Genomic DNA, 112,324 nt, shown 5'->3' on the forward strand with positions numbered 1-112,324 from the left:
CGGTTCGGGTTTGCGTGCCGGCATGGCCGGGGCCTTGCTCACCGGGGTGGCAGGGCGCGCGGGAGGGGCCACCGGCCGTGAGGGTGCCGGCTTGGCGGCAGCCGAAGGGGCGGCAGCTGAAGGGGGCGCGGCAGGGGGCCGGGAGGGAGGCGCTGAGCCGGCGGCCGGCGCACGTGTGGGCAGCGGCGCCGTGGGCCTGGCTGGTGGCGGAGTGGTGGAGGGGGGCTTCTGAGCCGCAGGTTGCGCGGCAGATTGCACCAGAACAGGTTTCACCGGCGCTGGCGGGGAAACCGCAGGGCGGGCCGGCTGGGCAACGATGACCGGAGGAGCTGGCGGCCGGGCCGGGGGGGGTTCAGGTGCGGCAACGGATGAGGCGGCCGCGGTGGCCGGCGGCGTTACAGGAGCCGCTTTCTTCACGGCCAGGATCGCTTTGCCAGGCTCCGCCAGCGGCGGTGTCGCGGGCTTCGGGGCGGTCATGGAGGGCGGCGTGGGTCGGGAGATGCCGCTGCCGTTGGGGCGGATCAGCTTCCGGATGCGAGCAGCTTCGTCATCGCTGATCGAGCTGCTGTGGCTGCGGGCGGCAATGGACAGCTTTTCGGCAGCGTCGAGCACGTCCTTGTTGTCCAGGCCCAGGTCCTTGGACAACTCATAGATTCTCACTTTGCCGCTGCTGGTCATTCAGGTCTCCGATCGGTCGGGGCCGCAGGTGCCGCCGGGCCCCACACGCGGTGCAGCCATCAATCATCTTGCCTCAGAGGCTGCTGCCGGAGAGCGGTTCAGCCGCTGTTCAAGCGCGGCATAGGTGGATTCCGCCACCGCGCAGCGCAGGGCGCGTTGCACCCGCTTTCGCCGCTTCGCCTCGTCAAAGCAGGCCCGGGTGGGGCACAGATAGGCCGAGCGGCCCATGCCCTGATCCAGTGCGATGCCGCCACCCGCCAGGCGGATGACCCGCAGGAACTGGTCCCGGTCGGCCAGCAGGCGGCAGCTCACACAACGCCGCAGGGTGGGGGGGGGTGCCATCGGGTGACCCTCAGCCGTTGAGCGGCTCAGCTTCCGCATCGGGTTCGCCTTCGGGCTCCAGGTCAGCTGCCGCTTCCGCGTCGGCCTCAGTTTCAGCGTCTTCCCCAGGCTCGGCTTCACCTTCATAGACAGGCTCTTCGTCTTCTTCCTGGAGGTCGAGCTCGTCTTCGGGCAGGGGATAGAGCTCCCGCAGGCGCGCATCCTCCTCCGCGCGGTTGGCCTGCTCCACCGCCAGGCGGGCTTCCGCCTCGGCCTGCTGGCGCTCGTCTTCCTCGCGCAGGGCGATCAGCTCGGCGGCGCGGGCGTCCTCGCTCACCTGGTCGTATTCGGCCGCGTTCTTGATGTCGATCTTCCAGCCGGTGAGCCGTGCGGCGAGGCGCACGTTCTGGCCTTCCCGGCCGATCGCCAGGCTGAGCATGTCCTGCGGCACAAGCACGTGGGCGTGATGCCCTTCCGGATCCACCAGCCGCACCATCTCCACCCGTGCCGGGCTGAGCGAATTGGCGATGTACTGGGCCGGATCGGGAGACCAGCGGATCACGTCGATCTTCTCGCCCCGCAGTTCGTTCACCACCTGCTGGATGCGGGAGCCGCGTGCACCGATGCAGGCCCCCACGGGGTCCACTTCGCGCTCCACGCTGTCCACTGCCACCTTGGTGCGTGGCCCCACGGCCCGTGACGGGGGGTTGGCTTCCCGCGCCACCGCCACGATGCGCACGGAACCTTCCTGGATTTCCGGTACTTCGTTTTCGAAGAGGTACACCACAAGGCCGGCGTTCGCCCGGGAGACGAACAGCTGCGGCCCGCGGCGCGCCACCTCGCTCACCTCCTTGAGGAACACCTTGAAGGTGGCATTGGCGCGGTAGTTGTCGTTGGGAAGCTGGTCGCGACGAGGCAGCTCCGCCTCCACCTCCGGCCGGCCAAGCCCGGAGCTCACCGCCATGATCACCGACTGGCGCTCGAAGCGGATCACCCGGGCGGTGAGCACGGGATCCTCCAGATCGGCGAACTCCTCCTGGATCATGCGGCGCTGCTGGTCGCGCAGTTTCTGGGCCAGCACCTGCTTGGTGGTGGAGGCGGCCATGCGGCCGAAATCGTCCTTCTCGGGGGTGACATCGAGCACCACGGTGTCGCCGATCTGGGCGTCTTCCGCCACCTGCTGCACCTCGGCGAGGGCGATCTGGTGGTCTTCACTCTCCACCTCCTCGACGATGATCTTGCTGGCGAGCACGCGGTAGCCCTCCTCATCAAGATCGAGGGCCACATCAAAATTGCTGAAGTAGTCCTCCTCGAACGGGTCCTCGCTGATGCCGAGATAGAGGGTGCGGCGGTAACGCTCGTAGCCCTTCAGCAGCGCCTCGCGCAGGGCCGCTTCCACCACCTGGGTGGGCAGCTTCTTCTCATCGCTGATGTCCTCGATCAGGTTCTGCAGACCGGGGAGAAGAACGAGCGCCATGGGATGGGAAGAGGGGTTGGAACAACAATCGGGTTGGGAAGCGGCGCGCCGCTCAGGCTGAGGGCGGAGTCACTCGCTCGGCCGGGTGAGGCTGACGGTCAGCACGTCTTGGCGGGGAATCCGCTGGCGGCGGCCACGGACGTTGAGGTGCAGGAAGGCGTCGTCGCGCTCCAGCAACAGCCCGGCACGGGTGCATTCAGCTCCGCTGGAATCCCGGAACCGCACCTCGATCGGGAAACCCCGAAAGCTGTGGAAGTCACGGTCTTCAACCAGCGTGTCGCTGAGACCAGGACTGCTGATTTCGAGAACATAGGCCTCGCTCAGCAGCTCTTCGGCCTCCATCGCCTCAGCCAGGGCACCACTGAAGGCGGCGCAATCGTCGAGGGTCACATCGCCGCCATCACCAGTGCGGATCTGCACCAGAACGATGCAGGGATGGCGATGGGTCTGGATCTGCGCCTCCACCACGCGAAATCCGGTTGTGTCAGCCACCCGGCGCGCGAGGGATTCCAGTGCGGGAAGAAGGGGGTGGGGCACCGGGCCGGGTCAGGAGCAGTGGAGCGAGCCCGACCGGCTCCTGCAGAGAACTGCCCCGGACGCTGGAGCAAGCTCATGCGCCTGGGTATGCCCGCCGGGCACTTCGTCATCCTAGAGGTCGGTGCTCCAGCACCGCCCAGAGGCCAGGCGACGCCTCACTCCGTGGTGCCCAGGCTGGTGCTCGGGGCGCCGCCGAACAGGCCGAGGCTGGGGGCCTCCCCATAAAAGTCGTCCACTCCCGCTTCACCGCGCAGGGCCGCGTCCTGGTTGATGCAGCGCTGCGGCTCCTTCACGTATTGACAGACCCTCGCCCAGAGCTTGGCGCGGGTGCCGGGAGCGCCCTGGCTGAAGAGCACCTGGTCATTGCCACCGACCATCCCCTGGATCTCCACCTGACAAAGTGCGCAGCGCACGCGGGTGCCGGGGGGGATCGAAGCCATGGCATGGCGGCGGTTGGAGGCAACTTAGGCTGCTATCTGCGGGCCCGGGCCCCACTGTTGCGACGTCGAAAAGGTGCGACGTCAAAAAGTTCCCGTTGCCAGCTGTGCGCCTCCTTCAGCTCAGTGACCCCCATCTGCTGGCCGATCCGCACGGCTGGCTTCATGGCTTTCAGCCGAACGCGTCGCTGGCCAGTGCGCTGGAGCAGGTCCTTGCGCCGGGCGAAGCTCCCTTCGATCTGCTGCTGATCAGCGGCGACCTCTGCCAGGACGAGTCGTGGGGTGGCTATGTGCGGTTGGGGCAGCTGCTGAGCGCCCGGGGCTGGCCGGTGGCGCTGCTGCCCGGCAACCACGACCACCCGGCCCTGTTGCGGGCGGCGTTGGGCCGGCAGGCTGTGATCGCACCGGCCACCGTCGATCTGGGCGAATGGCGGCTGCTGCTGATCGACACCCACCTGGCTGGCCGCGTCGATGGTGGGCTCGGCCCGGATCAGCTGCGCTGGCTGCAAGAGCAACTGCAAGCGGCCGACCGCCCCCTGCTGGTGGCCCTGCACCATCCGCCGGTGCCCATCGGCCACGGCGTCATGGATGGGATCGCCCTGCGGCACCCTGCTGCCCTGCTTGAGCTGCTGGCGGCCTGCCCCTGGCTCAGGGCGGTCACCTTCGGGCACATCCATCAGCACTGGCGGGGGGTGCTGCCCGGCCGGCCCGACGTGCAGCTGCTGGGGTGTCCTTCCACCCACCGCCAGTTCGAGGCGGTGCAGGCCTGCCCGCTGGGCCGTGCCTGCGATCCCGGCGGGCGCGTCTGGGAGCTGGCCCCGGACGGCCGCTGGCAGCAGCAACTGCGGCGCTGGCCTGCCGCTGCTGCTGCAACCGCCGCTGCTACCGCCACCCCCACCGCCACTGCCGCCCCCGGCTCGGCGCCAGCGGGTGAAGCGTCACCCCCCTAGCGTCAGTGGCCTCACGTCTCGGGCCCGTGTCCTCCGACTCCAGCGTGCTCCGTACCCTGTGGCTGCGCCTGTTGGCCTTGCCGCTGGCCTTGCTGCTGATCACGGCGGGCCCGGGATCCGCCCTGGCCGTCGCCCCCCCCTCACCGGCGGCGCCAGCGGCCACCGTCCCGGTCCCAGCTACGTCCAACACGGCTGCAGCCAGCACAGCCGGAGCCGCTACGGCCGCGCCTCCCAGTGCCCCGCCCCCAGCGGCCGCGACGGTTCCACCTCACAGCTTCGTGTCGCAGGCCGCCCGGCGGGTGGGGGAATCGGTGGTGCGGATCGACACCGAGCGCAGTGTGGCGCGCCAGGCCTTCGACCCCGCCTTGCTCGATCCATTGCTGCGTGATCTCTTCGGTGACCCCTCCAGCAGCACCCGGGAGCGGGGTCAGGGCTCCGGCGTGGTGATCGACGCCTCCGGGTTGGTGCTCACCAACGCCCATGTGGTGGATAGGGCCGATCTGGTGGAGGTCACCCTCGCTGACGGCCGCCAGCTGGATGGCCGGGTGGTGGGCGCCGATCCGGTCACCGACCTGGCGGTGGTGCGCATCGACGCCTCGCCCGATCTGGTTGCCGCTCCCCTTGGTGATTCCGAGGCCCTGGAAGTGGGTGACTGGGCCATCGCCCTGGGCAGCCCCTACGGACTGGAGCGCACGGTCACACTCGGCATCGTCAGCAGCCTGCACCGCAACATCACCAGCCTTGGCTTCGCCGACAAGCGGCTTGATCTGATCCAGACCGACGCCGCCATCAATCCCGGCAATTCCGGGGGGCCACTGATCAATGCCAGCGGAGAGGTGATCGGCATCAATACCTTGGTGCGCTCCGGTCCCGGTGCGGGTCTGGGCTTCGCCATCCCGATCAACCTGGCCCGGCGGGTGTCCGACCAGCTGCGCACCGGTGGCCAGGTGGTGCATCCCTACCTGGGCCTCCAGCTGGTGCCGCTCACTGCCCGCCGCGCCCGTGACAACAACCGTGATCCCGATGCGATTCTCCAGCTGCCGGAGCGCGATGGCGCGCTGGTGCAGCGTGTGCTGCCCGACAGCCCGGCCGAAACCGCCGGCCTGCGCCGCGGCGACCTGGTGGTGGCGGCGGCCGATCGGCCGGTGCGGGATCCAGCCAGCCTGCTGGAGCAGGTGGAGGCTTCCAAGGTCGGTGAAAGCCTGCCGCTGAAAGTGGTGCGCGGTGCCCGCGAACTGCAGCTCTCGATCCGTCCCGGCGCCCTGCCCCACCCCGCCTGAGCCTGCCCGCGCCCTTGCTACGGTCACGGCCTTTGGCGCGCCTTCGATGTCAGATCTGCAGGACCGCATGAAGCAGGCGGTGGCTGCTGCGGCCGTTGACCAGATCCGGGATGGCATGGTGCTGGGTCTGGGCTCAGGCTCCACGGCCGCCTTGATGATCAAGGAGCTGGGCGCCAAGCTCAGCCGCGGTGAACTCACCAACATCGTGGGCGTGACCACGTCGTTTCAAGGCGAAGTGCTGGCTGCGGAGCTCGGCATCCCGCTGCAGAGCCTCAACGCGGTCGAGCGGATCGACCTGGCGATCGACGGTGCCGATGAAGTCGACCCCAACTTCCAGCTGATCAAGGGCGGCGGTGCCTGCCACGTGCAGGAAAAGCTGGTGGCGCGCCGTGCCCAGCGCTTCGTTGTGGTGGTGGATTCCACCAAGCTCGTGGAACGACTCAATCTGGGTTTTCTTCTGCCGGTGGAGGTGCTGCCCGCCGCCTGGCGTCAGGTGAAGTCGGAGCTGGAGGTGATCGGCGCGGAGGTGGAGCTGCGCATGGCCGTGCGCAAGGCCGGCCCGGTGGTGACCGACCAGGGCAATCTCGTGCTCGACCTGAAGTTCCCCGGCGGGATCGGCGACCCGGTTTCGCTGGAGCAGGAGATCAACAACATCCCCGGCGTGCTGGAAAACGGTCTGTTCGTCAACCTGGCCGACCAGGTGCTGGTGGGTCAGATCACCGACGGCGTGCCCGAGGTGAAAGACCTGCCGAAGCGCTGACCGGCGTCAGCGGTTGTGGCGGCGTAACAAGAGCGGTTGCGGCGGGCTTCAGTTCAGCCGCAGCCGCACCGATTCCGCATGGCTGTGCAGGCCTTCACTGTCCGCCAGGGCGATCACGGCGGGGCCGGTGGCCTCCAGGGCCTGGCGGTTGAACTGGATCAGGCTGGTGTGGCGCAGAAAGGTTTCCACGCTGAGGGCGCCGGCGAAGCGGGCCGTGCCTGAAGTGGGCAGGGTGTGGTTGGGGCCGGCCAGGTAGTCGCCCACCGCCTCAGGGCTCCAGGGGCCGAGGAAGATCGCTCCGGCATGACGGATGTGGTCGGCCAGTGGGGCTGGCCGCTCCACCAGCAGCTCAAGGTGTTCCGGGGCGAAGCGGTCGCTGAGCCGAGCCGCCTCTTCCAGCGATGCGCAGATGCCGATCAGCCCCCAGTCGCGCAGGGCGGTGGCCGCCAGTTCCGCCCGGGGGTGGTTGCGCAGCTGGGCTTCCACCTCATGCTGCACGGCCTTGGCCACGGCGGCACTGGTGGTGAGCAGGATTGCCGCCGCCATCGGGTCGTGCTCCGCCTGCGCCAGCAGATCGGCCGCCACATGGGTGGGATTGGCGCTCTGGTCGGCGATCACCAGGACCTCGCTCGGGCCGGCGAGGGAATCGATCGCCACCCGGCCGTACACCGCCTTCTTGGCCAGGGTCACGTAAAGGTTGCCCGGGCCGGTGATCACATCCACGCGCGGGATCGAATCCGTGCCGTAGGCGAGCGCCCCGATCGCCTGGGCCCCTCCGACGCGGTAGATCTCACGGATGCCGGCCAGGTGGGCCGCTGCCAGCACGATCGGGTTGGGCCAGCCGTCGGGACCCGGTGGGGTCACCATCACCAGGCGCTGAACGCCCGCCACAGTGGCGGGGACCGCATTCATCAGCACGGTGCTGGGGTAAGAGGCCCGGCCGCCAGGCACATACAGCCCGGCCCGATCCACCGGGCTCCAGCGCCGGCCCAGGCGCTCGCCATGCACGCCGCTGACGCTGATGTCGCGGGGCAGCTGGCGCTGGTGGAAATCGAGGATGCGGCGATGGGCCAGCTCCAGGGCACTGCGCAGGTCTGCGGGGCAGGTGCGCCAGGCTTCGGCGAGCGTTTCCGCCGGAATGCGCAGGGGGTCGGGCCGCACACCATCGAAGCGTTCGGTGAGATCCAGCAGCGCTTGATCCCCTTCCAGGCGCACCCGCTCGAGGATCGCGTCCACCTGCCGTGCGGCCTCGCTCATCTCGGCGCTGCCGGTGCGCTGGGCGATCTCCTCCAGCCGGCTGCCGATCGCCTCCGGTTCCTGGAGCACCTGCATCGCCAGAGCTGCTGGTGCGTTGGTCACCGGGGGCCTCGTGCGTGTCGGTTCAAGCTAGATCCCCGCCCCTGGGCAGGTCGGCAGGGTTGAAGGTAGGATCAGCGACTGCCGATTCAGCGCCGAACCCGCCTGTGGCCAATAACAAATCCTCGAAGAAGCGCATCCTGGTTGCCGAGCGCAACTGGCTGAAGAACCGCTCCTATAAGTCGGCTGTGCGCACGCTCATGAAGCGCTGCCTCACCGCCGTCTCCAGCTACGAGCAGCAGCCTGGCGATGAGGCCAAGGAAGCGGTTCGCAGCTCCATGAATGCGGCCTTCAGCAAGATCGACAAGGCCGTCAAGCGCGGCGTTCTTCACCGCAACACCGGCGCCAACCAGAAGTCCCGGCTCAGCCACGCCGTGAAACAGGCGATCGAACCGGCAACCGCCCCCAAGGCCTGATCGCCCGCCGGGGTTTCTCTCCTTTGTTCATCAACGCAGCTCACTGCTTGAGCTTGCAGGCACTGCAGCCCCGGCAGATGTCCTACAGGTGCCACCCCCTCCAAGCTGCCCTCCCCTGCAGGGCTCCTTGCAGTTCAGGGCACTACCTCGTCTCCACCTCTCTGTCCGGTCTACGCCGCTGCCCTTCCACGCCGCCGTCATGACAGGCCAGTCCGCGCCAGCACTGACCACGCCAGCGCTTACCACGCCAGCACTGATCGACAGCCACTGCCATCTGGTGTTTCGCAACTTCGAGCACGATCTCGAGGAAGTGATTCAGCGTTGGCGCCAGGCCGGGGTGGTTTCCCTGCTGCACGCCTGCGTCGAACCTGCCGAGATTCCGGCGATTCGCGCCCTCGCCGATCGCATCCCTGAGCTGCGCTACTCCGTGGGGGTTCATCCGCTCGACACCGAGCATTGGCAGGACGACACCCCCGCGGTGCTGCGCGCTGCCGCTCAGGCCGATGGGCGGGTGGTGGCGATCGGGGAGCTGGGCCTTGACAGCTTCCGCGCCACCAATCTTCAGGTGCAGCTTGACATCCTGCGTCCGCAGCTGGACCTGGCCGTGGAGCTGGATCTCCCGGTGATCATCCACTGCCGCGATGCGGCCGAACCCATGCTGGCCGAGCTGCGAGCCCGGCAGAGCGAAGGACGCTGCCCCCGCGGGGTGATGCACTGCTGGGGCGGAACCCCTGAAGAAATGGAAGGGTTTCTGGAGCTGGGGCTGCTGATCAGCTTCAGCGGCACCGTCACCTTCGCCAAAGCCGAAGCCACCCACGCCTGTGCCCGCCAGGTGCCGGCCGACCGCTATCTGGTGGAAACCGATTGCCCGTTCCTCGCACCGGTCCCCCGTCGGGGCAAGCGCAATGAACCCTCCTTTGTGGCCTCCGTGGCCGAGCGGATGGCTGTGTTGCGCGGGGAAACCCTCACAGAAGTGGCGGCTTGCAGCACCGCCAATGCGGTAGGTCTTTTTCGACTTCCTGTGACATCCATTCCTCAATGTGTATGATGTTTTATTGGTCTGGCAGCGCGAGCGCTCCATTGTCGACGTCAGCAGTCTTGAACAGAGCTCCATAGGCCGGATTCAGGCGGGCCGCCCCTTCCGGCTCCACCCGCCTGATCCGCCCGTTTCCAGCGCGCAGGCGGCTCATTCCCCCTTGCCTTGAGCCCCAGGGCATTTCAAGCCGCTGACGCCCCCGTTCCAGGTCACTCCTCCCCCTCCGTACTGCAGGTCCCCGCATGAGCAGCGCGATCCAGGTCGCCAAGACCGCCACTTACCTGCCCGATCTCGTGGAGGTACAGAGGGCGAGCTTCAAATGGTTCCTGGAGAAAGGCCTGATCGAGGAGCTCGACAGCTTCTCCCCGATCACCGACTACACGGGAAAGCTTGAGCTGCATTTCGTCGGCGATCAATACCGGCTGAAGCGCCCCCGCCACGACGTGGAAGACGCCAAGCGTCGTGACGCCACGTTCGCCTCGCAGATGTATGTCACCTGCCGGTTGGTCAACAAGGAAACCGGTGAGATCAAGGAGCAGGAGGTCTTCATCGGTGAGCTGCCGCTGATGACCGAGCGCGGCACCTTCATCATCAACGGCGCTGAGCGCGTGATCGTCAACCAGATCGTGCGCAGCCCCGGCGTCTACTTCAAGGAAGAGCCCGACCCCAAGACCGGCCGCAAGACCTACAACGCCAGTGTCATCCCCAACCGCGGTGCCTGGCTGAAGTTTGAAACCGATAAGAACGAGCTGATGCACGTCCGGGTCGACAAGACCCGCAAGATCAACGCTCACGTGCTGATGCGGGCCATGGGCCTCTCAGACGTCGACGTGCTCGACAAACTGCGGCACCCCGACTATTACCGCAAGACGATTGAAACAGCCACCAACGTCGAGCTGATCACCTCCCAGGATCAGGCTCTGCTGGAGCTGTACAAGAAGCTGCGTCCAGGCGAGCCCCCGTCGGTAAGCGGTGGCCAGCAGTTGCTGGATTCCCGCTTCTTCGATGCCAAGCGCTACGACCTCGGCCGGGTCGGCCGTTACAAGATCAACAAGAAGCTCCGGCTCACGGTTCCCGACGAAACCCGGGTGCTCACCAAGGAGGAGTTGCTCTCCACCCTTGACTACCTGATCGGCCTGCAGCTCGGACAGCCCGGCTACGAAGTCGACGACATCGATCACCTCGGCAATCGCCGTGTCCGCTCGGTGGGCGAGCTGCTCCAGAACCAGGTGCGCGTCGGCCTCAACCGGCTGGAGCGGATCATCAAGGAGCGCATGACCGTCGGTGAGACCGAGTCGCTCACCCCGGCTCAGCTGGTGAACCCCAAGCCCCTGGTGGCGGCGATCAAGGAGTTCTTCGGCTCCAGCCAGCTCAGCCAGTTCATGGACCAGACCAATCCTCTGGCCGAGCTCACCCACAAACGCCGCATCAGCGCCCTCGGCCCTGGGGGCCTCACGCGGGAGCGCGCCGGCTTCGCCGTGCGTGACATTCACCCCTCCCACTACGGCCGCATCTGCCCGATCGAGACGCCGGAAGGGCCGAACGCCGGTCTGATCGGCTCGCTCGCCACCCACGCGCGGGTTAACGAATACGGCTTCATCGAAACTCCCTTCTGGCGCGTTGAGGATGGCATCGTCCTGAAGCAGGGCGACCCGATCTATCTCTCCGCCGACCTCGAAGACGAGTGTCGCGTTGCTCCTGGCGACGTGGCCACCGACGCCGAGGGACGCATTCAGGCCGAACTGGTTCCGGTCCGTTACCGCCAGGATTTCGAAACCGTTCCACCCACCCAGGTGGACTACGTCCAGCTGTCGCCGGTGCAGGTGATTTCGGTGGCCACCTCCTTGATCCCCTTCCTGGAGCACGACGACGCCAACCGTGCCCTGATGGGCTCGAACATGCAGCGTCAGGCGGTCCCCCTGCTCCGGCCCGAGCGGCCGCTGGTGGGCACTGGTCTTGAAACCCAGGTCGCGCGCGACTCCGGCATGGTGCCGATCACCCGTGTCAACGGTGTGGTCACCTTCGTGGATGCCACGGCGATCGTGATCCGCGATGTCGACGGTGTCGACCATCCCCACCTGCTGCAGAAGTACCAGCGCTCCAACCAGGACACCTGCTTGAACCAGCGCCCGATCGTCAAGCAGGGCGATGCGGTGATCGCCGGCCAGGTGCTGGCCAATGGATCTGCCTGCGAGGGCGGTGAGATTGCCCTGGGCCAGAACGTGCTGATCGCCTACATGCCCTGGGAGGGCTACAACTACGAAGACGCCATCCTGGTGAGCGAACGGCTCGTGCAGGACGACCTCTACACCTCGGTGCACATCGAGAAGTACGAGATCGAAGCCCGCCAGACCAAGCTCGGACCCGAGGAGATCACGCGGGAAATCCCCAATGTGGCGGAAGAGAGCCTCGGTAATCTCGATGAAATGGGCATCATCCGTATCGGCGCTTATGTCGAATCGGGTGACATCCTCGTCGGCAAGGTCACGCCCAAAGGGGAATCCGATCAGCCGCCGGAAGAGAAGCTGCTGCGTGCGATCTTCGGTGAGAAGGCTCGCGATGTGCGCGACAATTCTCTGCGGGTGCCCAACACCGAACGGGGCCGCGTGGTGGACGTGCGCATCTACACCCGCGAGCAGGGCGATGAACTGCCGCCGGGCGCGAACATGGTGGTGCGCGTCTATGTGGCCCAGCGCCGCAAGATTCAGGTGGGCGACAAGATGGCCGGTCGCCACGGCAACAAGGGCATCATCAGCCGCATTCTTCCCCGCGAAGACATGCCCTACCTGCCCGATGGTTCCCCCATCGACATCGTGCTGAACCCGCTGGGTGTGCCCTCCCGGATGAACGTCGGCCAGGTGTTCGAGTGCCTGATGGGCTGGGCTTCCTCCCACCTGGGTTGCCGCGTGAAGGTGGTGCCCTTCGATGAGATGCACGGGGATGAAACCTCCAAGAACACCGTGCAGAAGTACCTCGAAGAAGCTGCCAATCAACCCGGCAAAGACTGGGTCTATGACCCCGAGAACCCCGGCAAGATCCAGCTGATCGACGGTCGCACCGGCGAGAAGTTCGACCAACCGGTCACCGTGGGCTATGCCCACATCCTCAAGCTGGTGCACCTTGTCGACGACAAGATCCACGCCCGCTCCACCGGCCCTTACTCGCTCGTCACCCAGCAGCCTCTCGGCGGCAAAGCCCAACAGGGCGGCCAGCGGCTCGGGGAAATGGAGGTCTGGGCCCTGGAGGCCTACGGCGCCGCTTACACGCTGCAGGAGCTGCTCACCGTCAAGTCCGACGACATGCAGGGCCGCAACGAGGCACTCAACGCCATCGTCAAGGGCAAGCCCATCCCTCGCCCCGGCACACCTGAGTCGTTCAAGGTGCTGATGCGCGAGCTCCAGTCCCTGGGTCTGGACATCGCGGTGTACACCGACGAAGGCGTCGAGGTTGACCTCATGCAGGACGTCAATCCTCGCCGTAGCACCCCCAACCGGCCCACCTACGAGTCGCTCGGCGTCGCGGATTTCGACGACGACTGAAGATCCACGCCTGATCCGTTCCGTACTCCTTGACGTCCGCGCGACACCCCGGCCATGACCAACAGCAACCTCCGCACCGAAAACCACTTCGACTACGTCAAGATCACGCTCGCTTCCCCCGAGCGGATCATGCAGTGGGGGCAACGCACCCTGCCGAACGGTCAGGTGGTCGGTGAAGTCACCAAGCCTGAGACGATCAACTACCGCACGCTCAAGCCCGAGATGGACGGGCTGTTCTGCGAAAAGATCTTCGGCCCTTCCAAGGATTGGGAGTGCCATTGCGGCAAGTACAAGCGGGTGCGCCACCGCGGCATCGTCTGTGAGCGCTGCGGGGTGGAGGTCACCGAGAGCCGGGTGCGTCGTCACCGCATGGGCTTCATCAAGCTGGCGGCTCCGGTGTCGCACGTTTGGTATCTGAAGGGGATCCCCAGCTACGTGGCGATCCTGCTGGACATGCCCCTGCGGGATGTGGAGCAGATCGTTTATTTCAACTGCTACGTGGTGCTCGAAAAGGGCGACCACAAGGACCTCACCTACAAGCAACTGCTCACGGAAGATGAGTGGCTGGAGATCGAGGATCAGATCTACGCCGAGGACTCGGAGATCGAGAACGAGCCCATCGTGGGCATCGGTGCGGAAGCTCTCAAGCAGCTGCTTGTCGATCTCAACCTCACCGAGATCGCTGAACAGCTCCGCGAAGACATCGCCGGCAGCAAGGGTCAGAAGCGGGCCAAGCTGATCAAGCGCCTGCGGGTGATCGACAACTTCATCGCCACCAATGCCCGGCCGGAGTGGATGGTGCTTGATGCCATCCCCGTGATTCCGCCGGATCTGCGCCCGATGGTGCAGCTCGACGGTGGCCGTTTCGCCACCTCCGACCTCAACGATCTCTACCGCCGGGTCATCAACCGCAACAACCGCCTGGCGCGGCTGCAGGAGATCCTGGCTCCCGAGATCATCGTCCGCAACGAAAAGCGGATGCTGCAGGAGGCTGTCGATGCCCTGATCGATAACGGCCGCAGGGGCCGCACCGTGGTGGGCGCCAACAACAGGCCGCTCAAGTCCCTCAGCGACATCATTGAGGGCAAACAGGGGCGCTTCCGCCAGAACCTGCTGGGCAAACGGGTCGACTATTCCGGCCGGTCCGTGATCGTGGTGGGCCCCAAGCTGAAGATGCATCAGTGCGGTCTGCCCAAGGAGATGGCGATCGAGCTGTTCCAGCCATTCGTGATCCACCGGCTGATCCGTCAGAACATCGTCAATAACATCAAGGCGGCCAAGAAGCTGATTCAGCGCGCCGACGACGAAGTGATGCAGGTGCTTCAGGAGGTGATTGAAGGTCACCCGATCCTGCTGAACCGGGCCCCCACGCTGCACCGTCTCGGCATTCAGGCGTTCGAGCCCAAGCTGGTGGATGGTCGCGCCATCCAGCTGCACCCGCTGGTGTGCCCTGCGTTCAACGCCGACTTCGACGGTGACCAGATGGCCGTGCACGTGCCACTGGCGATCGAAGCTCAGACGGAGGCTCGCATGTTGATGCTGGCCAGCAACAACATTCTTTCGCCGGCCACCGGCGAGCCGATCATCACCCCCTCCCAGGACATGGTGCTGGGCATCTACTACCTCACGGCTCTCGATCGCAATGAGGCGAAGCCGGCCTTCGGTGACAGGAGCCGTACCTTCGCTGGCCTGGCCGATGTGCTCAATGCCTTCGATGAGAAGCACCTCGCCCTGCACAACTGGGTGTGGGTTCGCTTCTCCGGTGAGATCGACGACGAGGACGAAAGTGATGTTCCCCTCAAGCAGGAAACGCTCAGCGATGGCACCCGCATTGAGCAATGGAAATACCGCCGCGACCGCTTCGATGAAGACGGTGCTCTCATCAGCCGCTACCTGCTCACCACTGTCGGCCGCGTCGTGATGAACGTCACCATCATCGATGCGGTGGCCGCCGTCTGAAGGCTCAGTTCCGCCCGAGTTGTTTCTGCCCTCCTCCACCCGCCTTCCTCCGCGCCCCCCCCATGACCAGCACACCTTCCACCTCCACGTCCGATCAGGGTCGCCGCAACGCTCCCCTGACCAAAGAAGCCCCCCGCTTCATCAACAAGGAGATCAACAAGAAGGCGTTGCGCAACCTGGTGGCGTGGGCCTATAAGCACCACGGCACAGCGGCCACCGCCTCGATGGCGGATGAGCTGAAGGACCTTGGCTTCCACTACGCCACCCAGGCGGCCGTTTCAATCTCGGTGGAAGATCTGCGGATTCCGGTGCAGAAGGTGCGCCTCCTCGAGGAAGCCGAGCAGCAGATCACCGATACCGAAGAGCGCTATCGGCTCGGCGAAATCACTGAGGTGGAGCGCCATACCAAGGTGATCGACACCTGGACTGAAACCAACGAGCGTCTGGTCGAGGAAGTCAAGAAGAACTTCAACGACAACGACCCGCTCAACTCCGTCTGGATGATGGCCAACTCCGGCGCCCGGGGCAACATGTCCCAGGTGCGGCAGTTGGTGGGCATGCGCGGCCTGATGGCCAACCCTCAGGGGGAGATCATCGACCTGCCGATCCGCACCAACTTCCGCGAAGGGCTCACGGTCACCGAGTACGTGATCTCGTCCTACGGCGCCCGCAAGGGTCTGGTGGACACGGCTCTGCGTACCGCCGACTCCGGCTACCTCACCCGCCGTCTGGTGGACGCGGCCCAGGACGTGATCGTGCGGGAAGACGACTGCGGCACCACCCGTGGCATCCCCATTCAGGCCGATGAAAAAGGCCGTTTCCAGGCCAAGCTGGTCGGCCGCCTGGCTGCGGAGCCTGTGGTGGCTTCCTCCGGCGAGGTGCTGGTCGAGCGTGATGGCGAAATCGATAAGCCGATCACGGCGCTGATCGAAGCCGCCGGTGTGCGCACCGTGCTGGTGCGCTCTCCGCTCACCTGTGAGGCCGCCCGTTCGGTTTGCCGCAAGTGCTACGGCTGGGCTCTGGCCCACAACCAGCTGGTGGACCTGGGTGAAGCCGTCGGCATCATCGCTGCTCAGTCGATCGGTGAGCCCGGCACCCAGCTCACCATGCGCACCTTCCACACCGGTGGTGTGTCCACGGCCGAAACCGGCGTGGTGCGCTCGCTGCTGGAAGGGGTGGCGGAATTCGGCCCCAAGGCCCGGGTGCGTCAGCACCGCACGCCCCATGGCGTGGAGGCTCAGATCGCCGAAACCGATTTCACCCTTTCGGTGATTCCGAGCGCCAAGGGCAAGGTGCAGAAGGTGGATGTCACTGGCGGCTCCATCCTGTTCGTCTCCAACGGCCAATCGATCCCGGCCGACACGGTCCTGGCCCAGATCTCGGCCGGCACGTCCGTCAAGAAGAGCGTGGAGAAGGGAACCAAAGACGTGATCTGTGACTTGGCCGGGCAGGTGCGCTATGAGGATGTGATTCAACCTCGGGAAGTCACCGACCGCCAGGGAAACATCACCCTCAAGGCTCAGCGCCTGGGCCGGATGTGGGTGCTGGCCGGCGATGTGTACAACCTTCCTCCCAATGCCCAGCCCGTGGTGGCCGGCAACAAGCCCGTGACCACCGGCGATGTGCTCGCCGAGAGCCGGCTCGTCAGTGAGCACGGTGGCGCTGTGCGCCTGCGGGAATCGGCGGGCGATTCGCGTGAAGTGCAGATCGTCACAGCCAGCCTCACCCTCAAGGATTGCAAGCTGGTGCATGAATCCACCCATTCGGGGGAAACCTGGCACCTGGAAGGCAAGGACAATTCCCGCTACGTGGTGCGCACCCACCCTGGCAGCAAGATCGGCACCGGCGAAGTGATTGCCGAGCTGGCCGATGACCGCTTCCGCACCCAGACGGGCGGCATGGTGAAGTACGCCCCCGGCCTCTCGATCAAAAAGGCCCGGTCGGCCAAGAACGGCTACGAGGTGTCCAAAGGCGGCACCCTGCTGTGGATTCCCACCGAAACCCATGAGATCAACAAGGACATCTCCCTGTTGATGATTGAGGACGGCCAGTGGATTGAAGCCGGCACTGAAGTCGTCAAGGACATCTTCAGCCAGATCGCTGGCATCGTCACCGTCACCCAGAAGAACGACATCCTTCGCGAGATCATCGTTCGCTCCGGCACTCTCCACCTCGTCTCGGACAGCAAGGTGCTGGGCCGCTACGCCGATGAAGGCAAGCTGCACAATCCTGGGGAGGAAATCGCTCCGGGCCTTGTCACCGAGGCGATGGTGTATGTCGAGGCAGTGGATACTCCCGAAGGAGGAGCGCTGCTGCTGCGTCCGGTGGAGGAATACACCATTCCCGATCAGGCCCACCTGCCTGAACTGGGCACGATCAAGCAGAACGGCGGACCGTCGCTCGGTCTCAAAGCCACCCAGCGTCTCACCTACAAAGACGGTGAGGTGATCAAGTCGGTGGAGGGCGTGGAACTGCTGCGCACCCAGCTGATTCTTGAAACCTTCGACACCACCCCCCAGATGACGGTGGATGTGGAAGTGGTGCCCGACAAACGTGCCAAGACGATCGAACGCCTGCAGCTGGTGATTCTCGAAACCCTGCTCGTGCGCCGCGACACCCTCTCCGACGCCAGCCACGGCTCCACCCACACCAAGCTCCAGGTGGAGGACGGCATGGCCGTCAAGAGCGGCGACGTGGTCGCCACCACCCAGATCCTCTGCAAGGAGAACGGCCTGGTTCAGCTGCCTGACCCGGTGGATGGGGAGCCCGTCCGCCGTCTGATCGTCGAGCGTGCTCACGACACCAAAGACGTCGACTGCGGCTCGGCCGCCATCGCAGTCACGGTCGGTCAGCGCCTCGTCGATGGTGAGCTTCTCGCCGAAGGCATCCGCGCCGACTGCTGCGGCCAGGTGGAGGCGATCAGCGGCAGCACGATCACGATCCGTCTCGGCCGCCCCTACATGGTGTCCCCCGATTCGGTCCTGCACGTCCGCGACGGTGAACTGGTGCAGCGCGGTGATGCTCTGGCGCTGCTGGTGTTTGAGCGCCAGAAAACGGGTGACATCGTTCAGGGTCTGCCCCGCATCGAAGAACTGCTCGAAGCCCGCCGTCCACGTGAATCAGCGGTGCTCTCGCGCAGGTCGGGCACGGTGCAGATCAAGCAGGGCGAAGACGACGACACTGTGACGGTGACGGTGATCGAATCTGACGACGCCCAGACCGACTACCAGCTCTCCCATGGCCGCAATGCCATGGTCAACGACGCGCAGCAGGTGAGTGCCGGTGAGATGCTCACCGACGGCCCGATCAACCCACACGAACTGCTCGAGTGCTACTTCGAGGATCTGCGTTCCCGCAAGCCTTCGATGGAAGCGGCTCAGGAAGCCATCTCCAAGCTTCAGTTCCGCATGGTGCAGGAAGTGCAGAACGTGTACAAATCCCAGGGCGTCACCATCGACGACAAGCACATCGAAGTCATCGTCCGTCAGATGACCAGCAAGGTGCGCATCGAAGATGCCGGTGACACCACCCTGCTGCCAGGCGAACTGATCGAACTGCGCCAGGTGGAGCAGGTGAACCAGGCGATGGCGATCACCGGTGGCGCTCCCGCGGAGTTCACACCAGTGCTGCTGGGTATCACCAAGGCGTCGCTCAACACCGACAGCTTCATCTCTGCCGCCAGCTTCCAGGAAACCACCAGGGTGCTGACCGAAGCAGCGATCGAAGGCAAGAGCGACTGGCTGCGCGGGCTCAAGGAGAACGTCATCATTGGTCGGCTCATCCCCGCCGGTACTGGCTTCGGTGGTTTCGAGGAAGAGCTGCGCAGCGAAGCCGGCCCCCATCCCGACATCCTTGATGAGGAGTCCGGCGGTTACCGCCGCGTGGCCAACCTGCGTCCCGATTACACCGTGGAGATGCCGGCAGCCACGGCTGTCGCCGCCCCCGCGGTGCTCGATGACCCCTCCGAGGACGAGCTCGATGCGGTGCGCAGCAAGCGGGGCATCGAAGCCACGGCCAGCACCTTTGCCGCCTTCGCCCGGCCCAGTGTCGAGGAAGGTCTGGAAGAGGAGCTGATTCCTGATCCAGCCGCCGTGGAAGGATTGCTGGAAGAAGGTCTCCTGAGCGACGACTGATCCATGGTTCTCCAACCCCCGATCGTCCCGCAGCGCCGCCTGCCGCGCTTCGGCTTCCACCACCACACCGAGCTGTTGAACGGCCGCCTCGCCATGCTTGGCTTCATCGCCCTGCTGGCCGTGGAGTGGAAGCTGGGTCATGGCCTGCTGGTGTGGCCCTGACGGCTCCTCCCACAGTTCCCTTGCTGGGCCTCAAACTTGAGGCCCTGGAAGCCTGGGCGGTGGCCCAGGGCCAGCCCGCCTTCCGCGGCCGCCAACTTCACGAGTGGATCTACGCGAAGGGCGCCCGGCGCTTTGCCGATGTCACCGTGCTGCCGAAGCTCTGGCGTGAGCGGCTCGGCGGCAATCCCGACGTCGAGCAGGCCGATCCGATCGGCCGTTCGCGCGAATTGATTCGCAGCGTGGCCAGCGACGGCACCACCAAACTGTTGTTGGCCACCGCCGATGGGCTGAGCCTCGAAACCGTCGGCATCCCCAGCCGGGACCGGCTCACGGTCTGCGTCTCCAGCCAGGTGGGCTGCCCGATGGCCTGCCGCTTCTGCGCCACCGGCAAGGCCGGCCTTGATCGCTCCCTGGCGGTGCATGAAATCGTTGATCAGGTGCTCACGGTGCGCGAGGTGATGGGGGAGCGCCCCAGCCATGTGGTGTTCATGGGCATGGGTGAGCCGCTGCTCAACATCGAGGCCGTGCTCGGCGCGATCGACTGCCTGTGCACTGATCTCGGCATGGCCCAGCGCCAGATCACCCTGAGCACCGTTGGGGTCGCCCAGACCTTGCCGCAGCTGGCCGAGCGGGCCCTCGAACGGCTCGGCCGCGCCCAGTTCACCCTGGCGGTAAGCCTGCATGCGCCTGATCAGTCGCTGCGGGAGCAGCTGATTCCCACGGCCCGCGCCTACCCACTCGAACGGCTGTTGGACGATTGCCGCCGCTACGTGGCTCTGACCGGTCGGCGTGTGAGCTTCGAGTACATCCTCCTGGGCGGGCTCAACGACCACCCGCGTCAGGCGGTGGCCCTGGCCCAGCTGCTGCGCGGTTTCCAGAGCCACGTGAATCTGATCCCTTACAACCCGATTGAGGAAGAGGAGTTCCAACGCCCCAGCCTGGAGCGGGTCGAGGCCTTCCGGCGTGCCCTCCAGGACCGCCATGTGGCCGTGAGCGTCAGGGCCAGTCGGGGGTTGGATCAGGACGCCGCCTGCGGCCAACTGCGGCGACGGTTGGCACCGACCGGCTGAGGCCTTTCCCCTGAGGCCACTCCGCTGTGGCGCGCGGATGAGACAGGCGCGCCGCCGTTGTACGGCATGCCAGCGCGTCTTTTGCAGACGGCCTCACCCAGGCACGCTGAAGCCGCTGGATCAGGGCCGCTCTCACCCACCAGCCAACAACGACCGTGGGTCACCCGTCAGGTGGCATCGCGGGAGGGATCGAACGCCCCGCGGGCTTCCGCTTCGCTCCAGGGCGTGAGCTGAAGCATCAGCAGGAAGGCCGGCAGCGCTGCCGCCACGGTGAACAGGAAGAACGGTCCCCATCCCGCCCGCTCGGCCACGAGCCCGGCGGGTGCCGCCAGCACCGAGCGGCTCATGGCGTAGACGCCGGAGAACAGGGCGTACTGGGTGGCGGAGAAGCGCGGGTTGCAGAGGCTCATCAGCAGGGCCACGAACACCGCGCCCACCATCCCGCCGGAGAGATTCTCCAGGCTCACCACCGTGATCAGCCCTGCCAGCCCGCCTCCGAACTGGGCGAGTGCCCAGTAGCTGAGATTGCCGAGCGCCCCGGCGACGGCGAACAGCCACAGGGAGCGGTTCATGCCCAGCCGGCTGAACAGCACGCCCCCCAGCACCGTGCCCGCCATCGTGGCGGCCACCGCCCAGCCGCCTTGCACCAGGCCGATGTCGGCGGGGCTGAAGCCCTGGCTGGTCAGGAACGGGATCGCCATGGCGCTCAGCAGGCCATCCGGCCAGCGGTAGAGCAGCACCAGCAGCAGCAGTTGCCAGGAGCGGTTCGGGCCGCTGCGCCGCAGGAATTCCCGGGCTGGGCCCAGCACCGCCTGGCGCAGGCTGGTGACCGGATGGTCGATGGCGGGCAGCCGCGGTGCCGTCAGGGTGAACGGCAGCATGGCGGCGATCAGCACCGCCGAGCCGAGAAAGGCCGCCGGCCAGCCGAAGCGCCCGGCCAGCAGGAATCCCCCTGCCCCCACTGCCAGCATCGCCGCCCGGTAGCCCAGCGAGGCGGCGGCCGCACCGGGCCCCCGCTCCAGTTCCGACAGCAGGTCGGTCCGGTAAGCATCCACGGCGATGTCCTGGGTGGCGCTGCAGATCGCCAGCACCAGCGCCATCACGCCGATGGCGGCGAGGCTGGTGGCGTCGGTGCTCGGCCGCAGCAGCGCCATCGCGGCGGTGACCACCACCAGCACCAGCTGCAGCAGCACCAACCAGCCCCGGCGCCGGTCGGGCCAGGGGATCGGCCAGCGATCCAGCAGCGGCGCCCAGAACAGCTTCAAGGTGTAGGGCAATTCGGCCAGGGGAATCAGGCCGATCAACCCCAGGGGAACCTGGCTGGCGCTCAGCCAGCCCTGCAGCAGGCGGCTGCCCACCATGTAGGGAGCACCGCTGGCCACACCGGCGGCCGCCACGGCCACAAGCCGGCGCCAGGACGGAACGGTGGGGGCAGGGCTGGAAACAGGCGGCAAGGGTCCCGTTCACGACTGGGCGAACCCTATGCCTTCAGAATGCCAACACCACCAGGACTTTCCGTGTCGTTCTTTCGCTCCACCCTGCTGCCGGCCGGAATCGTGCTGCTCTTCGGCCTGGCCCTGTTCGCCGTGAGTGCGAGGATCTGGCTTCCCGGCGACATGGCAGCGCCTGCGCCGATTGGATGAGGAGGGGCAGTCTGGTGCCCATGGAAGACGAAGCCAGCAGCGAATCCGTGCCGCCGTTCTCAAGGAGCCCGGCGGAACTGGCGTTCGATCCGGAGCTGCTGGCCGGCGAGCTGGCTCAGGAACTGGCTCTCGATCCGCTTGATGCCATCGACACGCTCGAGCCTGGCCAGGGCGACATCGCCGCTGAGTGCGATCTGGGCCTGGAGTTGTTGGCCGGCAGCCACGACCAGTGCATGCAGGGGCTGCGCATCTTCTGCGAACACCGCGATCCCCGCGCCGTGCCACGGCTGCTGCCGTTGCTCGCTTCCACCTGCCCGATCCTGCGGATGAGCGCGGTGTACGCCCTCGGGCGCAACCCCGATCCGCGGGCGGTGGAGCCCTTGCTGGCCCTCCTTCAGGACGATGCCAACGGCTACGTGCGCAAGGCGGTGGCCTGGAGCCTGGGCAATTACCCGGAAGCGCCGGTGCTCAACCCCTTGATCCGGGCGCTTCAGCTCGACATCGCCGCCGTGCGTCTGTGGGCAGCCGGGTCGCTGGCGGATGCCGGCAGCACAGGAGCGGCCAAGGCGGATCAGGCGGCTGCCCAGCTGCTGCTGAGCCTGCGGATCGACAGCGAGCCGGTGGTGCGCAGCAACAGCGCCTGGTCACTCGGCCGCCTGTACGACCATCTCGTCCCCCCGCGCCAGTCGGAGCTGGTGGGTGTGCTTGTGGACGTGTTGCTGAACGACAACGACGCCACCGTGCGCGACGAGGCCCGCGTGGCCCTGGAGCAACTGGAGGATCCCTCCGTGCTGGAACGGTTGCAGACACTGGTCGATGAGGGCCTGCTGAACTGAAGCGCCGCACGGTTTGATCGATCCGGCTAGCATCCGGCCACGCTTTCTGCCGCAGGATGGCTCAGCACACCATCCGATTTCGCATCCGGCCCGACGGCACCGTCGAGGAGCTGGTCCAGGGATTTCGTGGTGAGGGCTGCCAGCAGCTGACCGAGCGGATCGAATCCAGCCTCGGCAGCGTTCAGCAACGCAGCAGCACGGCGGAAGCCTTCCAGAGCCAGATCCAGACCTCCTCGGCGGCTTTGCCGGTCGAGCAGCGTTCCGCCTGAACCCTTCACCGTTCGCCCCCTGTTTCGATGTCGCACTTCAGCACCGTCAAGACCGAGCTCCGCGACCGTGAGGCCCTTCTCGGCGCCCTGCGTGATCTCGGCCATGAGCCCGATCCGAGCGAGCGTCCGGTGCGCGGCTATCGCGGCCAGACCGTCCTCGCCGACCTTTGCGTGGCGCAAAGCGGTGGCGGCGACATCGGCTTCCGCTGGAATGCCACCAGCAACAGCTACGAGCTGGTGACCGACCTCGATCTGTGGAAGCAGCCCGTGCCTGTGGAGCGCTTCCTGGCCCAGGTCACCCAGCGCTACGCCCTCCGTTCCATTCTTGCCGCTTCGGCAGCGGAAGGCTTCCAGGTCACGGAGCAGATCCAGGCCGTCGACGGCAGCATCGAGTTGGTCGTGTCCCGCTGGGACGCCTGAGTCCGTGCCGCCTGACCGGCCCGAGTCCGCCACGGCAGCCACCGGCTCTGCTGCAGTCCCGGGCGCTGCTGCAGCTGCTGATCCTTCGCTGGCTTTCACGGCCGCGGCCACGGCACGCCCTGTGCCCACCGGGCGTGAACCGCTGCTGGGCGGGCGTCTGCGTCAGCGGGCCGTCTGGGTCGACGAGGCCGTTTGCATCGGCTGCCGTTACTGCGCCCACGTGGCCGGCAACACCTTTCTGGTGGAGCCCCTGTGGGGACGCTCACGTGCGATCCGTCAGGACGGTGATAGCACCGAGACGATTCAAGAAGCGATCGATACCTGCCCGGTCGACTGCATTCACTGGGTGGCCTACGAGGAGATCCCGGCGCTGGAGGAGCAACTGCGCCAGCAGGAGCTTCACCCTCTGGGCCTGCCCTGCGCGGCACGGGTCAAGCGCACCCTGCCGCGGCCCTGAATCTCCCCACCCGTCCCGCAGCAGCACCGGTGATGCCGCCCATCCCCACGCGCCGTTTCGGCCGCACCGGTCTGCCCATGCCGGTGCTTTCCCTCGGCGGCATGCGCTACCAGCAGAGCTGGAGCGACCTTCCCGGCGACCAGATCACCCCGGCCAGCCAGGCGAATGTGGCGGCCACCCTGGAGCGGGCCCGCGCCCATGGTCTGCATCACATCGAAACGGCGCGCCACTACGGCACCTCTGAACGGCAGCTGGGCTGGCTGTTGGGGCCCACGCCGGATCCGCAGCGCATCCTCCAGACCAAGGTGCCGCCGCACGAGGATCCCGCCGCCTTCGAGGCCGAGCTGGAACTCAGCTGTGCGCGGCTCCAGGTGGAGCGGCTCGATCTGCTGGCCATCCATGGCGTCAACCTGCCGGAGCACCTGCAGCAGACCCTGCGCCCGGGCGGCTGCCTGGAGGTGGTGCGCCGCTGGCAGCGCGACGGCAGGCTCGGCTCTGTCGGCTTCTCCACCCATGCTCCGCTGCCGTTGATCCTGGAGGCGATCGAAAGTGATGCCTTCGATTACATCAACCTGCACTGGTATTTCATCCGCCAGCAGAACAGCGTGGCGATCGAGGCCGCCCGCCGCCAAGACATGGGCGTGTTCCTGATCAGCCCCACCGACAAGGGGGGGCACCTGCACAGCCCCTCGGAGCGGCTGTGCGAGCTGTGCGCGCCACTGCATCCGATCGTGTTCAACGATCTTTTCTGCCTCGCCAACGCCGAGGTGCACACACTCAGCGTCGGAGCGGCCTGCCCCCAGGACCTCGACCTGCACCTAGAGGCTGTGCAGCGGCTCCCCGAGGCTGATCAGCTGCTGCCGCCGGTGCTGGAGCGGCTGGAACAAGCGCGGCTCGACGCGCTCGGCGCTGCCTGGCTGGCCAGCTGGCAGGAGGGGCTGCCCGACTGGAGCGACACCCCCGGTGGCATCAACGTGCCGGTGCTGCTCTGGCTGTACAACCTGCTGGAAGCCTGGGACCTCGAGAGCTTCGGCCGCGCTCGCTACGGCCTGCTGGGGCAGGGGGGGCACTGGTTCCCCGGTGCCAATGCCGATGCCCTCGATGCCGAGGTGAGCGAGGCGGCGTTGTTGGCGGCTCTCCGGGCCAGCCCCTGGGCCGCCCAGATCCCCGAGCTGCTGCGCCGATTGCGGCGTCGGCTCGGAGGTACCCCGCACCAGCGGCTGATGGCCGGGGAGGCGGCCGCCTAGCCCAGCGGCAGCTTGGCGGGCACGCCCACAGGACGGGGGTAGAGCCTGGGGCACGGTCCAGTGGAAGCCACCACCACTGCATGGCGCACACCACGGCCTGACGGCAGCTCCTGCCGCTCCACCCGCCGCAGCTCCGCCCTCAGGGGCAGCACGGCCCGCTCCATGGCCTGCTGGTCTTCGGCGCCCCACTGGCCCCGGTAGAGCAGCGCCTGGCCCCCGGGCCCGAGCAGCGGCACCAGATATTCGGCCACCACCGGCGCCGCGGCCACGGCGCGGGCCAGGGCCCAGTCGAAGCGGCCGCGGCAATCACGGCTGTGGCCCGTGAGTTCCGCCCGCTCGCACCGCACCACCACCCGCTCGCCCAGATCCAGCGCGGCGGCCATCGCCTGCACGGCCGCCGCCTTGCGGCCCACCGAATCCACCAGGGTGAGCCGCGCCTGGGGCAGGGCGATCGCCAGCACCAGGCCGGGGAAGCCGCCGCCGGTGCCCACGTCCACCAGCTGCAGCGGCGCCGCCGGGCTACAGAGCAGGGAGCGCCAGGGCCAGAGGCTGTCGAACACCTGGGCGATCCAGTAGTCGTCGCCCTCCACCAGCCGGGTGAGGTTGAGGCGGCCATTCCACTGGCGCAGCTCCTGCTGCAGCGCTTCGAGTGCGCCCAACTGCGCCGCGTCGGGTTGCCAGCCGAGTGCGGGCCAGATCGAGGTCAGGTCTCTGGCCTGGTCCGGGGGGCTGAGGGGATCGAGCGGAGCGTTCATTCCCTAGGAGGTCACCATCCGCGCCGGCAGAACCGACTGAGATCTCTAGGATCTCGCAGACCCGGTGCGGGCTTGGTGGCTGCAGGCGAACGTCCAGGAGGGGGGCAGACCCACTACCAGTTGCTGCGTCTGTCGACCACGGCGACGGCTCAGGAGCTGCGCCTGGCGTTCCGCACCTTGAGCAAGCTGTACCACCCCGACACCACCACTCTGCCGGCTGCAGAAGCAGAGCAGCAGTTTCAGCGCCTGCAGACGGCCTACACCACCCTCAGCGACCCCGACAGTCGCCACGCCTACGACCGGCAGCTGCGGCTGCTGCAGCTGCAGAAAGCCGCAGCGCTCCAGAAGGCCACGGCCGCCCCCGCCGCCCCCGGCCTGGGGGTTCCCGCTGGGCAGCGCGCCCTCTCCGCACGCCGGGCGCTTTCGGGCGGTGAGTGGTTCGCGCTGGTGCTGCTCGGTGCCGCCCTGGTGTGCAGCCTGGTGCTGGGGCTCGGTCTGGCCTGGTGGCGGGGAGTTGATCTGCTGGTGTTGCCCGTGTCCGTGCAGACTGCCCCTCCATCCGGTGATACCGCTGGGGATGAACGCCCTGCCTCCGCTTCAGACGCCCCTCTACAACCATCCGTTGCCGGCCCTGGAGCAATGGCTGCGGCAGCTGGGAGCGAGCCCCAGCCGCAGTGACCGCAGCTCCTGGGATCTTCATCAGCCGCACTGGAGTGCCTTGATCGAGTTCGCGGTCGAGGACATCCGCGTGACCTGGCACCAGGACGGGCGCAGCACGGTGCGGCTGTTTCCCTATGGCCTCACCCGCGCCGATGTGGAATCAGCGATCCTGGCCGGGCCCTGAGCCGCGCTCACAGGGCGGCCAGACCCTCCTGGATCACGGCGTAGCAGTGGGCCAGCTGGTCGTCAGTGAGGCACAGGGGCGGCAGCAGATAGACCACCTGCCCCAGGGGCCTGATGAACACGCCCCGCTCCAGCGCCAGGCGCTGCAGCACCCGCCCGCTGCGGTTCAGGTAGCCGGGGTCGGCCACCTTGAGGTCGAAGGCGGCGATGGTGCCGCACAGACGCGGCCGCTCCACGCGCGGATCGGCGGCGAGCGCTTCGAGATGCGGCCGGTGCCGCGCTTCGAAGCCCGCATACCGCTCCGGAGCTCCGGCCAGCAGGGCCAGGCTGGCGTTGGCCGCGGCGCAGCCCAGCGGGTTGGCCGTGAAGCTGTGGCCGTGGAAGAAGGTGTGGGTGGGGTCCCCGCTGATGAACCCCTGGTAAAGCTGCTCGCTGGCCAGGGTCACCCCCATCGGCAGGAAGCCTCCGGTGAGGCCTTTGGAGAGCGCCACCAGGTCGGGGCGGATCCCCGCCTTGCGGCAGGCGAACAGCGCGCCGGTGCGGCCGAAGCCGGTCATCACCTCGTCGGCGATCAGCAGGGCGCCCGCCTGGCGCACCCGCTGCTCCACCGCCTGGAGAAAGCCGGGACGCACCATCGCCATGCCGCTGGCCCCCTGCACGAGCGGCTCCAGGATCACCGCCGCCGTGGGACGCTCCAGCAGGCTTTCGAGCGCCTGCAACGCTGCCTCTTCCTTCTCTGCCACCAGCGGATCGTGCCACCAGGTGGAGGGCCAGGGGGCCCGCGCCACCGGGCAGAGCAGCGGGTCGAAGGGCGCCGAAAACAGGGACCGCTCCCCCATCGCCATCGCCCCGAAGGTGTCACCGTGGTAGGCCCCGTCAAAGGCGATCCACTGCGGGCGGTCCTCGCCACGATTCAGCCACCATTGCCAGGCGATCTTCAGGGCCACCTCCACGGCCGTGGAGCCGTCATCGGAGAAGAACAGCCGCTCCAGCCCGCTGGCGGCGCTGAGGCTTGTGGCCAGCTGCTCGGCCTGGGGATGGCTGAAGTTGGCGAAGATCACCTGCTCAAGCTCCGCCACCTGGCTGGCCACCGCTGCCGCGATCGTGGGCTCGGCATGCCCGTGCAGGGTCACCCACCAGCTACTGATCGCGTCGATCAACTGGCGGCCGTCATCGAGTTCCAGCAGGGCGCCCCGGCCGCGCATAGCCCGCAGCGGCGGCTCGCTCGTGGCCACCTGGGTGGTCGGATGCCAGAGATGGGGATGCCAGCTCATCGGGCAGGAACGGCGGCCTTCACCGGCAGCGGCGGGCTTCGCGCTCACCTTCGGCGGCCAGGGGGCCGCAGTTCACCCACCGCACCACCGAGATCTCGATGTCGGTGAAGATCACCAGCACGGCGGTGCAGATCGCTGCCACCACAGTGCTGACCAGCGCGTGCTTTCGGGTCATGCGCCAAGGTTACGGGGCGCCGAGGGCGCTGCTGAGGCCGCTGGTCTCCCAGGCCTCGGCCAGCGCGGCGGCGCCCAGCAGCGGCAGCGGCGGCAGGCAGCCCAGCAGCGGCGCACCGCTCAGCTCGCGCAAGGTGCCGGGATTGTCGGCATGCGGGGGGCCGTTGAGCACGAGGCCCAGCAGGGGGATCTGCCGGCTCCGCAGCGCCTCGACCGACAGCAGGGTGTGGTTGAGGGTGCCCAGTCCGCTGCGGGCCACCAGCACCACCGGCAATCCCCAGCGCTGGATCTGATCGATCTGCATCAGGTCACGGCGCAGGGGCACCAGCAGCCCGCCGGCCGTTTCCACCACCAACGGTCCGTCCACGGCGGGAAGATCCAGCCGCTCCCGCTCGAGATGCTCCCCTTCCAGCTCGGCAGCCCAGTGGGGCGAGACCGGCGCGGCGAAGCGGTAGGCCTCCGGCAGTAATCGCTGCTCGATCTGCGCGGCGGTCAGCCCCAGCATCCGGCCCACCCGGTCACGGTCGCCGCCGTCCTCGAGCCCGCACTGCACCGGCTTCCAGTAGTGGGCGCCCAGCCCCAGGGTCAGCAGGGCGCTGACCACCGTCTTGCCCACGTCGGTGTCCGTGCCGCAGACGATCAGTTGCTGCTTCATGAACGTGCTGCCTCGTTCAGATGCTGCTGGTGCATGAGCTTGCTGCCTCCTGCCGGGGTTGCTTCATCACGCCACAGTGCCAGCCTGGCGCCACGGGCTGGGAGCGGGCCGCTGACCGATCAGCACCAGCACCTCCCAGGTCAGGAGCTTGCGCGGCCGGCCGGCTGGGCTCAGGGCGGGCTCCGCCGGCCAGGCGGCCTCCAGCCGGCGCCACTGGCCGGGTGTGAGTGGCGCCGCAGGCGTGCTGCCGGCACCGAGCGCCTGGATCTGCCGCAGAAAGGTGAGCGCCGTCGGCGCGAAGCGGCTGAAGCGCAGGCGCCGCTGTGCCGTGAGCGTCAGGTGGCGCTGGGCGCCATCCACCAAGGTGCCGGCATCGGGCAATGGCAGAGCGCTGCAGGGCCCCCGCGCCCCCGCCGCCGCCTGGAGCCACTGGGGGAAGCTGCCGGCCGTGGGCACCGCCAGCACCAGCCAGCCGCCCGGGGCCAGGCGGCGGCACCAGTGCTCCAGCTGATCCTGCGGGCGCTCGAGCCACTGCAACGCAAAGCTCGACACCAGCAACGAGGCGTTCTCCAGCTGGGGCGGCAGGCCGGTGTTGAGGTCCCACAGCAGCGATTCCCCCCCGTCCCTTGCACCTTGGTGCAGCAGCTCGGCGCAGAGGTCGAGGCGCAGGGGCTGAAGTGACGGCCGCAGTTGCTGCACCGCCCTGCTCAGCAGGCCGCTACCGGCGCCGAGGTCGGCGCAGGGTCCGGCAACCAACGGCAGCTCGCGGCAGTGGCGGGCCAGCCGCCAGGCCACCGCCCGCTGCAGGCTGGCCCGTTGCTCATAGGTACCGGCGTGGCGGCCGAACGCCTTGCGCACCTGCTCCTGCAGGGTCATGGCGCCTCCAGCCAGCTGAGCACCGGCTCGATCAGGGGCGCGCGCAGCAGGCTGTGGCCCGCTCCGGCGATCTGCCAGACGGTGGCCGCGGGCAGAGCCCGCCGCAGGGCGGCCCGGCTGGCGGCGGCGACAATCCGGTCATCCTCGGCTTCCACCAGCAGCACCCGGGCCGCGGGTGGAAACGCTGCCGGCAGCCTGTCGACCCGCCCCAGCAGGTCCAGATCGCTGCGCAGGCGCTCGATGCCCGCTGCCGTCAGTGGCTCGCTCCCCGGGCCCGGTGGCAGCAGGTCGGCGGGATCGGGTGCTGCCGCCTGGCGAAGGAAGTCCGCCAGCAGGTCCGCGGCCTGCCCGCCGGCCAGCCGCGCTTCCATGCCGGCCAGGGCAGCGCGCAGGGGGCGGCCTTCCCTCCCTGACGGCACGAAGGCCGCGAAGCTCGCCAGCAGCACCACCGCATCGGCGGAGGCCAGCACGGCTGGAGGCAATAAGTGCAGCCCGAGTGAATGGACAAGCACACCGCGCCTGCCGGGGGGCGATCGGTTCTCCCAGGCGGGGATCCGGGGCAGCAGCGGTCCGTAGCCCCGTTCGCCGCAGTGCCAGCTCCAGCCGCGTGGCTCGGCAGCTGCCCGCCACGGCTCCCAGGCCCGGCTGTCGCCGGCCCAGCCATGCATCGCCAGCAGTTGCCCGCTCATCGGCCGCCACCGGCCACCGGCGTGCCGAGGGCGGCCAGCAACCGCGCCAGCGTGCCGGTGGGCAGGCTGCGGCTCAGCACCAGTCGCAAGCGGGAGGTGCCCTCAGGCACCGTGGGCGGGCGGATCGCCACGCTGAGCAGACCGGCCCGCTCCAGCTGCGCTTGCAGCGCCAGGGCGGCCCCGTCATTGCCCACCAGCAGCGGCAGCACCGGCCCGGTCCCTTCCGGTCGCTGCCAGCCGGCTGCGGCCAGGCCGCAGCGCCAGCGCTCCGCCCGGTTCAGCAGGGCCTGCCCCAGTCCGGGATCCTGCTGCAGCAGCTCCAGGGCCGCCAGGGCAGCCGCCGCTAGGCAGGGCGCTAGGGCCGTGGAGTAGCGGAAAGCGCCTGAGCTCTGCAGCAGCCAGTCGGCCAGGGGGGCATCAGCCGCCAGAAAGGCGCCGCCGCTGCCGAAGGCCTTGCCGAAGGTGCCGCTCACCAGGCTCACCCCTGCCAGGCCATGGGCCAGGCCCCGTCCGCCCGGCCCCAACACGCCGAGCCCGTGCGCTTCATCCACCAACAGCCGCGCCCTCTGCTGCCGGCAGATGCGGGCGATGGCCGCCAGATCCGGGCTGGTGCCCTCCATGCTGAACAGGCTCTCGGTGATCACCAGCGTCTGGCGCTGAGGCTCCGCTGTCCGTTGCTGGATCAGCCGCCGTTCAAGGTCGGCGCTGTCGTTGTGGCGGAACCGCAGCAGGCGGGCGCCGCTGGCCTGCACCCCCAGCAGCAGCGAGTGATGGATCAGCCGGTCCGCCAGCACCACCCCGTGCCGCCCTGTGAGGGCGAGCACGGCCGCCAGATTGGCCTGAAATCCGCTGGGGAACAGCAGCACCTGCCCACGCCCGAGCCAGTTGGCGAGGGTTTCGGCCAGCAGGGTGTGCACCGGCCGGGTGCCCGTCACCAGCGGAGAGGCGCCGGAGCCGGTGCCGTCTCTGGCGATGGCGTCGCAGGCTGCCTGCTGCAGAAGGGGGTGATGGCTGAAGCCCAGATAGTCGTTGCTGGCCAGGTCCAGCAGTGGCGCTGCCGCCTCACCGGCGCCCACCACGGCCTTCAGCCCGCCGCCGGCCGTGGTGGCAAAGCTGCGCAGCCGCCGGCGCCGGTCGGGGGGGACGCGGCTGAGGGATGGCCACAGGGAGCTGAGGGGATCGGCAGGATCACCGGCCGGGAGCACGTTCACCACCCACTGGGGGCCACGGGGCCCACCAGTCTGCCCAGCCGCGCCGGGGCTCATAGAATCTCTGCATGCTCACTGCCGGTACCGACGCTCCGTCCGCTGCGACGACGGTTCCCCCCGCGGTGCCTGTTCCGGAGCCCCACCACGAGCCGAAGCCTGTGTCTCCGGTGGAGGAGCTGTTCCCGTTCCCGCTCGATCCCTTCCAGCTGGAAGCGATCGACGCCCTCAACCAGGGGCATTCGGTGGTGGTGAGTGCCCCCACTGGCTCCGGTAAAACCCTGGTGGGCGAATACGCCATCCATCGGGCGCTGGCCCACGGGCAGCGCGTTTTCTACACGACGCCGCTCAAGGCCCTCTCCAATCAGAAGCTGCGCGATTTCCGCCAGCAGTTCGGCGAGGAGCGCGTCGGCCTGATGACCGGCGATCTGAGTGTGAACCGGGAAGCGGCGATCGTGGTGATGACCACGGAGATCTTCCGCAACATGCTCTATGCGGAGGTGGATCGGGGCGACGATCCGCTCGCTGACGTGGAGGCGGTGGTGCTTGATGAGTGCCACTACATGAATGACAGCCAGCGCGGCACGGTCTGGGAGGAGTCGATTATCCACTGCCCACCGGCGGTCCAGCTGGTGGCCTTGTCGGCCACGGTGGCCAACGCCGGCCAGCTCACTGACTGGATCGAGCGGGTGCACGGTCCGACCACGCTTGTGATGAGCGACCACCGGCCCGTGCCGCTGGCCTTCAGCTTCTGCAGCGCCAAGGGCCTCCATCCGCTGCTCAACGACGAGGGCACCGGGCTCCACCCGAACTGCAAGGTGTGGCGTGCCCCCAAGGGCGATCGCCGCAAGGGCAAAACACCCCGGCCGCCCCAGCCGGAGCCGGCGCCGCTGCCTTTCGTGGTGGCCCAGCTGGCCGAGCGCGAGATGCTTCCGGCCATCTACTTCATTTTCAGCCGCCGCGGCTGCGACAAGGCCGTGCGGGATCTGGGCCGCAGCAATCTGCTCAACGCGCAGGAGGCGGAGGTGGTGCGCCGTCGTCTCGACGCCTTTGTGGCCGTCACCCCGGAGGCCGTGCGGGAGGGGGGCCATGCCGAAGCCCTGCTGCGCGGCATCGCCGCCCATCACGCCGGCGTGCTGCCGGCCTGGAAGGAGCTGATCGAGGAATTGTTCCAGCAGGGTCTGGTGAAGGTGGTCTTCGCCACCGAAACCCTGGCGGCGGGCATCAACATGCCGGCGCGCACCACGGTGATTTCTGCGCTCTCCAAGCGCACCGAGCGGGGTCATCGACCTCTGATGGGCAGCGAATTCCTGCAGATGGCGGGCCGGGCCGGCCGCCGTGGCCTCGATGTGCAGGGCTATGTGGTCACGGTGCAGAGCCGTTTCGAGGGGGTGCGTGAGGCGGGGGCGCTGGCCACCAGCCCTGCGGATCCCTTGGTGAGCCAGTTCACGCCCAGCTACGGCATGGTGCTCAACCTGCTGCAGCGCTACGACCTGGCCAAAGCCCGGCAGCTGGTTGAGCGAAGCTTCGGCCGCTATCTCGCCAACATCGACCTGTTAGAAGACGAGGCCCGCATCGCTGAACTGCGCCAGCAGTTGGAGCAGCTCACGGGTCTCGGCGACGACGTCCCCTGGGAGGCCTTTGAGGCCTATGAGAAACAACGCGACCACCTGCGCGAGGAGCGCCGGCTGCTGCGGATCCTGCAGCAGCAGGCCGAGGAGACCCTCGCCCACGAGCTCACATTGGCGCTGCAGTTCGCCAGCGAAGGGACGCTGGTGAGTCTGAAGTGCCCGCAGCTCAGGGGCCGGGTCACCCCGGCGGTGATCGTGGAGAAACCCATGGGGCCCGGTCAGTTTCCGCTGCTGCTCTGCCTCACTGACGACAACATCTGGATCCTGGTGCCCTGCAATGCGGTCGTGAGCCTGCATGCGGAGCTCAGCTGCCTGCAGGTGACCACGATCGCGGCCCCGGAGCTGCGCCACGTTGGCGAGCTTCGTCATGGCGATCAGCACAGTGGCGGTCTGGCGCTGGCGGTGGGCTCGATGGCCCGCCGCCACGACATGACCACACCCCAGTACGACTTGGCCGGTGAGGTGCGCGATCAGGCCCTGCGGGTGCAGCAGCTGGAAGCGGAGCTGGAGCGTCACCCTGCTCACGCCTGGGGTGACCGTCGCCAGCTCAAGAAGCAGCGGCGCCGCATGGAGGAGCTGGACGCGGAGATCGAGGAGCGGCAGCGGCTGCTTCATCACCGCTCCAACCGTCACTGGGACACCTTCCTGTCCTTGATCGAGATCCTGCGCTTCTTCGGCGCGCTGGCGGGGCCGGATGGTCTGGTGCCCACGGAGGTGGGCCGCACCGTTGCGGCCCTGCGCGGCGACAACGAGCTCTGGCTCGGGCTGTCACTGATGAGCGGCCATCTCGACGAACTCAGTCCGGCCGAACTGGCCGCCGTGTTCGAAGCGATCAGCACCGAGGTGAACCGCCCCGATCTCTGGAGTGCCTACGACCCGCCACCGCTGGCGGAGGAAGCTCTGCGCGACCTTGGTGGCCTGCGGCGGGAATTGTTGCGCCAGCAGGAGAAGGCGGCTGTGGTGGTTCCGGCCTGGTGGGAGCCGGAGCTGATGGGCCTCGTGCATGCCTGGGCGTCCGGTACCAGCTGGGTCGATGTGATGGCCAACACCTCGCTGGACGAGGGAGATGTGGTGCGCATCCTGCGCCGCACGGTGGATCTGCTCGCCCAGGTGCCGTACGCCGAAGCCCTCAGTGAACTACTGAGAACAACGGCGCGAAAGGCATTGAATGCCATCAACCGCTTCCCGGTGTGTGAGCTTCAGGATCTACCCGGCGCCACTGCCTCTGCAGCCCCCAATCCAGCCATCACCATTCCAGCAGCACCCTCTCCCCCATCGCTTGCAGATGAATGAACTAAAGGGGTGGAATAGTAGACTGGGTGGGTAAGACTTCCATTCATCTCGATCAACGACAATAACAAACTTCTGTGGGATCAGCTTCGTGACCATCGCCCACACGTGCTTAGGGAGAGCCTGCATATTCCAGGCACTCGTTTAAACTCTCCTTGTTATTGCAGATGAGAGCTGGGTTCAATCGGTGGCAATAGCTCCAGACCGCTTCTTGGAAGTCTGCGCCTACGGTAACTCTGATCAGATTACTGCCAAGACGCGCACGCTTCCTGAGGCCGATGGCTTGGCGAAGCCTCTGTCGCGAGATGTGTCTGGCGGAGATGGATCTGGTGGCGTATCTGAAAACGTCCATCAATCTGAGCGACCCACAGGACTCCTCTCTGCCAGTAGAGATGACACCTCTCCACACGGATGATCCCGCCGCACCGGCAAAGCGTGGTCAGGATTTCCCAGGAGCTGTGCATTCATGTGGTCAGCCCCTACAAATGGAGGAAGTGACGTGGACCCCGAAAACCGGTCCAGGGTGAATGAGATCCTCAGCCGGCCAGATTGGGCCGGGGGTTCGACCATGAAACGCACCAGGCACACAGCCGAGCAGATCATCCGCAAGCTCAAAACGGCGTAGCAACTGATCGCCCAGGGCAAGACCGTCGCGGAGGTCTGCCGCGTCATCGAGGTGACGCAGCCGACGTACCACCGCTGGAGACAGCAGTACGGGGGATGCAGGCCGAGGAAGCCAGACGGCTGACTCAGCTGGAGAAGGAGAACGCCCGGCTCTAGCCGGAGCCTTCTCGAAGAGAAGCAGTAGGGCCTTGCGGTGCGACGGGAAACTTCTGAGCCCGGAACGTCGGCGCAGGGCTGTTGAGGTCTTGCGCGCACGCTTACGGATTTCGGAGCGGCTGGCCTGCCGTGTGGTGGGCCAGCACCGCAGCACCCATCGCCATGGGGGCAAGGTGATCGAACTGGAGGAGGTCAAGCTGCGGCATCGCTTGCGGCAGATCGCGGCTGACCACATTCGCTGGGGCCGCCGCATGGCCTACCGCCTCCTGCGGCGGAAGGGCTGGACGGTGAACCAGAAGCGGGTGCAACGGTTCTGGCGGGAGGAAGGCCTGCAGCGGCCCATTCCCAGGACACGGAAGCGGGCACGGCCCGCCGACGGCTCGGTGAGGCGTTACCGGGCGGAACATCCCCACCAGGTATGGGCCATGGACTTCCAGTTCGACGCCACCGCCGATGGCCATCGGCTCAAATTCCTGAACGTGATCGACGAGTACAGCCGCCTCTGCCTGGCCATCCGGGTAGGCAGGCGCTGCAAGGCCAAGGACGTAGTGGCGGTGCTGAAGGAGCTCACCGGCCTCTACCAGGCACCAGCGTTCATCCGGTCAGATAACGGCCCGGAATTCATCTCCCAGGCCTTACCTGGCTGGTGCGAGACCAGCGGAACAACCAAGGCCACCATCGAGCCAGGATCCCCGTTGCAGGACGGGTTTGCGGAGTCGTATGAGCTCCGCTCGACTTCGTCTACAGGCCACACTCGGCCCTCCAGGGGCGTACGCCCCTGGAGGCAGCTCAACAGGGAGCTGCCGCATGACCACAACCATCCACTCTCATCAGGCCTCAACCGATCAAGGGGGTCACGTCGGGGTCCATGCCCAGGCAGATGGCAAAACTCTTGATCTTCCAGCTTTCGTAGAAAAACCCCCTCTCGTCACTGATCAGCTTTGGCGTGAACAGCAGTGGACCTTCGATCGCGAACGAGTCCAAATTCATGAGTGACCATCCTTGGGGTTTCCTTTGGTTGGCTGCAATGACATGCCGTCGTTGAGGTAGAGCAGATTTAGATCTGTGATTTCCAGTTCGCCACGTGAGGAGGGGTGCAGACTCTTGGCTCCTTCAACCACAGTGTTGTCAGAGGAATAGAGCCCCGTCAGCGCGTTGCGCGGCTTTGGTTTGGCCGGCTTCTCTTCAATGGAGCGCACTTGACCGTTGGCTTCAAACTCCACAATCCCATTGCGTTCAGGGTCACTAACTGGATAGGCAAACACTGTGGCTTCAGGTTCTCCGACCCCTGCGCACAACAGTTGTGACACCAGGTCGTGTCCGTGGAAGAGGTCGTCCCCGAGCACCAACGCGGCATGAGAGTTGCCCAGAAATTACTCGCCGATTAAAAAAGCCTGCGCTAACCCACCAGGGCTGGGTTGAATGGCGTATTCAATCGTGATTCCCCATTGTTTTCAATTGTCCAGCAACCTACGAAAAGCTTCCTGGTCGTTGGGGGTGGTGATGATAAGGATTTCAGTGATTCCTCCCAGCATTAAGGTGCTGAGTGGGTAGTAGATCATAGGCTTGTCGTAAACAGGCATCAGTTGTTTGCTGATGGCTGTGGTCAGCGGCGCCAAGCGAGCTCCACTTCCATCGGCAAGAATGATTCCTTTTCTGTTTGGATGAGGTGGAGCTTGTTGATGCGTTGATGTAGTTGATTGAGCTTTGCTCGCGTTCTACAATGTCATTGTTGTATTGAAGCATGCCATTTTGTGTTGCGTCGCTGGAAATCAACGCATGATTGTTTCGTGGGATTCGCCATGGGGGCTGCGGCGTGATCTTTATTGGCTGCATAAGCTGTGCTTGCCACAGAGTGTCAATGACCCCAGCAGCGTGCAGAGCGATAAGGGTCAGAGTCAAGCTTGTGGTGTCAGCTGCCAGCTGGTGATGACAGGATCTCTCGGGATTCCAGTTCGCGCATCACCAGATCTACGCACTGGTCCACATTTAATGTTCCGGTTTCCACGCGCAGTTCCGGGGCAGCCGGGGCCTCATAGGGGCTGGAGATTCCCGTGAACTCTTTGATTTCACCGGCACGTGCTTTGGCATAAAGCCCCTTCGGGTCCCGATTTTCGCAGGCCTGCAGGTCGGCGGCACAGTGAATCTCGATGAAATCTCCCTCACCGACAAGCCCCCGGGCTTTGTCACGATCGGCGCGGAAGGGGGAGACGAACGCCGTAAGAACAATCACGCCCGCGTCAAGGAACAGCTTTGCGACTTCTCCGATCCGCCGGATGTTCTCCTCCCGGTCGTGATCCGAGAAGCCTAGGTCTTTGCAGAGGCCGTGGCGGATGTTGTCGCCGTCCAGCACGTAACTGCTGAGCCCGCGGGTGAACAGCTCCGCATTCACCGCATTGGCAAGGGTGCTCTTGCCGCTGCCCGAGAGCCCGGTGAACCAGAGGATGGCACTGTTGTGACCTTGCCTCTCCGCCTGGCTGCTGCGATCCACCGAGGCCTGATGCCAGACGATGTTGCTGGATTTGATCACGTTGCTGGCTTCACCGCTTGCATTCACAGGCATGGAAGGATCGGCAGGGTACAGGAGTGGAGAGCACCGCCAGTTCAGAGCGCTGCCGCCGGATCAATGCGGGCCATGGCTGCTGCCGCGGCATCGCAGAGAACCTGGTGGGCAGGTCCGTGGCTGGCAATCAGGCAACCGGCCTGGCGGAAGTCCCCAGTGTTGTACAGCAAAGGCCGCCCATCGGCGTGAGTGAAGGCGCCACCTGCTGCCAGCAGCACCGCTTCGGGAGCCGCCATGTCCCAGTCCTTCGGAGCTGTCTTGCCGGACAGGGAGATGTAGAGGTCGGTTTCGCCGCGCAGGATCGACGCCACCTTCCCCCCCACACTCCCGCGCGCGATGCCGCTGGCGATCGGCAGTGAGGTCATCAGCTGTTCCAGCCGGTCGTCGCGGTGGCTGCGGCTGGTGACCGGAATCAGGCTCGACAGTGCTGTGCGCCCGCTCAGGGAAGGGGCATGACGTTCCCCGTCCGGCGCTTCCTTCCAGGCGGCGGGCGGCTCGATCCCGTCGGGGTCGAGCCAGCCGAACCAGAGCTCATCGAGCTCTGGCAGCAGAACCACGCCGAGGGCAGGCCGCTGCTGGTGCACCAAGGCCAGATGCACGGCGTATTCGCCGGTGCCCTGAAGGAAGTCCTTGGTGCCATCGAGGGGGTCGAGGATCCAGAGCCAGTCGTTGGCGATGGCCTGATCGGCGGGCCACTGACCCGTGGTCTCCTCGCTGAGGATGGCCCAGGAGGCTGCTGGGAAGGCGCTCTGCAGCCCCTTGATCAGATGCTCGTTGACGGCAAGATCGGCTGCCGTGACTGGCCCTTTGGGATCCTCATCCACCGAGAGGATCGGCGGATAGCCGAACGGAGGGGTGTCACCGCGGGCATAGGCCCGCAGGATGGCCGCCGCCTCCCAGCACAGCCGCCGAACGGCAGTGAGAACCGTGGCGACTTGATGGCCGGCGAGCGTGCTGTCTGCGAAGTAGAGCTCCTTCATGGTTTCTGGGGCTTGGCCAGCGGCAGCAGGCATTTGTCGGAGTCGCAGCCGGCTGGACCCGCCTCCACCAGTTCGCCGTTGTCGTAGCGCTGCAGGGAGGCGAAGAAATCGAACTCGCGGCGCCGCGCCGCCACCTCCTCCTGTAGGCGCTGGTAAGTGGCCTGGTCGATCGGCTCGAACGGCAGGCGGGGGAAGGTGGCGTTGGCATCGAAGCGGGCCAGAAGCGCCGCCGAGATGTATCCCTTGCCTTGATCGATCGCTGCGTGAATAGCTTCAGCGAGAGATTCGATTTCGTTTTCGCGGAACTCAACCGTGGCTGAGGTGTTGTGGGCGGTGTAGTGCTGTTGGACCTGCATGTAGAAGTCAAACTGGGCCAGCGCCGAGAAGCTGTTGATCTCCACGGCGTCGGCGCCGGGCAGGTTGGCCCAGCTCACTTCGGTGGGGATTTCCACCAGCCACTCGGTGCAGCGGGGATCAAACGGATCATCCAGCAGGCGGCCCTGTTCATCCTTGTCGCTCTGGCTCGGCACGATCGTGTAGCCGTAATCCATGCAGGCGAGTGCCACCGGATCGTTCTTGCGGAAGGTGATGCGGCGGATGAAGCGCTGGGCCTTGGGCGGATGCCAGCCGGGGCTGGCGCCGGTGAGCAGGCTCTTGGTGCCAGCGGGCTGAACCGTGGTGCAGCGGTTCGGGCGGCGCAGACCATGGCGGTCGCAGTAGTCCCACACGGCCTCGTTCACCGCCGTCTTCCAGCGCGATAGGTAGGCGGCTTCCTGTTGCTTGAACGCCAGCCCGGCCTCGCTGTCCGGACGGCCCTCCTCCCACCAATTGAGCCAGGGGGTGCCGAAAGCATGCACGAAGAAATCGAACAGGCCCGTGAAGCTCACACCCACGATCGGATCCCAGGCACGGCTCTGGCGGTAACGCTCCACCTCAAAGCGGTGGTTCAGCAGGCAGGCCACCGCCAGACCGGCGGCGCGGAAGGCATCCGCCTGGCCCTCGTGGTCGGCGGGGTCGATCTGGTTGAGGTGAATCTCCGCCAGGTTGCAGTGGAAATCGGCGCCGAGGATCTCGCCGCAGGGGTTGAGGCCGTAGCGGCTGAGGCGGTGCTCAAGTTCGGCGTCCGTGATCTGCGGATGGTTCAGCTGCAGCCAGCGGCCCGCTTCCTCACGGCCCTGATCGCAGTAGATGGTGATGAACTCGCTGCGCAGTTCAGGGGTGGACAGCAGGTCGGCATTCGAGCGGGCGATCGCCTCGGGGGCGAACTGGATGGCGCCTTCGCCGCTCTGAAACTGCTTGAGCACCGCCTCCCGCACCACCTCGCGGCTGGGGCGGGTATGGAACACGCGTGTGTGGTTGGCCATGCGCAGCGCATCGCGCTCGGGGTCGATGCGCCAGTTGCCTTCCGCGTCCTGCTGCCAGAGGTTCTCCTTGGCGCCGGCCGCGGAGGCGTCGTCTGCGCAGAATTGCCGCATGCCCGCACTGCGGCGGATGTTGCCGGCCACGATCGTGACGGCCGCCTCATCGATCAGCAGGCAGCATTCCACTGAGCTGAGCTGGCGGCCATGGGCCTTGTTGAGGATCTCGGCGACGCGCCCGTAGAGGTCTTTGAGCTTCACCGGGTTGGCCATGCCGCCGAACCCCTTGAGCGTTTCGCCCACAGGACGCACATCGGAGAGGTCAACGCTGACCGTCACCTCACCGTCAAAGCGGACATCGCTGCTGAGCTCCAGCAGGAGCTGGTAGCTGTCCACCCAGCCCCGGCGGGTGTCGCCCACCTTGATCGCCACGTCGTGGCCCGTAATCGTGTGGGTGGTGTGCTCCTGGCGCTGGCCGGCGGGAGTGGCGCCGATGTCGGTGACGGAGGTGATCCGCAGGCGGTTGCGCACCGCAGGCAAGCGATCGATCAGCCGAGGCTCGATGATGGCGCCCGTGCCGCAGCCCATCATCGCCAGGTCCATCATCAGACCGAAGGCTTCCCAGTCGATCAGGTTGGTGGAGGTGCAGTTGTAGGCGCCGGAGAAGTTCTGGGGCTGCTCGATCCAGTCGGTGCCACCGATCCACAGCCAACGCCCTGAGGGCAGCGCCTGCTGCCGTTTATGCATCCGGCGCAACAGGGCCACTTCCTCGGCGTTGAGGTTGCCGAGCCTGCGCAGCCCTTCGAGGTTGCGCTCGCTCACCTCCTGCCAGCTTTCGCGTCCGTTCGGAGTCTTGCGGCTGTAGGTGCGGTAGAAGACCGGGTTCGCCGCCGGCGCCGTGACGGGGAAATCCGCAGCGGCGGCTTCTGGCAGGCCAGCCAGCCGGGTGAGCTCGGCTGCGGTGGCAGGCGTGGCGGAGAGGGTCACGGAAACAGGGGCAGCGTGGCGCGTGGAGAAACCTTAACCCCACCTGTGGGGTGCGCAAGGTTCATCCTGCACCAGCGGCAGTGTCTGTGCCGCTTGTCGGCGGCAGACCCAGCGGCTGACCGCCCCACCAGCGCCGGCTGCCGCTCCGCCGGGGCTGCGCCAGGCTGGCGGCGCTGCGGTGGTGGCCATGGAGCGGATCTGCGAGCCCGAGCTGATGGACGCCGCCGAGCAGGCGCGCGCCTATGCCGACGCCGACTTCGCTGCCGGTGACCGCGCCCTGCTCAAGCGCACCGAGGACCTGTTCGGCCCACAGCTGGGGCCGCGGATCATCGATCTGGGTTGCGGACCCGGCAACATCAGCTTCCTGCTGGCGGAGCGTTATCCCACGGCCCGGGTGCTGGGCCTTGATGGCGCCCCCGCCATGCTGGCGATCGCCGCCGCGCGCCAGCAGGCCGCGCCGGACCGCTGGCCAGGGCTGCGCTTTCAGCACCTGTTGCTGACGCCGGGGGGCGCCCTGCCGCAGGAGGGCCGCTGGACGGCGGTGGTCAGCAACAGCCTTCTGCACCATCTGCACGATCCGCTGGTGCTGTGGCAGGCGGTGCGCCGGCTGGCGGCCCCCGGAGCGGCCATCTGCATCAAGGATCTGCGCCGTCCGTCGGATCCTGCGGCCCTGGAAGAGCTGGTGCAGCGCCATGCCGCCGGTGCTCCGCCCGTGCTGCGGCGTGATTACGCCCAGTCGCTGCGGGCGGCCTTTCGCCGCGTGGAGGTGGAGGCGCAGCTCCAGCAGGCGGGGATCGAGGGGTTGGCGGTGCGGGAGCTTGACGACCGCTACCTGGAGGTCTGGGGACGATTGGCCTGAACGGCGGGGAGCCACCGGCTGCCGCTAAACCAAAGGGGCTCCGTCGTTGCTGCACTTCTCTCCGTGCTGCCCCACGCCCGCCGTTGGCGCCGGCCCTGGGGGCCTGCCCTGGCGCTGGCCCCAGCCACCGGCGCCGCCACCGCGGCTGTTCTTGCCATCGCGGTAGCCGCCATGGGCCTGGTGCCACTGGCGAGCGCGCCGGTGGTGGCACAGGCTCTGCGCCCCCCCGCCTGGTTGCAGGCGCCTCCGGCCAGTATCGGTCCGATCCAGCCCAGCTGGGAAGCGCTGCTGTTCGCCCGGCTCGATGCCGGTGATCAGGCCTGGTTGCCCCGCCCGCAACGGTTGCCCGATGGCCGACTCCGCTACGTGTACCGGCAGCGCCGTGGTGAAAGAGATCTCACCATGGCCCAGATCCACGACCTGCTGCGCAATCCGCCCCGCTATACCGCCGAGCGGTCCGCCATCACTTCCCTGCTCGCCCAGCTGTGGGGCCTGGGGGTGCGGGTGGAGCTGACCACCCCGCGGGTGGCGGCGGCGGCCGGCGAATGGGTGCCCCGTGAGGCGGTGATCCGGATCCGGCCGGATGTGCCCGACCGCGGCACCCTTGATTTCGCCGCTGTGCTCAACCACGAGGCCATCCATGTGGCCCAAAGCTGCCGAGCCGGCGGCCTCAGGCGGCCGCCCACCCCCCTGGGCCTGCCGGTACGCCTGTCGCCGGAAGCGCGGGAACTGCTCGCCCAGCCTCTCTACGCCCGCATCCCCCCCCTGGTGCGCCAGCTGGAGCTGGAGGCCTTCAGTCATCAGCGGGATCTGGCCCTCGGTGTCCACCTGCTGCGCAGCCTCTGCCGGCCGGACAGCCGCCTCGGCCTGGCAGGCTGAGACCATGACCAGCGCCTCCCCCCCACCCGTTTCCCCCAGCGACGACATGGCCGGGGTTGCCCTGGCTGAAGCGGTGGCGAAGCGGCGCAACTTCGCGATCATTTCCCACCCGGACGCGGGCAAGACCACCCTCACCGAGAAGCTGCTGCTCTACGGGGGGGCGATTCAGCAGGCCGGTGCGGTGAAGGCCAAGGGAGAGCAGCGCAAGGTCACCTCTGACTGGATGGAGATCGAGAAACAACGCGGCATCTCGATCACCTCCACCGTGCTGCAGTTCGACTACGCCGGCAGCACGGTGAACCTGCTCGACACGCCAGGCCACCAGGATTTCTCGGAAGACACCTACCGCACCCTCGCCGCTGCCGACAACGCAGTGATGCTGGAAGACGCCGCCAAGGGCCTCGAACCACAGACCCGCAAGTTGTTCGAGGTCTGCCGGCTGCGCAAGGTGCCGATCTTCACCTTCATCAACAAGATGGACCGGCCGGGCCGCGAGCCACTCGAGCTGATCGATGAGATTGAAAGTGAGCTGGGCCTCACCTGCTGGCCGGTGAACTGGCCGATCGGCAGCGGTGATCGTTTCCGTGGCGTGATCGATCGCCGCAGCAAGGACGTGATCCTGTTCGAGCGGGCGGAGCGGGGCCGCCAGTCGGCGGAGAAGCGCCTGGCGGCCGGCAGCCCCGAGCTGGCTCGGCTGGTGGAACCGGAACTGCTGGCGGCGGCGCTGGAGGAACTGGAGCTGCTCGATGGTGCCGGCGCCGAGCTCGATCTCGAGCTGGTGCATGCCGGGGAACTGAGCCCGGTGTTCTTCGGTTCGGCGATGACCAACTTCGGCGTGCGTCCCTTCCTGGATGCCTTCCTGGAGCTGGCGCAGCGGCCGGTGGCGCGGCTGAGCAGCGACGGCCCGGTGGATCCGCTGCGGCCGGAGTTCAGCGGCTTCGTGTTCAAGCTGCAGGCCAACATGGACCCGCGCCACCGCGACCGCATTGCCTTCGTGCGGGTCTGCAGCGGCCACTTCGAGAAGGACATGAGCGTGCGGCATGCCCGCAGCGGCCGCACCATCCGCCTCTCTCGTCCCCAGAAGCTGTTCGGGCAGGACCGTGAGGTGGTGGAGGACGCCTATCCCGGTGATGTGATCGGCCTGAACAATCCCGGCATGTTCGCCATCGGCGACACCCTCTATGCCGGCAGCAAGGTGGAATACGAAGGTATCCCCTGCTTCAGCCCTGAACTGTTCGCCTGGCTGCGCAACCCCAACCCGTCGGCGTTCAAGAGCTTCCGCAAGGGGGTGAACGAGCTGCGGGAGGAGGGAGCCGTGCAGATCCTCTATGACACCGATGCCAGCAAGCGCGACCCGATCCTGGCGGCCGTGGGCCAGCTGCAGATGGAGGTGGTGCAATACCGGCTTCAGAACGAATACGGAGTCGAAACGCGCCTCGAGCCCCTCGGCTTCAGCGTGGCCCGCTGGGTGGTGGGCGGCTGGGCGGCGCTGGAGGCGGTGGGGCGCATCTTCAATTGCAAGACCGTGCGCGACGCCTGGGACCGGCCGGTGCTGCTGTTCAAGAACGAGTGGAATCTCAACCAGCTGCGGGAAGACCACCCCGCCTTCGAGCTCAGCGCCGTGGCGCCGGTGGTGAGCGGCGTGGAGCCGATCGCCCTCTGAGCATTTGCTGATGCGGGTGCCCACGGCGCTGCTCCCGGCCCGCCAGAATCTTTGCAACGAAAGATCACAGCCATGGCCGAGCCCTTCTGGCTGGTTCGCCCCCGCCACGACGGAGGCTCCGACTACGTGCGCTTCCTTCCCAGCCAGGAAGCCGTCGAGGTGCGCGAAGGCAGCCACCTCCCGCCCCAGATGCCTTTACTGAAGCGGCGCCAGTGGTTGCCGCTCAAAGAGGCAGAAGCCTGCCGCCGGCATCTTCAGCAGGAAGGCGGTTTCCACTCCAGCGAACCTTTGTTCTGAAGCACTGGTTCGGTGGCAGCGGAGGCCTCCGGATGGGGCGCGCCTCGATACGCTCGTACCACGACCCTGCTCACCGCACCGGAGGCCATGACCAACGGTTCTGCCCTGCCCCCCGGCGCGACCGGCGGCCCCAGCGATGGTTCCAGCCCCTACGAACGGCTCGGCATCGCTTCTGATGCCAGCTTCGACGAAGTTCAGGGAGCGCGTCAGCAGTGCCTTGATGCGGTAGGAGACGACCCCCAGGCCCGCGCCCGCGTGGAAGCCGCTTACGACGCCGTACTGATGGAACGGCTGCGGGAGCGGCAACAGGGGCGGGTCAGCAGCGCCGCCCTCAGTGCCTCGAAGCGGGAAGAGGTGAAGCCGGCCGTGATCGCCCGGGCCCCCTCCAGGCCTGCCCTGCCGGCCATGCCTTCCTTGCCCCAGCTCTCTGGCGGCAAACTCACGCGGCCGAAGTTCTCGATGCCCCGCCTGGCCCTGGCCGAGGGCCGTGAGCGCTGGGTGCCCCTGGCCGGGCAGGGGGCGATCCTGCTGCTGCTCCTGGTGTCCCCCCCGTCCTCCGACACGGTGCTGCTCGCCCTCTCCACCCTGCTCACGGTGGTGAACCTGCAGCGGCGCAACGGACGGTTTCTGGCGGCGGTGGGCTGGAGCTTCGCTCTGCTGGGCCTCGGCCTGCTGATGGGCGGCGTGCTCGCCCAGCTCGTTGATCCGGCCCTGCCGCTCGGGCTGCCGCTGGCGGGCGAACAGCTTCAGAGCCTGCCGGCACTGATCCTGCTGTTGCTGGGGGCCCTGCTGCTGGCCTGACGGCTGCCGAAGGTTTGTGTCGCCCTGGTTGAGTCTGGTGGGGGCACGCCAGTGATGCCCCTAGGGCACGCTCACAGACCGTGCAGGCTTCCATGCCTGCCGGGTGCAGACTTTGCTCCGCACGCTCAGTTGAGGGCTGTGAGGCTGCAGTCCGCTTCCGGCTCAGGCGCCAGTGGCCTTCAGACAGCCGCCAGCTCCTCGATCAGTTCCCGCAGCTCAGGCGCCTCCACGCCGTACACCTCGTTGCAGAAATGGCAGGTGAGCTCGGCGCGGCCGTCTTCGCGCAGGATCGTGTCGAGCTCGTCACGCCCCAGCAGCCGTAAGGCATTGACGCTGCGCCTGCGGGTGCAGGGGCAGTGGAAGGTGACGTTCTGGCTGGCCTCGGCATCCTCCAGGAGCTGGGGATCGAGGTCCGGAAAGATGTCTTCCAGCAGGCGTTGCAGATCGCCGCTGCAGTCGGCGAGCCGCTGGCTGAACCCCTGAATCTCGCGGCAGCGCTCCTCCAGCAGGGCCACCAGCGCCGGTTCCCGGGCCGCCTTGGGCAGCACCTGCACCAGCACCCCACCGGCGCAACGCACACCGCTGCTGTCGATCTGCTCACCGACGAACACCGCTGACGGGGTCTGCTCGGAATGGAGCAGGTAAGAGGCCACGTCATCACCGATGCCGCCGCTCACCAGCTCCACCGTGCTGCTGAACGGCTCGCCCTTGCCCTGGTCGCGCACCACGTGCAGATAGCCGGTGCCCGTGGCCTTGCGGAAGTCGAAGCGGTGCAGGCCCTCGGGCGTTTCCACCAGATCAAGCTCCAGGCCCGGCGCCCCCACGTAGCCGCGCACGGTGCCGTCCCGGCCCGCATCCACCATCAGGCCGCGCAGCGGTCCGTCCGACTGGATGCGCAGGTTCACCCGTCCGTGGGCCACCTTCATCGAACTGGCCAGCAGCAGACCGGCGGTCATCGCCCGGCCCAGCACGGCGGTGGTGAGGTACGAGAGGCCGTGGCGACGACGGGCGTAGCGCGTGGTGACGGTCGTGAGGGCCGCCACCATGCGGATGCCGCCATCGGCGGCCGTGGCCCGTACCAATCGATCGGGCATCGCCCCGCCCCAACTCAGGGCATCGTACGGAGCCTCGGCAGGGGCTGAAGCGCCCCGCCCTGCAGCCGCCAGCCTTCCTTCACCCAGCCCTTGAACAGCTCCGGTTCGTGGGTCACCACCAGCAGCACCCGGTCCCGCGCCAGCAGTTGCAGCAGTTGCAGCACCTCTTCCCGCACCGACCAGTCGAGGCCGGCGGTGGGTTCATCCAGCAGCAGCACACGCGGATCGCGCAGCAACTGCACCGCCAGCGCCAGTCGCCGCTGCTGGCCGCCGCTGAGCCGCTCCGGCGGCTGCTGCAGCGACAGCCCCTGCAGCCCCACCCGGGTGAGCACCTGTTCGACCCGTTCCGACGCCAGCCGCCGCTGACCCAGCTTCAGCTCCTGGCCCACCGTGAGGCCGAGGAAATGGCGCTCGGGAAACTGAAACACCAGGCCGCAGAGCCCGCGCCGCTGCCTGGCGTTCAACGCCTGCCCTTCCCACAGGATCGCCCCGCCATCGGGGTCCGCCAGACCGCAGATCAGCTCCAGCAGGGTGGTCTTGCCTGAGCCGCTCTGCCCGGCCACCAGGGCGGGCCGGCCCGGCTCCAGACGCAGCTCCACCCCGTCGAGCAGGGCGGCTGGGGTGGTGGCCGGGTGGTAGCGCAGGGATCGAAGCTCGAGCATGGCGGGTTTCGCTTCCCCCAGCTTGCTGGATGCGTGTTTGATGGGGGCAAGCACGCTGCCTTCTCCCATGGACGTCCGCTTTCGGGATGTGGATCCCTTCAACTGCTGGATCTGGGTGCGTTTTGCCGCTCCGCCCGGGCAGGGGGAGCGCGGCTACATCGATACGACCTTCGAGAGCTGGTTCTTTCTCGGCAAGCTGGGCGGCTTCAATGCCGAGAACCTTCAGGTGCATGAGGAGGGCGTGGATCTCAGCTGGATGACCTACGACGGCGACGACGCTGAACGGGCCCTGCCGGCGTTGATGCACAACATGGGCGAACTGGAATACCAGGAGGACTGGGCCCGCTGCTGGGTGGATCTCGGCACCAGCGATGGCGTTGCCCTTGATGTGCTGATCAACGCCCTGCGGCAGCTCGACAACGACGTGGTGGAGATTGAGGAACTGGTGATCGGCGGTCTCAACGACGACTGGCCGGTGGAAGACCAGCCCGATGCGATGTTCGCCCCCGGGGTCAATTGAGCGCGGTGTGACCCGGGAGCTGCGTCGTCTGTTGATCGAGCCCGGGCGCCTTGCCCGGGCGGCGGCTCAGCCGCCAGATTCCTCGGCTGCGGAAGTCGCTGCCAGCGATCAAGCTGCAGCGCCCGGCTGCGAGGGTGCTCTGCCTATCCTCCGCTTGGAAGACGGCGAAAGCCACTACCTCACGCGGGTGCTCCGCTATGGCCCCGGCGATCGCTTTGCGGTGGTCGACGGCGTCGGCCAGTTGTGGAGCGCGCTGCTGACCGATCGCAGCAGCGCCCGGCTGGAACAGCCCCTGGCGGCCCCCCTTGCGGTCGAGCCCTTGCCCTCGCCCCTGCTGGAGCTGGCGGTGGCAGTGCCCCGCCGCGATTTCGACACCGTGCTGCGCATGAGCTGCGAACTGGGGGTCGACCGCCTTCAGCCGCTGCTGGCCGAGCGCGGCGTGCGGGGGGCGGAAACCGGTGGGCCGGGCCGATGGGAACGCTGGCAGGCGATCGTGCGGGAGGCCTGTGAGCAGTGCGAGCGTCTGTGGCTGCCGCAGCTGCTGGAGCCCATGGCCGCCGCCGCCTGGCTCCAGAATCCGGCTTCGCTGGCCAATGGCGCCGCGTGCCTGGAGCAAGGTCAGTGCCGATGGCTGGCCACCACCCGGGCGGCCGACCTGCCGCTGCTGAGTGAGCTGCTGGGGACGGGAGCCCTGCCTGCTGGCACAGAGCTGCGCGGCGTGGCAGAGCTGGGTGGTGGAGCAGTAAAGCGGACCGGGTTAGAGCTGGGTGGCGCTCAAGCCCCGGGTGCGCATTGTGTTGGCATCGCCCGCCTGGCGATCGGGCCTGAGGGGGGGTGGACGCCGGCGGAGGAGAAGGTGGCGGTGGACGCGTGCTGGCAACCGGCGAGCCTGGGCCCGACGATCCTGCGCACCTCGACGGCGGCTGTGGCCGGCCTGAGCCTGCTGAGTGCCTGGCGAGCGGGATCCAGGCGAGCGAGATCAAGCGGCGGCTGAATCGGCGGCTGGATCCCTGGGGCGCAGATTGCCGCGCTCAGCTCTTCATCAGGCTGGCGGCCATCGCCTTGAACGGGCCGATGTTGGCCCCGGCCAGCCGGCGGCGGCGGGAGAGGGCGCCGGCGGGGGTGAGGCACTCGGGCGAGAAGGTGACCAGCGAAGGAGGCGGCAGGTTGTCCTGTTCACGCCGCAGCTCGGCAGCCATCGCTTCTGCGGTGGTGAGCACGCTGCCCGCTGCAGCGACGCCGGCCTCTGCTGCTGGCCCTGCGGTGGCTGCAGAGGGATCCGCGCTGGTGGGTGGAGCCACAGGAGCCGCCGGAGCCACCGTCACAGGGGCCACGGTCACCGGCTCAGCGGTGGCGTTCTTGTCGAAGTCGATGAAGAACGAGCCCTTGCGCTTGAACAGCATGGTGATCCGAAGACGGGACGTTGGCTGTGATTATCCGCCGGCACCTGCAGGGGACCGACGCCGCTTAGGGGAGTGCAACAGAGAGCGGCAGCCCACGCCACTGCTGAAGAGACTGGGGCCTGTGCGGTCTGCCCCCTTGAGCGTTCTGCTGCTGTCGGCCGTGCCGGTGCCGGTGTCCCCCTTCACGGGCCTTGAGGCGTTGCTGGGGGCGCCACCGCTGCTGCCGGCCCAGACCCTCCAGCACTGGCTGCTGGCGCTGGCGCTGCATGGCCTGTTGATCAGCGCTGTCCAGCGGTTCCCCCTGCTCACCCGCTCCGGCTGGGTACACGCGGGTGTGCTCGGCACACTGCTGTGGGGCGCGCTCGGCTGGCGCGGCTGGTTTGCGGTGGTGGGCTATCTGGTGCTGGGCTCCCTGGTGACCCGGCTGGGCTTTCGCCAGAAGCAGCAGCAGGGGCTGGCCGAAGCGCGGGGTGGCCGTCGGGGGCCGGAGAACGTGTGGGGCTCCGCAGCCACCGGGGCCGTGCTGGCCCTGCTCACCACCGTGCCTGGAGCGCCGGTGCCGCTGCTGCTGCTGGGTTTCGGGGCCAGTTTCGCCGCCAAGCTTGCCGACACCTGCGGCAGTGAGATTGGCAAGCGCTGGGGGCGTCACACCGTGTTGATCACCTCCCTGCGGCCGGTACCCGCCGGTACGGAAGGGGCGGTCAGTCTGGAGGGGACGGGTGCCAGCCTGGTGGGCAGCGCGGTGATGGTGCTGGTGCTGAAGTTGCTGGGGTTGCTGGGATCGCTCCCCGCGCTGCTGTTGGTGTTGCTGGTGGGGGTGCTGGCCACCCTGCTGGAGAGCTGGATCGGCGCCACCCTGCAGGCGCGGCTCGCCTGGCTGACCAACGAGCTCGTGAACGGAATCCAGACGCTGCTGGCGGCGTTGATCGCCATGGGGCTGGCCTGGGGCGCCGTGGCGCTGGGTCTGGCCGCCTGATTCAGGAGCGCTTGACTCAGGCCTGGGCGAAAAGATCCCCCCATTCCCTGCTGAGTTCCTGGCGCAGCCGCGCCGCCAGCCGTTCGAAGCGGCGTTGGGCCACCCGCGCCCGGATCCCCAGCTCCTCGCCCAGCTGGCGCCAGGAGGCCCCATCCAGCACCCGCCCTTCCAGCAATCGCCGCTCGCTGACCTCCAGGTCTTGCAGCCGCTGCCTGAGCCAATGCTGCGGTTCCGGCTCGGAGCAGGAGGATTCGCTCAGACGATCGGCGCGGCAGGGATGGGGGGCTTCCCGGGCGCTGAGCTTCTCCACCAGAGGGGTGCTGGAGGCTTCAGCCGTGCCAACCGGCGCATCGAGGCTGGAGCACTGCAGGGCCCAGTGCAGGCTGCAGGCCTCCTGCCACTGGGCGACAGGGCAGCCCAGGGCGGCCGCCAGCTCCGCGTCGCGGAGCGCGGGCTTCTGCTGGTGAAGGCGTTGCTGCTGGAGGGTCTGCCCGCGCTGATGCAGGTCGCGCAGCAGGCGTGAGGCTTTCAACGGCTGTTCGTTGTCGCGCAGGTGGTGCTGCATGGCCCCGCGGATGAAGGGCACGGCGAAGCTGCTGAGGGATGTGCCCTGGGCCGGATCGAAGGCTTCCACCGCGCGGATCAGACCGATCGAGCCCTGTTGCACCAGATCGTCGAACGGCACGGCGGTGTGGGGCCGGAGGCGGTTGGCCACCTGCCGGACCAGGGGCAGGTTGAATTCCACGATCTTGTTGCGATCGCGTGGATGGCCGCTGCGCTGGTATTGCGCCAGCAGCTCGGGATTGCGGCGTTGAAAGATGGTGAGCGTCATGGTGGGGAACCGGAGGTGCCAACGGGAAGTCCTTGGAATCACCTTCTCGCCGGCTGGCCCTTCCCCACCATCCCCACTCCCGGTGATTTCGCCTCCCCCGTAGGGGTGAGATCAAGGAGGTTGCCGCTGGCTCTGGCGGGCAGTCAGGCGGGTGATGAGCAGCTCGCTCAGGCAGGGGTGCGGCTCTGTTGCGGCTCCAGTGAGGCCCAGCGCAACAGGGCCGGCCAGTGTTTCAGACGCTCATAGAGACGCCGGTGTCCGGCGCTGTTGAGGTGCAGCCCGTCGCTGTCGAGCAGCCGCAGCCAGTGCGGATCCTCCAGCAGGCCATCGAGCAGCGGTAGGAACGGCACATCCGCTTCGAGGCAGGCTTCCTCCAGCAGGCCCTCGTAGTGGCGCACGGTGGCCAGGTCGTACCAGAGACAGCCGGCGAAGGGCATCACCGCCTCATCCACTGGGGTGAGGCCGATCACCATCACCGGCGCCAACTGCCCGGCCTGGTGCAGCAGTTGCTGCAGGCCGAACAGGAACGCCTCCGGGGCCAGTTGATGGCGCCCATCCGGGCGCCCCACGCGGGCCGTGTCGTTCAGCCCGATGCCCAGCAGGATCCCCTGGGGCCCCTGGCGCCGCAGCTCACCGCGGCAGCGCACTTCCGCCTCCAACCGTGCCGCCAGCCGCTCCAGGCCGTCGCCGCGCACGCCGAGGTTGTAGAGCACGGGCCCGCACGGGATCTCCATCCAGTGGCGCCGCAGCTGCTCGCACCAGCCGCCCCCATCGGGGTCTCCCCAGCCGTACACCCCGCTGTCGCCCAGCACGATCAGCTTGCGGGGCGGGGGTGAGGCCGCAGTGCCGGGTGCCGGGAGAGTCAGAGACGGTTCAGGAAACGGCTGAGGCGCTGCAGGCCGTCGTCGATGGTGGCTGGAGAGGCTGCACACGAGAGGCGGATGCAGCGGTCGTCGCCGAAGGCCACCCCGGGAACCACCGCCAACCCCTGGTCCTCCAGCAGCCGGTTGGAGAAGGTCATGGAATCAAGCCCATGGCCGCTGATGTCCGGGAAGGCGTAGAAGGCCCCTTCTGGCTGCTGCAGAGTGAGGCCGGGCAGAGCCATCAGGCCGGCACTCAGCAGCGCCCGGCGCTGGTTGAACTCCTGGGCCATGGCATGAACGCAGTCACGCGGGGCGGTGATCGCCGCCAGCGCGCCGTACTGGGCGAAGGTGCAGACGTTGCTCGTGCTCTGGCTCTGCAGGGCGCTGGCGGCGGCGATCACATCCTTGCGGCCGGCGAGGTAACCCACCCGCCAGCCGGTCATCGCCCAGCCCTTGGCAAAGCCATTGACGATGAAGATGCGGTCGGCGAGGTCGGGGGCCAGGGCCGCCAGGCTGTGGTGCTCCAGGCCAGGTGCCAACAGGAATTCGTAGATCTCATCGCTCACCACCGCCACCTGCGGATGGCGACGCAGCACGGCAGCGAGCTGCTCCAGCTCCTGCCGGCTGAGCACCAGACCCGAGGGGTTGGAGGGGCTGTTGATCACCAGCAGCTTGCTGTTGGCCGTGATGGCGGCCTCGAGCTGGTCGGGTTGGAGCCGGAAGCCCTGAGCGGGTGCGGTGGGCAGCACGCGCACCGTGGCGCCGGCCAGGTGCGCCATCTCCGGATAGCTGAGCCAGTAGGGGGCCGGCAGCAGCACCTCGTCGCCGGGGTCGAGCAGCACCTGGAAGAGGTTGTAGAGCGCCTGCTTGCCGCCGTTGGTGACCAGCACCTGATCGGCCGCGGTGGGAACACCGTTTTCCTCGCTCAGCTTCTGGGCCAGGGCTTGCCGCAGCAGGGGTTCGCCGGCGGCGGGTCCATAGCGCGTGGCACCTTCCTCCAGCGCCCGGCTGGCGGCCTGGCGGATGAAGGCGGGCGTTTCGAAATCCGGTTCACCCGCGCTGAGGCTGCAGATGTCATGGCCGTCGGCCCGCAACTCGCGCGCACGGGCGGTGATCGCCAGGGTGAGGGACGGCTGCAGGGCCCGGGCCCGGGCTGAAAGTGCCAACGGGCTGGTCATCAGCGGAGGCGGTGCGATCGGCCGCGACATGGGCGCCGGGGCACTCCAGCGTTGGAATGCCTTCGATAAGGGGATTAGACATCCTGCCTGACGTTGTGGCCGCTTGGCTTCGTCCCCGCGCAGGTTGTCATCAGCGGCCCCTGGACCCGTTCCATAGGATTCCTTTCACGCTGGGGTGAGGCGGGGATGGAACCGAGCGAACCCCTGCCCGGAGTTGTGGTGCAACCCAGCCTGTTCGGCGGCAGGGCGGTGGATGCCGGAGGGCAGGCGTCCGGCGGGATGCCGTTGGTTGAGGCCGTGATCGCCAGCGCCTCCCGTCATGCAGCCGCTGAGCCCCCCGATCCAACGGCGGCCCTGGCCGCTCTGCACGGCGCCTGCGAAGCCTGCCGCCGTTGCGGGTTGGCCCTGGGACGGCAGCAGGTGGTGGTGAGCCGCGGCAATCCGGCCGCCTCGCTGATGGTGATCGGCGAGGGTCCCGGCGCCCAGGAAGATGCCAGCGGCTCGCCCTTCGTGGGCCGCGCCGGCCAGTTGCTCGATCAGATGTTTGCCAGCGTGGCGATCGACACCCGCCAGGACGCCTACATCTGCAACGTGGTGAAGTGCCGTCCACCCGAGAACCGCAAGCCGACGCCGGAGGAAATGGCCGCCTGCCTGCCCTGGCTGCTGGAGCAGATCGAGCTTGTGCAGCCCAAGGTGCTGGTACTGGCCGGTGCCACGGCGATGGAGGGGGTGCTGGGCCTGAAGGGGGGGATCACCAAGCTGCGCGGCCAGTGGCGGCAGTGGCGGGGGCTGTGGTGCCTGCCGATCTTTCATCCTTCCTATCTGCTGCGCAACCCATCGCGCGAGCGCGGCACCCCCAAATGGCTCACCTGGCAGGACCTCCAGGACGTGCGCCGCCGTCTTAATCAGCTGGAGGCAGGCTCTCCCTATCTGGATGCAGACGGGGCCTCAGCTGGGGCGACCCCCGCGACCACTCCGGTAGCGGACATCTCCGCCGACTGAGCACGCCGCTTGCACGCCTGTCTGTGGCAGTGTTGGGGCCAGTTCCCCGGCTTCCAGCTCCGATGACCGGCACCGTGGCCCGGCCCCAGACCGCCCCGGCAGGTCTGCCCACTGACTGGGCCAGCAACCCGCGCTACGACACGGTGATCCGCCGCCGCAAGACCCGCAGCGTGCGGGTGGGCGATGTGTGGGTGGGCAGCGACCACCCGGTGGTGGTGCAGTCGATGATCAACGAGGACACCCTCGACATCGCGGGTGCCACCGCCGGCATCCGTCGCCTCCATGAATCCGGCTGCGAGATCGTGCGGCTCACGGTGCCGAGCCTGGCCCACGCCAAGGCGGTGGGAGAGATCCGCAAGCGCCTCGAAGACAGCTACCGCCCCGTGCCGCTGGTGGCTGACGTGCACCACAACGGTATGAAGATCGCCCTTGAGGTGGCCCAGCACGTCGACAAGGTGCGCATCAACCCCGGGTTGTATGTGTTCGACAAACCCGACCCCAACCGCACGGAGTTCACCCCCGAGGAGGTGACCGCGATCGGTGAGCGCATCCAGGCCACGCTCGAACCGCTCGTGAGCCTGCTGAAAGAGCAGGACAAGGGCCTGCGCATCGGCGTGAATCACGGCTCCCTGGCGGAGCGGATGTTGTTCACCTACGGCGACACCCCGCTGGGGATGGTGGAGAGCGCCATGGAGTTCATCCACATCTGCGACCGCCTCGACTTCCACAACATCGTGGTGTCGATGAAGGCTTCGCGGGCGCCGGTGATGCTGGCGGCCTACCGGATGATGGCCGACCGCATGGACGCCGAAGGCTTCCACTACCCGCTGCATCTGGGCGTCACCGAGGCGGGTGACGGCGACTACGGCCGCATCAAGAGCACGGCCGGCATCGCCACCCTGCTGGCCGAGGGCCTGGGGGACACGATCAGGGTGTCCCTCACCGAGGCCCCAGAGAAGGAGATCCCAGTCTGCTACTCGATCCTGCAGGCGCTGGGCCTGCGCAAGACGATGGTGGAGTACGTGGCCTGCCCCAGCTGCGGCCGCACCCTGTTCAACCTGGAGGAGGTGCTGCACGTGGTGCGCAACGCCACCGCCCACCTCACCGGCCTCGACATCGCCGTGATGGGCTGCATCGTCAACGGTCCCGGCGAGATGGCCGACGCCGACTACGGCTACGTGGGCAAAACCCCCGGCACCATCTCCCTCTACCGCGGCCGTGAAGAGATCCGCCGCGTGCCGGAGGCGGAGGGTGTGGAAGCGCTGATCGCTCTGATCAAGGAAGACGGCCGCTGGGTCGACCCCTGAGGCCTTGGCCGCCTGACGCCATGCTGCCAGTCACATTCGGAAGCCCCTGGATCCCTGACCCACCCTGTCCTGTGCCCCCTGGCACGGGCTAGTTTGAACACAGCACAAACGCTCACGAGGCCGAGAGCATGTCCAGGGGTAGCACCAGCATTCTCGTCCTGGCTGGGCTCGGCGCCTGTGCGGCCGCAGCCGTGGTGGGCGGCGAATGGCTGATGGCGCCCAGTGCTGCCTCCCTGATCACCGACAGCCCCAAGGAGGTGATGGATCAGGCCTGGCAGATCGTCTTCCGCGATTATCTCGACACCACCGGCAAATACACCCCGGAGCAGTGGCGCAAGCTGCGCCGCGATCTCCTCGCCAAAACCTACGGCAATACCAAAGAGAGCTACGAGGCCATCCGGGGCATGCTCGGCACCCTCGATGATCCCTACACCCGCTTCATGGATCCGCGGGAGTTCAAGGAGATGCAGATCGACACCTCGGGGGAACTCTCCGGTGTCGGCATCCAGCTGAGCCTCGACAAGGACACCAAGGAACTGGTGGTGGTGTCCCCGATTGACGGCTCCCCAGCTTCGCGGGCCGGCGTGATGCCGAAGGACGTGATCATCTCGATCGACGGCAAGAGCACCAAGGGGATGAGCACGGAAGACGCGGTGAAGCTGATCCGCGGCCAGGCTGGCACCAAGGTGACCCTGCAGGTGCGGCGCAAGAATCAGGTGCTCGAGATGCCGCTCACCCGCGATCGCATCGAGCTGCACGCGGTGGAACATCAGGTGAACACCACCCCTGATGGCTTCAAGGTGGGCTACATCCGCCTCAAGCAGTTCAACGCCAATGCCTCCAAGGACATGCGTGCCGCTCTGCGCGACTTGGAGAGCAAGGGGGTGCAGGGGTACGTGCTGGATCTGCGCAGCAACCCCGGTGGCCTGCTGGTGGCGAGCATCGAGATCGCCCGCCAGTGGCTCGATGAAGGCATCATCGTGTCCACCAAAACCCGCGACGGCATCCAGGACGTGCGGCGCGCCAACGGCCGGGCACTCACCAAGGCTCCTCTGGTGATCCTGGTGAATGAGGGTTCCGCCAGTGCCAGCGAAATCCTCTCCGGTGCCCTGCAGGACAACAAGCGAGGGGTGCTGGTGGGTCAGAAGACCTTCGGCAAGGGATTGGTGCAGTCAGTGCGGGGGCTCTCCGATGGCTCCGGCATGACCGTGACCATCGCCAAGTACCTCACCCCCAGCGGCCGCGACATCCACAAGCACGGCATCAAACCCGATGTGCAGGTGAAGCTGAGCGAACAGGAGGCCCGATCACTCAAGCTCGAAGAGATCGGCACCCGCAACGATCCTCAGTACCGGGTGGCTGAAAACACCTTGGTGAAGCAACTGCGCACGGTGGGCAAGGCACCCGGCAAGCCCTACAACCCCTCAAGTGCCAACCTGCCGGCTGCTCTCGGACCCACTAACTGATCAGGGGTTATCCCCTGAGCGCGCCATCCTTCCAAGGGGCACTGTTTCCGGGGCACATGTCACGGGCAAGCATCTGCGCACCCCTTTTACGGGCCAAGGTTTATAGGGAAAGTCTTAACTGGCAAGGTTTATGGGTAAGTCTTAGGTGGCAACGTTAATTGGAAAAGTCTTGCGGAGCAACGGCTGAAGACCAACTTGTGTGCGCCAATCGCGCGCACCAATCAATCCATGGAAGAAAGCCCTGCTGCGGGAATTCTCGCAACAGGGCTTTTGCTTTCTCTGAGGCCGGTAAGCGCTGTGGATCGGAGCTTCAGGCCACCGGCTGCATGAGGCCGCCGCCGGGGTTGGAGTCGTCATCGTCGTTGTTCTGGTTTTCGTCCTGGAACAGGGCGAACAAGCCCAGAGCGATCACGCTGATCAGGGCCGAAACAAGGCCCACACCGCTCTGCAGCCCTGCCGAAACCCCACCGGAAGCAACGAATTCGCCCATTTAACCCAAACCTTTCCGGAACTGTAACGAAGTTTTGCGGGGATGAGGGTGAAGAGAATCGGAAGCTTGTCGGGGGGTGGCCAAGCAACACGTCCCCCCCTCAAACCACCAACACCGCCGCATTCCTGGCGGCTGCCTGGTCCTGGCGCTGGGCGTCGGTGAGGCCATCAGCGGCGGGGATCTGGCCGGCCATGGCGGTGAGCCACTCCATCAGGGTGTCGAGCTGCTTCTCGGCGGGGAGCACGCTGAGGCCGCGGGCCAGCACTTTTGCGGTGCTGCCGGCGCCGCCCTGATACACCAACCGGCCGTGCAGGTGCTGGGGCAGGCCTTGGCGCAGCAGCCGGAAGGCGGGCTCCTCCATCGGGGTTTCCAGGACGATGTTGGGCTTTTCGGGCTTGAGGCGTGAGAAGCCGCAGCGTTTGGCCAGCAGTTTGAGTTCCATCAACTGCAGCAGGCTCTGCACCGGCGCCGGCAGGGCCCCGTAGCGGTCCACCCAGTCGGCAGCCAGCTGGAGCAGTTCGCTCTTGGCGGTGCAGCCGGCAGCAGCCCGGTAGGCGGCCATCTTTTCGTCCGCTTCGGTGATCCAGTCGGCGGGGATGAAGGCGGTGATCGGCAGATCGATCTGGGTGTCTTCCACCACGGGGATGTCCTGGCCCTGGATCTCCGCCAGGCTTTCCTGCAGCATCTCCATATAGAGGTCAAAGCCGATCGCTTCGAGCTGGCCGCTCTGCTCCACCCCCAGCAGGTTGCCCACGCCGCGGATCTCCATGTCGCGCATCGCCAGCTGGTAGCCGCTGCCCAGTTGCGCGAATTCCTGGATCGCCCGCAGCCGCTGCCGTGCCGCCTCACTGAGGGCGCCATCACCGGGATAGAACAACCAGGCATGGGCCTGGATGCCGCTGCGGCCCACCCGACCGCGCAGTTGATACAGCTGGGCGAGCCCAAATCTGTGGGCGTCTTCCACCAGAATCGTGTTCACCCGTGGGATATCCAGGCCGCTTTCGATGATCGTGGTGCAGAGCATCACATCGGCTTCGCCGGCATTGAAGGCCACCATCGCGCTCTCCAGTTCCCCTTCGGCCATCTGGCCGTGGGCCACCAGCAACTTCAGGCCCGGCAGCATCTCGCGCAACTGGCCCGCCACCTCCTCGATTCCCTCCACCCGCGGCACCACGTAGAACACCTGGCCGCCGCGATCCAGTTCCTGGCGGATGGCGCTGCGCACCGCTTCGTCGTCGCGGGCGGCCAGGTGGGTCTTGATCGGGCGGCGCAGCGGTGGCGGCGTGGTGATCAGGCTCATCTCCCGCACCCCCGACAGGCTCATGTAGAGCGTGCGTGGAATCGGCGTGGCGGAAAGCGTCAGCACGTCGACGTCTTTTCGCAGCGCCTTGATCTTCTCTTTCTGGTTCACACCGAAGCGCTGCTCCTCATCCACCACCAGCAGCCCCAGTTGCTTGAAGCTGGTGCCCTTGCCCAGAAGCTGGTGGGTTCCCACCACGATGTCGATCGTGCCGGCGGCCAGCCCTTCCTGAATCGCCTTGCGCTCCAGCGTTGTGCGGAAGCGATTGAGCAGCGCCACCTTGAGCGGGTAGGGCGCAAAGCGTTCGCTCAATGTGCGCCAGTGCTGCTGGGCCAGCACCGTGGTGGGGGCCAGCAGCGCCGCCTGGCGTCCGGCGGTCACCGCCTTGAACAACGCCCGGATCGCCACCTCGGTCTTGCCGAAGCCCACATCGCCGCACACCAGCCGGTCCATCGGTTTGGCGGTCTCCATGTCGCGTTTCACTTCCGCGATCGCCTTCAGCTGATCCGGCGTGGGCTCATAGGGGAAGGAATCCTCCAGCTCGCTTTGCCAGGGGCCATCGGGCGGAAACACGATGCCGGGGGTCTGATGGCGCTCTGCGTACAGCTTCACTAGGTCGAGCGCCACCTTGCGCACCGCCTTGAGCGCTCTCTCCTTGGCCCGCGCCCAGGCCACGCCCCCCATGCGGTTGAGCTCCGGCGGTGTGTCGGTGCTGGCGCGGTAGCGGCCCAGGCTGCCCAGCTGGTCGGCGGCCACCCGCAGGGTGCCGTCGGCGTACTGCACCACCAGGTAATCGCGGCTTTCGCCGCTGATCGCCAGCTTCTCCAGCTTCAGGAAGCGGCCGATGCCGTGATTGCGGTGCACCACGAAATCCCCGGGTTGCATCTTGCCCGGATCCACCGTGCGGCTGGCCGCCTTGCGGCGCCGCCGCACATAGCCGCTGGCGGCCAGGCTGTGCTGGCCGAAGAACTCCCGGTCGGTGAGCAGCACCAGCTTCCAGGCCGGCAGTTGCAGCCCTTCCAGCTCGGCGGTGCCCTTGAGCTTGAGCGCCACAGGTGTGTTCTGCTCCACCAACCGCTCGATCGCCGGGAAGTCGTGCGGGTTGGGCACGAAGCGGGCGATGCAGTCGTGCTCCTCCAGCAGCGCCACCGCCCGTGACGGCTGGGCCGAAAGCAGCCACACCTTCGCCTTTTCCTGTTGGTAGCCCTTCACCAGCGCCGCCAGGCGGCCGAAGGCGTTCGGATGGGCCGGCACCGGACGGCTGGAGAGATCGAAGGCGTTGGGGTGGCGGTCGGTTTCCGCCAGTTCAGCCAGATCGAAACCGGCGAACGCCTCGACATCCTCAAGGGCCTGCTCGGGCGGCCGGTGCAGCAGGGCGGGCAGTAGCACCGGCTGGCCGCAGGCTGCCGCCAGCTCCGCCTGCACCTCGCCGTGGTGGCTGTCGGCGTGATCGAACCACTGCTGGCCGTGGGCGCGACAATGGCGCCGCTCATCCACCGCAATCAACGTCCTGGCGGGCAGGTAATCGAGCAGGGAGGCGGGCCGCGCCCAGGCCAGACCCATCAGCCGCCGCATCCCCTCGGGCGTGCCGCCCTCCAGCAGCTGATCGAGCGCTTCCGGCTGCAACAGCCCCTCGAGCCCCACCGGCATCGTTTCCCGCAGGGCATCCGCCACCAGCGGGCCGTAGCCACTGGGGGTGAGCCGCACCGCCTCGGTGGCATCGAGCGAACGCTGGGTGGCGGGGTCGAATTCCTTGAGCTTCTCCAGCTCCTCGCCGAAGAACTCCAGCCGCACCGGCAGCTCGGCGCTCACCGGAAACACGTCGACGATGTCGCCGCGGCGGCTCCAGCTGCCCTCCTGCTCGATCGTGGGCACCCGCTCGTAGCCGAGGCGGCTGAGGGTGTCGGCCAGCTGCTCCAGGTCCACCGTGTCGCCCTTGCGCAGGCACAGGCAGCGGGCGGCCAGGGCCGCGGGCGGCGGCAGGTGGGGTTGCAGGGCCCGCTCGGTGGCCACCACGGCCCCCTGCCACGGGTGGCTGTTGCCGTCGGCGCTTCCCGCATCCACCAGCTCGGCGAGTACCTGCAGTTGCCCCCAGGTGATCTCGGTGGTGGGATCGAAGGGTTCGTAGGGCGAGCCCTCACTGGTGGGATAAAGCTGGGCCGTGGGCCAGCCCATCAGTTCCAGCAGCGCTGCCCAGCGGCCCGCCTCTTCCAGCGTGGGCACGATCACCAGCAGAGGCGTCTGCCGCTGCCGGGCCAGGGCACTGGCGATCAGGGCACGGCCGGCCCGGGAGGCGCCCCGCAGGCTCAGCCGTTCTTGGCGCTCGATCCGTTGCAGCACCTCACCGGTGAGGGGCACCTGCTCGAGCTGGCGCACCAGGGCGGTGAGGGGCATTGGGTCGTGAGGCGCAGGGATCCCGATCCTGGCAGTTGCACTCCTGCCGCTGCTTTGCTGGTGCAGATCGACCATCATGAAGGTCACGTTGATCTCTGGGAGTGAGCCGGCACCATCCCCCGCGTGGATCGGGCGCTCCCGTGCTGCCGCTGACGCTGTTGGCCGCTGGTCTGCTGCTGGCGGGCCTGGCGGTGGCGCCGCCCGACCGCAGGGGCGAAACCCTCGGCGCACTGGAAGCGCTGCCGTTTCAGGTGTCGGACACGCTGTTCGCCCGGCCCCCGGCCCCCCTGCGGCCGGGCGATGTGGCCGTTGATGCCTTCATGGCCGGCGATCTGATGGCGCGGCTGGAGCAGGCCGATGTCGACTGGCAGCCGCAGGCCGAGGTGCTGCCTGACGGCGGTGTGCGTTACCGCTACCGCCGCCGCGAGGGAGACCCAAAGCTCTCGATCGAGCAGATCCGCGCGCTGATGCTCGATCCGCCGCGCTTCGAGCGCGAGCGGCAGGCGATCCGCGATCTGCTCGATCAGCTGCAGCGGGTGGGGGTACGGGTGGTGCTGGGCCCGCCCCGCAAGGCCGGCGCCGCCGGTGAGTGGGACCCTGCCGCCCGCACCATCCGCATCAAGCCGGAGGTGGTGGACCAGGGCAGCGCCACCTTTGCTTTGGTGCTGAACCATGAGGCCATCCATGTGGCGCAGAGCTGCCGCCGCGGGGGGGTGTCGGCCCCGCCCAAGCAGCTTGGGCTCTCCATTACCGCCAGGCCCCAGGCCCAGGGGCAGCTCAACGACCCGATCTACGCCAATCTCTCGCCCCTGGAGCGCCAGCTCGAGCAGGAGGCCTATGCCAACCAGGACCAGCTGGAGAAGGGGGCCGGCCTGATCAGCCAGGAATGCCGCCCACCGGTGGGTTGGTCAACTGCCTGGCCCAGCTGAGCGGCCGGCAGCGGTTCCACTGAGCTTGGGGCAGCGGACTCTGGATTCAGTTGGAAGGGATCCGCACTGCGGCGGGGCACCCACTGCAATGGCGCTCTGGCTCCTGCCAAGCAGGAAGTATCGCCGGGAACGGGAGCTGAGGCGCCGCCTGATGGTCCGGCTCCAGCCGAAGGCGATGCCTGCGCCCGGGACCGGCAAGGGGGCCGGCACGGGAACGGTGTTCAAGGTGAAGCCCGTGCAACCGAGCCCATCCGCAGGAGAGCTCTCCCGCTGGCGACCCGCCTGTCGAGAAAGCCTCATGACAAGCGCTTTGTCATCTCCAACGCCGGCCTCCGCTCGCTGTATCTCTGGAATCCAGAGCCCGCAGCACCGCGGGGCCGCGGTGTGCCCGTGCCTATCGCCGGACCGGGTTAGGCGTTCATGCTCTGGTGGCCAGTTGATCTTCCAGCAGCATGTTGAACTGCAGCAGCTGCTGATCATTGAGCTGCTGGCGGCTGTTGAGCTGAAAATGCCGCTCCAGGAAGAGGCGCCCCTCTGCCGCTCCCCACTGCAGCTGGCCGAGCAGCTGGTCGCTCTGATCCAGCAGGTCGCGGCGACGCAGGGGTGTGGCGGCTTGCTCCGGCCTGCTGCCGGGTGCCAGTTGCTGCAGGGCATTCAGATAGCCCATCAGATCCAGGTAGCGCACCAGGCGGCTGCGGCTCGGATGGTTGAAGGCCCGCGCCAGGTACGCCGCTTCCTCCTCCCGGCCCCATCCCAGTCGCTTGAGTTCCAGCTCTACCTGCGCCAGTTCATCGCTCCAGTCTTCGGGATCGGCTGTGACCTCCGGCTCCGATGGGGAAAGGCCCTGGGGCGTGGGCGCCGCAGAGGCATGGGCTGGCGCTGCTGGTGTGGCCGGCGAGGCGCAAGCCTGATCGGGTGCCGGGGACGCCTCCATGGGCACAGGAGCCTGGGCGGGTGGCGCTGGAAGCGGAGTGTGTGAAACCACAGGCATCACTGCCGCCTGCGCCGGCGCACCCCCACGGCTCAGCGCCAACAGCGGCTGCTCTGCCTCAACCGCGCTGATGGCTGGCTTCTGGGGTGGTGCCTTCGCCGCACCCACCGGCTCCGGCCTGGCGAGGGCAGTGGCGCCGCTCGGGGACCATCGCCTCTGCAGGCGCTCGATGGCGCGGTCTTCCGCCAGTTCCGCCGTGGCGGCCTCGCCCAGAGCGCTGCCGATCAGGGCGCCCTGGTCCCAGGCGCTCACCTTCACCACCCGCTGTCCGGGTTCGGCGTGCACCAGTTCCGCCTGCAGCTGCATCCCGGCTCGCGCTTGGTTTGGCTTTCCTAGAGTGACCGATTCGCGCGCCGCCACTGCCTATGGAAGCGGAGTCGATCGAGTCACTCACACCGCTGCTGCAATCGGCAGACCAGTGGGGGGAGATTCTGCTGCTGCTTCCCCTGCTGGTGGCGATGGAGGCCGTGCTCTCCGCGGACAACGCCATCGCCCTGGCCGCCATCGCGCGTCACCTCGACGATCCGGCCCGCCAGCGGCGCGCCCTCAACCTCGGCCTGCTGTTGGCCTTGGTGTTCCGGATGGCCCTGATCGTGGCGGCCCGCTGGGTGCTGGTCTTCTGGCCGCTGCAGTTGCTGGCGGCGGTCTACCTGCTCTGGCTGTGCATCACCAACCTGGCCGGATCCAGCGAGGCCGGCGGTGAAGCGGCAGGCGCTGCAGCTATCAGCCACGTGGAACCGGCGGTCCAGCGGCTCCACGGTCAGACCCTGGGCTCCGTGGTGGCCACGCTGGCGGTCACCGATCTGGCCTTCTCGCTCGATAGCGTCGCGGCGGCGGTGGCGGTCAGCGACCGGCTGTGGCTGGTGATGACCGGCGGCGTGATCGGTGTAGTGGCCCTGCGCCTCACGGCCGGTCTGTTCATCCGCTGGTTGGAGGAGTACCGGCATCTGGAGCGGGCCGGCTATCTGGCCGTGGGTCTGGTGGGCGTGCGCCTGCTGCTGCGCCTGGCCCTGCCCCAGATCGTTCCCCCCGAATGGGCGCTGCTGCTGGTGGTGGCCTGCCTGTTCGTCTGGGGGTTCTCGCAGCGCAGTGAGCAGCAGACCGGGGAGGTCAGCCCCTGACGCCCCTGCACGTGGATCTGCGCCAGGCCGGCACCGAGCGGTTACTGGAACGCTTCGAGGTGGCCCATCTGGGCGAGGTGCCCCAGCCGGGCCGTTGGATCGAGCGGGGTGAGCGTTCGTTTCTGGTGCTGCAACGCCACCACCGCTACCAGCTCCGCAACGGACGCTACGAGCTCACCGAGGTGGCGCTGCAGGTCAAACCACAACGGCAACCGGTGGATGCCACCTGGTGGAACAACCACTGGGTGATCGGCGACCCCAGCTGCCGCTTCAATGCCCGCTCCCCGCTGCTGCGCTGCGCCGTCTTGCCTGAAGGCCCCTGCGAGCGCTGCCTGCACCGTGCTCCTGTGTGAGCCGCTTTATGGGAGCACAGTCAGCGGGATGAAGCGCTGCACCACTGCCATGTAAAGCGGGATCCCCACGACGATGTTGAAGGGGAAGGTGACACCCAGGGCGCTGGAGATATACAGGCTTGGGTTTGCTTCCGGCACGGTCATCCGCATGGCAGCGGGAACGGCGATGTAGGAGGCGCTGGCGCACAGCACCATGAACAGCAGCGCATTTCCCTGCGGCAGGCCCAGCCAACGGGACAGCAGCAGGCCCACCGCAGCATTGAAGAGCGGCATCAGCACGGCGAAGGCGATCAGGTAGCTGCCGGCGCGCCGCAGATCGCCGAGCCGCTGTGCCGCCACGATGCCCATATCGAGCAGAAAGAAGCTGAGGGCGCCGTAAAACAGCTTGCCGGTGAAGGGCTCCATTGTTTCCACCCCCAAGGGGCTGAAGGCCGCCACCAGCAGGCCGATCACCAGACTGCCGATCAACAGCAGCACCGAACTGTTCAGGAAGGCTTCATGCAGCAAGCTGCCCCAGGCCACGCCCGTGCCGATGCCGCCGGCGTGGCGTTGATGACTGGTGAGTTTCACCAACAGCAACCCCACGATGATGGCCGGTGATTCCATCAGCGCCAGGGCCGCCACCATGAAGCCGTCATGGGGGATGTCAGACACCACCAGAAAAGTTTCGGCGGTGATGAAGGTGACGGCACTGATCGAGCCGTAGGTGGCGGCCACAGCGGCCGCATTGGAGGCGTCGAACTGCCGCCTGAGCACGAGGAAGCTGTAGAGCGGCACCACGGCCGACATCACCACAGCTGCGGCGATCGTGGCGATCACCTGCACGCCCAGGCCGCTGTGTTGCAGCTCCACCCCTCCTTTGAAGCCGATCGCCAGCAGCAGATACAGCGAGAAGAGCTTGGGCAGGGGGGCGGGAATCTCCAGATCCGATCGCACCAGCACCGCAATCACCCCAAGAGCGAAGAAAAGAACCGGCGGAGAGAGCAGATTCTGCAGAATCAGTCCGGTCTGCATCGAGGTTCCCGTGATCGATCAATGGCGCACCGGCAGGCTACAGGTCTGGGCCTGGGCGCCGGGATCCTGGCGACCGGTGATGGTGGGGGATCGAATTGTGAGCGCCGTAATCGTGAGCGAAGGGACAGCGAGTGCCGGAAAAGCGAGCGCTGGATTCAACCCTTCACACCATCGCCGCTGGAGCTGGGAAGGATATAACGTTGAAGCGCAATGAACAGCACCAAAACTGGCAGGATCGACACCACTGAACCCGCAGCCACAAGCCGCCAGTCGAGGGAGAAGCTGCTGGCAAGCTGCTGTAATCCGAGCGGCAGTGTATAGAGATTCGGATCATCGAGGATGATCAAGGGCCAGAGAAAATCACTCCAGGTGCCGATGAACACGAACATCGCCAGGGTGATCAGATCGGCCCGGGCCGCGGGAATCATCACGTTCCACCATTCACCCAGCGGCGTGCAGCCGTCGATGCGGGCAGCCTCTTCCAGCTCCACGGGCACCCCGATGAAGCTTTGCCGCAGCAGAAAGATGCCGAAGGCGGTGGCGGCCTGGGGAATGATCAAGGCCAGCAGGGTGTTGCGCAGGCCCAGCTGCACCATCAACAGATAGAGCGGAATCATCACCACCTGGAACGGAATCAGGATCGTGGCCACCACCAGCGCCAGCACCAGGCCACGGCCGGCGAAGCGCATCCGCGCCAGTGGGTAGGCCGCCAGGGAGCAGAACAGCAGGTTGCCCACCACTGCCAGCAGGCTCACCACCGTGCTGTTGAACAGGTAAAGGCCCAGCGGATGTTCAGCGAACAGGCGCCCATAGGCCGCCAGGCTGGGCTGCGCTGGAAACAACGACGGAGGCGAGGCGAAGATGTCTTCGGCCGGACCCTTCAAGGACGTGCTGACCAGCCAAAGCAGCGGCACCAGCACCATCAGGGCCACCAGCAGCAGCAGCCCGAGCTGCAGGGCCGGCAGCCACGGCAGCCCCGCGCTCCGCTGGGGCTGCAGCCTGCGGGGAGAGCGGCTCACAGGCGGGGGCGTTCCGCCACCGGCAGCGGTGCGCGCTGGGGGTGAAGAGGCAGCCGTTCGGTGCCCTGCACCAGCCGGTTGAGCGCGTGGATGAAGGCCTGGGCGGCAGCCACCACGATGTCGGTGTCGGCGGCGTGGCCGGAATAGAGCACCCCTTGGTGGCGCAGCCGGATGGTGACCTCCCCCATCGCATCGATGCCCTCGGTGACCGACTTGACGCTGAACTCCACCAGCTCGTTGGGCACGCGTGCCAGCGCATTGAGCGCCTGGCAGACCGCGTCCACCGGGCCTGTGCCGATGGCGGCGCCGGTGAGCTCGGCGCCATCGGCCGTCACCAGGGTGACCGTGGCGGTGGGCTGCAGGTTGGTGCCGGTGCTCACCTGCACCAACTTCAGCGTGTACTGGGCGTCAGGCTGCTGGGCCTGCTCGCTGACGATCGCCTCAAGATCCCGGTCGGTGATCTCGCGCTTGCGGTCGGCCAGCTCCTTGAAGCGGGCGAAGGCGTCGTCGAGGTCTTCGCGCTCGAGGCCGTAGCCGAGCTCCTCCAGCCGGGCGCGGAAGGCACTGCGGCCGCTCAGCTTGCCGAGCGACAGCCGGGTGCTGCTCAGACCGATCGTGCGGGCGTCGATGATTTCGTAGGTGAGGCGGTTCTTGAGAACACCGTCCTGGTGGATGCCGGATTCGTGCGCGAAGGCGTTGGCCCCCACGATCGCCTTGTTGGGTTGCACCGCCATGCCGGTGAGGTTGGACACCAGCCGGGAGGTCTTGGCGATCTCCTCGGTGCGCACGCCGGTGAGCGGCTCGGTGCTGGCGGGGTCGTGGCCGAGGAAGGGGTTGAAGTAGGCGCGGCGCACATGCAGCGCCATCACCAGTTCCTCGAGTGAAGCATTGCCGGCCCGTTCACCGATGCCGTTGATCGTGCATTCGAGCTGGCGGGCGCCGTTCTTGACCGCCTCAAGGAAATTGGCCACGGCCAGCCCCAGGTCGTTGTGGCCGTGCACAGAGATCACCGCCTGAGCGATGTTGGGAACGTGGCGATCAATGCCGGCGATCAGGGCACCGAATTCCGCCGGAGTGGCATAGCCCACGGTGTCGGGGATGTTGATCGTGGTGGCACCGGCGGCGATGGCGGCTTCGATCACTTCGTAGAGGAACTCCGGGTCGCTGCGGCCGGCGTCTTCGCAGGAGAACTCCACGTCCTCCACCAGGGAGCGGGCATAGGCCACCATCTCGGCGGCGATGTCCACGACCTCGGGCCGGCTCTTGCGCAGCTTGTGCTCCAGGTGGATGTCGCTGGTGGCGATGAAGGTGTGGATGCGCCGCCGCGCCGCCGGCGCCACCGCATCCGCGCAGGCCTTGATGTCGCCGCGCGTAGCCCGGGCAAGCCCGCAGATCACCGGGCCGTCGGCGGTGCCGACGGTTTCGGCGATGCGGTGCACGGCGTTGAAATCGCCCGTGCTGGCGAAGGGGAAGCCCGCTTCGATGATGTCGACCCGTAGGCGCGCCAGCTGCTGGGCGATGGCCACCTTTTCCTCGAGGTTGAGGCTGGCCCCCGGCGATTGCTCACCATCCCGCAGGGTGGTGTCAAAAATCAGAACCCGGCCGGGATCCTTGGCCATGGCCGCTGCAGGTCGAAGTGAGTACGTGTTAGGGGGGATCCTAGACCGAGGGTCCGATCACCACTTCCCGAGGTGAGGGCTCAAGGGAGGCAGCGTCCGGGCGGATCACCTGGTGGCGCACCGGTTCCGATCGCGGAGAAGCCTCCGGGATGCTGCGCTGGAACACCGGTGCCTGGACGGCTTCCATCTTCTCGAGCTGGGGCTTGAGCTTGCCGAGGTCGATGAAGCGATCCACCGCATTGCGCAGCTCGCGCGGCACCATGCCATCGGCGTTGATCAAGGTGATCTTCAGGCCTTGGGCGCGGAGCATCTCCACCAGCCGTTCAAGGTCGCGGCTTCCGCTCATCAGCCACAGCTCATCGGTGCGGTGGGCCACGGCCATCAGGTCGAGGCAGATCTCCACATCAAGGTTGGCGCGGGCGAACTGCCGCTGGTCGGGGTCGGTGCCGAACTCCCGCAGCGGTTTGGTTCGCACGGTGAAGCCCAGGCTGGTGAGTGCGTCCCTGAAGGGGCGTTGGTCAGTGGGGTCCTTCAGCCCCGTGTACCAGAAGGCGCTGCCAAGATCCGTGACGCCTTCCGCGGCCAGCTCCAGCAGGCGGCGTGGATCGAAGAACCAGCCGAGCTTCTGCTGGGCGTAGAACATGCCGTGCCCGTCAACTGCCAGACAGCGACGCATCACTCGTTTCGTTAAACAAAAACTGTAGAGACCGCCCTCTGCCAGCTGTGCCCCCGCCGACCCCGACCGCGCCGCTGACCATTTTCATGGCGAAGCTCGTGGCGGAGGGCGTCGTGGTGGAACCGTCCCCGTACACTCCCGTGAACGGCTGGAATGGCAATGGCCACAGGCGAACTGGCCCTGGTCCTCCATGCCCATCTCCCATACGTCCGCAGCAGCCAGCCCGGCTCGCTGGAGGAAGACTGGTTCTTCCAGGCACTGCTGGAGAGCTACCTGCCGCTGCTCGAGTTGCTCGAAGCTGCCTCTGAGGATCCCGCCCAGGCGCCCCGTCTCACCCTCGGCCTTTCCCCCACGCTTCTGTCGCTGCTGAGCGCGCCTGACCTGCAGGCCCGTTTCCCCGCCTGGCTTGATCAACGCCTGGCGTTGTTGCCACTGGCGCTGCCCCCGCATCTGGAGGCGGCCGAGGCCCTGGAGGCCCAGCTCACCCACACACGCCAGCAGTGGCAGGCCTGCGGCGGTGATCTGCTGGCTCGTTTCCAGCGGCTCTGGCAGCTGGGCGTGGTCGACCTGCTCACCTGTGCCGCCACCCACGGCTACCTGCCGCTGCTGCGGGCCACCCCCGAGGCGGTGCGAGCCCAGCTGCTCACCGCCATCCGGGAACATGAGCGGCTGCTGGGCGCACGCCCGCAGGGGATCTGGCTGCCGGAGTGCGCCTACTTCGAAGGGCTCGATCAGCAGCTGGTGGCCTGCGGTCTGCGCTACGCGGTGCTCGATGCCCATGGGCTGCTGCACGCCCTGCCCCGTCCGCGCTATGGCGTGTATGCCCCGATCTGTTCGCCCGCTGGGGTGGCCTTCTTCGCCCGTGATGGGGCCTCCACCCTGCCGGTGTGGTCGGCCTCGGAGGGATACCCAGGCGATGGCGCCTACCGGGAATTCCACCGGGATCTGGGCTGGGATCTCTCCAGCGAGGCCCTCACCGCGGTGGGAATCGAGACGCCCCGGCCGCTCGGTCTCAAGCTGCACCGGGTGTCCGCCAGGGGCACGCCACTGGAGCGGAAGCTGCCCTACCTGCCGGGGCCGGCCGAGCAGCGGGCCGATGAGCACGCCGCCACCTATCTGCGCGGGCGCGCCGGGGAGCTTGACCATCTGAGCAGCGCCATGGACCGGCCACCGCTGCTGGTGGCGCCGTTCGATGCGGAGCTGTTCGGCCACTGGTGGTACGAGGGGCCCCGCTTCCTGGCCCAGCTTTTCCTGCAGGCGCCTGCCCTCGGCATCGGTTTCACCACCCTGCGCGATGTGCTGCGCCGCGGAGACGGGCTGCAGATCTGCCGCCCCTCCCCCTCCAGCTGGGGCCAGGGGGGGTACCACCACTACTGGCTCAACGAAAGCAATGCCTGGGTGGTGCCCGAGTGGAACCGGGCCTCGGCGGCCATGGTGGAGCGGGTGAACCGGGGGGTGGGCAGTGCCTCCCAGCTCCAGCGCCTCAACCAGGCGGGCCGTGAGCTGCTGCTGGCCCAGTCCTCCGACTGGAGCTTCATTCTCAGGGCCGGCACCACCACCGAACTGGCGAAGGAGCGGATCCGCACGCACCTGGATCGCTTCTGGCGCCTGCTGGCGGCGATCGACAGCGGCAACGATCCCCCCGGTGGCTGGCTGGCGGCGGTGGAACGGGAAGATCCGCTGTTCCCGCTCATCAACGCCGCCGACTGGGCCACACGGCCGCCGCGTTAGCCCGGCCAACGGCCCGAGGCTCGCAGAACACAGCCGACACCCCTCACCGCCGCCCGAGGGCTAGCGCTCGCAGCTCAGAGGCCAGAACGCACAGCCCGCAGCCCACTGACCAGGGCCCACAACCCGTGCTCGAATCAGAGCGGAGCCGTTCCGCTCTGCGTGGAGTTTGGCCATGTTTCAGCATCTGCTCGTTCCCACCGACGGCTCCCGGCTTTCGCTGGCCGCCGCTGCTGCCGCCTGCCGTTTCGCCCGTGAGGCCGGAGCCCGCCTCACCGTCCTCAACGTGCGGGCCAATGCGCCGCTTGGGCTCACCTACGGCGCCGGTGAATGGATCCAGCCCAGCACCCTGCAGGAAATCGAGGACGTGGGCAGGGAGGCTTCCCAGCGGGCCCTGGCGGAGGTGATGAGCCTCGCCGCAGAGGAAGGCGTGGAGGCGGCGAGCGAAAGCGTGGTCAACGACTCGCCGTCGGAGGCGATCCTGGCGGCGGCGGACCGCCACGGCTGTGACCTGATCTTCATGGCCTCGCATGGGCGGCGCGGCCTCACCGGGCTGCTGATCGGTAGTCAGACGCAGCGCGTGCTCGCCCAGGCCAAGCAGCCAGTGCTGGTGTTCCGCTGATCCCGTCAGGGTCAGCCCAAAGTCTCGGCTCGGGAGTGTCAGCCCAGCAGTTTCAGCCCGCCAGTGCCCGCCAGGCCAGGGCCAGCTCCTTGCCCTGCGGCAGCATCAGGCCGAGCCGAACATCGCTGGGGGCCTGCCCGAACAGGCCCAGCATCGCCTGCACCAGCTGCGGCACGGTGAGGGTGTTGGCCAGAAAACCGGTCCACTGCGGCTGGGGCAGATGGAAGAAGGTGTCGAAGAAGTGGCAGAGCTCCGCGTGCGAGAAGCGCATCAGCTTTTCGAGCCCGAAACGGTAGATCGCCTGCTTGCGCACCAGCTTGGCAGACCAGAGCGTCTGCCAGGCCTGCTGCGCCACTTCGCGTGAGGAGGTGGTCTGGTTGGCCAGGCCGGCGGCAATCGCGGCCGCCAGGCCGGGGGCGCGGCGCAGCAGCCCCCCCACCATGTAGCCCGAGGCGGGGTGCACCATGCTGGCGGCCCCACCGAAACCCACCACCTGCTGGGTCAGATCCGGCAGCGGCAGAGTCATCGGGAACAGGCAACGCTCCGTTTCCCGCACCTGCTCCACCTGGATGCCCCGGTGGGCCAGCCGTTGGTGCAGACGCCGCTCCAGCAGGTCGAACGAGAGCGGCGGGGCGAGGGCGAGGGAGGTTTCCTCCACGAAGAACTCCCCCTGCCCCAGGTCCATCGCGTAGAGGAAGGTGGGCGGCTCCAGCCGCTCCTCTGCCTTGAGGTGATCGTTGCGGTAATCCATCAGCACGAACTGCCCTTCCGCCACAGGGTCGGCGGAGAAGCGGCCCACGAGGCCGAAGGCGGCCTGCTGGGCGACCGGGCCGCGCTCGGGGCGGCGGACGAACACCGGCGCATGGCCACTGGCATCCACCACCAGCCGGGCCGTCAGGCTGGTGCCCTCGGCGGTGGTGACCACCGAGCTGTGGGACTCATGGCGGATGGCCGTCGCCTGGCCGCGATGCCAGCGGAGTTGTCCGGCGCAGGCCTCGAGCCAGTGCCGCTGCAGCCGCTGGCGATCGAAGAGGCCGTAGTCGTGATGCAGGGCCAGGGGGCCCGCCCCGAAATCGGCCACGCAATCCGACCAGCGATGCCCGAGCAGATCGCCGAGGCCGAGGGCATCGAGTTCCCGGCCCCAGATGCCATAGGTGTTCTGCCAGGGGCTGAGCGGATCGGTGGCGGCCAGGGCCTCCACCTCCAGCCCCTGTCGGCACAGTTCGGCGCCGATGGCCAGAGCGGCCGGGCCGGAGCCGATCAGCAGGACGTCGGCGCTCAGCTGTCTTCCTCGCCGGTCAGTTCCGCGGCTTCATCGGTGCGTTCCATGGGTTCGCCGGTGGGCGCCACGCTTTCGGCGGTGAGGGCCAGGGTGTCGCTGACAGGCTCCAGCGTTTCGCTGCCGTCGTCTTCGGCGGCAGGCGGCACCAGCACCACTTCCGTGAGCCGGTCGCCGGCATCGAGCCGCTGCAGCTTCACCCCCGTGGCGGCCCGTGACTGCTGCGGAATGGCGTCGGAGGGCATCCGCACGATCACCCCCTTTTCGCTGACCAGCATCAGCTCTTCGCCGGAGCCGAGCACCTTGAGCCCCACGAGTACATCACCATCGCGACGGAATTTGATCGCGCGCAGCCCCAGACCGGCGCGCCGCTGCAGGCGGAACTGGTTCACCGGGACCCGCTTGCCCAGGCCACTGGCGGAGGCCACCAGCACCCAGGGTCCTTCGCTCACCGCCACTTCGGCGTCGGCATCCCCATCGGCTTCGTCGCCGTCCTCCTCCGCGCTGCTGCTGGCGATGCGGTCGGCCAGCTCGGCCGGCAGCACATCCATGCTCACCAGTTCGTCGCCGGCGCGCAGTGCCATCGCCCGCACGCCGCGGGCGGTGCGGCCCAGCGGACGCAGTTCCCCGTCGGTGAGGCGGAAGTGGATCGTCATGCCCCTGAGCGAGCCGATCAGCACGCTGTCGCCCGGCAGGGCCAGACGCACCCAGCGCAGGGCGTCGCCTTCCTCCAGCCCGATCGCGATCAAGCCATTGGAGCGGATGTTGGCGAAGGCCGAAAGACGGGTGCGCTTGATATAGCCGCCGCTGGTGAGCATCAGCAGCTGCACGTTGTCTTCGAAGGCGCTGACCGCGAGCAGCGTGGTGATCTGCTCTTCCCGTGGAATCGGCAGCAACTGCACCACGGGGGTTCCCTTGGCAGCGCGGCTGCCCACCGGGATGCGATAGGCGGGCACGGCATACACCACGCCCCGGTCGCTGAACAGCAGCAGGGTGTCATGGTCGTTGCAACTGATGAACAGCCGCACCGCTTCTTCTCCCTGGCTGCGGGTGCCGGCCTTGCCACGGGTGCCGCGGCTGGTGGCCTCGAATTCGCTCACCGGCATGCGCTTGAGGTAGCCGTTCTCGGTGAGTAACACCACCGAGCGCTCATTGGCGATCAGGTCGATGTCCTCGAGGCCGCCTTCGAGATCGAGGATCTCGGTGCGACGGGGGGAGTCGTAGCGGGCGCGGATCTTGCCGATCTCCTCCCGGATCAGGCCCAGCACCCGTTCACGCCGGCCAAGGATGTCCTTGTAGTCGGTGATCTTGGCCACCAGATCCTCGTGCTCGAGCCGGATCTTGTCGGCTTCCAGCGCGGTGAGCCGGCGCAGCTGCATCTGCAGGATGGCGTCCGCCTGGATCTCGCTGAGGCCGTGGCGCTCCTGCAGCTGTTGCCGTGCTGTGGCGGTGTCGGCGGCGGCGCGGATCAGGGCGATGATCGGATCGAGCTGCTCGAGCGCCAGCAGCAGGCCCAGCAGGATGTGGTCGCGCTCTTCGGCCTTGCGCAGCAGATAACGGGTGCGTCGCTCGATCGTTTCGATGCGGAAATCGAGGAACACCTGCAACATGCGCCGCAGGGTGAGCAGGATCGGCTCCCCATTCACCAGCGCCAGCATGTGGGCGGAGAAGTTGCACTGCAGCGGCGTGAGCTTGAACAGGTTGTTCAGCACAACCTGCGGATAGGCATCACGCCGCAGTTCGATCACGATGCGCATGCCATCGCGATCGCTTTCGTCGCGGATGTCGGAGATGCCTTCGAGCTTCTTGTCGTTCACCATCTCGGCGATGCGCTCGATCATCGCCGCCTTGTTGGTTTGATAAGGAAGCTCAGTGATGATCACCGCATCCCGATCTGGCCGACCGGGGACTTCAAGTGTTTCGATCGCCGCGACACCGCGCATGGTGATCGATCCTCGGCCTGTGAGATAGGTTTCACGGATGCCGCTGCGGCCGAGAATCTGGCCGCCGGTGGGGAAATCCGGGCCGGGAATGATCGCCATCAGCGAGCGATCGTCCACCTCGGGATTGTCGATCAGGGCCAGCAGCCCATCGATCAATTCCGTGAGGTTGTGGGGCGGAATGTTGGTGGCCATGCCCACCGCGATCCCTGAGGACCCATTGAGCAGAAGATGAGGAACCCGCGCCGGCATCACGGTGGGTTCCTGCTGTGATCCATCGAAGTTGTCGATGAAATCGACCGTTTCCGCCTCGATGTCCTCCAGCAGGCTGTCAGTGGTAAGGGCCTGCAGCCGCGATTCCGTGTACCGCATGGCCGCCGGTGGGTCGTTGTCGACCGAACCGAAGTTGCCGTGCCCATCAATCAGGGGCATGCGCATGGAGAAGTCCTGGGCCATGCGCACCAGGGCGTCGTACACGGCGGTGTCGCCGTGGGGGTGGTATTTGCCGAGCACTTCGCCCACCACACGGGCGCATTTCCGGTAAGGCCTGTCGCTGGTGAGGCCGAGTTCGTACATCGCATAGAGAATGCGTCGATGCACCGGCTTGAGGCCATCGCGGGCATCGGGCAACGCCCGGCCCACGATCACGCTCATCGCATACTCCAGATAGGAGCGCGACATTTCGTTTCGCAGGTCGGTTTGGATGATCCGCCCGTCGGACTCGCCGGGTCCTGTTGGGTCCGCCATCTCTCACCACTTATCCGTGAGCCACTTTAATCGAGGCCCAGCCGCCTTGTTCGGTTCCGGTTTCCGACGCCCTCCTCAGCCTTGATCCGGCCGCCGATGTCCCTGGCTCCCCGCAGCGAAGCCGATCTCCAGCAGCGCCAGCGCAGCGGTGATCTGCGCGTGCTTGCTGCCGCCGATTTCCGGGTGCTGGTGGCGACAGGCGGCCTGGAAGCGGCCTACGCCGCCACCGACGTGGTGGTGGCCGCCAATGCGGAGTTCACCGACCAGGCCACGTTGCAGCTCAGCCTCGGGCCGGTGGATCCGCCTCTGCGCATCCGTGAGGCCCGGCTCGACGGGGTGCTCGCCCAGGGGGCGGGTGGCACCGCGGGCCTGTGTCTGCCGATCGGCGGCGGGCTGGGCGAACCGCTGCGCCAGGGGGGCGCCCAGGTGCTGGATGCCCTGCTGGCCGGCCTTGAACTGGAGCTGACACTCACCGGTGAGGCCACCGCCTCCCACCCGCGCCGCGAATACCGGGGCCGCCTCTCGCTGGAGCGCCTGGGCGGAGCACGCCTGCTCCTGCATCGTGCCATCGCCGAAAACGGGGTGGTGGCGGTGAGCAGCGCAGAGGGAGTGGTGCGCAGCCCGTACGGACCCCTGCTCGGTCCCTACGGCAACGCCCTGTACAGCAGTTCGGGAAGCAGCAGTATCGGGCTCACCATGCCCTCACTGGCCTGGCTCGGTCCGGGGTCGCCCGTGCTGGTGGCTGGGGCGGTGGGCTGGGTGATCGGGGCCGGCCATGGGCATCAGCCCGGCACGCGGCGGCTGCCCAGCGGGCATGCGCGCACTCCAGGGGCGGTCGCGGCCGTGAGCGTCGACCTGCACGGGCTGCGGCCCGAATGGATCCGCGCCTGTTTCTTCGAGGGACACGGCAGTGCCCTGATGGTGCCGATCGCCGTTCCCGTGCCCCTGCTCGATCTCGCCGTGGCCCGCCGGGCGTCGATCGGCGACGACCAGCTGGAAGCGCCCGTGCTCGATTTCTCGATCCCGCGCCGTATTCGCCCCGGGTTCGGTTTTGTGCCCTACAGCCACTTGCTGGCGGGCAAGATCCAGGTGGATGGTCGCCGCATCCCCTGCGCGCCGGCCCACAGCCCGCGCCTGGCCCGGGAGATCGGCACCTGCCTGATCGAGCTGCTGCGGCAGGGACGCTTCCCGCTGCGCGGCCCGCTGGAGCCGCTGTCGGCGCGCCCGGGCCTGATCCCTCTGGAGGGCTGATCGCCCTGCCAGGGGCTGCTGTGCCGGCCTGCTGCAACGGTCTGCCGAAGCGAGGCCTCGCCCTGCCGGAAGCGCCGTAGGCTCCCGGTGCGGTTTTTCTGGCAGTCGATGACCGAGCCTTCCGCTTCCTCCAACGCGCCGTTCCTTCCCGGTGAGCAACCGCCGGCGCACGAGCCCGTCGGGGAGGTCGCCGCTCCCATGCCCACCAGCGGGGAGCACGGCGTTGCCGACCCCGCTGATCTGCCCCCAGCCGACCCCGCCGCTGTCGTTGGCGCGGATGCTGATGCCGCGCCCATGTGGCACTCGGCCCCGGAGCCGATGCTGCAGCCTGAACCGCTGACCCAGCCTGTGGCGGCAGTGGAGGCTGAAGTCTCTCCTCTCCTGCCCACGGGCGCGCCCGTGGATTCGGTGGTTGGCTCCCAGCCGGCTCCGGTTGATGCGTCGCCAGCTGCAGACCCGGTGAACGCTGCCGCGTTTGCTGCAGCACCTACTGGAGCAGGTGGCCAAGCCTCTGACGAACCGCCTGCCACGCCCGCCGAGCTCCTGCCGGAGCCCACACCAGCCCCCACACCTGAACCCGCTGTGGCGGCCACCGTGCATGTGCCGGCCGCACCGGACACCGCTGAGGGCGGTGGCGAATGGGACCTGCTGCTGGCCAAGCTGCGCGAATGGATCGGCAGTGGACGCCTCCAGCAGATGCTGGTGCAGTACCAGGGGCCCTTGCGTGCGGTTGCTCTGGCGCTTGCCCTGGTGCTGGTGCTGCGCCTCTACGGCGCCGTGATCGGCGCGATCGACAGCCTGCCCCTGCTGCCGGGTCTGCTGGAGCTGGCCGGGGTGATCTGGCTGAGCCGCTTTGCGGCCACCCGCCTGGTGCGCAGCAGCGACCGTCAGGAACTGATCGCATCACTGGAGCAGCGTTGGCGCGCATTCCGCGGCAACGACTGAGGCCGCCCGTCGGGCTGGGCCGTGCTGGATCTGGAGGCTGACAGGCCTGTTGATAGCTTGGCCCGACTGCGACGACCATCCACCGGTGACCATTCAGTTAGGCGGGAAGCGCACCGTCCGTCGTGCCTACGGGATCGACGAGATCGCTCTGGTTCCCGGAGGTCGCACGGTCGACCCGGAGGTCACCGACAGCCGCTGGAGCCTCGGAGGCATCGACCGCGAGATTCCGATCATCGCCAGCGCGATGGACGGGGTGGTGGATGTGGCGATGGCCGTTGAGCTCTCCCGCCTCGGCTCACTGGGGGTGCTCAACCTCGAAGGCGTCCAGACCCGCTACGAAGACCCCAACCCTGCGCTCGACCGCATTGCGGCGGTGGGCAAAGAGGATTTCGTTCCCCTGATGCAGGAGCTGTACAGCCAGCCCGTGCAGGAAGAGTTGATCCGTCGGCGCATCGCCGAGATCCGCGAACAGGGCGGTATCGCCGCAGTCAGTGCCACCCCTGCGGCAGCGCTGCGCTTCGGCAAGGCTGTGGCGGAAGCCGGTGCTGATCTCTTCTTCGTGCAGGCCACGGTGGTGTCCACCGAGCACATCGGCCCGGAGGGCCGCGAGCGGCTCGATCTCGCCACCCTTTGCCGCGACATGGGCGTGCCGGTGGTGATCGGCAACTGCGTCACCTACGACGTGGCCCTGGAGCTGATGCGCGCCGGTGCCGCCGGGGTGCTGGTGGGCATCGGCCCCGGTGCCGCCTGCACCTCCCGCGGGGTGCTCGGGGTGGGCATCCCCCAGGCCACCGCTGTCGCCGACTGCGCCGCCGCCCGCGACGATTACGAGCGGGAAACCGGGCGCCGTGTGCCGGTGATCGCCGACGGCGGCATCGTCACGGGCGGCGACATCTGCAAGTGCATCGCCTGCGGAGCCGATGCCGTGATGATCGGCTCGCCGATCGCGAGGGCGGCCGAAGCACCGGGCCGCGGCTTCCATTGGGGCATGGCCACACCGAGCCCGGTGCTGCCCCGCGGCACCCGCATCAGCGTCGGCACCACGGGCAGCCTCGAGAAGATCCTGCGTGGCCCCGCCAGCCTCGATGACGGCACCCAGAATCTGCTGGGCGCGCTCAAGACATCGATGGGCACCCTGGGCGCCCGCACCCTGCGTGAGATGCAGCAGGTGGAGGTGGTGGTCGCCCCTTCCCTGCTCACCGAAGGCAAGGTGTACCAGAAGGCCCAGCAGCTGGGCATGGGCAAGTAGAGCCCTTTTAGAGCCCTTTCGCATTGCCCGATTCGCTGCGGACTTTCCGGCGGTTTTCCAGCAATGAGACGCCGCTGGACAGGCCGAGACGGGGGCTAGTCTCGTGCCGTGGGGGCTACGGCTCGCACACTCCTCACACCACCCCGCCCGGCGCGTCCGGGCATTTTCTCTTCCAACGTTCGGTGGCGGTTCCGGGAATGATGCCAAGGCCGTTGCTACATTGGCAAAACCTTGTCCCTCCCTCGAATGTCCAGCGCCACTGCCGTCACCGACGCCTCTTTTGAGCTGGATGTGCTCAAGAGTGATGTGCCCGTGCTGGTGGACTTCTGGGCTCCCTGGTGTGGTCCCTGCCGCATGGTCGCTCCGATCGTCGATGAAATCGCCAAGGAATTCGAGGGCCGTATCAAGGTCTTCAAGCTCAACACCGACGAAAACCCCAACGTCGCCAGCCAGTACGGCATTCGCAGCATTCCCACCCTGATGGTCTTTAAGGGTGGTGTGAAAGTCGACACCGTCGTTGGTGCCGTGCCGAAGAACACCCTCTCCGGCACCATCACCAAATACCTCTGAGTTCTTCCCTCGCCCCTCCCGGCGTGTTGTCGCAGCCTGCCTCCGCCGCCACGCCGGATCCACGTCCTTCGCTCTCCACGGCGGCGGAACCCTCAGTCGGCTCCACTCCGCCGCCCTTCAGTGTCGGCCAGCCAGAGGCAGAGAGAGCGTGGGAGCATCAAGCCCCAGAGCTCAGCAACCACCCCCAGCGGCTGCTGATCGATCGGTCGATCGCCACCTTGATGCGGATCGCCGGTAGCGGCGCCGATGGTGAAGATTGGGGGCTGATCAGTGGCACGCTTCAGGACATCCAGCAGGCGCTGCAGATGTTCGAGCAGCACCGGCGCACCCGCAAGGTCACGGTCTTCGGCTCAGCCCGCACCGCCCCGGGCACCCCTTGCTACAGGCTCAGCGAAGAATTGGCCGGCCGTGCCATCGCGGCAGGTTTCGATGTGATCACCGGCGCTGGTGCCGGTGTGATGGAGGCGGCCAATCGTGGTGCCGGCAGCGAGCACGGTTTCGGCCTGAACGTGCAGTTGCCGTTCGAGCAGCAGCCCAATCCCTACATCGCCGGTCGTAGCGATCGCCTGGTCGACTTCCGCTACTTCTTCACCCGCAAGCTTTTCTTCCTGCGCGAGTGCGATGCGCTGGTGGTGCTGCCGGGAGGTTTCGGCACGCTTGATGAATTGTTCGAGTCGCTGACGCTCATCCAGACCGGCCGCATTGCTCCGATTCCCGTGGTGCTGCTGGCCCCTCCCGGTGATCCCTTCTGGACCAACTGGCAGCACACGGTCCGCCACGACCTGATCGATCGTGGGCTGGTGAGTGAGGCGGATGCTGCCCTCTTCTGCGAAGCCAGCAGCGCCGCCGAGGCGATGGTGCAGATTTGCCGCTTCTACCGCGTGTTTCATACAGCCAGGCTGGTGGATGATCGCCTTGAGCTGCTGCTGCACGCCCCGCTCACGCCTGCGCAGCTGGCTGTGCTGAACCAGCGTTTCGCTGATCTGCTGGACAGCGGGCAGATCGAGCACGATGAAGTCTGCGATCTTTCCGATCAGCTCCGCCCTTCGCTGCGCTTCGATTTCAACGACCGCAAGGTGGGCCGGCTCTATCAGCTGATCGAGCATCTCAACGGTCTCGACATTCAGGGCGCGCCGGAACCGCACCACCCAGAACAACGTCGCTGTACCTTCACTTCCTGATGGCCCTTCTTCTCTTTCTTCCTCCCCCAGTTCTTCTGCCGGGGGCACATCGGCTGCTGACTGATCCCCTGCAGCTTCTGCTGCTCAGGACACAGCTGCCGGCGTTTCGCTCGCCTTCACTGGAGAGTCCGCTGCCATGAGCCGGATCGGATTGATCGATTACGGCATGGGCAACCTCCATTCCGTGCGCCGCGCGATCGAGCGCCTCGGTGCCGAGGTGGTGCCCGTGCAGGACGCTGCCGCGATGCAGGCCTGCCATGCCTTGATCCTGCCGGGCGTGGGCGCGTTCGACCCCGCCATGCAGCGGCTGGAGCAGGCGGATCTGATCGAACCGCTCAAAGGTTGGTGTGGCTCCGGTGGACGCCTGCTGGGGATCTGCCTGGGGCTGCAGTTGCTGTTCGAGAGCAGTGAGGAGGGGGAGCGCGAGGGCCTGGGTCTGCTGGCCGGACGGGTGCGGGCCCTGCCGCGCACGCCCGATCACCCGATTCCTCACATGGGCTGGGCGCCGCTGTTGCCGGGCGCGCCATCACCGCTGCTGCCAGCGGACCAGCCGCCTGCCTGGGTCTACTTCGTGCATTCCTTCGCCGCCGATCCCTCGGAGGCCGCCTGCATCACCGCCCAGGTGGACTACGGCGATGCCCGGGTCACGGCCGCGGTCTGGCAGCAGAACGTGGCGGCCTGTCAGTTCCACCCGGAGAAATCCGGGCCGGTGGGTCAGCGTATGTTGCGCCGCTGGCTGGGCTGGGTGGAGAACGCCGCCGCATGACCCTGCGGATCAGTGGCGGCCGCCGGCTGATCAGCCCAGCGGGTTCGGCGGCCAGACCCACCACCTCGCGGGTGCGGCTCGCGGTGATGAACCTGCTAAGCGCGCGGCTGGAGGGAGCGCGCTGGCTCGATCTCTGCTGCGGCAGTGGGGTGATGAGCTGCGAAGCGCTGCAGCGCGGTGTGGCGGCGGTGGTGGCGGTGGATCAGGACCGGGGGATGGCGGCCACGGCTCGGACCAACCTGGAAACGGTGCGTGCGGGGCTGAGGCGGCCGGTGACGGTGGAGGTGCTCTGCCGGCCGTTGCCGCGCTGGCTGGAGGGTGGTGGCGCCTGCCGTACGGCTGGCGGGCCGTTCGATCTGATCTATGTGGATCCGCCCTACGGCGCGGGGCTGCACCAGCCGATCGCAGCAGCCGTGCTTCAGCACGGTTGGATGGCCGCTGGCGGGTTGTTGGTCTGGGAGTGCGGTAGCGGCCGTGTGCCTGAAGCACCGCCCGGCTGGGAGCTGAGCCAGCAACGCCGCTACGGCAGCTCGGAAGTGGTGGTGCTGAGGCCCCTTAGCCAGCAAGAGAGCCCCGCAGAATCCTCAATGGAACAGGGTCCAGCGGAGCGCCTTTGAGGGGCTGCGAGTGATGGCCTGGGAGTCCCGGACCCGCTGGCCTCCTGAGCCAGTGGTCTGATCACCTGCTGGCCTCATGACCAGCTTGAAGGATGTTCAGGCAGGCCAGTCGCTTGGTTCAGGCAAGCAGCGCCGGTTCAGCCGCCGAGGGCGCTGCCACGGCGGTACTGGTTCCAGGCCGCCACGAACAACCCCAACAGGGTGACGGGAATCAGGCCCAGCACGATGCCGCAGAGCAGGGGTTCGATCATGGAGAGCCAGCCACACAGAAGTGACGCAATTGTTTCACGTCTGCGGCAGTGTGGTGGGAGCAGCGTGGCGTTCCTTGACAGGTGATCTGACCCCGACAACGGCTCCTGAGGGGGCAGCGGAGGCCACCTTTCGCCGTCAGGGTCTGATCACAGCGATGGCGCTGATGGCGGCTGCTGCCTGCGCGCTGCTGGCCCTGGGGCTGCTCCCCTCCATCCAGGGCGACCCCTACACCCGCCAGACCCTGGATCTGGTCGGCTCGGCCGATCGCGGCAGCCGGCTGTTCCTGATCAACTGCGCCGGTTGTCATGGCATTGCCGGCCAGGGGCTGGTGGGCCCGAGCCTGCATGGCGTCACCCAGCGCAAGAACGACCGCCGGCTCGTGCAGCAGGTGGTGAGCGGCCGCACTCCGCCCATGCCCCGTTTTCAGCCTGATCCCCAGGCCATGGCCGACCTGATCGCCCATCTCCACGCACTGGCGTGACGGCCCCTGCGCCCGCTCCCTGCCCACCGGTGGTGGTGTTGGTGGAACCTGCTGGGCCTCTGAATGTGGGCAGCGCTGCCCGCCTCTGCGCCAATTTCGGCATCGTCGAGCTGCGCCTGGTGGCGCCCCGCTGCGATCACCTCGGCGATGAAGCCCGCCGCATGGCCGTGCATGCCCAGCCGCTGCTGGAGCGGGCCGTTGTGTTTCCCGCTCTGGCCGCCGCCATCGCCGATTGTCGCCGCGTCGTGGCCGCCAGTGGCCGGCCGGAGGCGGCACCGGTGGCCGTGGTGGACCCGCCCGAGGCTTTTGCCTGGCTGGCGGCGGGTGACGGAGAAGGCGATGGCGACGGGGCCTCAAGTGCGGCCCGCGGCCCCGGCGGCTCCCGTGGTCCCGACAGCCCTGGCCGCCCCCACAGCCCTGCGGATGCCCCTGGCCCGGCGACGGTGCCGAAGGTGGCTGCCCTCGTGTTCGGCCGCGAAGACCGGGGACTGAGCAATGACGAACTCCTGCAGGCCGGACGGGTGCTGCGCATCGCCGCCGATCCCGGCTACACCTCGCTCAACCTGTCCCATGCGCTGGCCATCGTGTTGCACGAGTGGCACCGGTTCCACGCCCGCCCGCCTGGTCCAGGCCCCGGGCCCATCACGGTGCTGCCCACACCGGCGCGCCGCGCCGACTTGGAGGCTGCGCTGGCTGATGCCCAGGCGCTACTGCTGGAGGTGGGCTTTCTGCTGCCGCACACGGCCCATGCCCGCATGGCCAAGGTGCGAGGCCTGCTGCAGCGGGCCCAGCTCGATGCCGATGAAGTGGCCATGGTGCGCGGCATGGTCCGGCAGCTGCGCTGGGCCACCGATCGCCGGACCCCTTAACGTCCTGCCAACCCTTTTCGTTTGTCTGTGCGCTCGGGCCGCCCCCCCCGATCCGGATCCACCGGCTGGTTCCAGCCCCTGGCTCTGGTGCTGCGATTGCTGGTGATGGGCGTCGGTCTCGGCGTCATCACCGGCACGGTGCTGAAACAGCTCGCCCCCCGGATGGCCCAAGGAGCGATGGACACGCCGCGCATGGGAGCTGCCACCACGCCGGTGTCGCCCCTGCAGCAGGGCATCCCGCTGGGCAGTTTCGAACCGCGCAAGGAGCTCACGGCTCTCAGCGCCCGCTGGAAGGCCCTGGCGGCGGCCCAGAAGGACCTCAAGGTGGGAGGGTTCCTGCTGGTGCTTGATGACGGCCGCTTCGCCCAGCTGAATCCCGACACGCCCCTGCCTGCCGCCAGCTCGATCAAGACCCCGATCCTGCTGGCGGCGCTTGAGGACCTCGACCGCGGCAAGTTGCGCTGGGGCGAACCCCTGCCACTCACCAAGGAGGTGGTGGGCGGTGGTGCCGGCTGGATGGCCAATCGTCCGCTCGGCACCCGTTTCCCCTTCTACGAAGCGGCCACCGAGATGATCCGCGTCAGCGATAACAGCGCCACCAATCTGCTGATCAAACGGGTGGGCGGGAAGCTGGCCATCAATGCCCGCTTCCAGGCGCTTGGCCTTCCTGCCACCGTGGTGAACAACTGGCTTCCCGATCTGGAGGGCACCAACACCACGAGCCCCCACGACCTCGCCCGTTCCATCGCCCTGGTGGATACCGGCGCCAAGCTCAGTCCACGGGCACGGGATCACTTCCGCACGATTCTGGGCACCTCCCGCACCAATACCCTCCTGCCCGCCGGGGTGCTCAAGGGGATCGGTGGCGATTCCAGCGACCCCGACAGCGAACTGCTCGCCCGCGGCATCACCGTGCTCAACAAGACCGGCGACATCGGCATCGCCTACTCCGATGCCGGACTGATCGAACTGCCCAACGGTCAGCGGGCCGTGGCGGCCTTCATGGTCAAGGGCCCTTTCAACGATCCCCGCTCCACCGAACTGATCCGGGCGATGGCCGCGGCCATGAGCGAAACCCTGATCGGCCGTTCCCCTGCTCCCACCCCGCGATGAATCCGCAAGCTCCCCGCAACCGCCGCTGTCGGTGGCTGAGCTCCCTGCTGCCAGCTGTTGCCGGTGGCGCCCTGGCGCTGGGCGCCAGTGGCGGGGCCGCCGCCGCCGAACCGCTGACCACTCTGGCAGCCACTCCCGCGGCCAAGCCCGCTGCGGCTCCTGCACCCGCCCCCGCTGCGGCTCCCACCACCGTGCTGCGGCCCCAGCAGGTGCGGCCGCTGCCCGGAAAGCTGGATCAGGTGCCGTTGATCAATGACAACAACCCCGAGCTGATCACGGCGCCCGGCATCCTGCTCTCCACCTTCGATGGGGCCGCCACCCTGGGCGGGCAGCCTCTCGGTGTGCCGGCGGCTCACCTCAACCGTCCCCTGAAGGGCCGCTTCGATCTGTTCAGCCATCACGTTTATGCCGGACGGCCCGAAACCGTGGATTCCACCCTCTGGCTGGGGGTGGTGGCGGCACCCAGCGGCCCGCGGCCGGTGCGGCTGCAGTTGATCAGCGGTTCCACGGCGCTGTCGCAGGCCACCGACCCGAAGCAGGCGGACGCCCCCTTCCTGCCCCTGCCGGCTCTGGTTCCCCACGACGGCACCTCCGCGTTTTCCGGCCCCGGCAGCCGGGTGGCGGCTGAACTGCTGCAGCAGCGCCGCAGCCCTGAGATTCCGGCCCAATGGCAGCTGCCGGCCGGAGAACTCACCACCCTGGTGGCAGTGCCGATCCCGGTGCGCGGCCTCGACCCCCTGCTCAACGGCCGCAACCTGCAGCTGCGGTTGGTGAGCGACGGGCCGGTGCAGGTCGCCACCCTGGCCGCCTTCGGCGGTGACCAGCCCCCATCGGACGCCACCTGGCTGGAGCTGTTGCGGGGCGGGCTCAGCCCCAAGGAGCACCAGCCCACTCCGCGCGGCGCCAAGGGGCGGATCATCTATTCACGGGTCAGTGGCGTGCAGCTGGGCAGCCGTTGGACCGGCACGCTCACCGATCCCGGCAGCCCGGTGCTGTCGGTGCGCAGCGCCCCGGTGTCGTGGCCGATCGCCGGGCTGGAGCTGGGCACCCTTGGCACCGGCCAGGTGCAGACCGCCGAGCTCGATCCCTTCTATCCCGGCACTGCCTGGGCCGCCCATGGCAACTACGGCGTCGAGTACGACCTGCGCCTGCCGCTGCGGAACGACAGCGACCAGCCGAGCGTGCTTTCGCTGGCGCTGGAGTCGCCCCGCAAGACGGACAAGCCGCTGGGGGGGTTGAGCTTCAACGCCACCGAGGCCCGGCCGGTCATGTTCCGCGGCACCGTGGAGGTGAGTGGCCTCGACGATCCTCAGGGCCGGCGGATGGGCCGGCGCTGGTTCCACCTGGTGCAGCGCCAGGGGCAGCAGGGGCCTGAGCTGGGCCGCGTTCGGCTCCAACCTGGAGAGCGGCGGGAGCTGCGCGTGCGCTTGGTCTCCCCGGCTGATGCCCCCCCCCCCCAGGTGCTCACCCTGCTGCCGGTGCCCGCCGCTCCGGCGGAAACCTCAGCTGTGAAACAATCCGAACCCGTGCCGAGCTGTCGTCCGTGAGTCAGACCCGCAAGCGCAGGGTGTTCCCCTTCACCGCCATCGTCGGCCAGGAGGAGATGAAGCTCGCCCTGCTGCTGAACGTGATCGATCCCCGCATCGGCGGCGTGATGATCATGGGCGACCGGGGCACGGGCAAGTCGACCACCATCCGCGCTCTGGCCGATCTGCTGCCAGCCATCCCGGTGGTGGCCGGCGACCCCTACAACAGCTCTCCCACCGACCCCGACCTGCAGAGCAGCGAGGTGCGCGCGCGGGCCGAATCCGGCGAGACCCTGCCGGTGGAACCTCGCCAGGTGCCGATGGTGGACCTGCCGCTGGGTGCCACCGAAGACCGTCTCTGCGGCACGATCGACATCGAGAAAGCCCTCAGCGAGGGCATCCGGGCGTTTGAGCCGGGCCTGCTGGCCAAGGCCAACCGCGGTCTGCTCTACGTCGATGAGGTGAACCTGCTCGACGACCACCTGGTGGACGTGCTGCTCGACTCGGCCGCCTCGGGCTGGAACACGGTGGAACGGGAAGGCGTGAGCGTGCGGCACCCGGCGCGTTTCGTGCTGATCGGCTCCGGCAACCCGGAGGAAGGGGAGCTGCGGCCCCAGCTGCTCGATCGCTTCGGCATGAGCGTGGAGGTGCGCACCGTGCGCGATCCCGAGCTACGCGTGCAGGTGGTCGACCAACGCACCGGCTTTGATGCCGACCCCGAGGCCTTCAGTGCCCAGGTGCAGGACGTTCAGGAGGCCCTGCAGGCCAGGGTGGTGGAGGCCCAGAACCGGTTGCCGTCGGTGGTGATCGACGACGACCTGCGGGTGCGCATCTCGGCGGTGTGCGGCGAACTGGATGTGGATGGTCTGCGCGGCGACATCGTCACCAACCGGGCGGCCCGGGCCCTGGCCGCCTTTGAGCACCGCAACGAGGTCACCGACGACGATGTGGCCCGGGTGGTGGCCTGCTGCCTGCGCCATCGCCTGCGCAAGGATCCACTGGAGCAGATCGACACAGGCGATCGGGTGATCAAGGTGTTCTGCAAGGTGTTTGAGCGGCCTGAGCCAAGCGACCGCAACGGTTTCGAACTGGCCCTTGCGGCCTGAGCCTGTCGGCTGCTCAACTCCCGCAGGGCGCGGATAATTCGCCCCATGCGCATCCTCGGTATCGATCCTGGTCTCGCCCGTGTCGGCTACGGCGTGATCGAGTCCGGCCCGCCCCAGCGGATGCTCGACTGCGGCATGATCCAGACCCTTCCTGGCCGCTCCGATGGCGCGCGGATGGTGGAGATCGCCCGTGACCTGCGCTGGCTGGTGCGGCGCTGGCGCCCGGAGCTGGCGTCGGTGGAGAAATTCTTCTTCTACCGCTCCAGCACCACGATTTCGGTGGTACAGGCCCGGGGCGTGGTGATCATGACCCTGGCGCGGCTGCAGGTGCCGGTGGTGGAGTTTCCGCCGATGCAGGTGAAGCTGGCGCTCACCGGTTCGGGCCATGCCGGCAAGGAGGAGGTGCTCGACGCCGTGATGCGCGAACTGTCGCTGGATCACCCCCCACGCCCCGACGACGCTGCCGATGCCCTAGCTGTGGCGCTCACTGGCTGGTTTCAGCGGTGAAGCAGCCCGCTGCCGGTGGTGCTGCTCCCGCTGACGCTGTGGCCAGTGGGGCAGGTGCCGACAAGGCAGCCCTGCGGAGCCACTGGCGGCAGCAGCGCTTGGCCCTGCTGATGGAGGCGCACCCTGCCCTGCAACAACAGGCCGTTGCGGCGCTGGCTCCCTGGCTGGATCGCCCGCAGCGGTTGGGGCTCTACTGGCCCCTCCGCGGCGAAGCGGACCTGAGGCCGCTTCAGGAGCTGGGATCGGCTTCGCTCGCCCTGCCGGGGGTGCGGCCGGCAGCGGGCCTGGAAGGAGACCCGGCCGCAGGAGCGTCGGGGAGGGGCGCCGCCGCACTTCATTACGTCGCCTGGAACCCGGGCGCGCCGCTGCTCCCTGATCACTGCGGCATCCCGGCCCCACAGGGGCCCAGCCTCGAGCCCAGCGCCCTGGGCCTGCTGCTGGTGCCGGCGCTGGCCTTCGACCGCCGCGGCTTCCGGCTGGGTTCGGGCGGCGGCTGGTACGACCGCTTGCGGCAGCACCCGGCCTGGCGCTCCGTGCCGGCTGTGATCGTGGCGCCCTACGGCTGTCTGGTGGAGGCCCTGCCCACCGACCCCTGGGACATTCCCTTCGACGGATGGCTGAGCGAGCGGGGCCTGGAATGGTTGCAACCTGTTGAGTGATGACCACCCCAGCCCGCCTGACGGGGCTGCATTTGCCAGGATCCCCGCAGTTGAAGCCTTCCTGTGGTGCTCTCCTCGGATTCGTCCGCTCAACCGCCAATGGGCCTGTTGCAGCCTGCGGTGGCCCGGATGGATGCCGATGGCACCAGTGGTCGGCGCCTTTCCCCAGCGCTGCGCGCCGGAACCGCCGCAGCGGCAGGCCGCACCGTGGCCGATCGCGTGATGGCCGCCGAGCTCGGTCACCGCTCCGAGCCCAGCGAGGCCCTCTCGATGATGGTGAGCTCGATGGTGCGGATGGTGCAGGCGGGCAAGGCCCATGCCGCCGGCAACCGCTGGTCGGCCTCCTGAACCCCACTTACGCTGGAATGCCTGGCCCTCCTGAAGCGCGGCCGGCCCTCCGCTGTTTGCTCAATCGCCCGTGACCTCCTGCCAACGCCTGGTCGTGCCATGCCTGGGAGCGGTGGCCCTGGCCCTGCTGCCGGTGGCAGCCCGGGCCCATGCCATCGAGAGCAGCCTCGATCAGCTCCGCTCCCTCAACGACTCCCTGCTGCTCGAGAGCCGCTTCTCCTCCGGTGAACCGGCGGCCGGAGCACAGGTGCGCGTGGTGCCGCCAGGAGGCGGCACGCCGGTGACGGTGGGCCAGCTGGATGCCGACGGCAAGCTGTCCTTCGTGCTGCCGAGCGGCGCAGATGGCACGTGGGAGCTCCAGGTCGACGACGGCCCCGGCCATCGCGACTTCCTCGACCTGACGGTGAAGAGCGGCCGCCCTCTGATCGACAGCCTCAGCGGCCGCCCGGCCGAGCCGACGGCGCCCTGGACCTCCCCCTGGCTGATCGGCACCGTGGTGCTGGGCGGCCTCGGCAGCGTCGGCGGGGTGATCGCCGGTCTGAGCGGCTGGTCCGCTGCGCGCCGTCGCCTTCGATGAGCGCCGGCACCGAAGCGCTCGATCGGATCGTTGAGCGACTGCGCGGCACCACTGACCCCAAGCGCCGCTACGCCTACGTGCTCTGGCTGGCCCAGAAGCTGGAGCCGCTGCCGGATGAGTTCCGCGTCGACCCCTTCAAGGTGAAGGGCTGCGTGTCGCAGGTGTACGTGGTGGGCGAGCTTCAGCAGGGGCGGCTGCACTGGCGTGGGGATTCCGATGCCCAGATCACCAAAGGGCTGCTGGCCCTGCTGATCGAAGCGCTCGAAGGCCTGACGCCTGAGCAGGCTGCCTCCGTTGATCCTGCCTTTCTGGCGGACACGGGCCTGCAGGCCAGCCTCACCCCATCGCGGGCCAACGGCTTCCTCAACATCTTCAAGATGATGCAGGCCCAGGCCCGCAGTCTTGCCGGCGGCGAGTCCAGCGCCGGTGCGGCTTCCGGCGCCGCCTCCTGATGACCAGCGGCGCCGGCCTGCAGGAGCAGCCGCGCTGCAGCCAGGTTTCTAGGCTCGGACGTTTCCAGGCGAGACAGGCATGACCATCGGCATCGGCTTGCTGGGTCTGGGCACGGTGGGAGCGGGCGTAGCCGCCATCCTGTCCGCCCCGGCGGGTCGCCATCCGCTGGTGGACCAGCTGCGGCTGCAACGGGTGGCTGTCAGGGATCTGAGCCGCCCGCGCCCGCTGGAGCTGGATCCGGCCCTGCTCACCACCGACCCCGAAGCGGTGGTGCAGGATCCGGCCGTCGACATCGTGGTGGAGGTGATGGGCGGACTCGAACCCGCCCGCAGCCTGATCCTCAGCGCCATCGCCGCCGGGAAATCGGTGGTCACGGCCAACAAGGCGGTGATCGCCCGCCACGGCCAGGAGATCGCCGCGGCGGCCGCCGCGCGGGGCGTGTACGTGCTGATCGAGGCCGCGGTGGGCGGCGGCATTCCGATCATCGAGCCGCTGAAGCAGTCGCTGGGTGCCAACCGCATCCAGCGGGTGAGCGGCATCATCAACGGCACCACCAACTACATCCTCACCCGCATGGCGGATGAGGGGGCCCTTTACGGCACGGTGCTGGCCGATGCCCAGGCCCTCGGCTACGCCGAAGCCGACCCGGCCGCCGATGTGGAGGGCGGCGATGCCGCCGACAAGATCGCCATCCTGGCGGGACTGGCCTACGGCGGCGGCGTCGAACGCTCCGCCATCCCCACGGAAGGCATCAGCGGCCTGCAGGCCAGAGATGTGAGCTACGCCGACCAGCTGGGATTCCGCGTCAAGTTGCTGGCGGTGGCGCAGAGCGAGGGCACCGATCCCGACGGCACCGAGCAGCTCGATGTGCGGGTGCATCCCACCCTGGTGCCGAAGGATCACCCACTGGCGGGGGTCAACGGCGTCAACAACGCCATCCTCGTGGAGGGGGATCCGGTGGGGCGGGTGATGTTCTACGGGCCTGGTGCCGGGGCCGGGCCCACTGCTTCGGCTGTGGTGGCCGACATCCTCAACATCGCCGGCATCCGCCAGGTGGGCGGCCCTTCCGCCGGGCTTGATCCGCTGCTGGCGGCCGGCAGCTGGCGCCGTTGCCGCCTGGTGGATCCCGCCGTCACCCGCCACCGCAATTACCTGCGCCTGCAGACCACCGACCAGGCGGGCGTGATCGGGCGGATCGGCAGTTGCTTCGGCCAGGAGGAGGTGTCGATCCAGTCGATCGTGCAGTTCCAGGCCTCCGGCGGGGAGGCTGAGATCGTGGTGATCACCCATGAAGTACAGGAGGCCCGTTTCCGTGCGGCGCTCACGGCGATCGCCGCCCTGCCCGACGTCAAGGCGGTGGCGGCCTGCCTGCGAACCCTCTGAGGCAATGATCCGCAAACCCTCTGCCGAGACATGCTGAGCGGCCTCACCTGATGGGAGTGATCAGCAGCACCGATCCTTCGGTCGCGATCCCCTCACCGGGATTTCTTAAGGTTCATAGCGAACGCCTTCCCCTCTCCAGCCCCGAAATGCTGTCGACACACGCCCCCACCACGGGCGACCCGCAGCGCCGTCAGGCCCCATCCCCCCTCGCCACCCCCCTCCCTACGGACACCCCTTCAATCCGCACCAGCCCGATGAGCCTCCACCAGGGTGATTGCATTCACCTCGCCTCGGATTCGAACCTGTACCAGGTGATCGCCGTGGATCCGCCCCACGACCGCTGCTGGGTGCGCCGCTGGCCCTTGGTGCGGGGGGGCTCCCCGGTGTTCGAGGTGTCCTTGCAGCAGGTTCACAACAGGCCGCCTTCCCTGGCCCTGAATGGCCAGCCGAGCCTTTGAATGGCCGCAGCGAGCGTCACCGCCCCCCATCGCCCCCTTTCCTGATCTGAAGCGCTGGCTGACGCTTCCCCTGGTGGGAATGCTGAGCCTGGGCCTGCTGTCCGCCTGCCAGCCCGTCCGTCCGGTGGACCGGCTGGTAGTGGCGGGGCGCAGCCGCATTGATTCGGTGGATCCGGCCGCCACCTTCAGCATCGGCGCGATGCAGCTGCTGAGCGCTCTGGGCGATCCCCTCTACGCGATCAGCCCCGACGGCGAGCTGCTGCCGCGCCTGGCCGTGGCGCCGCCCCGGCTCAGCGCCGATCGCCTCACCGCCTGGGTGCCGCTTCGTCAGGGCGTGCGCTTCCACGACGGCAGCCGCTTCGATGCCGCCGCCATGGTGTTCACGCTGGAGCGCTTCCTGGCGATCGGCAAGCTGAGTTACCTGCTGGGCGACCGGATCGTCTCGGTGCGGGCCAGTGGGCCCTACGAACTGGAGCTGCGCCTGCGGCGCCCGTTCACGGCCCTGCCCCAGCTGCTCACGGCGGTGAATCTCACGCCGCTGTCCCCCACGGCCTACCGGGCCCACGGCCGCCGCTTTCTGAACGAGCGCTTCGTGGGCACCGGGCCCTACCGGCTCACCTTCTTCAACGATCAGCAGCAGAGGCTGGAGCCCTTCGCCGACTACTGGGGGCCGAAGCCAGCCAATGGCGGCATCGATCTGGTGAACCTGAGCAACTCCACCGCCCTCTACGGCGCCCTGCGCAGCGGTGAGGTGGATGTGCTGCTCTCCACCAGCCTGGAGGGCGACCAGCAGCTGTCGCTGCATCGTCTGGCCGAGGCCGGCGCCCTGCGCGAAGGCAGGGGGCCGGCCCTGGAGATCGGCTATCTCACGCTGCTCAGCGACCAGCCGCCCCTGAAGGATCCACGCTTGCGCCGCGCCCTGGCGTTCGGCCTCGATCGGGAGCTGATCAGCCAGCGGGTCAGCCACGGGCTGCGCCCTTCCCTGCGGGAGCTGGTGCCCCCGACGATCCCCGGCTCCGATCCGCAGGCCTGGCCTGCCTTCGATCCGGCCCAGGCCCGTGCGCTGTTTCGCCAGGCCGGCTACTGCAGCGGCCGGCGGTTGACCGTGCCCCTCACCTTCCGCTCCAACATCCCCTCCGACCGCCTGTTCGCGCTCACCTGGAAGGAGCAGCTGGCCCGTGACCTCGGCGACTGCGTGCAGCTGGAGATCAGCGGGATGGAATCCACCACGGCCTACCGGCAGCTCGGCGAGGGCGCCTTCACGGCGATCCTGCTGGAGTGGATGGGGGATTTCCCCGATGCCGACAACTACCTGATTCCCCTGTTGGGGTGCGAGCAGGCAGAGGGCAACCGCTGCCTCAAGGGCGCCAGCGCCGCCAGCGGCAGCTTCTGGACCCAGCCGGGTCTTGAGCAGGATCTCAAGCGCAGCGAAAGCTTGGAGGGCGAGGAGCGCGTCGCCCTGCTGCGCCGCCTGCAGCAACAGGTGGCCCAGGCTTCCCCCTACATCCCGGTCTGGCTGGTGGCCCCGCGCGCCTGGGCCCGCCCCAACCTGCAGACGCCCCGCTTCGATGGGGCCGGCCGGGTGGTGTTCAGCCGGCTGCAGAAGGAGCGCCACCCATGAGCCGCCGTTCCCAGCTGTTGCGCTACGGCGCCAGCCGCCTGCTGCTTGGCCCGGTGATGCTCTGGCTGATCGCCTCCCTGGTGTTCCTGCTGCTGCGGCTGGCGCCGGGTGACCCGATCGATGCCCTGCTCGGCATCCGCGCTCCGGAGGAGGCCCGCGCCGCCCTGCGCCAGCAACTCGGGCTTGATCTGCCGCTGCTCACCCAGTACGGCCAGTTCCTGCTGGGTTTGCTGCGCGGGGATCTGGGCGCCTCGCTCACCAATCAGACACCGGTGGCCCAGGTGATCGGCCAGAGTCTGCCGGCCAGCCTGGAGCTGGGCGTGTGCGCGCTGTTGATCGCCGCCGTGCTGGGCCTGGCGGTGGGGTTCTCCGGCATCGCCCGTCCCGACGGCAAGCTCGATCTGGCCGGCCGCCTCTACGGCATCGGCACCTACGCCCTGCCGCCGTTCTGGGCGGCGATGGTGGTGCAGCTGGTGTTCGCCGTCTGGCTCGGCTGGTTGCCGGTGGGTGGGCGCTTCCCGGTCACGCTGCTGCCGCCCACCGGCTCCGGCTTCTACCTGTTCGACAGCCTGCGGGCCGGCAACTGGCAGCAGTTCAGCGGCACGGTGCGGCATCTGGTGCTGCCCGCCACCACGCTCGGCGTGCTGCTCAGCGGCATCTTCGATAACGCGCTGCGGCTCAACCTGCGCCGGGCGCTCCGCTCCGACTACGTGGAAGCGGCCCGCAGCCGCGGCCTGAGCGAACCAAGGGTCGTGCTGCGCCACGCCCTGCCGAATGCCCTGTTGCCCGTGCTCACGATCACCGGGATCACCGTGGCGTCCCTGATCGGTGGCGCCCTGCTGATTGAGGTCACCTATTCGTGGCCGGGCATCGCCTTCCGGCTGCAGGAAGCGATCGCCCAGCGCGACTACCCCCTGGTGCAGGGGATCGTGGTGGTGGTGGCGGCGCTGGTGGTGGTGGTGAGCGTGGTGGTGGATCTGCTGGTGGCGCTGCTGGATCCGCGGATTCGGTTCTGACGCTTACTGCTGAAGCCGGTGCTGAACGCTGCCGCTGGCGCCTTTTTGCGCCCTGCTGTGGGAGCGGATGGTCTGCCCCGTCCCGCTGTTGCCGTTCAGCCGTCGAGGCGCCGGTGCCAGTGGCGAGCTGCCTCCCGGTCCAGCACGTAGGCCCGCACGGTGCCCTGCAGGCGCTGCTGGCTGGCCAGGACAGCGGACCCGTCGAGGGAGCCGAGGAAGTCGGCGGTGAGGTTGAGCAGCAGCTCCTGCACCTGATGCGGTTCCACCCCGACCAGCTCCTCGCCTAGCTGCAGCAGCGCGGGGTTGTCGTCACCGAGGCGCACCACCGAGAAGTGGCTGCCTCCCTCCACCATCACCAGCCGGCTGCGGGGGTTGTGCTGCTGCAGGAACAGCTCCAGCTGCTCGCCCACCGGCGGCGTGACCAGATCAAGGCCGCCACCCACCATCAGCAGCGGCGTGCCGTTGAGGCGATCGAGGCCGCGGCCTGGCCAGAGCAGGCTTCCGAAGGGATTGAAGCTCACCACCGCCGCCACCGGGTCGCGCCCGTCGCCGCTGCCCACCTTCGGCAAGGGCACCTCCGGCAGCTGGCATTGCAACAGCCGCGAGAGGTTGTTGAGCGGGATCCCTCTCATCGCCTGCTTGCAGCGCTGGTCGAGGCCCGCCACGGGCCGGGCGCCTCCGGCCATCAGAGCCGACAGCCCACCGAGCGAATGGCCCAGCAGCACCGCGGAGGAGCCCAGGGGCGGCAGCCGGCCGACCTGCTCGGCTTTCAGCACCGCCTCCACATCCGCCAGGCGGGCGGGGAGCGTCTCGGCGCCGGGGGGCGGGCGCTGCCCATCGAGCAGTTGCCGCACGACGTGTTCGTCGCTGCTGGGGTCATCGATCAGCAGCACCGGGTAGCCGCGCTCCGCCAGCCCGCGGGCCAGCCAGTTCAGCTGGGCGCCGCTGCTGCCCAGCCCCGGCATCACCAGCAAGTAGGTGCCACGAGCGGGCCCCACCGCCTCCCACAGCTCGATCTTGAGGGGGTCGGGCCGGTGGGTCACCGCCAGTTCCAGCAGGCGGGGCATGGGAACGGCGCCGGTGGGCTGCAGGGCCGGCACCCGTGCGGTGCTGGGGGTGGCGGTCAGGGGCAGTCGCAGCTGACGCAACTGCCTCAGGGCCTGGCCCTGCAGTTCCACCTGCCGGCGCCATTGCTGCGCCAGCTTCAGCACCTCATCCACCTCCAGGGTGAGCCGGGGGGTGGGCACGGCCCGCAGCAGGCTCAGCGGGGTGACCGGTTCCGGGCGCTGCAGCAGGCCGCGGAGTGTGTTCACCAGCAGAGGGCCGCTGCCGCTCTGGTCGGTGCTCAGCAGTGCCCCCATCTCCTCGACCACCTGCCGGCCCGCCCAGCTCTGGATCAACTGCAGAGCCAGGTCGCGCTCCTCCAGGATCGGCGTGAGCAACAGGCGGCGCAGATCCTCGCGGCTGCGGGGGTCGAGCAACTCGAACCACACGCCGAGGTCGTTGCCCCGGGAGCCGGGATCACGGCTCCAAGCCTCCAGCTGGCCGATGTCGATCGGCAGCGAGAACCCGTCGAGCCGAACGATCAGTTGATCTGCGGCCTTGGCCGGACTGCCCCCCCCGACCAGCAGACTGGTGAGAAGCACGAACAGCGGTCGGAACCGGTTTGACACGACGTCGCGCAGGGGCAAGCGGCCTCGGCTGGTTCCTCCAGTTTCCCGCGCCCCTGCAGCAATTGTGCTGGATGCGGCTGCTGAGCGGCCTTGGCGGCGGCGGCGTGATCTATCTCACCGCTGTGGTGTTCCACAACGCCGGCTTCTCCGCCACCGCCGTCGGGCAGGGGCTGGCGGCAGCCGCATTGGCCGGTACGGCCGGTCGCTTGCTCTGCGGCTGGTGGCTCGACCGCGGCCGCTCCTGCAATGGCCCGATCGTGCTGGCCGCCTTGATCTCGGTGCTGGCCGACGCGCGCCTGTATAGCGCCACCAGCTTTCCCGCCTACGTGAGCGGGCAGATGCTGATCGGACTGGCCCTCGGGCTCTGGTGGCCCGCGATCGAGCTTGCCGTGACCCAGAGCTGCGCGCCGTTGCCCTCCAGCCGCGCCTTCGCGTTGGTGCGCACCGCTGATGCGCTTGGTATCGCCACCGGCGTGCTTCTGGGCTCCGGGCTGGCGGCCCTTGGCCGCTTGCGGGGCATCTTCCTCGTCGACATCGCCTGCATGGTCGTGCTGCTGAGCCTGCTGCTGCGCCGGCCGCTGCCGCCGGCACCAGTCCGCAGTGCCGACATCCGACTCGATTCCTGGCAGGGATGGGTGCGGCCCCTGCTGCCCCTGCTGGCGATGACGGTGCTGTCCACCGGCATGGTGGCCCTGCTGCAGGGCGCCCTGCCGCTGGATCTGGTGCGCGGCGGGCTGGCCCGCCCCCCCCTGCCGGAGAGCACTGGTGCCCTGCTGCTGGCGCTGCAGCTGGGGCTCCTGCTGGCCCTGCAATGGCCGCTGGGGCGCTGGCTGTCAGAGCGTTCGGTGGCCTTCGGGCTCGGACTGAGCCTGCTGGGTTTCGCGCTCGGCAGCTCCCTGCTGGCCTTCTCCAGCCTGGGCTGGCACAGCCTCACGGTGCTGCTGCTGGCCCAGCTGCCGCTGGCGGCGGCTGTGGCCGCCTTTCTGCCCACGGCCACCGAAGCGGTGGTGGAGATCACGCCCCCCGCCCATCAAGGCATGGCCATGGCGTTGTTCTCGCAGTGTTTTGCGCTGAGTGCCTTCGTAGCGCCGCAGGTGGCGGGCCTGTTCCTCGATCAGCAGAGGCATGGGGGCGGCCTCTGGCTGGCGATGGCGGCGCTCTGCCTGCTGGGCCTCACCCTGGTGCGTCCCTTAGCCCGCGTCCACCCCCACGCCAGCCCCTCCAGTGTGATCTGAGGCCCCGGCCCCGCCAGGGGCGGGCCGGGAGATCCAGCCCTGCTGCTCGTGAGGCAGGGGCTCGGTGCCGTACTCCCAGTCGTCGTAGTCGGGGTCGTTGCGGATGCGCTGGTGCAGTTCTTTCTGAATGTCGAAGTTGTGTGCGCCGGCATTGCGCGCACCGGTGGCGGATCCCGCACCTCGGTCAGGGGTCGCCGCGGTGGCGCTCGTGACCTCGTCCAGCGGCGGCTCAGCGGCAGGCCGATTTGCAGGCGCTGCCGCGCTGCCAGCAGAGGGCTCCTGGGAGGGGTTCATCAGGCTTCGCCTCGTCGGACACCATTCTCGCCGAAGGCGGCTGCCGCCCCGGTCACGGAAGCCAAAGAGGAGGGCGGCTCAATGCTCTGCGCCTGCCTCAGCCGCCGAAGCGTCTGCTGAAGTTGAAACCGCTTCAGACGTTGAACAGGAACTCCATCACGTCGCCTTCGGCCACCACGTACTCCTTGCCCTCGCTGCGCAGCCAGCCTCGGTTGCGTGCTTCCGACAGGGAGCCCGCTTCAATCAACTGCGCGTAGGCCACGGTCTGGGCGCGGATGAAGCCCCGTTCGAAATCGGTGTGGATCACGCCGGCGGCCTGAGGCGCGGTCATGCCGGCTGTGATTGTCCAGGCCCTGGTTTCCTTTTCGCCGGTGGTGAAGTAGGTGCGCAGGCCGAGCAGCTGATAGGTGGCGCGGATCAGGCTCTGCAACCCGCCCTCGCTCACCCCCAGCCCGTCGAGATAGTCGGCGCGCTCGGCTTCGCCGAGTTCAACGAGTTCCGCCTCCACCTGCGCCGAAATCCGCACCACCTCAGCCCCTTCACGCTGGGCAAGGGCCACCACGGCCTCGCTGTGGCCGTTGCCTGCCGCCAGGTCGTCTTCCGACACGTTGGTGGCGTAGATGATCGGCTTGAGGGTGAGCAGGCCGAGCGGACGGATCGTCTCGCGCTCGTCGGCGCCGAGGGCAACCCCGCGTGCCGGTGCGCCGGCTTCCAGCGCAGCGGCGATGCGGCCCAGCACCTCATCTTCTGCCTGGGCTTCCTTGCTGGTGCGAGCCTGCTTCTTGAGCCGTTCCCGCCGCTTCTCCACCTGGGTCAGGTCAGCGAGAGCCAGTTCCAGATTGATGATCTCGGCGTCCTGGGCGGGATCCACCTGACCAGCCACGTGGATCACGTCGTCGTCCTCAAAGCAGCGCACCACGTGCACGATCGCGTCCACCTCGCGGATGTTGGCGAGGAACTTGTTGCCGAGCCCTTCGCCCTGGCTGGCGCCCTTCACCAGGCCGGCGATGTCGACGAACTCCACCCGGGTGGGCACGATCTCGCGGGAACTGGAAACGTCTGAGAGCATTTTCAGGCGCCCGTCGGGCACCGCCACGGAGCCCACGTTCGGCTCGATCGTGCAGAACGGAAAGTTGGCGGCCTGGGCCTGGGCGTTGGCCACTAGGGCATTGAAGAGGGTGGATTTGCCCACGTTGGGCAGCCCCACGATTCCGGCTTTAAGCATGGGGCTAAATCTAAACGGCGCCCCCCGGGCCTCCCATGGCCACGTTTTTCGCCGCGACCATCAAGACTGGTTACAGCGACCGCTGACCGTCATTCCCCGCTCCGACCTTCGCCCTGCGCCGGTGCTGACACCGCCCCAGGAACAACCGGTCCCGGCCGCCCCTCGCCGGCCTGGTCCCAAAAAGCGGCGCTGGCCTCTCTGGGCAGGGGTGGCTGCGGCAGTGCTCGTGATCGGCGGTGTGGCCCTCTGGCAGCGCCAGCGCAGCACCACCCAGCAGCAGCAGTCGCTGGCCGCCTATGTGGTGAAGGCCGAGCGCGGCAGCCTGCCGGGCATCGTCACCTCCAGCGGAGAGCTGGAAGCGGCCCGCAGCGTCAACGTCAGCCCCAAGCGGGGCGGCGTGCTCGCCGACCTGTTCGTGGATGAGGGCGATCTCGTGCAGGCCGGCCAGCCGATCGCTCTGATGGACAGCGGTGACCTTCGCGATCGGGAGAATGAACTGCTGGCCCAAGAGCGGCAGGCGGCCGCCGAGTACGCCCGCAGCCGCTCGGAGTTCGAACGTCGCCAGAAGCTGTATCAGCAGGGCGCGATCAGTCAGGACGACATCGTCAGCTTCCGCACCCGCATGCTCACCAGCAAGGCGGCCCTTGATGCGGCCCGGCAGCGCAACGCTCAGCGGGACGTTGAACGCGGCGAGCTCACGATCCGCGCCCCCTTCAATGGCGTGATCACCCAGCGGTTCGCCGACCCCGGAGCCTTCGTCACCCCCACCACCTCCGCCTCCGCTAACGCGGGCGCGTCCAGTTCATCGGTGGTGGAGCTCGCCCGCGGCCTGGAGGCGGTGGCCAAGGTGCCGGAAAGCGACATCGGCCGCATCCGCCTCGGCCAGATCGCCACCGTGCGGGTGGATGCCTTCCCGGACCGCCGCTTCACCGCGCGCGTGCGCCAGATCGCCCCCCGTGCGGTGAAGATCAACAACGTCACCTCCTTCGATGTGAAGCTGCTGTTCACCGATCCCCACAGCGAGCTGCGGATCGGCATGACCGCCGACATCGACTTCAAGACCGGCACCCTGCCGGCTCAGACCCTTGTGCCCACTGTGGCAGTGGTCACCGAGGAAGGGCGGCCTGGGGTGCTGCTGGTGGGCAAGAACAACCAGCCCACCTTCCAGCCGGTGACGCTCGGCTCCAGCAGCGGCCGAAACACCCAGATCCTCTCCGGCCTCAAACCGGGTACCCAGGTGTTCATCGATCTGCCTCCCTGGACAAAGAAACGCCCCGGCAGCTGAATCACGCTCCGATCAGGCCCACTGCCAGCTCAGGCCAGTGGCCAGCTCAGTTCCGTTCTGCCAGGAAGGCACGGCAGGCCGCCACGATCCTGCCGCTCGCCTGGCCGTCCCCGAAGGGGTTGTGAGCCATGGCCATGGCCGCGTAGGCGGCAGGGTCGTCGAGCAGGCGCCCGGCTTCCGTGGCGATCGCTGCCGCATCGGTGCCGATCAGGCGCGCCGTGCCCGCAGACACCGCTTCCGGACGTTCCGTGGTGCGCCGCAGCACCAGCACCGGTTTGCCCAGGGCTGGGGCCTCTTCCTGCAGGCCGCCGGAGTCGGTGAGCAGCAGCGTGCAACCGCGGATCGCTCCCACCAGCTCGTCGTAATCGAGCGGCTCGGTGAGAAAGGCCCGCGGGTGATCGCCCAGCATCTGCTGCAGGGGTTCCCGAACGGTGGGGTTGCGGTGCAGCGGAAGGAGCAGGGCGGTGTCGGGGTGTTGCTCCAGCAGTCGCAGGAAGCCATCACCGATGGCGAGCAGACGCTCTCCCCAGTTCTCCCGGCGGTGCACGGTGGCCAGGATCACCCGCTGCTGGGTCCAGTCGAGGCCAGGAAGCTGCAGCAGCGGCGCCTGCTTCGCCATCAGCAGCAGCGCATCGATCACAGTGTTGCCCGTGACCAGCACCCGGCCCACCACCCCGGAGGCCAGCAGGTTCGCCTCCGACACCGAGGTGGGGGCGAAGTGGAGTTGGCCGATCTGGGAAATCAGCCGGCGGTTGGCTTCCTCGGGGAAGGGGTCAAGCAGGTTGTCAGTGCGCAGGCCGGCTTCCACGTGCCCCACGGGGATCTGCTGGTAGAACGCCGCCAGAGCGGAAGCGAAGGCGGTGGTGGTGTCGCCCTGGACGAGCACCAGATCCGGCCGGTGCTCAGTGAAGTCCTGCTCCAGCCCCATCAGGGCGGCACAGGTCACGTGGGTGAGCGTCTGGCGGGGCGTCATCAAGGCCAGGTCGCGATCAGCGGTGAGGCTGAAGAGCTCCATCACCTGCGCCACCATTTCCCGATGTTGGCCGGTGAGCACCACCCGGGTGCGGAAGCCTTCGGCTTGTTGGAAGGCGCGGATCACCGGTGCCAGCTTGATCGCTTCGGGCCTGGTTCCCAGCACGATGCTGACGAGCGGAGCGGTGGTGATCAAAGAGCCCATGCGGGGGTGTCGATCCTAAGGAGAGCCGGTGTCGCATTCACGTGGCGGAGCATCCCCGTACCGATCAGCAGCTGCATGTGAACTCAGGCGAGTACTTGCCCCAAAATGGCTGCAATGCTGTCCAGCCGATGACCAGTTCCCTGTTTCCCCCTAGCTCGGTGCCTGCGCCCGACTCCCACCCCGCCGGCGTGGATGGTGTAGATCCGGCCCCAGCGCCACCACGGCCATCCGTGGCTACGCCCTGCACACTGGAGGAGGTGGTGCGCGTGGCTTTTGAGGCCAAGTGCTCAGATGTTCACCTCGGCGTCGGTGAGGAACCGCGGCTGCGCTTTCGCGGCGATATGCAGATGACCGGCTGGCCGATCATCACGAACCAACGGTTCTCGGAGTGGCTGAATGAGATTCTCTCTCAGGAGGATCGTCAGGCTTTTCGCAGCGATAAGGAATTCGACGGATCACATTCTTTCGGTTTCGTGAGGGTGCGGATCAACCTCTTTGAATCGCTTCTTGGTCCAGCCATGGTGCTGCGGCTTATCCCCTTTGAGGTCCCCACACTGGAATCCCTTGGGTTTCCGGATGTCTTTAAGCATCTTCTCAAGTACACCAAGGGCCTGATCCTGATGACAGGCCCCACGGGCTGCGGCAAATCCACCACTCTAGCCGCAATGATCAATTGGATGAATTCAACTCAGTCGAAGCACATCCTCACCATTGAGGATCCAGTTGAATTCGTTCATGTCAGCAAATCCTGTCTGGTGCGGCAGCGTGAGATCGGCCACCACACAAAGTTGTTCTCCACTGCTCTGCGGGCGGCATTGCGGGAAGATCCTGATGTGTTGCTGATCGGGGAGATTCGCGACCAGGAAACCCTCTCCACTGCCTTGGAGGCTGCTCAGACCGGCCACTTGGTCTTCGGCACGCTCCACACTAACTCCGCCGTAAAAACCGTTGAGCGGATGCTGGGTATGTTCCCGTCCGAAGAACAAAAATCAATCCGCACAAGTGTGGCCGAATCGTTGTTGGCGGTGATCTCGCAGGGGCTGCTCAAGACGACTGAAGGTGGCCGAATCGCTTACCACGACATTTTCATCAACACCGATGCTTGCCGGGATTACCTCCTTCGCGGCGAATTCGACGAGGTGGAGGAAATCATGAAACGCAGTTCGTTTGAAGGCATGAAAACATTGAACCAGTCCCTTCTTGAGCTGGTAGTGGCAGGCAAAGTGAGTGCGGATGAGGCGTTGGCCGTGAGCCTCAAGCGTGGTGAACTCTCCCAGGCCCTACGAGGCCGCGAATAGGGCGGAGTCCACTGGCAAAACGTTTGTTGACTTGGCCTGGCTCAGTGGGCCCTGGCCAGGCGGAGAAGCAGCAGGGTGGCGATGCCCAGCGAGAGCCCGAGCATGGCCAGGCGGCCATTCCAGATCTCGGCTTGGGGGGTGAAGCCCCGCCGCCAGGCGTTCAGCTCTTCCGGCCCCACTTCAACGGGCTGGCTGGAGCCGAGCCCCTCAGCAGCGGCTGGTGATGCTGCAAGAGAGCTGTTCGGCAGCAGTGCATTCTCTGTGGTGTCAGCTGAAGCCATCCACCCCCTTAACAACGGGTTCGGCCACCATAAAGGGATCAAAAGCAAGGCTGTTGCTCGTAGAGCGCGTCGCTTTGCTGCAATGGCAGGCGGGCCGCCACACCCAGGGCCGTGCTGCTGCTGGATCCGGCGGCAAGCCGCTGGGCTGCTGCCACGCCGATCATGGCGGCGTTGTCGGTGCAATAGGCAAGTGGTGCCCGGCGCCAGTGCAGCCCCAGCGCGCCGCAGCGTTCCTCCAGCCGCTGGCGCAGGCGTTGGTTGGCGGCCACCCCGCCCACCAGCACCAGGGTGCCGAGTCCCTCGTCGCGGGCGCAGCGGCAACTGCGCTCCACCAGCACGTCGACCACGGCCAGTTCGAAGCTGGCGGCCACATCAGCCAGATCCTGCGGAGCCAATTCCCCAGTTGAAGGCGGATCCGCCGGCCCCGCGGCACCGGTGCCGGCGCGCAGCGACTGCACAAGGCGGAGTACGGCCGTCTTCAGCCCGCTGAAGCTGAAGTCGTAGGGGTGGTAGCCCCCTTCCGGCCTCGACACGCGCCCTTTCGGCAGGGGAAAGCGCAGGGGATCCCCCAGCGCTCCGGCCGCCTGGATCGCCGGACCGCCGGGATACCCCAGCCCAAGCAGCCGTGCCACTTTGTCGAAGGCCTCGCCGGCCGCGTCGTCGTGGCTGCGGCCCAGCCGCCGGTAGTGGCCGGCGCCGTCGACGCGGATCAGCTCGGTGTGGCCGCCGCTCACCAACAGCACCAGGAACGGACCCTCCGGCAGGGGGTCTCCCAGGTGGACGGAACAGAGATGGCCTTCGAGGTGGTGCACCCCCACGAAGGGACGATCGTGCAGCCGCGCCAGCGTGCGGGCTGTGACCGAGCCCACCAGCAGGGCCCCCACCAGGCCCGGCGCCACGGTGGCGGCGATGCCGTCGAGGTCGGCGAAGCCGAGGCCGGATTCGGCCATCACACTGGCGATCAACTGGGGCAGCGCCTCCACGTGCCGCCGCGAGGCAATCTCGGGCACCACGCCTCCCCAGCGGGCATGTTCGGCGATCTGGGAAGCCACGGCACTGGCGAGCACCTGCTCGCCGCGCACCACGGCCGCCGCTGACTCGTCACAACTTGTTTCGACGGCCAGAACGGTGTTCAAGTGCCTCCATGGCCTCCCTTACTCTCCGCAAGTGACATCCTGCCCGCTGGCAGGCCTTTCCCCGGATCCGGATACGATGCGCCGCCTTTTCGCCGTTCTGATTTCCGCCCTGCTGATCTTCGGCTTCGCCCCTGTGGCCCATGCCGATGTGGCCGGGCTCACCCCCTGCTCCGAAAGCCCCCGCTTTCAGCAGCGTGCCGCCTCCGCTGCCACTCCGCAGGCCAAAGCCCGCTTCGAGATGTACAGCCAGGCCGTGTGTGGCACCGATGGCCTGCCCCACCTGATCGTTGATGGCCGCTGGAGCCATGCCGGCGACTTCATGATCCCTGGCATCGCCTTCCTCTACATCGCCGGTTGCATCGGCTGGGCCGGTCGCGTGTACCTGCAGGCCATCCGTGGCAGCAAGGACGCCACCATGCGCGAGATCCAGATCGATGTGCCCCTTGCCCTGAAGAGCACCATCGCTGCAGCCACCTGGCCTCTGGCGGCCTTCAGCGAATTCACCAGCGGCAAGCTGCTGGAATCCGATTCCAAGGTCACCGTTTCACCGCGCTGAATCTCGGTTCAGTCGCCCCACCCCTCTGTTCTCCATCCGGAGCACGCCCATGAAGAAATTCCTCACCACAGCCCCTGTTTTCGCTGCGATCTGGTTCACCGTCACCGCCGGAATCATGATCGAATTCAATCGCTTCTTCCCGGATCTTCTCTTCCATCCCCTTTGATCCGCTGGCCTCCAGCCGGAGGCTCTGAACGTCACAAGCGGCCGTAAAGGCCGCTTTTTTGTGACTTGCACGTTGTGGCTGGCGCTGGAGCTTCAGCTGCCGGCCAGTTGCAGCAGGGCTTCCAGCTCGCCGATGGCGGTCTCCAGGTCGCCGTTCACCACCACGGCGTCGAACTCAGCGGCGGCCGCCAGTTCCTCCCGGGCCCGGCGCAGGCGCCGTTCGATCGCGCTGTCGTCGTCGGTGCCGCGGCCGCGGATGCGCCGCTCCAGTTCCTCCAGCGACGGAGGTTCGATGAACACCTGGAATCCCTGCGGGAAGCTGCGCCGCACCTGGCGGGCCCCCTCCAGTTCGATTTCCAGCAGCACCGGTTGCCCCTGGGCCAGATGCTCGCTGACGGGCGCCCGTGGCGTGCCGTAAAGGTTGCCGGCGAATTCCGCCCACTCCAGCAGCCCTTCGGCAGCCACCTGCTGCTCGAACTGCTCCCGGCTCATGAAGAAGTAGTGCTCCCCGTCCTGTTCGCCGCTGCGGGGCGCGCGCGTGGTGGCGGACACAGACAGCCAGATCTGCGGATGGCGCCGGCGCAGCGCGGCCACGAGTGTGCCCTTGCCCACGCCGCTGGGGCCGGTGATCACCGTGAGTTGTCCCGGACCCACCGCTGCTGCCTTTGTTGCTGCCATTGCCACTGCCGCTGCCTCCGCCATCAGGCCCTCGCACGTGAGCCAGCAGAGTAAGGGGCATCCCTGTCCACGCGGTTCCCTTGACCTCCCGGACGCTCCAACCCATGGACGTCACCACCTTGCGGGCGGTGCTTGCCGAGCTGCGGCCGCAGCTGTTGCCCAGCCGCTTCGAGAAGGCCCAGCAGCCCAGCGCCCACAACCTCCAACTCGGCTTTCGCGCGCTTGATGGTCGTCACTGGCTGGAGCTGAGCTGGTGGGCGGATGCGCCGCGCCTGCTGCCGATCGACCCTCCCGCCCGGCGCGGTGAGGGCAGCACTCTGGCCCAGCAACTGCAGCACGGCCTGGGCGGCCTGGCGCTGGTGGCGATCGATCAGCACGGCTGGGAACGGGTGGTGGAGCTGGGCTTTGCCCCCCGCCCCGGTGAGGCGATCTGCCGCACGCTGGTGGTGGAGCTGATGGGCCGCCACAGCAACCTCTTCCTCCTGGATGGCCAGCGTCGGGTGGTGGCCCTGGGCCGCCAGGTGAAGCCGAACGAATCCCGGCTGAGGCCGATTGCCAGCGGCGACACCTACAGCCCGCCGCCGCCCCTGCAGGCCGATCCCCCCGATGCCGGCGAAGCTCTGTGGCACTGGCGTCGGCGCCTGCAGCTCCTGCCGCTGCCGCTGGGCAGGGCGCTGCTGCAGAGCTACCAGGGGATCAGTCCTGCCCTGGCCCTGCAGTTGGCCGGCGATCATCCCGACACATCCACGGCGCTGCTGAAGCTGCCGGTGGAGCAGCTCAGCGAGCTGCAGTGGAGTGCCCTCTGGGTGGCCTGGCAGCAATGGCTGGGCGACCTGGCGGCGGACCGCTTTGGCTTCGTCACCGGTGGAGCCACCGCCTACCGCTGCTGGGGCGCCGAGCTGGCCGGCCCGGTGGGGCGCCCGCTGGCGCAGCTCTACGACCGGCAGCTGACAGCCCAGGCCTTCCAGCTGCGCCACGATCAGCTGCAGCGGCGCCTGTTCACGGCCCGGGATCGCCAGAGTGCCCAGCGGGCCGAGCAGCAGGCGTTGCTGGAGCAGGCCGCCGGCTGCGACCAGTTGCGGCGCCAGGCGGATGCCCTGCTCTGTCTGGCCGACCCCAGCCGCGAGCAGGTGGCTGTGGCACAGGCTCTCTATAAGAAGGCGCGCCGCCTGCAGCGCTCCTCCGCCGTGATCACCACCCTGCTGGAGCGTCACGACCTGCAGCTGGAGCGCATTGAGGCCAGCCTGGCCTTTCTGGAGCTGCACCGGCCCGAGGAGACCACCCCCCATGCCCTGCGCGGGGCGCTGGAGGATCTCGCCGCCCTCGAAGACGACGTGGAGGAACTGCTCAGCGTCGGCGGCCGCGAGCGGGACAAGGGACGAAGCAAGGCGCGCGCCCGGCGGCAGCCCCTGCCATGCCAACCGCTGGAGTTCCTCACTGCCGGAGGGCTGCGCGTGCAGGTGGGCCGCAACCATCGCCAGAACGAATGGATCAGCCTGCGGCAGGCGCGGCGCGGTGATCTCTGGTTCCATGCCCAGGAGTGCCCGGGCAGCCACGTGATGCTCAAGAGCTCGGAAGCTCCCGCCACCGACGCCGACCTGCAGGCGGCGGCCGATCTGGCCGCCCGCTTCAGCCGTGCCCGCGGCAATGCCCGTGTGCCCGTGGTGATGGTGCCCAGCGACCAGCTGCAGCGCATTGCCGGAGCCGGACCCGGCACCGTGCGCCACCGGGGCGGCGAGGTGGTCTGGGGCGATCCCGGCCGCGGCGCCACCCTGTGCAGTCGCTCCTTAGGCTCAGCTCCAGCGCCTGCGCCATGAGCGACTCTCCCCTCCCCGCACCTCCCCCACCGATCCGGGTGCCACCGGCGGATGAGTTTCCCGCCGAGGTGGAGATGAGCCTTGTGGACCACCTCGAGGAGTTGCGGCGGCGGGTACTGCGCAGCCTGCTGGCGGTGGTGGTGGCGGCCGGCGGCTGTCTGCTGCTGGTGAAACCGCTTGTTCGGCTGCTGGAACTGCCCGCCGTGGGCATGCGCTTCCTCCAGCTCGCCCCAGGTGAATTCCTGTTCGTGTCGATCAAGGTGGCCGGCTATGCCGGCCTCACGCTGGCGCTGCCCTACGTGCTCTACGAGGCGCTGGCCTTCGTCTTGCCGGGTCTCACGCGCCGGGAGCGGCGACTGGTGGCGCCGGCCGTGGCGGGGTCGGCGGTGCTGTTCGCCGCAGGGCTTGCCTTCGCCTGGTGGGCGCTGGTGCCGGCGGCGTTGCGGTTCCTGGTCAGCTACGGCGCGGATGTGGTCGAGCCGATTTGGTCGATCGAGCGCTACCTCGATTTCGTGCTGCTGCTGATGGTGGCCACTGGCCTGGCCTTTCAGCTGCCGGTGCTGCAACTGCTGCTGGGTGCCTTCGGCCTGATCCGCTCCGACGCCATGTTGAAAGCCTGGCGCTGGGTGGTGCTGGTGGCGGCCCTGGCCGGCGCCGTGCTCACTCCTTCCACCGACCCCGTCACGATGCTGCTGCTCACCGGCTCGATCACGGCCCTGTTCCTGGTGGGTGTGGCCCTGGTGGCCCTCACCGAGCGGCTCCGGCCTGCGGCCAGCGGCGCCTGAGGCCAGGTTCAGAGCAGGAATTCACTGCTGCGCCCGCCCTCGGCCGGCTCCAGGGTGAGGCTCATCGCCCGTCCCAGTCGGGGTTTGTCGCGGGTGGTGGTGAGCCACTGGCGCACCTGATCGGCCACCCCGAGGCCGTTGAGCAGCTCGATCAGCTCCTGCAGCTTGGCCTCATAGCCCTCGGCATCGAGCGGAAAGGACTGCTGCTCCAGGTAGGCCCACATCACCTGCAGGTAGAGGCGGCCGCGCCGCTGTACCAGCTGGAGGTCGTAGGACGCGTGCCAGCGCTCACGCAGCACCTGCAGCACTTCATCGAGCCGGAGGGGGGCGAAGCGGCCGCTGGAGCCGGGCTCAGCAGCCGGATCAGGCAGGGACACGGCGGCGAGGGTGAGGACACTCCACAACAGCATGTTGCGCCGCAGGCGCAAGCTGCGTCCTGGCAAAACGTGACGGCCAGGGCAACGTCCATAATGGGCGCCTCGTTGCTTCGGCACCCAGGAACGTTCCGTATGACCCAGATCCCAGTGAGCGATGTGCCCGGAATGGGCCGTCGTCAGTTCATGAATCTGCTGACTTTCGGCTCCGTCACTGGTGTCGCACTGGGTGCTCTCTACCCCGTCGCCCGCTACTTCATTCCCCCCCGGCCCGCCGGCGGTGGCGGTGGCACCACCGCCAAGGATGAACTGGGCAACAACGTCACCGCCTCGGGCTGGCTCAGCACCCACAAGGAGGGTGACCGCAGCCTCGTGCAGGGCCTGAAAGGTGACCCCACCTACCTGCTGGTGGAAGGTCCCGACGCCATCGGCAGCTACGGCATCAACGCCATCTGCACCCACCTGGGTTGCGTGGTGCCCTGGAACAGCGGTGCCAACAAATTCATCTGCCCCTGCCACGGGAGCCAGTACGACCCCACCGGCAAGGTGGTGCGTGGTCCTGCTCCGTTGTCGCTTGCCCTGGCCAATGTCTCCGTCGAAAGCGACAACGTTTTCCTGAGCACATGGACCGACACCGATTTCCGCACCGGTGAAAAGCCCTGGTGGGCCTGATCGTCCGACCGTCCATCTCCTCCCGTCGCCCGTCCGCCCACCCCATGCGCCGCACCCTTTCCCTGCTGCTCTCCACCGTCCTGGCTTCGGCCGCCCTCTTCCTGGCGCCTTCTGCCTCCTGGGCCTACCCCTTCTGGGCCCAGCAGAACTACGAGAGCCCCCGCGAAGCCACCGGCAAGCTCGTCTGTGCCAACTGCCACCTCGCCAAGCTGCCCACCCAGGTGGAAGTGCCCCAGGCCGTGATGCCTGACACCGTGTTCAAGGCGGTGGTGAAGATCCCGTACGACACCAGCGTTCAGCAGGTGGCCGCCGATGGCAGCCGCACGGGCCTCAACGTGGGTGCGGTGCTCATGCTCCCCGATGGCTTCACCCTTGCTCCCGCTGATCGTCTCAGCGACGAGCTGAAAGAGGAAACCGCCGGGGTCTACGTGACCCAGTACAGCGACGACAAGCCCAACATCCTGCTGGTGGGCCCCCTGCCGGGTGACCAGCACCAGGAGATCGTCTTCCCCATCCTCTCCCCCGATCCCGCCACCGACAGCGCCATCCACTTCGGCAAGTATTCGGTGCACGTGGGTGGCAACCGCGGCCGTGGCCAGGTGTACCCCACCGGTGAGAAGAGCAACAACGGCGTCTTCACAGCTCCTGCCGCCGGCACCGTGAGTGCCATCACCGCCGGTGAGAACGGCGCCAGCGTCGTGGAGATCCGCACCGCCGACGGCACCACCGTGAGTGAAACCATTCCGGCTGGCCCTGCTCTTGCTGTGGCTGTGGGCGATGACGTGGTGCTCAACGGACCCCTTTCGGAAGATCCCAATGTGGGCGGCTTCGGTCAGCTGGATTCCGAGATCGTGCTGCAGAACCCTGTGCGCATTTACGGCATGCTCGCTTTCTTCGCCGCCGTTGCTCTCGCCCAGATCATGCTGGTGCTGAAGAAGAAGCAGGTGGAGAAAGTGCAGGCTGCCGAAGGCGTCTGAGGCTGACCCCCATCTGTTGAGCCGTTTCCCTTGGCGCTTCTTCCCCCAGCCCTGCCGACGGCGATGTTCACTTCACCAGGGCCCCTGCTGTTCCAGCTGGGGCCTTTCTCCCTGCGCTGGTATGGCCTGCTGATTGCCGTGGCGGTGCTGCTCGGCCTGATGCTCTCCACCAGGCTGGGCCGGCGGCGCGGCATCGAGCCGGCCATGATTGCCGACCTTCTGCCGATTCTGGTGCTGGCTGCTGTGCTCGGTGCCCGCCTCTACTACGTGGTGTTGGAGTGGCGCCAGTATCAGCTCAACTGGCTGGATGCCCTGGCCATCTGGCAGGGGGGCATTGCCATCCATGGCGCCCTGATCGGCGGCTCACTGGCGGTGGTGGTCTACTGCCGCTGGCGCAAGCTCGCCTTCTGGAATCTGCTCGATGTGCTCGTTCCCTCGGTGGCCCTGGGCCAGGCGATCGGCCGCTGGGGCAACTTCTTCAACTCCGAAGCCTTCGGCCTGCCCACGGATCTCCCCTGGCGGCTGTTCATTCCAGCGGTGAACAGGCCGGCCACCTTCATCGACGAGCAGTTCTTCCACCCCACCTTTCTCTACGAATCGCTCTGGAACCTGGCGGTGGTGGCGTTGCTGCTCACCTTGTTCCAGCTTGGTTCGCGGGGCCGCATCGCGTTGCCTGCCGGGGCGCTCAGCTGCATTTACCTGATCAGCTACAGCCTGGGCCGCTTCTGGATCGAAGGACTGCGCATCGATCCGCTCTGCCTGTTCTCCACCCCGCCCTTCTGCGAAGGCGGCCTGCGCATGGCGCAGCTGATGAGCCTGCTGCTGATCGCGGCCGGATCGATCGGCCTGATCTGTTTCTACCGCGGAGCCCGTCGCCTTCAGAGCGAGTCTGGCCCCAGCGAACCTTTCCAGGGCACCAACCCTTGACCACTTTCCCCAGCCAGCCGGAAGCCACCCCGTCGGAACCGGCGGCGGTCACGATCGTGGGGGCAGGGCCCGGCGCTCCTGATCTGCTCACCTTGCGGGCAGCCCGTGCCATCGAAGCGGCCGAGGTGCTCGTCTGGACCGATTCCCTGGTGTCGCCCCAGATCGCAGCCCTGGCCCCGGCGAGCGCTGAACGGATCCGCACCAGCACCCTCACCCTCGAGCAGGTGCTGGAGGTGCTGATCGAGCGGGCCCGCGCCGGCAAGCGGGTGGTGCGACTCCACGATGGCGACCCCTGCCTCTACGGGGCGCTGGCGGAGCAGGTCAGCAGGCTCACCGAGGCGGGCCTGGTGGTGGAGGTGGTCCCGGGTCTCAGCGCCTATCAGGCCACGGCGGCAGCGCTGCAGGCTGAGCTCACCATCCCTGGCCTGGTGCAGACGATCGTGCTCAGCCGGGCTTCCGGACGCACCGGCGTGCCGGAGAAGGAATCCCTGGAACGCCTGGCGGCCCTGGGGGCCTCCCTCTGCCTGTATCTCAGCGCACGCCATGTGGAAGAGGTGCAGGAGGTGCTGCTGGCGCACTACGCCGCCGACACCCCGGTGGCGATCGGCTACCGCGTCAGCTGGCCCGACCAGTGGATCACTGTGGTGCCCCTGAGCGAGATGGCGGAAACGAGCCGCCAACGCCAGCTGATCCGCACCACCCTCTACGTGGTAAGCCCTGCTCTCGACGCCCCCCAGCAGGCCCGCTCGCGTTTGTACTCCTCCTCCCACACCCATCTGTTTCGCCCCGGTGGGAAGGGACTGCCTGTCGATCAGGCCGCCAGGGACTGCGGGCAGCTGGCTGAATCCTCCCCCGCGTCCTTGCCGTAGAGCTCGGCCTCAAAGCGGTCGCGGGCGAAGCGGCAGCCGCTGCGCGCCACGATCGCCTCGAGATCCAGTGCTGCCACCCCCAGGCAGCAGGTGCCTCCCGGCGATGGCGTCACGTTGAACACCAGCCCGGGCCCGGCTTCGATCCTCACCTCCCCGAGCATCAGCTTGCGGGCCTGCTTGTCGATCAGCTGGGGGCGCACCCCTCCATAGCCTTCGGCGAAGCTCAGGTCGTTGAGCGCCATGCCGGGAACGATCTTGCGCACATCGCGCAGAAACAGCCGTCGCCGCAGCCAGGGCACCTCGAACAGCAGGTTGCGCACGATGTAGGCACGGATGTCGCTGTTGCCGAGCAGTTGCCACAACACCGCCAGCACGGCCAGATCGAGCCTGAGCACCTCAAGGAATTCGAAGAACGAGCCGAGCCGGTAGCGCTCGAGCAGGGGCAGCAGCAGCGCGGTGGGGCCGAAGCGCGTCTGGCCGGGAGCTCCCACATCGGGGTCCCCGTGCAGGGCGGCGAAGGGCAGCTTGTCGTTCTGCACCGTGTAGACCTTGCCGTTCAACAACTCGGGGGTGAAGTAGAAGCTGCCAGCCACCGGCAGGCAGGAGTAGCGCAGTCCGTGGCCCATGCGCTGGGCCATCAGCAGGCTGTGGGCGCCTGCATTCACTACTACATGCCGCGCCCGCCAGAGCTGGCGGCCCGCCGCCTTGCTCTGCGTCTCCACCAGAAACGTCTCGCCCTCGGAGGTGATCGTCTCCACGCTGGTGCCGAGGGCCAGGTCGATGCAGCGCGCGCTCCCCTCCACAGCGGCGTGGGCCTGGCGCACGAACGCGGCCGAGAGCGCTTCGTAGTCGACGGCGGTGGCCGCCTCACGGATGCCGATCGCC

General features: G+C 67.7%; 111 protein-coding genes and 2 pseudogenes (1 of these 113 cut by a window edge). 70 read left to right on the forward strand and 43 right to left on the reverse strand.

What is annotated here, in order from left to right:
* On the forward strand, positions 1-232 hold a 232-nt coding region (locus KBY86_RS09365), incomplete at its 5' end, for a hypothetical protein (RefSeq protein ID WP_255140995.1).
* A 305-nt stretch (positions 233-537) separates the two neighbouring features.
* Here the strand turns inward: KBY86_RS09365 and KBY86_RS09370 are convergent.
* From KBY86_RS09370 to KBY86_RS09390, 5 genes and pseudogenes are all read right to left on the reverse strand, one after another.
* Positions 538-678, reverse strand: a pseudogene (locus KBY86_RS09370) (translation initiation factor IF-2 N-terminal domain-containing protein); the annotation flags it as partial.
* 63 nt (positions 679-741) lie between these two features.
* Positions 742-1,020, reverse strand: coding sequence for a YlxR family protein (locus tag KBY86_RS09375; RefSeq protein WP_255099870.1), 279 nt, complete (start codon positions 1,018-1,020; stop codon positions 742-744).
* 10 nt (positions 1,021-1,030) lie between these two features.
* On the reverse strand, positions 1,031-2,476 hold the full coding sequence (gene nusA / locus KBY86_RS09380) for a transcription termination factor NusA (RefSeq protein WP_255099869.1): 1,446 nt from the start codon (positions 2,474-2,476) through the stop codon (positions 1,031-1,033).
* Positions 2,477-2,545: 69 nt separating this feature from the next.
* On the reverse strand, positions 2,546-3,013 hold the full coding sequence (gene rimP / locus KBY86_RS09385) for a ribosome maturation factor RimP (RefSeq protein WP_255099868.1): 468 nt from the start codon (positions 3,011-3,013) through the stop codon (positions 2,546-2,548).
* Positions 3,014-3,168: 155 nt separating this feature from the next.
* Positions 3,169-3,453, reverse strand: a complete 285-nt coding sequence (locus KBY86_RS09390; protein ID WP_094510209.1) for a hypothetical protein — start codon at positions 3,451-3,453, stop codon at positions 3,169-3,171.
* 104 nt (positions 3,454-3,557) lie between these two features.
* On the opposite strand from KBY86_RS09390, the gene KBY86_RS09395 reads away from it, so the two are divergent.
* From KBY86_RS09395 to rpiA, 3 genes are read left to right on the forward strand one after another with little or no spacing between them, the layout of a single operon-like run.
* On the forward strand, positions 3,558-4,400 hold the full coding sequence (locus KBY86_RS09395; protein ID WP_255140942.1) for a metallophosphoesterase: 843 nt from the start codon (positions 3,558-3,560) through the stop codon (positions 4,398-4,400).
* A gap of 26 nt (positions 4,401-4,426) precedes the next feature.
* The gene (locus KBY86_RS09400; protein ID WP_315855854.1) at positions 4,427-5,680 is read left to right on the forward strand and encodes a trypsin-like peptidase domain-containing protein; all 1,254 of its coding nucleotides are present in this window, start codon (positions 4,427-4,429) and stop codon (positions 5,678-5,680) included.
* A gap of 46 nt (positions 5,681-5,726) precedes the next feature.
* Positions 5,727-6,440, forward strand: a complete 714-nt coding sequence (rpiA, locus tag KBY86_RS09405; RefSeq protein ID WP_094510211.1) for a ribose-5-phosphate isomerase RpiA — start codon at positions 5,727-5,729, stop codon at positions 6,438-6,440.
* A 48-nt stretch (positions 6,441-6,488) separates the two neighbouring features.
* Here rpiA and hisD read toward each other — a convergent pair whose 3' ends face one another.
* Positions 6,489-7,772: a histidinol dehydrogenase gene (gene hisD, locus KBY86_RS09410; protein WP_094510427.1), complete on the reverse strand. Its 1,284-nt coding sequence runs from the start codon at positions 7,770-7,772 to the stop codon at positions 6,489-6,491.
* 131 nt (positions 7,773-7,903) lie between these two features.
* On the opposite strand from hisD, the gene rpsT reads away from it, so the two are divergent.
* The 7 genes from rpsT to rlmN all read left to right on the forward strand — a co-directional run bounded on the left by rpsT (position 7,904) and on the right by rlmN (position 20,111).
* Positions 7,904-8,212 carry a 30S ribosomal protein S20 gene (rpsT, locus tag KBY86_RS09415; RefSeq protein ID WP_094510212.1) on the forward strand — a complete coding sequence of 103 codons (309 nt, stop codon included), beginning with the start codon at positions 7,904-7,906 and terminating at the stop codon, positions 8,210-8,212.
* 199 nt (positions 8,213-8,411) lie between these two features.
* Positions 8,412-9,260 (forward strand): TatD family hydrolase, encoded by an 849-nt coding sequence (locus tag KBY86_RS09420; RefSeq protein WP_255140943.1) that lies wholly within the window; start codon positions 8,412-8,414, stop codon positions 9,258-9,260.
* A gap of 230 nt (positions 9,261-9,490) precedes the next feature.
* Complete coding sequence (rpoB, locus tag KBY86_RS09425) at positions 9,491-12,787, forward strand: DNA-directed RNA polymerase subunit beta (RefSeq protein WP_094510214.1); 3,297 nt, start codon at positions 9,491-9,493, stop codon at positions 12,785-12,787.
* Between the two features lie 54 nt (positions 12,788-12,841).
* Positions 12,842-14,746, forward strand: coding sequence for a DNA-directed RNA polymerase subunit gamma (locus KBY86_RS09430; protein ID WP_094510215.1), 1,905 nt, complete (start codon positions 12,842-12,844; stop codon positions 14,744-14,746).
* A gap of 62 nt (positions 14,747-14,808) precedes the next feature.
* Positions 14,809-18,879, forward strand: coding sequence for a DNA-directed RNA polymerase subunit beta' (locus KBY86_RS09435; RefSeq protein ID WP_255140944.1), 4,071 nt, complete (start codon positions 14,809-14,811; stop codon positions 18,877-18,879).
* A 3-nt stretch (positions 18,880-18,882) separates the two neighbouring features.
* Complete coding sequence (locus KBY86_RS09440) at positions 18,883-19,041, forward strand: chlorophyll a/b-binding protein (protein WP_094510217.1); 159 nt, start codon at positions 18,883-18,885, stop codon at positions 19,039-19,041.
* Positions 19,032-20,111, forward strand: coding sequence for a 23S rRNA (adenine(2503)-C(2))-methyltransferase RlmN (rlmN, locus tag KBY86_RS09445; protein WP_369802961.1), 1,080 nt, complete (start codon positions 19,032-19,034; stop codon positions 20,109-20,111). Before KBY86_RS09440 ends, rlmN begins: the two co-directional genes overlap by 10 nt.
* A gap of 167 nt (positions 20,112-20,278) precedes the next feature.
* On the opposite strand, the gene KBY86_RS09450 is transcribed toward rlmN, so the two are convergent.
* The gene (locus KBY86_RS09450) at positions 20,279-21,565 is read right to left on the reverse strand and encodes an AmpG family muropeptide MFS transporter (RefSeq protein ID WP_255099862.1); all 1,287 of its coding nucleotides are present in this window, start codon (positions 21,563-21,565) and stop codon (positions 20,279-20,281) included.
* Positions 21,566-21,628: 63 nt separating this feature from the next.
* Here KBY86_RS09450 and KBY86_RS09455 point away from each other — a divergent pair, with 63 nt between their 5' ends.
* The 6 genes from KBY86_RS09455 to KBY86_RS09480 all read left to right on the forward strand — a co-directional run bounded on the left by KBY86_RS09455 (position 21,629) and on the right by KBY86_RS09480 (position 24,983).
* A complete protein-coding gene (locus KBY86_RS09455) occupies positions 21,629-21,754 on the forward strand; it encodes a hypothetical protein (protein WP_255099860.1) in 126 nt (41 codons plus the stop codon).
* Positions 21,755-21,774: 20 nt separating this feature from the next.
* Positions 21,775-22,590 (forward strand): HEAT repeat domain-containing protein, encoded by an 816-nt coding sequence (locus tag KBY86_RS09460; protein ID WP_094510218.1) that lies wholly within the window; start codon positions 21,775-21,777, stop codon positions 22,588-22,590.
* 56 nt (positions 22,591-22,646) lie between these two features.
* The gene (locus KBY86_RS09465) at positions 22,647-22,859 is read left to right on the forward strand and encodes a DUF2997 domain-containing protein (RefSeq protein ID WP_094510219.1); all 213 of its coding nucleotides are present in this window, start codon (positions 22,647-22,649) and stop codon (positions 22,857-22,859) included.
* 27 nt (positions 22,860-22,886) lie between these two features.
* On the forward strand, positions 22,887-23,279 hold the full coding sequence (locus KBY86_RS09470) for a DUF1257 domain-containing protein (protein ID WP_255140945.1): 393 nt from the start codon (positions 22,887-22,889) through the stop codon (positions 23,277-23,279).
* Positions 23,280-23,367: 88 nt separating this feature from the next.
* Complete coding sequence (locus KBY86_RS09475; RefSeq protein ID WP_255140986.1) at positions 23,368-23,736, forward strand: ferredoxin; 369 nt, start codon at positions 23,368-23,370, stop codon at positions 23,734-23,736.
* Between the two features lie 32 nt (positions 23,737-23,768).
* Positions 23,769-24,983, forward strand: coding sequence for an aldo/keto reductase (locus KBY86_RS09480; protein ID WP_255140946.1), 1,215 nt, complete (start codon positions 23,769-23,771; stop codon positions 24,981-24,983).
* On the opposite strand, the gene rsmG is transcribed toward KBY86_RS09480, so the two are convergent.
* Complete coding sequence (gene rsmG, locus KBY86_RS09485; protein WP_255099855.1) at positions 24,980-25,738, reverse strand: 16S rRNA (guanine(527)-N(7))-methyltransferase RsmG; 759 nt, start codon at positions 25,736-25,738, stop codon at positions 24,980-24,982. The genes KBY86_RS09480 and rsmG overlap by 4 nt on opposite strands.
* A gap of 75 nt (positions 25,739-25,813) precedes the next feature.
* On the opposite strand from rsmG, the gene KBY86_RS09490 reads away from it, so the two are divergent.
* Together KBY86_RS09490 and KBY86_RS09495 are read left to right on the forward strand one after the other, a co-directional pair.
* Complete coding sequence (locus tag KBY86_RS09490) at positions 25,814-26,416, forward strand: J domain-containing protein (RefSeq protein ID WP_255100052.1); 603 nt, start codon at positions 25,814-25,816, stop codon at positions 26,414-26,416.
* Positions 26,316-26,582 (forward strand): DUF3143 domain-containing protein, encoded by a 267-nt coding sequence (locus KBY86_RS09495; protein ID WP_094510223.1) that lies wholly within the window; start codon positions 26,316-26,318, stop codon positions 26,580-26,582. Before KBY86_RS09490 ends, KBY86_RS09495 begins: the two co-directional genes overlap by 101 nt.
* Before the next feature lie 7 nt (positions 26,583-26,589).
* On the opposite strand, the gene bioA is transcribed toward KBY86_RS09495, so the two are convergent.
* The 6 genes from bioA to KBY86_RS09525 form a co-directional block, all read right to left on the reverse strand.
* A complete protein-coding gene (gene bioA / locus KBY86_RS09500) occupies positions 26,590-27,855 on the reverse strand; it encodes an adenosylmethionine--8-amino-7-oxononanoate transaminase (RefSeq protein WP_255140987.1) in 1,266 nt (421 codons plus the stop codon).
* A gap of 19 nt (positions 27,856-27,874) precedes the next feature.
* The gene (locus KBY86_RS09505; protein WP_198948191.1) at positions 27,875-28,030 is read right to left on the reverse strand and encodes a hypothetical protein; all 156 of its coding nucleotides are present in this window, start codon (positions 28,028-28,030) and stop codon (positions 27,875-27,877) included.
* Between the two features lie 9 nt (positions 28,031-28,039).
* Positions 28,040-28,684: a dethiobiotin synthase gene (gene bioD, locus KBY86_RS09510; RefSeq protein ID WP_255099853.1), complete on the reverse strand. Its 645-nt coding sequence runs from the start codon at positions 28,682-28,684 to the stop codon at positions 28,040-28,042.
* 66 nt (positions 28,685-28,750) lie between these two features.
* Positions 28,751-29,560 (reverse strand): methyltransferase domain-containing protein, encoded by an 810-nt coding sequence (locus KBY86_RS09515; protein WP_255140947.1) that lies wholly within the window; start codon positions 29,558-29,560, stop codon positions 28,751-28,753.
* A complete protein-coding gene (locus tag KBY86_RS09520) occupies positions 29,557-30,249 on the reverse strand; it encodes an alpha/beta hydrolase (protein ID WP_255140948.1) in 693 nt (230 codons plus the stop codon). Before KBY86_RS09520 ends, KBY86_RS09515 begins: the two co-directional genes overlap by 4 nt.
* Positions 30,246-31,514 (reverse strand): aminotransferase class I/II-fold pyridoxal phosphate-dependent enzyme, encoded by a 1,269-nt coding sequence (locus KBY86_RS09525; RefSeq protein ID WP_094510228.1) that lies wholly within the window; start codon positions 31,512-31,514, stop codon positions 30,246-30,248. The genes KBY86_RS09520 and KBY86_RS09525 overlap by 4 nt, the downstream gene beginning before the upstream one ends.
* A gap of 101 nt (positions 31,515-31,615) precedes the next feature.
* Here KBY86_RS09525 and KBY86_RS09530 point away from each other — a divergent pair, with 101 nt between their 5' ends.
* The 3 genes from KBY86_RS09530 to KBY86_RS09535 all read left to right on the forward strand — a co-directional run bounded on the left by KBY86_RS09530 (position 31,616) and on the right by KBY86_RS09535 (position 36,051).
* Positions 31,616-34,378, forward strand: a complete 2,763-nt coding sequence (locus tag KBY86_RS09530; RefSeq protein WP_399221379.1) for a DEAD/DEAH box helicase — start codon at positions 31,616-31,618, stop codon at positions 34,376-34,378.
* Positions 34,379-35,006: 628 nt separating this feature from the next.
* The gene (locus tag KBY86_RS15305; RefSeq protein ID WP_399221381.1) at positions 35,007-35,123 is read left to right on the forward strand and encodes a transposase; all 117 of its coding nucleotides are present in this window, start codon (positions 35,007-35,009) and stop codon (positions 35,121-35,123) included.
* Between the two features lie 64 nt (positions 35,124-35,187).
* A complete protein-coding gene (locus KBY86_RS09535; protein WP_255140949.1) occupies positions 35,188-36,051 on the forward strand; it encodes a DDE-type integrase/transposase/recombinase in 864 nt (287 codons plus the stop codon).
* Between the two features lie 135 nt (positions 36,052-36,186).
* Here the strand turns inward: KBY86_RS09535 and KBY86_RS09540 are convergent.
* From KBY86_RS09540 to nrdJ, 4 genes and pseudogenes are all read right to left on the reverse strand, one after another.
* Positions 36,187-36,804: pseudogene (locus KBY86_RS09540) on the reverse strand (sugar nucleotidyltransferase); the annotation flags it as partial.
* Between the two features lie 263 nt (positions 36,805-37,067).
* Complete coding sequence (gene cysC, locus KBY86_RS09545) at positions 37,068-37,718, reverse strand: adenylyl-sulfate kinase (RefSeq protein WP_094510233.1); 651 nt, start codon at positions 37,716-37,718, stop codon at positions 37,068-37,070.
* Positions 37,719-37,759: 41 nt separating this feature from the next.
* A complete protein-coding gene (locus KBY86_RS09550) occupies positions 37,760-38,698 on the reverse strand; it encodes a 3'(2'),5'-bisphosphate nucleotidase CysQ (protein ID WP_255140950.1) in 939 nt (312 codons plus the stop codon).
* On the reverse strand, positions 38,695-40,998 hold the full coding sequence (gene nrdJ / locus KBY86_RS09555; RefSeq protein ID WP_255140988.1) for a ribonucleoside-triphosphate reductase, adenosylcobalamin-dependent: 2,304 nt from the start codon (positions 40,996-40,998) through the stop codon (positions 38,695-38,697). The genes KBY86_RS09550 and nrdJ overlap by 4 nt, the downstream gene beginning before the upstream one ends.
* 232 nt (positions 40,999-41,230) lie before the next feature.
* Here nrdJ and KBY86_RS09560 point away from each other — a divergent pair, with 232 nt between their 5' ends.
* The 5 genes from KBY86_RS09560 to KBY86_RS09580 all read left to right on the forward strand — a co-directional run bounded on the left by KBY86_RS09560 (position 41,231) and on the right by KBY86_RS09580 (position 45,542).
* Entirely contained in the window at positions 41,231-41,902 is a 672-nt protein-coding gene (locus KBY86_RS09560; protein ID WP_255140951.1) for a trans-aconitate 2-methyltransferase, read from the forward strand.
* A gap of 63 nt (positions 41,903-41,965) precedes the next feature.
* Entirely contained in the window at positions 41,966-42,781 is an 816-nt protein-coding gene (locus KBY86_RS09565; RefSeq protein ID WP_255140952.1) for a hypothetical protein, read from the forward strand.
* Positions 42,782-42,785: 4 nt separating this feature from the next.
* On the forward strand, positions 42,786-44,444 hold the full coding sequence (locus tag KBY86_RS09570) for a peptide chain release factor 3 (RefSeq protein ID WP_233132691.1): 1,659 nt from the start codon (positions 42,786-42,788) through the stop codon (positions 44,442-44,444).
* A gap of 72 nt (positions 44,445-44,516) precedes the next feature.
* On the forward strand, positions 44,517-44,741 hold the full coding sequence (locus tag KBY86_RS09575) for a hypothetical protein (RefSeq protein ID WP_094510238.1): 225 nt from the start codon (positions 44,517-44,519) through the stop codon (positions 44,739-44,741).
* 87 nt (positions 44,742-44,828) lie between these two features.
* Positions 44,829-45,542, forward strand: coding sequence for a CPP1-like family protein (locus KBY86_RS09580; RefSeq protein ID WP_094510239.1), 714 nt, complete (start codon positions 44,829-44,831; stop codon positions 45,540-45,542).
* Between the two features lie 179 nt (positions 45,543-45,721).
* Here KBY86_RS09580 and hslO read toward each other — a convergent pair whose 3' ends face one another.
* Positions 45,722-46,636, reverse strand: a complete 915-nt coding sequence (gene hslO, locus KBY86_RS09585) for an Hsp33 family molecular chaperone HslO (protein ID WP_094510240.1) — start codon at positions 46,634-46,636, stop codon at positions 45,722-45,724.
* A gap of 14 nt (positions 46,637-46,650) precedes the next feature.
* Positions 46,651-47,298, reverse strand: coding sequence for an ABC transporter ATP-binding protein (locus KBY86_RS09590; protein WP_255099841.1), 648 nt, complete (start codon positions 47,296-47,298; stop codon positions 46,651-46,653).
* A gap of 67 nt (positions 47,299-47,365) precedes the next feature.
* Between KBY86_RS09590 and KBY86_RS09595 the strand changes: the two genes are divergently transcribed.
* A complete protein-coding gene (locus KBY86_RS09595; RefSeq protein ID WP_094510241.1) occupies positions 47,366-47,818 on the forward strand; it encodes a DUF3531 family protein in 453 nt (150 codons plus the stop codon).
* A gap of 154 nt (positions 47,819-47,972) precedes the next feature.
* Positions 47,973-48,812, forward strand: coding sequence for a 16S rRNA (uracil(1498)-N(3))-methyltransferase (locus KBY86_RS09600; protein ID WP_255140953.1), 840 nt, complete (start codon positions 47,973-47,975; stop codon positions 48,810-48,812).
* 37 nt (positions 48,813-48,849) lie between these two features.
* Here the strand turns inward: KBY86_RS09600 and KBY86_RS09605 are convergent, their stop codons facing one another.
* On the reverse strand, positions 48,850-49,221 hold the full coding sequence (locus tag KBY86_RS09605; protein ID WP_255140954.1) for a hypothetical protein: 372 nt from the start codon (positions 49,219-49,221) through the stop codon (positions 48,850-48,852).
* A 199-nt stretch (positions 49,222-49,420) separates the two neighbouring features.
* Here KBY86_RS09605 and KBY86_RS09610 point away from each other — a divergent pair, with 199 nt between their 5' ends.
* Entirely contained in the window at positions 49,421-50,197 is a 777-nt protein-coding gene (locus KBY86_RS09610; RefSeq protein WP_399220097.1) for a DUF92 domain-containing protein, read from the forward strand.
* A gap of 16 nt (positions 50,198-50,213) precedes the next feature.
* Here the strand turns inward: KBY86_RS09610 and KBY86_RS09615 are convergent, their stop codons facing one another.
* The 3 genes from KBY86_RS09615 to KBY86_RS09625 form a co-directional block, all read right to left on the reverse strand.
* Positions 50,214-51,029, reverse strand: coding sequence for a sigma-70 family RNA polymerase sigma factor (locus KBY86_RS09615; protein WP_094510245.1), 816 nt, complete (start codon positions 51,027-51,029; stop codon positions 50,214-50,216).
* A 167-nt stretch (positions 51,030-51,196) separates the two neighbouring features.
* A complete protein-coding gene (locus KBY86_RS09620) occupies positions 51,197-51,841 on the reverse strand; it encodes a GDSL-type esterase/lipase family protein (protein WP_255140955.1) in 645 nt (214 codons plus the stop codon).
* 50 nt (positions 51,842-51,891) lie between these two features.
* On the reverse strand, positions 51,892-53,070 hold the full coding sequence (locus tag KBY86_RS09625) for a pyridoxal phosphate-dependent aminotransferase (RefSeq protein ID WP_094510246.1): 1,179 nt from the start codon (positions 53,068-53,070) through the stop codon (positions 51,892-51,894).
* A gap of 186 nt (positions 53,071-53,256) precedes the next feature.
* Here KBY86_RS09625 and KBY86_RS09630 point away from each other — a divergent pair, with 186 nt between their 5' ends.
* The 3 genes from KBY86_RS09630 to KBY86_RS09640 all read left to right on the forward strand — a co-directional run bounded on the left by KBY86_RS09630 (position 53,257) and on the right by KBY86_RS09640 (position 56,845).
* The gene (locus KBY86_RS09630) at positions 53,257-54,072 is read left to right on the forward strand and encodes a uracil-DNA glycosylase family protein (protein ID WP_255140956.1); all 816 of its coding nucleotides are present in this window, start codon (positions 53,257-53,259) and stop codon (positions 54,070-54,072) included.
* Between the two features lie 62 nt (positions 54,073-54,134).
* Positions 54,135-55,379, forward strand: a complete 1,245-nt coding sequence (gene ispG, locus KBY86_RS09635; RefSeq protein WP_255140957.1) for a (E)-4-hydroxy-3-methylbut-2-enyl-diphosphate synthase — start codon at positions 54,135-54,137, stop codon at positions 55,377-55,379.
* A 128-nt stretch (positions 55,380-55,507) separates the two neighbouring features.
* Positions 55,508-56,845, forward strand: a complete 1,338-nt coding sequence (locus tag KBY86_RS09640; protein WP_255099836.1) for a S41 family peptidase — start codon at positions 55,508-55,510, stop codon at positions 56,843-56,845.
* 310 nt (positions 56,846-57,155) lie between these two features.
* Here the strand turns inward: KBY86_RS09640 and KBY86_RS09645 are convergent, their stop codons facing one another.
* Together KBY86_RS09645 and mfd are read right to left on the reverse strand one after the other, a co-directional pair.
* A complete protein-coding gene (locus KBY86_RS09645; protein ID WP_094510249.1) occupies positions 57,156-57,335 on the reverse strand; it encodes a hypothetical protein in 180 nt (59 codons plus the stop codon).
* A 100-nt stretch (positions 57,336-57,435) separates the two neighbouring features.
* Positions 57,436-61,029: a transcription-repair coupling factor gene (gene mfd / locus KBY86_RS09650; RefSeq protein ID WP_255140958.1), complete on the reverse strand. Its 3,594-nt coding sequence runs from the start codon at positions 61,027-61,029 to the stop codon at positions 57,436-57,438.
* A gap of 140 nt (positions 61,030-61,169) precedes the next feature.
* Between mfd and KBY86_RS09655 the strand changes: the two genes are divergently transcribed.
* Entirely contained in the window at positions 61,170-61,958 is a 789-nt protein-coding gene (locus KBY86_RS09655) for a hypothetical protein (RefSeq protein WP_255140959.1), read from the forward strand.
* A 418-nt stretch (positions 61,959-62,376) separates the two neighbouring features.
* Here KBY86_RS09655 and KBY86_RS09660 read toward each other — a convergent pair whose 3' ends face one another.
* Entirely contained in the window at positions 62,377-63,255 is an 879-nt protein-coding gene (locus KBY86_RS09660) for a hypothetical protein (protein WP_255140960.1), read from the reverse strand.
* Between the two features lie 59 nt (positions 63,256-63,314).
* Here KBY86_RS09660 and KBY86_RS09665 point away from each other — a divergent pair, with 59 nt between their 5' ends.
* A complete protein-coding gene (locus tag KBY86_RS09665; RefSeq protein ID WP_094510253.1) occupies positions 63,315-64,070 on the forward strand; it encodes a TerC family protein in 756 nt (251 codons plus the stop codon).
* Between the two features lie 5 nt (positions 64,071-64,075).
* Positions 64,076-64,423 carry a DUF6464 family protein gene (locus KBY86_RS09670; RefSeq protein ID WP_255140989.1) on the forward strand — a complete coding sequence of 116 codons (348 nt, stop codon included), beginning with the start codon at positions 64,076-64,078 and terminating at the stop codon, positions 64,421-64,423.
* 6 nt (positions 64,424-64,429) lie between these two features.
* On the opposite strand, the gene KBY86_RS09675 is transcribed toward KBY86_RS09670, so the two are convergent.
* The 4 genes from KBY86_RS09675 to KBY86_RS09690 all read right to left on the reverse strand — a co-directional run bounded on the left by KBY86_RS09675 (position 64,430) and on the right by KBY86_RS09690 (position 68,751).
* Complete coding sequence (locus tag KBY86_RS09675; protein ID WP_255099834.1) at positions 64,430-65,437, reverse strand: sodium-dependent bicarbonate transport family permease; 1,008 nt, start codon at positions 65,435-65,437, stop codon at positions 64,430-64,432.
* 155 nt (positions 65,438-65,592) lie between these two features.
* Positions 65,593-66,435, reverse strand: a complete 843-nt coding sequence (locus KBY86_RS09680; RefSeq protein ID WP_255140990.1) for a carbohydrate ABC transporter permease — start codon at positions 66,433-66,435, stop codon at positions 65,593-65,595.
* A gap of 17 nt (positions 66,436-66,452) precedes the next feature.
* On the reverse strand, positions 66,453-68,075 hold the full coding sequence (locus KBY86_RS09685) for a 2-isopropylmalate synthase (RefSeq protein WP_094510256.1): 1,623 nt from the start codon (positions 68,073-68,075) through the stop codon (positions 66,453-66,455).
* Between the two features lie 40 nt (positions 68,076-68,115).
* Complete coding sequence (locus tag KBY86_RS09690) at positions 68,116-68,751, reverse strand: NYN domain-containing protein (RefSeq protein WP_094510257.1); 636 nt, start codon at positions 68,749-68,751, stop codon at positions 68,116-68,118.
* 159 nt (positions 68,752-68,910) lie between these two features.
* On the opposite strand from KBY86_RS09690, the gene KBY86_RS09695 reads away from it, so the two are divergent.
* Together KBY86_RS09695 and KBY86_RS09700 are read left to right on the forward strand one after the other, a co-directional pair.
* On the forward strand, positions 68,911-70,482 hold the full coding sequence (locus tag KBY86_RS09695; protein ID WP_255100048.1) for a 1,4-alpha-glucan branching protein domain-containing protein: 1,572 nt from the start codon (positions 68,911-68,913) through the stop codon (positions 70,480-70,482).
* Positions 70,483-70,654: 172 nt separating this feature from the next.
* Positions 70,655-71,101 (forward strand): universal stress protein, encoded by a 447-nt coding sequence (locus tag KBY86_RS09700; RefSeq protein ID WP_094510259.1) that lies wholly within the window; start codon positions 70,655-70,657, stop codon positions 71,099-71,101.
* A gap of 52 nt (positions 71,102-71,153) precedes the next feature.
* On the opposite strand, the gene crtL is transcribed toward KBY86_RS09700, so the two are convergent.
* Complete coding sequence (gene crtL, locus KBY86_RS09705; protein ID WP_255140991.1) at positions 71,154-72,383, reverse strand: lycopene beta cyclase; 1,230 nt, start codon at positions 72,381-72,383, stop codon at positions 71,154-71,156.
* Positions 72,380-75,067: a DNA gyrase subunit A gene (gene gyrA, locus KBY86_RS09710; RefSeq protein ID WP_094510261.1), complete on the reverse strand. Its 2,688-nt coding sequence runs from the start codon at positions 75,065-75,067 to the stop codon at positions 72,380-72,382. Before gyrA ends, crtL begins: the two co-directional genes overlap by 4 nt.
* A 96-nt stretch (positions 75,068-75,163) precedes the next feature.
* On the opposite strand from gyrA, the gene KBY86_RS09715 reads away from it, so the two are divergent.
* The 7 genes from KBY86_RS09715 (at position 75,164) to rsmD (ending at position 81,646) form a co-directional block, all read left to right on the forward strand.
* Entirely contained in the window at positions 75,164-76,318 is a 1,155-nt protein-coding gene (locus KBY86_RS09715; protein ID WP_094510262.1) for a homocysteine biosynthesis protein, read from the forward strand.
* A 108-nt stretch (positions 76,319-76,426) separates the two neighbouring features.
* Entirely contained in the window at positions 76,427-77,263 is an 837-nt protein-coding gene (locus KBY86_RS09720) for a CAAD domain-containing protein (protein WP_255140961.1), read from the forward strand.
* Between the two features lie 85 nt (positions 77,264-77,348).
* Positions 77,349-78,512 carry a GuaB3 family IMP dehydrogenase-related protein gene (locus KBY86_RS09725; protein WP_094510264.1) on the forward strand — a complete coding sequence of 388 codons (1,164 nt, stop codon included), beginning with the start codon at positions 77,349-77,351 and terminating at the stop codon, positions 78,510-78,512.
* A gap of 246 nt (positions 78,513-78,758) precedes the next feature.
* Positions 78,759-79,082 (forward strand): thioredoxin, encoded by a 324-nt coding sequence (gene trxA / locus KBY86_RS09730; RefSeq protein WP_094510265.1) that lies wholly within the window; start codon positions 78,759-78,761, stop codon positions 79,080-79,082.
* Between the two features lie 26 nt (positions 79,083-79,108).
* Complete coding sequence (locus KBY86_RS09735; RefSeq protein WP_255140962.1) at positions 79,109-80,263, forward strand: LOG family protein; 1,155 nt, start codon at positions 79,109-79,111, stop codon at positions 80,261-80,263.
* 136 nt (positions 80,264-80,399) lie between these two features.
* Entirely contained in the window at positions 80,400-81,029 is a 630-nt protein-coding gene (gene hisH, locus KBY86_RS09740) for an imidazole glycerol phosphate synthase subunit HisH (protein ID WP_255140963.1), read from the forward strand.
* Positions 81,026-81,646, forward strand: a complete 621-nt coding sequence (rsmD, locus tag KBY86_RS09745; protein WP_255140964.1) for a 16S rRNA (guanine(966)-N(2))-methyltransferase RsmD — start codon at positions 81,026-81,028, stop codon at positions 81,644-81,646. Before hisH ends, rsmD begins: the two co-directional genes overlap by 4 nt.
* Positions 81,647-81,783: 137 nt before the next feature.
* On the opposite strand, the gene petG is transcribed toward rsmD, so the two are convergent.
* Positions 81,784-81,897, reverse strand: coding sequence for a cytochrome b6-f complex subunit V (petG, locus tag KBY86_RS09750; protein ID WP_006041770.1), 114 nt, complete (start codon positions 81,895-81,897; stop codon positions 81,784-81,786).
* A gap of 74 nt (positions 81,898-81,971) precedes the next feature.
* Between petG and KBY86_RS09755 the strand changes: the two genes are divergently transcribed.
* The 14 genes from KBY86_RS09755 to KBY86_RS09820 all read left to right on the forward strand — a co-directional run bounded on the left by KBY86_RS09755 (position 81,972) and on the right by KBY86_RS09820 (position 94,015).
* Entirely contained in the window at positions 81,972-82,379 is a 408-nt protein-coding gene (locus KBY86_RS09755; RefSeq protein WP_233132697.1) for a cytochrome c, read from the forward strand.
* Positions 82,376-83,248, forward strand: coding sequence for an RNA methyltransferase (locus KBY86_RS09760; RefSeq protein ID WP_255099824.1), 873 nt, complete (start codon positions 82,376-82,378; stop codon positions 83,246-83,248). Before KBY86_RS09755 ends, KBY86_RS09760 begins: the two co-directional genes overlap by 4 nt.
* Before the next feature lie 27 nt (positions 83,249-83,275).
* Positions 83,276-84,361, forward strand: coding sequence for a serine hydrolase (locus KBY86_RS09765; protein ID WP_255140992.1), 1,086 nt, complete (start codon positions 83,276-83,278; stop codon positions 84,359-84,361).
* A complete protein-coding gene (locus KBY86_RS09770; RefSeq protein WP_255140965.1) occupies positions 84,358-85,908 on the forward strand; it encodes a DUF3370 domain-containing protein in 1,551 nt (516 codons plus the stop codon). Before KBY86_RS09765 ends, KBY86_RS09770 begins: the two co-directional genes overlap by 4 nt.
* Positions 85,905-86,993: a magnesium chelatase ATPase subunit I gene (bchI, locus tag KBY86_RS09775; RefSeq protein WP_094510271.1), complete on the forward strand. Its 1,089-nt coding sequence runs from the start codon at positions 85,905-85,907 to the stop codon at positions 86,991-86,993. The genes KBY86_RS09770 and bchI overlap by 4 nt, the downstream gene beginning before the upstream one ends.
* 45 nt (positions 86,994-87,038) lie before the next feature.
* Positions 87,039-87,500 (forward strand): crossover junction endodeoxyribonuclease RuvC, encoded by a 462-nt coding sequence (gene ruvC, locus KBY86_RS09780; RefSeq protein WP_094510272.1) that lies wholly within the window; start codon positions 87,039-87,041, stop codon positions 87,498-87,500.
* A complete protein-coding gene (locus KBY86_RS09785) occupies positions 87,497-88,159 on the forward strand; it encodes a 5-formyltetrahydrofolate cyclo-ligase (protein WP_255140966.1) in 663 nt (220 codons plus the stop codon). The genes ruvC and KBY86_RS09785 overlap by 4 nt, the downstream gene beginning before the upstream one ends.
* 99 nt (positions 88,160-88,258) lie before the next feature.
* Positions 88,259-88,507 (forward strand): hypothetical protein, encoded by a 249-nt coding sequence (locus tag KBY86_RS09790; RefSeq protein WP_255140967.1) that lies wholly within the window; start codon positions 88,259-88,261, stop codon positions 88,505-88,507.
* 70 nt (positions 88,508-88,577) lie between these two features.
* Entirely contained in the window at positions 88,578-89,084 is a 507-nt protein-coding gene (locus tag KBY86_RS09795; protein WP_255140968.1) for a hypothetical protein, read from the forward strand.
* Positions 89,081-89,536: a SufE family protein gene (locus KBY86_RS09800; protein ID WP_255099819.1), complete on the forward strand. Its 456-nt coding sequence runs from the start codon at positions 89,081-89,083 to the stop codon at positions 89,534-89,536. Before KBY86_RS09795 ends, KBY86_RS09800 begins: the two co-directional genes overlap by 4 nt.
* Positions 89,537-89,615: 79 nt before the next feature.
* A complete protein-coding gene (locus KBY86_RS09805) occupies positions 89,616-90,920 on the forward strand; it encodes a homoserine dehydrogenase (RefSeq protein WP_255140969.1) in 1,305 nt (434 codons plus the stop codon).
* A gap of 146 nt (positions 90,921-91,066) precedes the next feature.
* Positions 91,067-91,378 (forward strand): hypothetical protein, encoded by a 312-nt coding sequence (locus KBY86_RS09810; protein WP_399221367.1) that lies wholly within the window; start codon positions 91,067-91,069, stop codon positions 91,376-91,378.
* On the forward strand, positions 91,359-92,999 hold the full coding sequence (locus KBY86_RS09815; protein ID WP_399221369.1) for an ABC transporter substrate-binding protein: 1,641 nt from the start codon (positions 91,359-91,361) through the stop codon (positions 92,997-92,999). Before KBY86_RS09810 ends, KBY86_RS09815 begins: the two co-directional genes overlap by 20 nt.
* Positions 92,996-94,015: an ABC transporter permease gene (locus KBY86_RS09820; RefSeq protein WP_255099817.1), complete on the forward strand. Its 1,020-nt coding sequence runs from the start codon at positions 92,996-92,998 to the stop codon at positions 94,013-94,015. The genes KBY86_RS09815 and KBY86_RS09820 overlap by 4 nt, the downstream gene beginning before the upstream one ends.
* A gap of 95 nt (positions 94,016-94,110) precedes the next feature.
* Here KBY86_RS09820 and KBY86_RS09825 read toward each other — a convergent pair whose 3' ends face one another.
* Positions 94,111-95,661 (reverse strand): alpha/beta hydrolase, encoded by a 1,551-nt coding sequence (locus tag KBY86_RS09825; RefSeq protein WP_255140970.1) that lies wholly within the window; start codon positions 95,659-95,661, stop codon positions 94,111-94,113.
* Between the two features lie 98 nt (positions 95,662-95,759).
* Between KBY86_RS09825 and KBY86_RS09830 the strand changes: the two genes are divergently transcribed.
* On the forward strand, positions 95,760-96,923 hold the full coding sequence (locus KBY86_RS09830) for an MFS transporter (RefSeq protein WP_255140971.1): 1,164 nt from the start codon (positions 95,760-95,762) through the stop codon (positions 96,921-96,923).
* Here the strand turns inward: KBY86_RS09830 and KBY86_RS09835 are convergent.
* On the reverse strand, positions 96,879-97,217 hold the full coding sequence (locus KBY86_RS09835; protein ID WP_255140972.1) for a hypothetical protein: 339 nt from the start codon (positions 97,215-97,217) through the stop codon (positions 96,879-96,881). The genes KBY86_RS09830 and KBY86_RS09835 overlap by 45 nt on opposite strands.
* Positions 97,218-97,350: 133 nt before the next feature.
* Complete coding sequence (gene ychF / locus KBY86_RS09840) at positions 97,351-98,442, reverse strand: redox-regulated ATPase YchF (RefSeq protein ID WP_094510279.1); 1,092 nt, start codon at positions 98,440-98,442, stop codon at positions 97,351-97,353.
* A 208-nt stretch (positions 98,443-98,650) separates the two neighbouring features.
* On the opposite strand from ychF, the gene KBY86_RS09845 reads away from it, so the two are divergent.
* Positions 98,651-99,727, forward strand: a complete 1,077-nt coding sequence (locus tag KBY86_RS09845) for an efflux RND transporter periplasmic adaptor subunit (protein ID WP_315855857.1) — start codon at positions 98,651-98,653, stop codon at positions 99,725-99,727.
* 46 nt (positions 99,728-99,773) lie between these two features.
* Here the strand turns inward: KBY86_RS09845 and wecB are convergent, their stop codons facing one another.
* Complete coding sequence (gene wecB / locus KBY86_RS09850; protein WP_255099812.1) at positions 99,774-100,904, reverse strand: non-hydrolyzing UDP-N-acetylglucosamine 2-epimerase; 1,131 nt, start codon at positions 100,902-100,904, stop codon at positions 99,774-99,776.
* 128 nt (positions 100,905-101,032) lie between these two features.
* On the opposite strand from wecB, the gene KBY86_RS09855 reads away from it, so the two are divergent.
* The gene (locus KBY86_RS09855; protein ID WP_094510281.1) at positions 101,033-102,202 is read left to right on the forward strand and encodes a type IV pilus twitching motility protein PilT; all 1,170 of its coding nucleotides are present in this window, start codon (positions 101,033-101,035) and stop codon (positions 102,200-102,202) included.
* A gap of 41 nt (positions 102,203-102,243) precedes the next feature.
* Here KBY86_RS09855 and KBY86_RS09860 read toward each other — a convergent pair whose 3' ends face one another.
* Together KBY86_RS09860 and tsaD are read right to left on the reverse strand one after the other, a co-directional pair.
* Positions 102,244-102,483 carry a hypothetical protein gene (locus KBY86_RS09860; RefSeq protein WP_094510282.1) on the reverse strand — a complete coding sequence of 80 codons (240 nt, stop codon included), beginning with the start codon at positions 102,481-102,483 and terminating at the stop codon, positions 102,244-102,246.
* Between the two features lie 38 nt (positions 102,484-102,521).
* On the reverse strand, positions 102,522-103,619 hold the full coding sequence (gene tsaD / locus KBY86_RS09865; protein WP_094510283.1) for a tRNA (adenosine(37)-N6)-threonylcarbamoyltransferase complex transferase subunit TsaD: 1,098 nt from the start codon (positions 103,617-103,619) through the stop codon (positions 102,522-102,524).
* A 76-nt stretch (positions 103,620-103,695) separates the two neighbouring features.
* Here tsaD and KBY86_RS09870 point away from each other — a divergent pair, with 76 nt between their 5' ends.
* Positions 103,696-104,175, forward strand: coding sequence for a Photosystem I reaction center subunit III (locus KBY86_RS09870; RefSeq protein WP_255140974.1), 480 nt, complete (start codon positions 103,696-103,698; stop codon positions 104,173-104,175).
* A gap of 49 nt (positions 104,176-104,224) precedes the next feature.
* A complete protein-coding gene (psaJ, locus tag KBY86_RS09875) occupies positions 104,225-104,341 on the forward strand; it encodes a photosystem I reaction center subunit IX (RefSeq protein ID WP_011935127.1) in 117 nt (38 codons plus the stop codon).
* Positions 104,342-104,433: 92 nt separating this feature from the next.
* Here psaJ and gmk read toward each other — a convergent pair whose 3' ends face one another.
* Entirely contained in the window at positions 104,434-105,018 is a 585-nt protein-coding gene (gmk, locus tag KBY86_RS09880) for a guanylate kinase (RefSeq protein WP_255140975.1), read from the reverse strand.
* A gap of 104 nt (positions 105,019-105,122) precedes the next feature.
* Between gmk and KBY86_RS09885 the strand changes: the two genes are divergently transcribed.
* Together KBY86_RS09885 and tatC are read left to right on the forward strand one after the other, a co-directional pair.
* Positions 105,123-106,835 carry an NFACT family protein gene (locus KBY86_RS09885; RefSeq protein ID WP_255140976.1) on the forward strand — a complete coding sequence of 571 codons (1,713 nt, stop codon included), beginning with the start codon at positions 105,123-105,125 and terminating at the stop codon, positions 106,833-106,835.
* Complete coding sequence (tatC, locus tag KBY86_RS09890) at positions 106,832-107,620, forward strand: twin-arginine translocase subunit TatC (protein WP_255099807.1); 789 nt, start codon at positions 106,832-106,834, stop codon at positions 107,618-107,620. Before KBY86_RS09885 ends, tatC begins: the two co-directional genes overlap by 4 nt.
* Before the next feature lie 8 nt (positions 107,621-107,628).
* Here the strand turns inward: tatC and KBY86_RS09895 are convergent, their stop codons facing one another.
* Complete coding sequence (locus tag KBY86_RS09895) at positions 107,629-108,030, reverse strand: DUF3067 family protein (RefSeq protein ID WP_094510445.1); 402 nt, start codon at positions 108,028-108,030, stop codon at positions 107,629-107,631.
* A gap of 99 nt (positions 108,031-108,129) precedes the next feature.
* Here KBY86_RS09895 and petC point away from each other — a divergent pair, with 99 nt between their 5' ends.
* The 4 genes from petC (at position 108,130) to cobM (ending at position 111,439) form a co-directional block, all read left to right on the forward strand.
* Positions 108,130-108,666 carry a cytochrome b6-f complex iron-sulfur subunit gene (gene petC, locus KBY86_RS09900; RefSeq protein WP_094510288.1) on the forward strand — a complete coding sequence of 179 codons (537 nt, stop codon included), beginning with the start codon at positions 108,130-108,132 and terminating at the stop codon, positions 108,664-108,666.
* A 44-nt stretch (positions 108,667-108,710) separates the two neighbouring features.
* Positions 108,711-109,643, forward strand: a complete 933-nt coding sequence (gene petA, locus KBY86_RS09905; protein ID WP_094510289.1) for a cytochrome f — start codon at positions 108,711-108,713, stop codon at positions 109,641-109,643.
* 63 nt (positions 109,644-109,706) lie between these two features.
* On the forward strand, positions 109,707-110,570 hold the full coding sequence (lgt, locus tag KBY86_RS09910; protein WP_255100043.1) for a prolipoprotein diacylglyceryl transferase: 864 nt from the start codon (positions 109,707-109,709) through the stop codon (positions 110,568-110,570).
* A complete protein-coding gene (gene cobM, locus KBY86_RS09915; RefSeq protein ID WP_255140977.1) occupies positions 110,567-111,439 on the forward strand; it encodes a precorrin-4 C(11)-methyltransferase in 873 nt (290 codons plus the stop codon). Before lgt ends, cobM begins: the two co-directional genes overlap by 4 nt.
* Here cobM and KBY86_RS09920 read toward each other — a convergent pair.
* Positions 111,382-112,324, reverse strand: partial view of an FAD-dependent oxidoreductase gene (locus tag KBY86_RS09920; RefSeq protein ID WP_255140978.1) — the 3' portion only. Its footprint extends 554 nt past the window's final position; the window shows 943 of its 1,497 coding nt (coding positions 555-1,497); the start codon falls outside the window, past its right edge — the gene reads right to left on this strand; it ends in the stop codon at positions 111,382-111,384. The genes cobM and KBY86_RS09920 overlap by 58 nt on opposite strands.

The sequence above is a fragment of the Synechococcus sp. Lug-A genome (assembly GCF_024345655.1).
Taxonomy (GTDB): Bacteria; Cyanobacteriota; Cyanobacteriia; order PCC-6307; family Cyanobiaceae; genus MW101C3.

Coding starts and splice junctions, on each gene's coding strand:
- cysC (WP_094510233.1), bottom strand. CDS start 37,718: ATGCCTGTGAATGCAAGCGGTGAAGCCAGCAACGTGATCAAATCCAGC.
- KBY86_RS09815 (WP_399221369.1), top strand. CDS start 91,359: ATGGCCAGCCGAGCCTTTGAATGGCCGCAGCGAGCGTCACCGCCCCCC.
- nusA (WP_255099869.1), bottom strand. CDS start 2,476: ATGGCGCTCGTTCTTCTCCCCGGTCTGCAGAACCTGATCGAGGACATC.
- KBY86_RS09420 (WP_255140943.1), top strand. CDS start 8,412: ATGACAGGCCAGTCCGCGCCAGCACTGACCACGCCAGCGCTTACCACG.
- ruvC (WP_094510272.1), top strand. CDS start 87,039: ATGCGCATCCTCGGTATCGATCCTGGTCTCGCCCGTGTCGGCTACGGC.
- KBY86_RS09665 (WP_094510253.1), top strand. CDS start 63,315: ATGGAAGCGGAGTCGATCGAGTCACTCACACCGCTGCTGCAATCGGCA.
- rpoB (WP_094510214.1), top strand. CDS start 9,491: ATGAGCAGCGCGATCCAGGTCGCCAAGACCGCCACTTACCTGCCCGAT.
- KBY86_RS09690 (WP_094510257.1), bottom strand. CDS start 68,751: ATGCGTCGCTGTCTGGCAGTTGACGGGCACGGCATGTTCTACGCCCAG.
- KBY86_RS09895 (WP_094510445.1), bottom strand. CDS start 108,030: ATGCTGTTGTGGAGTGTCCTCACCCTCGCCGCCGTGTCCCTGCCTGAT.
- KBY86_RS09625 (WP_094510246.1), bottom strand. CDS start 53,070: ATGACCAGCCCGTTGGCACTTTCAGCCCGGGCCCGGGCCCTGCAGCCG.
- KBY86_RS09430 (WP_094510215.1), top strand. CDS start 12,842: ATGACCAACAGCAACCTCCGCACCGAAAACCACTTCGACTACGTCAAG.
- hisD (WP_094510427.1), bottom strand. CDS start 7,772: ATGCAGGTGCTCCAGGAACCGGAGGCGATCGGCAGCCGGCTGGAGGAG.
- KBY86_RS09645 (WP_094510249.1), bottom strand. CDS start 57,335: ATGGGCGAATTCGTTGCTTCCGGTGGGGTTTCGGCAGGGCTGCAGAGC.
- KBY86_RS09660 (WP_255140960.1), bottom strand. CDS start 63,255: ATGCAGCTGCAGGCGGAACTGGTGCACGCCGAACCCGGACAGCGGGTG.
- psaJ (WP_011935127.1), top strand. CDS start 104,225: ATGAAGAAATTCCTCACCACAGCCCCTGTTTTCGCTGCGATCTGGTTC.
- bioA (WP_255140987.1), bottom strand. CDS start 27,855: ATGAGCTGGCATCCCCATCTCTGGCATCCGACCACCCAGGTGGCCACG.
- rsmD (WP_255140964.1), top strand. CDS start 81,026: ATGACCCTGCGGATCAGTGGCGGCCGCCGGCTGATCAGCCCAGCGGGT.
- KBY86_RS09465 (WP_094510219.1), top strand. CDS start 22,647: ATGGCTCAGCACACCATCCGATTTCGCATCCGGCCCGACGGCACCGTC.
- KBY86_RS09835 (WP_255140972.1), bottom strand. CDS start 97,217: ATGAACCCCTCCCAGGAGCCCTCTGCTGGCAGCGCGGCAGCGCCTGCA.
- KBY86_RS09570 (WP_233132691.1), top strand. CDS start 42,786: ATGACCAGCGCCTCCCCCCCACCCGTTTCCCCCAGCGACGACATGGCC.
- KBY86_RS09770 (WP_255140965.1), top strand. CDS start 84,358: ATGAATCCGCAAGCTCCCCGCAACCGCCGCTGTCGGTGGCTGAGCTCC.
- KBY86_RS09580 (WP_094510239.1), top strand. CDS start 44,829: ATGACCAACGGTTCTGCCCTGCCCCCCGGCGCGACCGGCGGCCCCAGC.
- KBY86_RS09800 (WP_255099819.1), top strand. CDS start 89,081: ATGAGCGCCGGCACCGAAGCGCTCGATCGGATCGTTGAGCGACTGCGC.
- KBY86_RS09435 (WP_255140944.1), top strand. CDS start 14,809: ATGACCAGCACACCTTCCACCTCCACGTCCGATCAGGGTCGCCGCAAC.
- gyrA (WP_094510261.1), bottom strand. CDS start 75,067: ATGGCGGACCCAACAGGACCCGGCGAGTCCGACGGGCGGATCATCCAA.
- KBY86_RS09595 (WP_094510241.1), top strand. CDS start 47,366: ATGGACGTCCGCTTTCGGGATGTGGATCCCTTCAACTGCTGGATCTGG.
- wecB (WP_255099812.1), bottom strand. CDS start 100,904: ATGGGCTCTTTGATCACCACCGCTCCGCTCGTCAGCATCGTGCTGGGA.
- KBY86_RS09375 (WP_255099870.1), bottom strand. CDS start 1,020: ATGGCACCCCCCCCCACCCTGCGGCGTTGTGTGAGCTGCCGCCTGCTG.
- KBY86_RS09520 (WP_255140948.1), bottom strand. CDS start 30,249: ATGAGCGGGCAACTGCTGGCGATGCATGGCTGGGCCGGCGACAGCCGG.
- KBY86_RS09515 (WP_255140947.1), bottom strand. CDS start 29,560: ATGACCCTGCAGGAGCAGGTGCGCAAGGCGTTCGGCCGCCACGCCGGT.
- KBY86_RS09830 (WP_255140971.1), top strand. CDS start 95,760: ATGCGGCTGCTGAGCGGCCTTGGCGGCGGCGGCGTGATCTATCTCACC.
- KBY86_RS09700 (WP_094510259.1), top strand. CDS start 70,655: ATGTTTCAGCATCTGCTCGTTCCCACCGACGGCTCCCGGCTTTCGCTG.
- trxA (WP_094510265.1), top strand. CDS start 78,759: ATGTCCAGCGCCACTGCCGTCACCGACGCCTCTTTTGAGCTGGATGTG.
- KBY86_RS09560 (WP_255140951.1), top strand. CDS start 41,231: ATGGAGCGGATCTGCGAGCCCGAGCTGATGGACGCCGCCGAGCAGGCG.
- KBY86_RS09870 (WP_255140974.1), top strand. CDS start 103,696: ATGCGCCGCCTTTTCGCCGTTCTGATTTCCGCCCTGCTGATCTTCGGC.
- KBY86_RS09590 (WP_255099841.1), bottom strand. CDS start 47,298: ATGCTCGAGCTTCGATCCCTGCGCTACCACCCGGCCACCACCCCAGCC.
- KBY86_RS09695 (WP_255100048.1), top strand. CDS start 68,911: ATGGCCACAGGCGAACTGGCCCTGGTCCTCCATGCCCATCTCCCATAC.
- KBY86_RS09480 (WP_255140946.1), top strand. CDS start 23,769: ATGCCGCCCATCCCCACGCGCCGTTTCGGCCGCACCGGTCTGCCCATG.
- lgt (WP_255100043.1), top strand. CDS start 109,707: ATGTTCACTTCACCAGGGCCCCTGCTGTTCCAGCTGGGGCCTTTCTCC.
- KBY86_RS09440 (WP_094510217.1), top strand. CDS start 18,883: ATGGTTCTCCAACCCCCGATCGTCCCGCAGCGCCGCCTGCCGCGCTTC.
- KBY86_RS09720 (WP_255140961.1), top strand. CDS start 76,427: ATGACCGAGCCTTCCGCTTCCTCCAACGCGCCGTTCCTTCCCGGTGAG.
- petG (WP_006041770.1), bottom strand. CDS start 81,897: ATGATCGAACCCCTGCTCTGCGGCATCGTGCTGGGCCTGATTCCCGTC.
- tatC (WP_255099807.1), top strand. CDS start 106,832: ATGAGCGACTCTCCCCTCCCCGCACCTCCCCCACCGATCCGGGTGCCA.
- KBY86_RS09460 (WP_094510218.1), top strand. CDS start 21,775: ATGGAAGACGAAGCCAGCAGCGAATCCGTGCCGCCGTTCTCAAGGAGC.
- gmk (WP_255140975.1), bottom strand. CDS start 105,018: ATGGCAGCAACAAAGGCAGCAGCGGTGGGTCCGGGACAACTCACGGTG.
- KBY86_RS09855 (WP_094510281.1), top strand. CDS start 101,033: ATGACCAGTTCCCTGTTTCCCCCTAGCTCGGTGCCTGCGCCCGACTCC.
- hisH (WP_255140963.1), top strand. CDS start 80,400: ATGAGCCGGATCGGATTGATCGATTACGGCATGGGCAACCTCCATTCC.
- KBY86_RS09630 (WP_255140956.1), top strand. CDS start 53,257: ATGGAACCGAGCGAACCCCTGCCCGGAGTTGTGGTGCAACCCAGCCTG.
- KBY86_RS09505 (WP_198948191.1), bottom strand. CDS start 28,030: ATGACCCGAAAGCACGCGCTGGTCAGCACTGTGGTGGCAGCGATCTGC.
- KBY86_RS09605 (WP_255140954.1), bottom strand. CDS start 49,221: ATGCTGTTCAAGCGCAAGGGCTCGTTCTTCATCGACTTCGACAAGAAC.
- petC (WP_094510288.1), top strand. CDS start 108,130: ATGACCCAGATCCCAGTGAGCGATGTGCCCGGAATGGGCCGTCGTCAG.
- KBY86_RS09550 (WP_255140950.1), bottom strand. CDS start 38,698: ATGAAGGAGCTCTACTTCGCAGACAGCACGCTCGCCGGCCATCAAGTC.
- KBY86_RS09525 (WP_094510228.1), bottom strand. CDS start 31,514: ATGAGCCCCGGCGCGGCTGGGCAGACTGGTGGGCCCCGTGGCCCCCAG.
- KBY86_RS09860 (WP_094510282.1), bottom strand. CDS start 102,483: ATGGCTTCAGCTGACACCACAGAGAATGCACTGCTGCCGAACAGCTCT.
- KBY86_RS09615 (WP_094510245.1), bottom strand. CDS start 51,029: ATGACGCTCACCATCTTTCAACGCCGCAATCCCGAGCTGCTGGCGCAA.
- KBY86_RS09675 (WP_255099834.1), bottom strand. CDS start 65,437: ATGCAGACCGGACTGATTCTGCAGAATCTGCTCTCTCCGCCGGTTCTT.
- mfd (WP_255140958.1), bottom strand. CDS start 61,029: ATGCCCCTCACCGCCCTGGTGCGCCAGCTCGAGCAGGTGCCCCTCACC.
- KBY86_RS09885 (WP_255140976.1), top strand. CDS start 105,123: ATGGACGTCACCACCTTGCGGGCGGTGCTTGCCGAGCTGCGGCCGCAG.
- KBY86_RS09715 (WP_094510262.1), top strand. CDS start 75,164: ATGTCCCTGGCTCCCCGCAGCGAAGCCGATCTCCAGCAGCGCCAGCGC.
- KBY86_RS09820 (WP_255099817.1), top strand. CDS start 92,996: ATGAGCCGCCGTTCCCAGCTGTTGCGCTACGGCGCCAGCCGCCTGCTG.
- rsmG (WP_255099855.1), bottom strand. CDS start 25,738: ATGAACGCTCCGCTCGATCCCCTCAGCCCCCCGGACCAGGCCAGAGAC.
- hslO (WP_094510240.1), bottom strand. CDS start 46,636: ATGCCCGATCGATTGGTACGGGCCACGGCCGCCGATGGCGGCATCCGC.
- ispG (WP_255140957.1), top strand. CDS start 54,135: ATGACCGGCACCGTGGCCCGGCCCCAGACCGCCCCGGCAGGTCTGCCC.
- KBY86_RS09805 (WP_255140969.1), top strand. CDS start 89,616: ATGACCATCGGCATCGGCTTGCTGGGTCTGGGCACGGTGGGAGCGGGC.
- bioD (WP_255099853.1), bottom strand. CDS start 28,684: ATGAAGCAGCAACTGATCGTCTGCGGCACGGACACCGACGTGGGCAAG.
- ychF (WP_094510279.1), bottom strand. CDS start 98,442: ATGCTTAAAGCCGGAATCGTGGGGCTGCCCAACGTGGGCAAATCCACC.
- petA (WP_094510289.1), top strand. CDS start 108,711: ATGCGCCGCACCCTTTCCCTGCTGCTCTCCACCGTCCTGGCTTCGGCC.
- KBY86_RS09575 (WP_094510238.1), top strand. CDS start 44,517: ATGGCCGAGCCCTTCTGGCTGGTTCGCCCCCGCCACGACGGAGGCTCC.
- KBY86_RS09790 (WP_255140967.1), top strand. CDS start 88,259: ATGGGCCTGTTGCAGCCTGCGGTGGCCCGGATGGATGCCGATGGCACC.
- KBY86_RS09390 (WP_094510209.1), bottom strand. CDS start 3,453: ATGGCTTCGATCCCCCCCGGCACCCGCGTGCGCTGCGCACTTTGTCAG.
- KBY86_RS09685 (WP_094510256.1), bottom strand. CDS start 68,075: ATGGCCAAGGATCCCGGCCGGGTTCTGATTTTTGACACCACCCTGCGG.
- KBY86_RS09470 (WP_255140945.1), top strand. CDS start 22,887: ATGTCGCACTTCAGCACCGTCAAGACCGAGCTCCGCGACCGTGAGGCC.
- KBY86_RS09640 (WP_255099836.1), top strand. CDS start 55,508: ATGTCCAGGGGTAGCACCAGCATTCTCGTCCTGGCTGGGCTCGGCGCC.
- rpiA (WP_094510211.1), top strand. CDS start 5,727: ATGTCAGATCTGCAGGACCGCATGAAGCAGGCGGTGGCTGCTGCGGCC.
- KBY86_RS09810 (WP_399221367.1), top strand. CDS start 91,067: ATGCTGTCGACACACGCCCCCACCACGGGCGACCCGCAGCGCCGTCAG.
- KBY86_RS09495 (WP_094510223.1), top strand. CDS start 26,316: ATGAACGCCCTGCCTCCGCTTCAGACGCCCCTCTACAACCATCCGTTG.